The 105,521-nt window shown below is 57.1% G+C and carries 139 protein-coding genes, 4 tRNA genes, 1 pseudogene and 3 riboswitches (1 of these 147 running past the window's edge); of the genes and pseudogenes, 99 read left to right on the top strand and 45 right to left on the bottom strand.

Annotated features, from left to right (window positions below; all coding sequences use genetic code 11):
• Positions 1–146: 146 nt before the first annotated feature.
• Positions 147–467 (top strand): hypothetical protein, encoded by a 321-nt coding sequence (locus IFJ82_RS10055; RefSeq protein ID WP_338042210.1) that lies wholly within the window; start codon positions 147–149, stop codon positions 465–467.
• Positions 468–869: 402 nt separating this feature from the next.
• On the opposite strand, the gene IFJ82_RS10050 is transcribed toward IFJ82_RS10055, so the two are convergent.
• Both IFJ82_RS10050 and IFJ82_RS10045 read right to left on the bottom strand, forming a co-directional pair.
• Positions 870–946, bottom strand: a tRNA-Met gene (locus IFJ82_RS10050).
• A gap of 215 nt (positions 947–1,161) precedes the next feature.
• Positions 1,162–1,236: transfer RNA gene (locus tag IFJ82_RS10045), tRNA-Val, on the bottom strand.
• A 161-nt stretch (positions 1,237–1,397) separates the two neighbouring features.
• Between IFJ82_RS10045 and IFJ82_RS10040 the strand changes: the two genes are divergently transcribed.
• Positions 1,398–2,249 carry an N-formylglutamate amidohydrolase gene (locus tag IFJ82_RS10040; RefSeq protein WP_192264384.1) on the top strand — a complete coding sequence of 284 codons (852 nt, stop codon included), beginning with the start codon at positions 1,398–1,400 and terminating at the stop codon, positions 2,247–2,249.
• 33 nt (positions 2,250–2,282) lie between these two features.
• On the opposite strand, the gene IFJ82_RS10035 is transcribed toward IFJ82_RS10040, so the two are convergent.
• The 4 genes from IFJ82_RS10035 to IFJ82_RS10020 all read right to left on the bottom strand — a co-directional run bounded on the left by IFJ82_RS10035 (position 2,283) and on the right by IFJ82_RS10020 (position 5,961).
• Positions 2,283–2,642: a YidB family protein gene (locus IFJ82_RS10035; protein ID WP_040511875.1), complete on the bottom strand. Its 360-nt coding sequence runs from the start codon at positions 2,640–2,642 to the stop codon at positions 2,283–2,285.
• A gap of 191 nt (positions 2,643–2,833) precedes the next feature.
• Positions 2,834–3,553 carry an NUDIX domain-containing protein gene (locus IFJ82_RS10030; protein ID WP_192264381.1) on the bottom strand — a complete coding sequence of 240 codons (720 nt, stop codon included), beginning with the start codon at positions 3,551–3,553 and terminating at the stop codon, positions 2,834–2,836.
• 280 nt (positions 3,554–3,833) lie between these two features.
• Positions 3,834–4,961: a YncE family protein gene (locus tag IFJ82_RS10025; protein ID WP_225578845.1), complete on the bottom strand. Its 1,128-nt coding sequence runs from the start codon at positions 4,959–4,961 to the stop codon at positions 3,834–3,836.
• A gap of 88 nt (positions 4,962–5,049) precedes the next feature.
• On the bottom strand, positions 5,050–5,961 hold the full coding sequence (locus tag IFJ82_RS10020; RefSeq protein ID WP_192264378.1) for a creatininase family protein: 912 nt from the start codon (positions 5,959–5,961) through the stop codon (positions 5,050–5,052).
• Positions 5,962–6,031: 70 nt separating this feature from the next.
• Here IFJ82_RS10020 and IFJ82_RS10015 point away from each other — a divergent pair, with 70 nt between their 5' ends.
• The 4 genes from IFJ82_RS10015 (at position 6,032) to IFJ82_RS10000 (ending at position 11,135) form a co-directional block, all read left to right on the top strand.
• The gene (locus IFJ82_RS10015) at positions 6,032–8,137 is read left to right on the top strand and encodes a catalase (protein WP_192264375.1); all 2,106 of its coding nucleotides are present in this window, start codon (positions 6,032–6,034) and stop codon (positions 8,135–8,137) included.
• 90 nt (positions 8,138–8,227) lie between these two features.
• On the top strand, positions 8,228–8,506 hold the full coding sequence (locus IFJ82_RS10010; RefSeq protein ID WP_003619484.1) for a SelT/SelW/SelH family protein: 279 nt from the start codon (positions 8,228–8,230) through the stop codon (positions 8,504–8,506).
• Between the two features lie 551 nt (positions 8,507–9,057).
• The gene (locus tag IFJ82_RS10005) at positions 9,058–10,680 is read left to right on the top strand and encodes an ABC-F family ATP-binding cassette domain-containing protein (protein WP_003619486.1); all 1,623 of its coding nucleotides are present in this window, start codon (positions 9,058–9,060) and stop codon (positions 10,678–10,680) included.
• Positions 10,681–10,913: 233 nt separating this feature from the next.
• The gene (locus tag IFJ82_RS10000; protein ID WP_040510701.1) at positions 10,914–11,135 is read left to right on the top strand and encodes a hypothetical protein; all 222 of its coding nucleotides are present in this window, start codon (positions 10,914–10,916) and stop codon (positions 11,133–11,135) included.
• A gap of 173 nt (positions 11,136–11,308) precedes the next feature.
• On the opposite strand, the gene IFJ82_RS09995 is transcribed toward IFJ82_RS10000, so the two are convergent.
• Positions 11,309–12,394 (bottom strand): acyltransferase family protein, encoded by a 1,086-nt coding sequence (locus tag IFJ82_RS09995; protein ID WP_192264372.1) that lies wholly within the window; start codon positions 12,392–12,394, stop codon positions 11,309–11,311.
• Positions 12,395–13,101: 707 nt separating this feature from the next.
• Positions 13,102–13,330: riboswitch (cobalamin riboswitch) on the top strand.
• A gap of 221 nt (positions 13,331–13,551) precedes the next feature.
• On the opposite strand from IFJ82_RS09995, the gene IFJ82_RS09990 reads away from it, so the two are divergent.
• The 9 genes from IFJ82_RS09990 (at position 13,552) to IFJ82_RS09950 (ending at position 26,129) form a co-directional block, all read left to right on the top strand.
• Positions 13,552–15,108 carry a carbohydrate porin gene (locus tag IFJ82_RS09990; protein WP_225578844.1) on the top strand — a complete coding sequence of 519 codons (1,557 nt, stop codon included), beginning with the start codon at positions 13,552–13,554 and terminating at the stop codon, positions 15,106–15,108.
• Between the two features lie 239 nt (positions 15,109–15,347).
• A riboswitch (cobalamin riboswitch) is annotated at positions 15,348–15,566 on the top strand.
• A 121-nt stretch (positions 15,567–15,687) separates the two neighbouring features.
• Positions 15,688–17,778: a TonB-dependent receptor plug domain-containing protein gene (locus IFJ82_RS09985; RefSeq protein WP_192264366.1), complete on the top strand. Its 2,091-nt coding sequence runs from the start codon at positions 15,688–15,690 to the stop codon at positions 17,776–17,778.
• A 1-nt stretch (position 17,779) separates the two neighbouring features.
• Complete coding sequence (locus tag IFJ82_RS09980; RefSeq protein WP_192264364.1) at positions 17,780–18,619, top strand: ABC transporter substrate-binding protein; 840 nt, start codon at positions 17,780–17,782, stop codon at positions 18,617–18,619.
• A gap of 77 nt (positions 18,620–18,696) precedes the next feature.
• The gene (locus IFJ82_RS09975) at positions 18,697–19,626 is read left to right on the top strand and encodes a FecCD family ABC transporter permease (RefSeq protein WP_239026130.1); all 930 of its coding nucleotides are present in this window, start codon (positions 18,697–18,699) and stop codon (positions 19,624–19,626) included.
• Positions 19,623–20,381 carry an ABC transporter ATP-binding protein gene (locus IFJ82_RS09970; protein WP_075595393.1) on the top strand — a complete coding sequence of 253 codons (759 nt, stop codon included), beginning with the start codon at positions 19,623–19,625 and terminating at the stop codon, positions 20,379–20,381. Before IFJ82_RS09975 ends, IFJ82_RS09970 begins: the two co-directional genes overlap by 4 nt.
• A gap of 167 nt (positions 20,382–20,548) precedes the next feature.
• A riboswitch (cobalamin riboswitch) is annotated at positions 20,549–20,789 on the top strand.
• Positions 20,790–20,981: 192 nt separating this feature from the next.
• Entirely contained in the window at positions 20,982–22,064 is a 1,083-nt protein-coding gene (locus tag IFJ82_RS09965; RefSeq protein WP_075595423.1) for an aromatic ring-hydroxylating oxygenase subunit alpha, read from the top strand.
• Between the two features lie 187 nt (positions 22,065–22,251).
• Positions 22,252–22,860 carry an acetate uptake transporter gene (locus IFJ82_RS09960; RefSeq protein ID WP_003619504.1) on the top strand — a complete coding sequence of 203 codons (609 nt, stop codon included), beginning with the start codon at positions 22,252–22,254 and terminating at the stop codon, positions 22,858–22,860.
• A 340-nt stretch (positions 22,861–23,200) separates the two neighbouring features.
• The gene (locus IFJ82_RS09955; RefSeq protein ID WP_192264361.1) at positions 23,201–24,322 is read left to right on the top strand and encodes a metallophosphoesterase; all 1,122 of its coding nucleotides are present in this window, start codon (positions 23,201–23,203) and stop codon (positions 24,320–24,322) included.
• A 547-nt stretch (positions 24,323–24,869) separates the two neighbouring features.
• On the top strand, positions 24,870–26,129 hold the full coding sequence (locus IFJ82_RS09950) for a tyrosine-type recombinase/integrase (protein ID WP_192264359.1): 1,260 nt from the start codon (positions 24,870–24,872) through the stop codon (positions 26,127–26,129).
• On the opposite strand, the gene IFJ82_RS16015 is transcribed toward IFJ82_RS09950, so the two are convergent.
• From IFJ82_RS16015 to IFJ82_RS09850, 20 genes are all read right to left on the bottom strand, one after another.
• Positions 26,080–26,241, bottom strand: coding sequence for a helix-turn-helix domain-containing protein (locus tag IFJ82_RS16015; RefSeq protein ID WP_408901684.1), 162 nt, complete (start codon positions 26,239–26,241; stop codon positions 26,080–26,082). The genes IFJ82_RS09950 and IFJ82_RS16015 overlap by 50 nt on opposite strands.
• A 55-nt stretch (positions 26,242–26,296) precedes the next feature.
• Entirely contained in the window at positions 26,297–26,470 is a 174-nt protein-coding gene (locus IFJ82_RS09940) for a hypothetical protein (RefSeq protein WP_192264356.1), read from the bottom strand.
• Positions 26,467–27,069, bottom strand: a complete 603-nt coding sequence (locus IFJ82_RS09935; RefSeq protein WP_192264353.1) for a hypothetical protein — start codon at positions 27,067–27,069, stop codon at positions 26,467–26,469. The genes IFJ82_RS09940 and IFJ82_RS09935 overlap by 4 nt, the downstream gene beginning before the upstream one ends.
• Entirely contained in the window at positions 27,069–27,425 is a 357-nt protein-coding gene (locus IFJ82_RS09930) for a nucleoside triphosphate pyrophosphohydrolase family protein (protein ID WP_225578621.1), read from the bottom strand. The genes IFJ82_RS09935 and IFJ82_RS09930 overlap by 1 nt, the downstream gene beginning before the upstream one ends.
• The gene (locus IFJ82_RS09925) at positions 27,422–28,324 is read right to left on the bottom strand and encodes an FAD-dependent thymidylate synthase (RefSeq protein WP_192264351.1); all 903 of its coding nucleotides are present in this window, start codon (positions 28,322–28,324) and stop codon (positions 27,422–27,424) included. Before IFJ82_RS09925 ends, IFJ82_RS09930 begins: the two co-directional genes overlap by 4 nt.
• Positions 28,321–28,716, bottom strand: coding sequence for a hypothetical protein (locus tag IFJ82_RS09920; RefSeq protein ID WP_192264333.1), 396 nt, complete (start codon positions 28,714–28,716; stop codon positions 28,321–28,323). The genes IFJ82_RS09925 and IFJ82_RS09920 overlap by 4 nt, the downstream gene beginning before the upstream one ends.
• On the bottom strand, positions 28,713–28,898 hold the full coding sequence (locus IFJ82_RS09915; protein ID WP_192264330.1) for a hypothetical protein: 186 nt from the start codon (positions 28,896–28,898) through the stop codon (positions 28,713–28,715). Before IFJ82_RS09915 ends, IFJ82_RS09920 begins: the two co-directional genes overlap by 4 nt.
• Positions 28,895–29,281 carry a hypothetical protein gene (locus IFJ82_RS09910; protein ID WP_192264328.1) on the bottom strand — a complete coding sequence of 129 codons (387 nt, stop codon included), beginning with the start codon at positions 29,279–29,281 and terminating at the stop codon, positions 28,895–28,897. The genes IFJ82_RS09915 and IFJ82_RS09910 overlap by 4 nt, the downstream gene beginning before the upstream one ends.
• Positions 29,278–29,610: a hypothetical protein gene (locus IFJ82_RS09905; protein ID WP_192264325.1), complete on the bottom strand. Its 333-nt coding sequence runs from the start codon at positions 29,608–29,610 to the stop codon at positions 29,278–29,280. Before IFJ82_RS09905 ends, IFJ82_RS09910 begins: the two co-directional genes overlap by 4 nt.
• Positions 29,607–30,158 carry a hypothetical protein gene (locus tag IFJ82_RS09900; RefSeq protein WP_192264322.1) on the bottom strand — a complete coding sequence of 184 codons (552 nt, stop codon included), beginning with the start codon at positions 30,156–30,158 and terminating at the stop codon, positions 29,607–29,609. Before IFJ82_RS09900 ends, IFJ82_RS09905 begins: the two co-directional genes overlap by 4 nt.
• On the bottom strand, positions 30,145–30,360 hold the full coding sequence (locus tag IFJ82_RS09895; protein ID WP_192264319.1) for a hypothetical protein: 216 nt from the start codon (positions 30,358–30,360) through the stop codon (positions 30,145–30,147). The genes IFJ82_RS09900 and IFJ82_RS09895 overlap by 14 nt, the downstream gene beginning before the upstream one ends.
• Positions 30,357–30,941, bottom strand: coding sequence for a 3'-5' exonuclease (locus tag IFJ82_RS09890; protein ID WP_192264317.1), 585 nt, complete (start codon positions 30,939–30,941; stop codon positions 30,357–30,359). The genes IFJ82_RS09895 and IFJ82_RS09890 overlap by 4 nt, the downstream gene beginning before the upstream one ends.
• Complete coding sequence (locus IFJ82_RS09885) at positions 30,938–31,240, bottom strand: hypothetical protein (protein WP_192264314.1); 303 nt, start codon at positions 31,238–31,240, stop codon at positions 30,938–30,940. The genes IFJ82_RS09890 and IFJ82_RS09885 overlap by 4 nt, the downstream gene beginning before the upstream one ends.
• Positions 31,237–32,070: a recombinase RecT gene (locus IFJ82_RS09880; protein ID WP_192264311.1), complete on the bottom strand. Its 834-nt coding sequence runs from the start codon at positions 32,068–32,070 to the stop codon at positions 31,237–31,239. The genes IFJ82_RS09885 and IFJ82_RS09880 overlap by 4 nt, the downstream gene beginning before the upstream one ends.
• The gene (locus tag IFJ82_RS09875) at positions 32,067–32,531 is read right to left on the bottom strand and encodes a siphovirus Gp157 family protein (protein WP_192264308.1); all 465 of its coding nucleotides are present in this window, start codon (positions 32,529–32,531) and stop codon (positions 32,067–32,069) included. The genes IFJ82_RS09880 and IFJ82_RS09875 overlap by 4 nt, the downstream gene beginning before the upstream one ends.
• Positions 32,531–32,719, bottom strand: a complete 189-nt coding sequence (locus IFJ82_RS09870; RefSeq protein ID WP_192264306.1) for a hypothetical protein — start codon at positions 32,717–32,719, stop codon at positions 32,531–32,533. Before IFJ82_RS09870 ends, IFJ82_RS09875 begins: the two co-directional genes overlap by 1 nt.
• Positions 32,716–32,892, bottom strand: coding sequence for a hypothetical protein (locus IFJ82_RS09865; RefSeq protein ID WP_192264303.1), 177 nt, complete (start codon positions 32,890–32,892; stop codon positions 32,716–32,718). Before IFJ82_RS09865 ends, IFJ82_RS09870 begins: the two co-directional genes overlap by 4 nt.
• Positions 32,893–32,968: 76 nt before the next feature.
• Positions 32,969–33,268, bottom strand: a complete 300-nt coding sequence (locus tag IFJ82_RS09860) for a hypothetical protein (protein ID WP_192264300.1) — start codon at positions 33,266–33,268, stop codon at positions 32,969–32,971.
• A 79-nt stretch (positions 33,269–33,347) separates the two neighbouring features.
• The gene (locus tag IFJ82_RS09855; RefSeq protein WP_192264297.1) at positions 33,348–34,409 is read right to left on the bottom strand and encodes a coiled-coil domain-containing protein; all 1,062 of its coding nucleotides are present in this window, start codon (positions 34,407–34,409) and stop codon (positions 33,348–33,350) included.
• Positions 34,410–34,586: 177 nt separating this feature from the next.
• Positions 34,587–35,576 carry a hypothetical protein gene (locus IFJ82_RS09850; RefSeq protein WP_192264294.1) on the bottom strand — a complete coding sequence of 330 codons (990 nt, stop codon included), beginning with the start codon at positions 35,574–35,576 and terminating at the stop codon, positions 34,587–34,589.
• A gap of 157 nt (positions 35,577–35,733) precedes the next feature.
• Between IFJ82_RS09850 and IFJ82_RS09845 the strand changes: the two genes are divergently transcribed.
• The gene (locus IFJ82_RS09845; RefSeq protein WP_192264292.1) at positions 35,734–35,910 is read left to right on the top strand and encodes a hypothetical protein; all 177 of its coding nucleotides are present in this window, start codon (positions 35,734–35,736) and stop codon (positions 35,908–35,910) included.
• A gap of 102 nt (positions 35,911–36,012) precedes the next feature.
• Here the strand turns inward: IFJ82_RS09845 and IFJ82_RS09840 are convergent, their stop codons facing one another.
• Positions 36,013–36,474, bottom strand: coding sequence for a hypothetical protein (locus IFJ82_RS09840; protein ID WP_192264290.1), 462 nt, complete (start codon positions 36,472–36,474; stop codon positions 36,013–36,015).
• Positions 36,475–37,434: 960 nt separating this feature from the next.
• Complete coding sequence (locus IFJ82_RS09835) at positions 37,435–37,779, bottom strand: helix-turn-helix transcriptional regulator (protein WP_192264287.1); 345 nt, start codon at positions 37,777–37,779, stop codon at positions 37,435–37,437.
• 307 nt (positions 37,780–38,086) lie between these two features.
• On the opposite strand from IFJ82_RS09835, the gene IFJ82_RS09825 reads away from it, so the two are divergent.
• Complete coding sequence (locus IFJ82_RS09825) at positions 38,087–38,512, top strand: hypothetical protein (RefSeq protein WP_192264282.1); 426 nt, start codon at positions 38,087–38,089, stop codon at positions 38,510–38,512.
• Positions 38,512–38,985 carry a single-stranded DNA-binding protein gene (gene ssb / locus IFJ82_RS09820; RefSeq protein ID WP_192264279.1) on the top strand — a complete coding sequence of 158 codons (474 nt, stop codon included), beginning with the start codon at positions 38,512–38,514 and terminating at the stop codon, positions 38,983–38,985. Before IFJ82_RS09825 ends, ssb begins: the two co-directional genes overlap by 1 nt.
• A 6-nt stretch (positions 38,986–38,991) precedes the next feature.
• On the opposite strand, the gene IFJ82_RS09815 is transcribed toward ssb, so the two are convergent.
• Positions 38,992–39,168, bottom strand: coding sequence for a hypothetical protein (locus tag IFJ82_RS09815; protein ID WP_192264277.1), 177 nt, complete (start codon positions 39,166–39,168; stop codon positions 38,992–38,994).
• 98 nt (positions 39,169–39,266) lie between these two features.
• Between IFJ82_RS09815 and IFJ82_RS09810 the strand changes: the two genes are divergently transcribed.
• The 9 genes and pseudogenes from IFJ82_RS09810 (at position 39,267) to IFJ82_RS09775 (ending at position 44,700) form a co-directional block, all read left to right on the top strand.
• Entirely contained in the window at positions 39,267–39,659 is a 393-nt protein-coding gene (locus IFJ82_RS09810) for a hypothetical protein (protein WP_075595551.1), read from the top strand.
• Between the two features lie 58 nt (positions 39,660–39,717).
• Entirely contained in the window at positions 39,718–39,948 is a 231-nt protein-coding gene (locus tag IFJ82_RS09805) for a hypothetical protein (RefSeq protein WP_192264274.1), read from the top strand.
• Positions 39,938–40,405, top strand: a pseudogene (locus IFJ82_RS16010) (DNA cytosine methyltransferase); the annotation flags it as partial. The gene IFJ82_RS09805 and the pseudogene IFJ82_RS16010, both read left to right, overlap by 11 nt.
• 421 nt (positions 40,406–40,826) lie before the next feature.
• Complete coding sequence (locus IFJ82_RS15735; protein WP_225578870.1) at positions 40,827–41,108, top strand: hypothetical protein; 282 nt, start codon at positions 40,827–40,829, stop codon at positions 41,106–41,108.
• A 201-nt stretch (positions 41,109–41,309) separates the two neighbouring features.
• The gene (locus tag IFJ82_RS09795; protein WP_192264269.1) at positions 41,310–41,726 is read left to right on the top strand and encodes a hypothetical protein; all 417 of its coding nucleotides are present in this window, start codon (positions 41,310–41,312) and stop codon (positions 41,724–41,726) included.
• Complete coding sequence (locus IFJ82_RS09790; protein WP_192264266.1) at positions 41,723–42,487, top strand: hypothetical protein; 765 nt, start codon at positions 41,723–41,725, stop codon at positions 42,485–42,487. Before IFJ82_RS09795 ends, IFJ82_RS09790 begins: the two co-directional genes overlap by 4 nt.
• Positions 42,484–43,383, top strand: coding sequence for a YdaU family protein (locus IFJ82_RS09785; protein WP_192264264.1), 900 nt, complete (start codon positions 42,484–42,486; stop codon positions 43,381–43,383). The genes IFJ82_RS09790 and IFJ82_RS09785 overlap by 4 nt, the downstream gene beginning before the upstream one ends.
• On the top strand, positions 43,380–44,078 hold the full coding sequence (locus IFJ82_RS09780; RefSeq protein ID WP_192264262.1) for a hypothetical protein: 699 nt from the start codon (positions 43,380–43,382) through the stop codon (positions 44,076–44,078). The genes IFJ82_RS09785 and IFJ82_RS09780 overlap by 4 nt, the downstream gene beginning before the upstream one ends.
• A 385-nt stretch (positions 44,079–44,463) precedes the next feature.
• Positions 44,464–44,700 (top strand): hypothetical protein, encoded by a 237-nt coding sequence (locus tag IFJ82_RS09775; RefSeq protein ID WP_192264259.1) that lies wholly within the window; start codon positions 44,464–44,466, stop codon positions 44,698–44,700.
• Positions 44,701–44,768: 68 nt separating this feature from the next.
• Here IFJ82_RS09775 and IFJ82_RS09770 read toward each other — a convergent pair whose 3' ends face one another.
• A complete protein-coding gene (locus tag IFJ82_RS09770; protein WP_192264256.1) occupies positions 44,769–45,332 on the bottom strand; it encodes a hypothetical protein in 564 nt (187 codons plus the stop codon).
• A gap of 587 nt (positions 45,333–45,919) precedes the next feature.
• Between IFJ82_RS09770 and IFJ82_RS09765 the strand changes: the two genes are divergently transcribed.
• From IFJ82_RS09765 to IFJ82_RS09695, 15 genes are all read left to right on the top strand, one after another.
• A complete protein-coding gene (locus IFJ82_RS09765; protein WP_192264253.1) occupies positions 45,920–46,465 on the top strand; it encodes a hypothetical protein in 546 nt (181 codons plus the stop codon).
• Between the two features lie 297 nt (positions 46,466–46,762).
• A complete protein-coding gene (locus tag IFJ82_RS09760) occupies positions 46,763–47,272 on the top strand; it encodes a terminase small subunit (protein WP_192264250.1) in 510 nt (169 codons plus the stop codon).
• On the top strand, positions 47,272–48,582 hold the full coding sequence (locus tag IFJ82_RS09755) for a phage terminase large subunit (RefSeq protein WP_192264248.1): 1,311 nt from the start codon (positions 47,272–47,274) through the stop codon (positions 48,580–48,582). Before IFJ82_RS09760 ends, IFJ82_RS09755 begins: the two co-directional genes overlap by 1 nt.
• Before the next feature lie 15 nt (positions 48,583–48,597).
• Positions 48,598–50,115, top strand: coding sequence for a phage portal protein (locus IFJ82_RS09750; RefSeq protein ID WP_192264245.1), 1,518 nt, complete (start codon positions 48,598–48,600; stop codon positions 50,113–50,115).
• Between the two features lie 45 nt (positions 50,116–50,160).
• Entirely contained in the window at positions 50,161–50,778 is a 618-nt protein-coding gene (locus IFJ82_RS09745; RefSeq protein WP_192264242.1) for a phage scaffolding protein, read from the top strand.
• A 201-nt stretch (positions 50,779–50,979) separates the two neighbouring features.
• Positions 50,980–51,261 (top strand): helix-turn-helix domain-containing protein, encoded by a 282-nt coding sequence (locus IFJ82_RS09740; RefSeq protein WP_225578620.1) that lies wholly within the window; start codon positions 50,980–50,982, stop codon positions 51,259–51,261.
• Positions 51,258–51,524, top strand: a complete 267-nt coding sequence (locus tag IFJ82_RS09735) for a hypothetical protein (protein ID WP_192264239.1) — start codon at positions 51,258–51,260, stop codon at positions 51,522–51,524. Before IFJ82_RS09740 ends, IFJ82_RS09735 begins: the two co-directional genes overlap by 4 nt.
• On the top strand, positions 51,521–52,333 hold the full coding sequence (locus IFJ82_RS09730; protein ID WP_192264236.1) for a bifunctional DNA primase/polymerase: 813 nt from the start codon (positions 51,521–51,523) through the stop codon (positions 52,331–52,333). Before IFJ82_RS09735 ends, IFJ82_RS09730 begins: the two co-directional genes overlap by 4 nt.
• Positions 52,330–53,547, top strand: a complete 1,218-nt coding sequence (locus tag IFJ82_RS09725) for an AAA family ATPase (protein ID WP_192264234.1) — start codon at positions 52,330–52,332, stop codon at positions 53,545–53,547. The genes IFJ82_RS09730 and IFJ82_RS09725 overlap by 4 nt, the downstream gene beginning before the upstream one ends.
• A 307-nt stretch (positions 53,548–53,854) precedes the next feature.
• On the top strand, positions 53,855–54,286 hold the full coding sequence (locus IFJ82_RS09720) for a hypothetical protein (RefSeq protein ID WP_192264232.1): 432 nt from the start codon (positions 53,855–53,857) through the stop codon (positions 54,284–54,286).
• Between the two features lie 35 nt (positions 54,287–54,321).
• Positions 54,322–54,978 (top strand): recombinase family protein, encoded by a 657-nt coding sequence (locus tag IFJ82_RS09715; protein ID WP_192264229.1) that lies wholly within the window; start codon positions 54,322–54,324, stop codon positions 54,976–54,978.
• Positions 54,979–54,992: 14 nt separating this feature from the next.
• Positions 54,993–55,628, top strand: a complete 636-nt coding sequence (locus IFJ82_RS09710; protein WP_192264227.1) for a hypothetical protein — start codon at positions 54,993–54,995, stop codon at positions 55,626–55,628.
• A 40-nt stretch (positions 55,629–55,668) separates the two neighbouring features.
• Positions 55,669–55,947, top strand: a complete 279-nt coding sequence (locus tag IFJ82_RS09705) for a hypothetical protein (RefSeq protein ID WP_192264224.1) — start codon at positions 55,669–55,671, stop codon at positions 55,945–55,947.
• A complete protein-coding gene (locus IFJ82_RS09700) occupies positions 55,944–56,432 on the top strand; it encodes a hypothetical protein (protein WP_192264221.1) in 489 nt (162 codons plus the stop codon). Before IFJ82_RS09705 ends, IFJ82_RS09700 begins: the two co-directional genes overlap by 4 nt.
• Positions 56,420–57,772: a DNA-packaging protein gene (locus tag IFJ82_RS09695; RefSeq protein ID WP_192264218.1), complete on the top strand. Its 1,353-nt coding sequence runs from the start codon at positions 56,420–56,422 to the stop codon at positions 57,770–57,772. The genes IFJ82_RS09700 and IFJ82_RS09695 overlap by 13 nt, the downstream gene beginning before the upstream one ends.
• Before the next feature lie 12 nt (positions 57,773–57,784).
• Here the strand turns inward: IFJ82_RS09695 and IFJ82_RS09690 are convergent, their stop codons facing one another.
• Positions 57,785–58,537 (bottom strand): hypothetical protein, encoded by a 753-nt coding sequence (locus IFJ82_RS09690; protein WP_192264216.1) that lies wholly within the window; start codon positions 58,535–58,537, stop codon positions 57,785–57,787.
• A gap of 73 nt (positions 58,538–58,610) precedes the next feature.
• Positions 58,611–58,907 (bottom strand): helix-turn-helix domain-containing protein, encoded by a 297-nt coding sequence (locus IFJ82_RS09685; RefSeq protein ID WP_192264213.1) that lies wholly within the window; start codon positions 58,905–58,907, stop codon positions 58,611–58,613.
• Positions 58,908–59,189: 282 nt separating this feature from the next.
• Between IFJ82_RS09685 and IFJ82_RS09680 the strand changes: the two genes are divergently transcribed.
• From IFJ82_RS09680 to IFJ82_RS09595, 19 genes are all read left to right on the top strand, one after another.
• Complete coding sequence (locus IFJ82_RS09680) at positions 59,190–59,450, top strand: hypothetical protein (protein WP_192264210.1); 261 nt, start codon at positions 59,190–59,192, stop codon at positions 59,448–59,450.
• Positions 59,447–59,671, top strand: coding sequence for a hypothetical protein (locus IFJ82_RS09675; protein WP_192264208.1), 225 nt, complete (start codon positions 59,447–59,449; stop codon positions 59,669–59,671). Before IFJ82_RS09680 ends, IFJ82_RS09675 begins: the two co-directional genes overlap by 4 nt.
• Before the next feature lies 1 nt (position 59,672).
• Complete coding sequence (locus IFJ82_RS15905) at positions 59,673–59,795, top strand: hypothetical protein (protein WP_275403441.1); 123 nt, start codon at positions 59,673–59,675, stop codon at positions 59,793–59,795.
• Entirely contained in the window at positions 59,792–60,088 is a 297-nt protein-coding gene (locus IFJ82_RS09670) for a hypothetical protein (RefSeq protein WP_192264205.1), read from the top strand. The genes IFJ82_RS15905 and IFJ82_RS09670 overlap by 4 nt, the downstream gene beginning before the upstream one ends.
• The gene (locus IFJ82_RS09665; RefSeq protein ID WP_192264202.1) at positions 60,085–60,417 is read left to right on the top strand and encodes a hypothetical protein; all 333 of its coding nucleotides are present in this window, start codon (positions 60,085–60,087) and stop codon (positions 60,415–60,417) included. Before IFJ82_RS09670 ends, IFJ82_RS09665 begins: the two co-directional genes overlap by 4 nt.
• A gap of 43 nt (positions 60,418–60,460) precedes the next feature.
• Complete coding sequence (locus tag IFJ82_RS09660; RefSeq protein ID WP_192264199.1) at positions 60,461–61,663, top strand: tyrosine-type recombinase/integrase; 1,203 nt, start codon at positions 60,461–60,463, stop codon at positions 61,661–61,663.
• A gap of 109 nt (positions 61,664–61,772) precedes the next feature.
• Positions 61,773–63,044, top strand: a complete 1,272-nt coding sequence (locus IFJ82_RS09655; protein ID WP_408901683.1) for a DUF4043 domain-containing protein — start codon at positions 61,773–61,775, stop codon at positions 63,042–63,044.
• The gene (locus IFJ82_RS09650) at positions 63,044–63,256 is read left to right on the top strand and encodes a hypothetical protein (protein ID WP_192264196.1); all 213 of its coding nucleotides are present in this window, start codon (positions 63,044–63,046) and stop codon (positions 63,254–63,256) included. Before IFJ82_RS09655 ends, IFJ82_RS09650 begins: the two co-directional genes overlap by 1 nt.
• On the top strand, positions 63,238–63,636 hold the full coding sequence (locus IFJ82_RS09645; protein WP_192264193.1) for a hypothetical protein: 399 nt from the start codon (positions 63,238–63,240) through the stop codon (positions 63,634–63,636). Before IFJ82_RS09650 ends, IFJ82_RS09645 begins: the two co-directional genes overlap by 19 nt.
• Positions 63,637–63,644: 8 nt before the next feature.
• On the top strand, positions 63,645–64,055 hold the full coding sequence (locus IFJ82_RS09640; protein ID WP_192264190.1) for a hypothetical protein: 411 nt from the start codon (positions 63,645–63,647) through the stop codon (positions 64,053–64,055).
• Positions 64,027–64,236 (top strand): hypothetical protein, encoded by a 210-nt coding sequence (locus IFJ82_RS09635; RefSeq protein ID WP_192264187.1) that lies wholly within the window; start codon positions 64,027–64,029, stop codon positions 64,234–64,236. The genes IFJ82_RS09640 and IFJ82_RS09635 overlap by 29 nt, the downstream gene beginning before the upstream one ends.
• Positions 64,237–64,431, top strand: coding sequence for a hypothetical protein (locus IFJ82_RS09630; RefSeq protein ID WP_192264184.1), 195 nt, complete (start codon positions 64,237–64,239; stop codon positions 64,429–64,431).
• Complete coding sequence (locus tag IFJ82_RS09625) at positions 64,431–65,108, top strand: hypothetical protein (RefSeq protein ID WP_192264182.1); 678 nt, start codon at positions 64,431–64,433, stop codon at positions 65,106–65,108. Before IFJ82_RS09630 ends, IFJ82_RS09625 begins: the two co-directional genes overlap by 1 nt.
• A 1-nt stretch (position 65,109) precedes the next feature.
• A complete protein-coding gene (locus tag IFJ82_RS09620) occupies positions 65,110–65,991 on the top strand; it encodes a hypothetical protein (RefSeq protein WP_192264180.1) in 882 nt (293 codons plus the stop codon).
• Positions 65,992–66,011: 20 nt separating this feature from the next.
• Positions 66,012–66,233 carry a hypothetical protein gene (locus IFJ82_RS09615; protein WP_192264178.1) on the top strand — a complete coding sequence of 74 codons (222 nt, stop codon included), beginning with the start codon at positions 66,012–66,014 and terminating at the stop codon, positions 66,231–66,233.
• A gap of 3 nt (positions 66,234–66,236) precedes the next feature.
• Positions 66,237–67,730 (top strand): phage tail sheath protein, encoded by a 1,494-nt coding sequence (locus IFJ82_RS09610; protein WP_192264176.1) that lies wholly within the window; start codon positions 66,237–66,239, stop codon positions 67,728–67,730.
• Positions 67,731–67,779: 49 nt separating this feature from the next.
• Positions 67,780–68,211, top strand: a complete 432-nt coding sequence (locus IFJ82_RS09605; RefSeq protein WP_192264174.1) for a hypothetical protein — start codon at positions 67,780–67,782, stop codon at positions 68,209–68,211.
• On the top strand, positions 68,208–68,549 hold the full coding sequence (locus IFJ82_RS09600) for a hypothetical protein (RefSeq protein WP_192264173.1): 342 nt from the start codon (positions 68,208–68,210) through the stop codon (positions 68,547–68,549). Before IFJ82_RS09605 ends, IFJ82_RS09600 begins: the two co-directional genes overlap by 4 nt.
• A 129-nt stretch (positions 68,550–68,678) precedes the next feature.
• Positions 68,679–69,167 (top strand): hypothetical protein, encoded by a 489-nt coding sequence (locus tag IFJ82_RS09595; protein WP_192264171.1) that lies wholly within the window; start codon positions 68,679–68,681, stop codon positions 69,165–69,167.
• Positions 69,168–69,239: 72 nt separating this feature from the next.
• Here IFJ82_RS09595 and IFJ82_RS09590 read toward each other — a convergent pair whose 3' ends face one another.
• Complete coding sequence (locus tag IFJ82_RS09590) at positions 69,240–69,527, bottom strand: Arc family DNA-binding protein (RefSeq protein ID WP_192264169.1); 288 nt, start codon at positions 69,525–69,527, stop codon at positions 69,240–69,242.
• 95 nt (positions 69,528–69,622) lie between these two features.
• Here IFJ82_RS09590 and IFJ82_RS16005 point away from each other — a divergent pair, with 95 nt between their 5' ends.
• Genes IFJ82_RS16005 through IFJ82_RS09575 form a run of 3 tightly spaced genes read left to right on the top strand, consistent with a single transcriptional unit; the run spans position 69,623 to position 71,064 of the window.
• Positions 69,623–69,814, top strand: coding sequence for an Arc family DNA-binding protein (locus IFJ82_RS16005; protein ID WP_192264167.1), 192 nt, complete (start codon positions 69,623–69,625; stop codon positions 69,812–69,814).
• 12 nt (positions 69,815–69,826) lie between these two features.
• Positions 69,827–70,165, top strand: coding sequence for a hypothetical protein (locus IFJ82_RS09580; RefSeq protein ID WP_192264165.1), 339 nt, complete (start codon positions 69,827–69,829; stop codon positions 70,163–70,165).
• Positions 70,162–71,064, top strand: coding sequence for a phage antirepressor N-terminal domain-containing protein (locus IFJ82_RS09575; protein WP_192264162.1), 903 nt, complete (start codon positions 70,162–70,164; stop codon positions 71,062–71,064). Before IFJ82_RS09580 ends, IFJ82_RS09575 begins: the two co-directional genes overlap by 4 nt.
• A gap of 292 nt (positions 71,065–71,356) precedes the next feature.
• Here the strand turns inward: IFJ82_RS09575 and IFJ82_RS09570 are convergent, their stop codons facing one another.
• Positions 71,357–71,854, bottom strand: coding sequence for a hypothetical protein (locus IFJ82_RS09570; protein WP_192264160.1), 498 nt, complete (start codon positions 71,852–71,854; stop codon positions 71,357–71,359).
• Between the two features lie 185 nt (positions 71,855–72,039).
• Here IFJ82_RS09570 and IFJ82_RS09565 point away from each other — a divergent pair, with 185 nt between their 5' ends.
• Both IFJ82_RS09565 and IFJ82_RS09560 read left to right on the top strand, forming a co-directional pair.
• Positions 72,040–73,929 (top strand): hypothetical protein, encoded by a 1,890-nt coding sequence (locus tag IFJ82_RS09565; protein WP_192264158.1) that lies wholly within the window; start codon positions 72,040–72,042, stop codon positions 73,927–73,929.
• A gap of 41 nt (positions 73,930–73,970) precedes the next feature.
• Positions 73,971–74,591 (top strand): hypothetical protein, encoded by a 621-nt coding sequence (locus tag IFJ82_RS09560; protein ID WP_192264157.1) that lies wholly within the window; start codon positions 73,971–73,973, stop codon positions 74,589–74,591.
• Between the two features lie 33 nt (positions 74,592–74,624).
• Here the strand turns inward: IFJ82_RS09560 and IFJ82_RS09555 are convergent, their stop codons facing one another.
• Positions 74,625–75,098 (bottom strand): hypothetical protein, encoded by a 474-nt coding sequence (locus IFJ82_RS09555; protein WP_192264155.1) that lies wholly within the window; start codon positions 75,096–75,098, stop codon positions 74,625–74,627.
• Positions 75,099–75,230: 132 nt separating this feature from the next.
• On the opposite strand from IFJ82_RS09555, the gene IFJ82_RS09550 reads away from it, so the two are divergent.
• The 21 genes from IFJ82_RS09550 (at position 75,231) to IFJ82_RS09450 (ending at position 88,331) form a co-directional block, all read left to right on the top strand.
• Positions 75,231–75,461 (top strand): hypothetical protein, encoded by a 231-nt coding sequence (locus tag IFJ82_RS09550; RefSeq protein WP_192264153.1) that lies wholly within the window; start codon positions 75,231–75,233, stop codon positions 75,459–75,461.
• Complete coding sequence (locus IFJ82_RS09545; RefSeq protein WP_192264151.1) at positions 75,458–76,330, top strand: KilA-N domain-containing protein; 873 nt, start codon at positions 75,458–75,460, stop codon at positions 76,328–76,330. Before IFJ82_RS09550 ends, IFJ82_RS09545 begins: the two co-directional genes overlap by 4 nt.
• A 17-nt stretch (positions 76,331–76,347) precedes the next feature.
• Positions 76,348–76,551 carry a hypothetical protein gene (locus IFJ82_RS09540; RefSeq protein WP_075595565.1) on the top strand — a complete coding sequence of 68 codons (204 nt, stop codon included), beginning with the start codon at positions 76,348–76,350 and terminating at the stop codon, positions 76,549–76,551.
• A 77-nt stretch (positions 76,552–76,628) separates the two neighbouring features.
• A complete protein-coding gene (locus IFJ82_RS09535; RefSeq protein ID WP_192264149.1) occupies positions 76,629–76,973 on the top strand; it encodes a hypothetical protein in 345 nt (114 codons plus the stop codon).
• 102 nt (positions 76,974–77,075) lie between these two features.
• The gene (locus IFJ82_RS09530; RefSeq protein WP_192264147.1) at positions 77,076–77,996 is read left to right on the top strand and encodes a hypothetical protein; all 921 of its coding nucleotides are present in this window, start codon (positions 77,076–77,078) and stop codon (positions 77,994–77,996) included.
• A 7-nt stretch (positions 77,997–78,003) separates the two neighbouring features.
• Entirely contained in the window at positions 78,004–78,213 is a 210-nt protein-coding gene (locus tag IFJ82_RS09525) for a hypothetical protein (protein ID WP_075595567.1), read from the top strand.
• Entirely contained in the window at positions 78,210–79,367 is a 1,158-nt protein-coding gene (locus tag IFJ82_RS09520; RefSeq protein ID WP_192264145.1) for a hypothetical protein, read from the top strand. The genes IFJ82_RS09525 and IFJ82_RS09520 overlap by 4 nt, the downstream gene beginning before the upstream one ends.
• Complete coding sequence (locus IFJ82_RS09515) at positions 79,360–80,040, top strand: phage baseplate assembly protein V (RefSeq protein WP_192264142.1); 681 nt, start codon at positions 79,360–79,362, stop codon at positions 80,038–80,040. The genes IFJ82_RS09520 and IFJ82_RS09515 overlap by 8 nt, the downstream gene beginning before the upstream one ends.
• Complete coding sequence (locus tag IFJ82_RS09510; RefSeq protein ID WP_192264139.1) at positions 80,037–80,273, top strand: hypothetical protein; 237 nt, start codon at positions 80,037–80,039, stop codon at positions 80,271–80,273. Before IFJ82_RS09515 ends, IFJ82_RS09510 begins: the two co-directional genes overlap by 4 nt.
• Positions 80,270–80,632 carry a phage tail protein gene (locus IFJ82_RS09505; protein WP_192264136.1) on the top strand — a complete coding sequence of 121 codons (363 nt, stop codon included), beginning with the start codon at positions 80,270–80,272 and terminating at the stop codon, positions 80,630–80,632. Before IFJ82_RS09510 ends, IFJ82_RS09505 begins: the two co-directional genes overlap by 4 nt.
• A 37-nt stretch (positions 80,633–80,669) precedes the next feature.
• Positions 80,670–81,794: a baseplate J/gp47 family protein gene (locus IFJ82_RS09500; RefSeq protein ID WP_192264133.1), complete on the top strand. Its 1,125-nt coding sequence runs from the start codon at positions 80,670–80,672 to the stop codon at positions 81,792–81,794.
• Complete coding sequence (locus tag IFJ82_RS09495) at positions 81,787–82,413, top strand: hypothetical protein (protein WP_192264130.1); 627 nt, start codon at positions 81,787–81,789, stop codon at positions 82,411–82,413. The genes IFJ82_RS09500 and IFJ82_RS09495 overlap by 8 nt, the downstream gene beginning before the upstream one ends.
• The gene (locus tag IFJ82_RS09490) at positions 82,413–84,107 is read left to right on the top strand and encodes a hypothetical protein (RefSeq protein WP_192264126.1); all 1,695 of its coding nucleotides are present in this window, start codon (positions 82,413–82,415) and stop codon (positions 84,105–84,107) included. Before IFJ82_RS09495 ends, IFJ82_RS09490 begins: the two co-directional genes overlap by 1 nt.
• A 27-nt stretch (positions 84,108–84,134) precedes the next feature.
• A complete protein-coding gene (locus IFJ82_RS09485; protein WP_192264124.1) occupies positions 84,135–84,554 on the top strand; it encodes a hypothetical protein in 420 nt (139 codons plus the stop codon).
• A 12-nt stretch (positions 84,555–84,566) separates the two neighbouring features.
• Positions 84,567–84,854 (top strand): hypothetical protein, encoded by a 288-nt coding sequence (locus IFJ82_RS09480; RefSeq protein ID WP_192264121.1) that lies wholly within the window; start codon positions 84,567–84,569, stop codon positions 84,852–84,854.
• A gap of 69 nt (positions 84,855–84,923) precedes the next feature.
• Entirely contained in the window at positions 84,924–86,279 is a 1,356-nt protein-coding gene (locus IFJ82_RS09475; protein WP_192264118.1) for a hypothetical protein, read from the top strand.
• A gap of 20 nt (positions 86,280–86,299) precedes the next feature.
• A complete protein-coding gene (locus tag IFJ82_RS09470) occupies positions 86,300–86,758 on the top strand; it encodes a hypothetical protein (protein WP_192264116.1) in 459 nt (152 codons plus the stop codon).
• Complete coding sequence (locus tag IFJ82_RS09465; RefSeq protein ID WP_192264113.1) at positions 86,755–87,246, top strand: hypothetical protein; 492 nt, start codon at positions 86,755–86,757, stop codon at positions 87,244–87,246. Before IFJ82_RS09470 ends, IFJ82_RS09465 begins: the two co-directional genes overlap by 4 nt.
• Before the next feature lies 1 nt (position 87,247).
• Complete coding sequence (locus tag IFJ82_RS09460) at positions 87,248–87,592, top strand: hypothetical protein (protein ID WP_192264111.1); 345 nt, start codon at positions 87,248–87,250, stop codon at positions 87,590–87,592.
• A gap of 20 nt (positions 87,593–87,612) precedes the next feature.
• A complete protein-coding gene (locus IFJ82_RS09455) occupies positions 87,613–88,191 on the top strand; it encodes a hypothetical protein (RefSeq protein ID WP_192264109.1) in 579 nt (192 codons plus the stop codon).
• Positions 88,188–88,331 carry a hypothetical protein gene (locus tag IFJ82_RS09450; protein WP_192264107.1) on the top strand — a complete coding sequence of 48 codons (144 nt, stop codon included), beginning with the start codon at positions 88,188–88,190 and terminating at the stop codon, positions 88,329–88,331. The genes IFJ82_RS09455 and IFJ82_RS09450 overlap by 4 nt, the downstream gene beginning before the upstream one ends.
• Before the next feature lie 463 nt (positions 88,332–88,794).
• Here IFJ82_RS09450 and IFJ82_RS09445 read toward each other — a convergent pair whose 3' ends face one another.
• Positions 88,795–88,932: a ribbon-helix-helix protein, CopG family gene (locus IFJ82_RS09445; RefSeq protein WP_225578619.1), complete on the bottom strand. Its 138-nt coding sequence runs from the start codon at positions 88,930–88,932 to the stop codon at positions 88,795–88,797.
• Between the two features lie 155 nt (positions 88,933–89,087).
• Between IFJ82_RS09445 and IFJ82_RS09440 the strand changes: the two genes are divergently transcribed.
• The 4 genes from IFJ82_RS09440 to IFJ82_RS09425 are packed head-to-tail and all read left to right on the top strand — an operon-like array spanning position 89,088 to position 91,648.
• Positions 89,088–89,942, top strand: coding sequence for a Rha family transcriptional regulator (locus tag IFJ82_RS09440; protein WP_225578618.1), 855 nt, complete (start codon positions 89,088–89,090; stop codon positions 89,940–89,942).
• A gap of 59 nt (positions 89,943–90,001) precedes the next feature.
• Positions 90,002–90,202 (top strand): hypothetical protein, encoded by a 201-nt coding sequence (locus IFJ82_RS09435; RefSeq protein WP_192264104.1) that lies wholly within the window; start codon positions 90,002–90,004, stop codon positions 90,200–90,202.
• Between the two features lie 43 nt (positions 90,203–90,245).
• On the top strand, positions 90,246–91,046 hold the full coding sequence (locus IFJ82_RS09430) for a hypothetical protein (RefSeq protein ID WP_192264102.1): 801 nt from the start codon (positions 90,246–90,248) through the stop codon (positions 91,044–91,046).
• Positions 91,043–91,648: a hypothetical protein gene (locus IFJ82_RS09425; RefSeq protein ID WP_192264100.1), complete on the top strand. Its 606-nt coding sequence runs from the start codon at positions 91,043–91,045 to the stop codon at positions 91,646–91,648. Before IFJ82_RS09430 ends, IFJ82_RS09425 begins: the two co-directional genes overlap by 4 nt.
• Positions 91,649–92,051: 403 nt before the next feature.
• Here IFJ82_RS09425 and IFJ82_RS09420 read toward each other — a convergent pair.
• From IFJ82_RS09420 to gatC, 5 genes are all read right to left on the bottom strand, one after another.
• A tRNA-Met gene (locus tag IFJ82_RS09420) sits at positions 92,052–92,128 on the bottom strand.
• A 223-nt stretch (positions 92,129–92,351) separates the two neighbouring features.
• Positions 92,352–92,443 (bottom strand) — tRNA-Ser (locus IFJ82_RS09415).
• A gap of 100 nt (positions 92,444–92,543) precedes the next feature.
• A complete protein-coding gene (gatB, locus tag IFJ82_RS09410) occupies positions 92,544–93,992 on the bottom strand; it encodes an Asp-tRNA(Asn)/Glu-tRNA(Gln) amidotransferase subunit GatB (protein WP_192264099.1) in 1,449 nt (482 codons plus the stop codon).
• Positions 93,992–95,473, bottom strand: a complete 1,482-nt coding sequence (gene gatA / locus IFJ82_RS09405; RefSeq protein ID WP_062809190.1) for an Asp-tRNA(Asn)/Glu-tRNA(Gln) amidotransferase subunit GatA — start codon at positions 95,471–95,473, stop codon at positions 93,992–93,994. The genes gatB and gatA overlap by 1 nt, the downstream gene beginning before the upstream one ends.
• Positions 95,473–95,760 (bottom strand): Asp-tRNA(Asn)/Glu-tRNA(Gln) amidotransferase subunit GatC, encoded by a 288-nt coding sequence (gatC, locus tag IFJ82_RS09400; RefSeq protein ID WP_040511880.1) that lies wholly within the window; start codon positions 95,758–95,760, stop codon positions 95,473–95,475. Before gatC ends, gatA begins: the two co-directional genes overlap by 1 nt.
• Positions 95,761–95,836: 76 nt before the next feature.
• Here gatC and ruvX point away from each other — a divergent pair, with 76 nt between their 5' ends.
• Complete coding sequence (ruvX, locus tag IFJ82_RS09395; protein WP_003619514.1) at positions 95,837–96,298, top strand: Holliday junction resolvase RuvX; 462 nt, start codon at positions 95,837–95,839, stop codon at positions 96,296–96,298.
• On the opposite strand, the gene IFJ82_RS09390 is transcribed toward ruvX, so the two are convergent.
• Positions 96,262–96,585, bottom strand: coding sequence for a hypothetical protein (locus tag IFJ82_RS09390; protein ID WP_062809189.1), 324 nt, complete (start codon positions 96,583–96,585; stop codon positions 96,262–96,264). The genes ruvX and IFJ82_RS09390 overlap by 37 nt on opposite strands.
• A 204-nt stretch (positions 96,586–96,789) precedes the next feature.
• Between IFJ82_RS09390 and IFJ82_RS09385 the strand changes: the two genes are divergently transcribed.
• The 6 genes from IFJ82_RS09385 to IFJ82_RS09360 all read left to right on the top strand — a co-directional run bounded on the left by IFJ82_RS09385 (position 96,790) and on the right by IFJ82_RS09360 (position 104,120).
• Entirely contained in the window at positions 96,790–98,106 is a 1,317-nt protein-coding gene (locus IFJ82_RS09385) for a UDP-glucose dehydrogenase family protein (RefSeq protein ID WP_192264097.1), read from the top strand.
• Between the two features lie 117 nt (positions 98,107–98,223).
• On the top strand, positions 98,224–99,282 hold the full coding sequence (locus tag IFJ82_RS09380) for an AI-2E family transporter (protein WP_192264094.1): 1,059 nt from the start codon (positions 98,224–98,226) through the stop codon (positions 99,280–99,282).
• A gap of 375 nt (positions 99,283–99,657) precedes the next feature.
• Positions 99,658–100,644, top strand: coding sequence for an SDR family oxidoreductase (locus tag IFJ82_RS09375; RefSeq protein WP_192264091.1), 987 nt, complete (start codon positions 99,658–99,660; stop codon positions 100,642–100,644).
• A 104-nt stretch (positions 100,645–100,748) separates the two neighbouring features.
• Complete coding sequence (locus IFJ82_RS09370; protein WP_192264089.1) at positions 100,749–100,964, top strand: hypothetical protein; 216 nt, start codon at positions 100,749–100,751, stop codon at positions 100,962–100,964.
• Between the two features lie 225 nt (positions 100,965–101,189).
• Positions 101,190–102,302, top strand: coding sequence for a retroviral-like aspartic protease family protein (locus IFJ82_RS09365; RefSeq protein WP_003619523.1), 1,113 nt, complete (start codon positions 101,190–101,192; stop codon positions 102,300–102,302).
• A gap of 9 nt (positions 102,303–102,311) precedes the next feature.
• The gene (locus tag IFJ82_RS09360) at positions 102,312–104,120 is read left to right on the top strand and encodes an ABC transporter ATP-binding protein (protein ID WP_192264087.1); all 1,809 of its coding nucleotides are present in this window, start codon (positions 102,312–102,314) and stop codon (positions 104,118–104,120) included.
• A 23-nt stretch (positions 104,121–104,143) separates the two neighbouring features.
• Here IFJ82_RS09360 and IFJ82_RS09355 read toward each other — a convergent pair whose 3' ends face one another.
• Together IFJ82_RS09355 and IFJ82_RS09350 are read right to left on the bottom strand one after the other, a co-directional pair.
• On the bottom strand, positions 104,144–104,539 hold the full coding sequence (locus IFJ82_RS09355) for a hypothetical protein (protein WP_003619525.1): 396 nt from the start codon (positions 104,537–104,539) through the stop codon (positions 104,144–104,146).
• Positions 104,540–104,628: 89 nt separating this feature from the next.
• On the bottom strand, positions 104,629–105,144 hold the full coding sequence (locus tag IFJ82_RS09350; protein ID WP_075595588.1) for a hypothetical protein: 516 nt from the start codon (positions 105,142–105,144) through the stop codon (positions 104,629–104,631).
• A gap of 242 nt (positions 105,145–105,386) precedes the next feature.
• Here IFJ82_RS09350 and IFJ82_RS09345 point away from each other — a divergent pair, with 242 nt between their 5' ends.
• Positions 105,387–105,521 carry the beginning of a hydroxyethylthiazole kinase gene (locus IFJ82_RS09345; protein WP_225578617.1) on the top strand. 657 nt of this gene lie beyond the right edge of the window, so the window shows 135 of its 792 coding nt (coding positions 1–135); it begins with the start codon at positions 105,387–105,389; the stop codon falls past the right edge of the window.

Raw genomic sequence — 105,521 nt, 5'->3', positions numbered from 1 at the left:
CCGGCAACCCCATCGAATGATGCTGTAATGGTGCCGTCCGGATTGGTCTCCAGATCGACCGGATAAGCGTAAAGCATCCTCATACCTCCAGATCGGTTTCGGTCAGTCCGAGATCCTTGAGGATCTTGCGGAACGTCCCGGTGGCCATGTCGCCACGGTGGTTCGACACCACGGCCCCGACTGTCGGCATCCAGGGATCTGCATCCCGGTCGCGTGCCCAGCAGGTCAGCCTGCAGGTCGCCTATGCCCCGCTATCCTCCCTGCCGGACGTGGAGATGTCGCGGCAGGTGGGTTACGAAACAGCGATATTCGCGCAGAACGACGACGCCCGGCGCCGGGAGGCCGCGCGCCTGATCTCCGATCGGGAGAAATTGCGGGCACGGGTGATGAAACTGGTCAAAGATTGGGATGCAGGACAGTGCGGCCAGCGCGCGCGGGTTGTGCCGTTTGTCGGGGGCAGGTGGTGATCTGGCGGTGGATGCATCGGCTGTTCTGTCTGCGGAGAGGGTGCCAGAAGTGATCGATAGGGAACTTTGCTGTTAACGGTTGATCGACAACGCTAACGCATTGGCATGTCGTGTTAACGAAAACGGCAGGAACCCGTTAAGGCCCTGCCGTTCTTCGCTCAATTGCTGCGGGCCGGGCTTGATACCGGCTCGTAATACGAACTCCCTGCCGTTCAATGGGGGCCGTGGCCTGATTTGGCGACCTGCGCCGAACTGTCCCGTATTGCACGTCCTTCCGTGCTGCCTCGGCAACTAAAACTGGTGCCGTCTCTCCGGCTGTCACGGCATACGCCTTCCGTCCTCGGCATGCTCTGTGGTTGATTGAGGAGGGACCATTGGTATCACTCAGCAAGCACGTCGCATTGGTTGCAGGGGCCGGATTTGAACCGGCGGCCTTCAGGTTATGGGCCTGACGAGCTACCAGACTGCTCTACCCCACGTCAGGTGCCGCGCCACATGCGGAGATCCCACGGAGATGGGAGTGGCGCAGCAAGGGGGATTATAAGGAGAATAGGGCGCGGGTACAAGCCAAAACGCTCCACGGATTTTCCACAGATTTATCTGGATTGCCGTAGATAGATATAGACGCTGATAGATATCACCGGGATGGTGATATCTCATACAACGTTAGTTTTTGGCGGAAAACCGAAGCAAATGGTGGGCGCAACAGGGATTGAACCTGTGACCCCTACCATGTCAAGGTAGTGCTCTACCGCTGAGCTATGCGCCCATTTGCTTCGGTGAGAAGGCTTCTAACTGCCACCGGGGTTTCGTGCAACCCCCTTTTTCAGAAAAAATCACATTGACCAGCTCTTGGTCGCCTGTCCCTATGTCCGACATGCCATTTCTTCGCGTCCTCCTGTGCAGACACCACGTTTTATGTGTGTTCCCATGCCGTTAACCACGTTGCCGCCGTATGAGGTCATTCCCCCAGGTGTATCGATTTCGCCACTGGTGGTGGCCTCTGCGCATTCGGGGCGGGATTATACGGATCGCTTTCTCAAACAATCCCGTCTGTCGCCTGCGGCCCTGCGACGGAGTGAGGATTGTTTCGTGGAGGAGTTGTTACACTCTGCGCCATTATATGGGGCACCCCTGCTGCATGCCCATTTCCCACGTGCCTATTGCGATGCCAACCGGGAGCCATGGGAACTGGACCCCAGCATGTTTCGCGATGCGTTGCCGGATTGGTGCAATACCTCCAGTAAAAAGGTGCAGGCAGGTTTTGGCACCATTGCCCGCCTGGTTGGGAATGGCGGGCCGATTTATTGCCATTCCCTGGATTTTGAAGAAGCGGAACGTCGTATCCGTGAGTGCTGGTATCCTTACCATGCAGCGCTTCTTCATTTGATTGAGGCCAGCGTAGCACGGCATGGCCTGTGCATTTTGCTGGATGGGCATTCGATGCCGCGGCAGGGGGGGCGTGACAGTGCCGATTTCATTCTGGGGAACGCATGGGGTACATCATGCGCGCCTGAAATCACCGCTATGGTTGAAAAAATCTTGACGGAGCATGGATATCGCGTGGCACGGAACATGCCCTTTGCCGGTGGATACGTGACACGGCATTATGGCAGGCCACGCAGGGGCGTTCATGCCCTGCAGATGGAGATCAGCCGCCATCTATATATGGATGAACGCACGTTGGAACGCCATGACGGTTTTCCTGTCGTGCAGCAGGTCTTGTCACGTGTCATGGCGGAACTGTCAGGTCTGGCCCACCATATGGCACGCCAGACCTGACAGGTTATGTTGACAGACAGTCGCGGTGGGGTTTCAGGCTTTTGCCGGCACTTCACCCTGCGGGGTCTGTGCGTTGACGGCGACAGGAAGCAGATGGGCCAGAACCGGCAGGATCGTGCTGGCGGGCAGGCCGGTATGATCCACCATTGCCTGCACCTGCTGGCTGCTGAGCAGCGAACGCAGTTCGTCGGTGGAAATCGGCAGGTTTTCACCAGTACCGATCCAGGAGCGTACCTTGTCGGTCAGGCCGGCCTTCTGCGCCTGATCCATCAGGGAAGAAATTGTATCGGGGGTCAGCAACTGTGCCAGATAGGTATGCACCTGCTCTGCCAATCCCGAACTGGCTGCCAGGTTGGTCAGCTTTCCCATTACGTCGTCGAAAATGCCACTCATGATCATGTTCCTGAAATTTGCCTGATGTCACCAACATAAGCGATCTTGGACAATTATAAAAAAAATATATAAGCCCAGGCAAAAAAAAAGCGGTGCATATGCACCGCTTGAGTTTAGGGAGGAAACGTCCAAGAAGCAGTTGCCAAGGCAAATCTGCTTCCCGGATTTATGATGTCCCTCACGCTTATGTGTCAAGGAGAAAGATCGGCACCAGCGTCATTCTGTCTGACGCGGCGTGCCATATACAGGTGATAGGACAATATCGTCTTGGCATCTGTCCGGCCAATGTGGGGTAGGTCCGCCAAAGGCAGGACATGCAGGTGTATGTTTTCATGCTCGCCCGGCAGTCCGGTATGCCGTCCGTCCAGCGTGTGCACGACATCAGTGGGGAGCGTTATGTCCGCGCAATAAAGTGCTATGGCTTCATCCGTCCCGCCGGGGGAAAGCCATACGGTATCAAGCAGCACAAGGTCTTCCTGCCTGACCTTCAGATCCGTCCCGACTTCTTCGGACAGTTCACGCAGGGCCGTGCTGATGAACTCTCCGCCATCCAGCATGCCCGCAGGTAATGCCAGAAGGTCGGGCCGGGCGATGGGAATGCGCGCTTCACGCGTCAGGACCGTAAGCGGCGCGGTCCCCGGACAGTGCAGGACCAGCAGGACCGAAACCGAATCTCCGCGTAACAGGGCTGCGCCCGGTACGGGTTTTCCGTCGTGGCGGGCATCCGCAACGGCCATGATGAACCCGACGCGCGGGCCAAACATGATGACATCATGTACATCAATGCGGCGGACATCGAAACGCGCCACCAGCCCGTCGCGCCAGCGTACGAAATGGGGCGCCGATCGCACGGCGTCGTGTACCCCCAAGGGAACCGCAGGGGAAAAATGGACCAGATCCGTATCTGACATGTCGCGCACTCCCGTCCCTGATGACACAGGAATATACCTTGGGGGACAAAAGCCCATCATCACAGATGCAGGGCACCCATGATGGTAACGGTGCGATCATATCCATCCCGTGCGGTATCGGGAAACAGCCGCGCCGGTCAGTTGAAACGATAAAAGCCCCCGAAGATGGCGCCGGTGTAAAAAGGCGCACCTTCGGGAGCTTTTATGTTTCCATACCAACGGGGTGTTTTAATAAACAGTCCGTTGCCGTTTTATCGCGCGGGGGCTTCTGGTATGCCCGTTAACGCAGGATGCCGGTATGGCCGATGGAATAGCGTCCTGGCTGCGGCCAGACCGTCAGGCCATGCGGTTCCTGGCCAACCGCAACCTTGCGCACTGCGCCGGTCGTGGTGTCAAAGGCATAGACAACATCGTCAAACCGTCCGGACAGCCACAGCGTCTTTCCATCAGCACTGACATTGCCCATGTCCGGGCTGCCGCCACCGGGAATGGGCCACTGGCTGACCACTTTTTCGGTGGCGAAGCTGATGACCGATACGCCACCGGCCTTGCCATGCGGGGGGCCATGGATCTTGTGCGATCCACGGTTGGCCACATACATCATCGTCCCGTCCCTGCTGGGATACAGGCCATGCGTGCCGATTCCTGTCGGGATGAAGCCTGTTTCACGGAACGTGTCGCCATCAATGATGAACACCCCGTCCGCATGCATGTCCGCAACATAGAATGTATGCCCGTTCGGGCCGGTCAGTACATCTTGCGGCATGCCACCGCTTGACAGCTTGAGATATCCCATCACCGTGTGATTGACGGTATCCACTTTCGCCAGATAGCCACCGAACTCACACGTAAAGATGGCATAGCGTCCGTCAATCGAGAAATCGGCATGGTTGACGCCCTTGCATTGTGGCACCTCCACCGATGTCTGTAACTGCATGGTGTGGGGATCGCGGAAATCGAGGCGTTCGCGTGCCTCGGCCACCGTTATGGCCGACTTGCCATCGGGCGTGAAATACATGTTGTACGGGTCATCGACCGCGACCTCCGGCCCCGGCAGGGTGGTGCGCGGGTTGATGGGGGTCAGGCTGCCGTTGGTCGTGCCTTCGGCATTGTTTGTCACCCACAGGGTGCGCAGATCCCACGACGGCACGACATGCTGCGGGCTTTTGCCCACGGGGAAGCGGTTGACGACCTTGTAGGTCTGCGGATCAATGACATAGACATTGTTCGACCGAAGGTTGGGAACATATATCCGTGCCGGGTCCTGCGCCACTTCTGGTGCGATATGGGCGGGTGTCGTTTCGGTATAGATATTTCGCGGGTCCACGACCGGCGGCATGCCGGGAATGGTCTGTACCACCTGTTGCGCCCGTGCCCCGGACGATCCCGCACATCCCAGGGCCGCCATGCACAGCCCCGACATCAGAAACAGTTTTTTTACGCTCATGCGATCCAATCTCCTGGCGCCCCTATAGCACGCGGCAAAAATCTGGCAATCACGGAGAAATCGGACCATTTTGGTCGGTCTGGAGCGCCCTGACGGCTGCTGTGACCTGCATGTCCGTTCCCACCTGTCCCAGCGCTGCGCTTGCGGGGCGGGGGTCGCCGCCATAGACACCCTGCGACGGACCGGGAAGGGCGGCATGATGCAGGGCGTCCTGGCGCACCATATCCGGCTGTACCGCCAGCATCAGCGACGTATCGCTGAGATCGGCATGCGTGCCCACATCCGCCCCCAACCCCCGCCTGCGCAGGTAATCGGCATAGCTTCCCGCCACGACATCATAATATGCGCCCAGATAAACCACATGCGCGCCCGTGCCTGCCCACCTGCGGTTCAGCACCTGTGCCACGGTCCTGAGATCCTTTTGGTATCCCCCATGATCGCCCAGCAGGACGATGCGCCGGAACCCCTGCACACGCAGGCTTTCGGCCGCTCCCGTGACCAGTTCGCGAAAGACGGCGGGCGGGATGCTCAGCGTTCCGGCAAAGCGCATGTGCGACGTGCGGGGTGACGTGCCGCCTTCGGGCACATATGCGATGGTGGGCGCCACCAGCATGTGGCCCACCTCGTGCGCGATGCGCTGTGACAGCACGGTGGCGCGGACATTATGCTTGCCCACCGCGATGAAGGGGCCACTCTGCTCCGTCCCGCCCACGGGAATGATGACGCTGGTCCATCCCTGGGCAAGGGCATCGCGGATTTCCGTCCATGTCAGGTGTTCAAACACCACGTCACGCGGCGCGGTGGCATGCGCCCTGTCAGGGAGCAGGGTCATCCCCACCATGGCCCCCATGAGTGTACACGCACAGGCCATCGTGCGGCCCCATTTCAACATCCGTCGCATCGCGCCTTCATCCCGCCCCAGAGCCGCGGAATGCCCGCGCCGGAACCATCTGGCGGACATCCCGTTATGTTACCGGATATTTTACCCGGACCTGCCATGACTGGCGCGTCGGTATAAAGGAGAAGCGGCCATGAATGCCAGTGCCAGCCCACACCCATCACATGCCACGACAGGACAGGGGGGAGAGACCCACCAGACGGCGGATGATGCTGGCACGCCCACCATGACCACCCAGCAGGGCGTTCCCGTATCCGACGATCAGAATACCCTGCGCAACGGTCCCGATGGCCCGGCTTTGATGGAAGATTTCCATTTCCGGGAAAAAATCTTCCATTTCGACCATGAACGCATTCCCGAACGTGTGGTCCATGCCCGTGGGTATGGCGCGCATGGCTATTTCGAACTGACCGATTCCCTTGCCGATGTCTGCCATGCCGATATTTTTCAGCACGTGGGCGAAAAGACCCCGGCCTTCGTGCGTTTTTCCACCGTGGCAGGCGCCAAGGGATCGTCCGACACGGTGCGCGATGTACGCGGCTTTGCGGTGAAGCTTTATACCCGGCAGGGGAACTGGGATATCGTTGGCAACAACATGCCGGTTTTTTTCATACAGGACGCGATGAAATTCCCCGATTTCGTCCATGCGGCCAAGGAGGCGCCTGACCGTGCCTTTCCACAGGCACAGACCGCGCATGACAATTTCTGGGATTTCGTCTCCCTCTCGCCCGAGGCCACGCATATGGTCTGCTGGGCAATGTCCGACCGTGCGATCCCGCGCTCCTTTCGCTTTATGGAGGGGTTTGGCGTTCATACGTTTCGCCTGATCGACGCGCAGGGACGCTCGACCTATGTCAAGTTCCACTGGAAACCCCGTCAGGGCCTGCAATCCATTGTCTGGAACGAGGCGCTGAAGCTGAACGGTGCTGATCCCGATTTTCATCGACGTGACCTGTGGAACGCCATCAATGCCGGGGATTATCCCGAATGGGAACTTGGCGTGCAGTTGTTCGATGATGAATTCGCGGATAAATTTGCGTTCGATATTCTCGACGCGACGAAGCTGATCCCCGAGGAACTGGTGCCCGTGCGTCGTGTCGGGCGGCTGGTACTCAATCGTGTGGTGGACAATTTCTTTGCAGAGACGGAGCAGGTTGCCTTTTGCACCCAGAATATCGTGCCGGGGATTGATTTTACCAATGATCCCCTGTTGCAGGGGCGTAACTTTTCCTATCTCGACACGCAAACCAAGCGTCTGGGTGGTCCCAATTTCACGCATATCCCCATAAATGCGCCCAAATGCCCGTTCCATAATTTCCAGCAGGACGGGCACATGGCGATGCACAACCCAAAGGGGCGCGTGAACTATGAACCCAATTCATGGTCACAGCCACATGGCGGCGCACGTGAAAACCCCATCACCGGGTTCCGCTCCTTTGCACAGGAACAGTCGGGGGCGAAAGTGCGCCAGCGCTCTGCCGCGTTTGGTGACCATTACAGTCAGGCGCGCCAGTTTTATATCAGCCAGACCCCGGTCGAGCAGACCCATATGAAGGACGCGTTCGTCTTTGAACTGAGCAAGGTTGAAACGCCTGCCATCCGCGTGCGCATGTTGGCGCACCTGCGCAATGTGGATGAAACACTTGCCCATGGCGTGGCGGACGGGCTTGGTATTTCTCCCTTGCCCGCTGCGGCCAAGCCTTTCCTGCCCGTGCGTACGGACCTGCCGGCTTCCGATGCGCTGAGTATCCTGAAAAATGGCCCCGGCAGCTTTCACGGGCGCAAGCTCGGGATCGTGGTGAGCGAAGGTACGGATGCGGACCTGCTGTCTGCCGTGCTTGAAGCTGCCCATAATGTGGGCGCGGAAACCGAACTTGTCGGTCCGCGCATCGGCAATATCTGTAACGACCGTGGCAAGGTGCTGCCGGTCATGCAGAAGATCAATGGCGGGCCGTCGGTGCTGTATGATGCTGTGGTCCTCCTTCCTTCCGCACAGGGAAGCAAGCTTCTGCTGGGCGAGGCGACGATGCGTGATTTCATTTCCGATGCCTATGCCCATGCCAAATTCATTGGATATGGGGCAGATGCCGAACCGCTACTGGATGCTGCCGGTGTCACGGCCCCTGCGCGTGATGATGGTGTCATCCGCCTGAGCAGTGGGGGTGATGCCGCATCGTTTGTAAAAGCCTGCGGTGCGCTGCGTTTCTGGCCGCGTGAACAATACATCCACGCCGTATGATATTCGTGCCCCCATCCTTCTTTTTTGCCTCTCGACCCTTGATACATGTGCGGGAGGGAGACAATGAAAAAGAAGGACGGAGGAAACGGCATGGACGAAAAACCAACCATCACCATACATTACTGCACGCGCTGCAACTGGCTGTTGCGTGCGGGATGGATGGCGCAGGAACTGCTTTCCACCTTTGGCGAGGATCTGGGCGCGGTCAGTCTGGTGCCCGGCAGTGGTGGCCGGTTTGAGATCCATGTCGGCCCGCATATGATATGGGAACGCAAACGCGATGGTGGCTTTCCCGGCCCCAAGGAACTGAAGCAGCGGGTACGTGATATCATAGCGCCCGAACGCGACCTTGGTCATACCGACCGTTAAGAGAGTGTTTAAAAACAAATCATTGATAGAAAAGAAAAGTTTTTGGGTGCCGCCTTTCGATCAAAAAAGGCGGCGTCTTCTGAAGCTTTTTAAAAAAAAGCTTCACCAAAAACCTTTATCATTTCAGTATGTTATATCTCCTGACTATTTCAAATGGCCTCTAAGATACACCGCGCATAGGTGCAAAGATCAAAACGAGGCAGCCCAACGCAGCCGCAGGCTTTTGCGGACGGGGGCGCTGTAGATTCCTGTTATTATTGTCATGTAAGTTATTGATACTTTTGATATATAATCGGTTCCCGCTGAAGCGCATGCTGTCCTCATGCCTCGTCATGGGAGGAGAAGGTCCAGTCAGGATCAAGGGCTGAATCCGGTCGGATATTTTGGGGATCACCAGCATGGCCCCCACAGGGGCATAATGTTTCCCGCAGTTGGAAGCATTGATGCATGAGCGTGGCGGCAACATCTGGTGCGTCGCTATTTACGGGGTCCGGGGGGTGCGCGATAAGGGCGCTCCGGCTTTTCGCTCTCTTTACGTTATCTGGGGCCCCATGATCCGTCTCGACACCATCAGCAAGCATAATGGCCATCGCGTGATTTTCATCGACGCTTCGGCCGCCCTCCAGAAAGGGGAGAAAGTCGGGCTTGTCGGGCCTAATGGGGCAGGTAAGACAACATTGTTTCGCCTGATTACAGGGCAGGAAGAACCTGACGAAGGGCAGGTCCTGATCGAACGTGGCCTCACTGTGGGTTTTTTCAATCAGGATGTGGGGGAGATGGCAGGCCGCAGCGCGGTCGCAGAGGTGATGGACGGTGCCGGCCCTGTGGCAGCCATCGGAGCCGAACTGTCCCAACTTGAATCCGCCATGGCGGACCCGGACCGCTTTGATGAACTGGACATCATTCTTGAACGGTTTGGCGAAGTACAGAGCCGTTTTGAGGAATTGGGCGGCTATGCCCTGGAAGGGCGTGCGCGCGAAGTCCTGCACGGGCTGGGATTCAGTCAGGAAATGATGGATGGCGATGTCGGCCGCCTGTCGGGGGGATGGAAGATGCGCGTGGCGCTGGCGCGCATCTTGCTGATGAAACCGGATGTTATGCTGCTTGATGAACCGAGCAACCATCTCGACCTCGAAAGTCTGATCTGGCTGGAGCAGTTTCTGGCCGGTTATGACGGTGCCCTGCTGATGACTTCGCACGACCGTGCCTTCATGAACAGGATCATCAACAAGGTGATCGAGATTGATGGCGGTGTATTGTCAAGTTTTTCCGGCGATTATGAGTTCTATGAACAACAGCGCGCCCTGAACGAAAAGCAGCAGCAGGCACAGTTCGAACGCCAGCAGGCCATGCTTGCCAAGGAAGTCGCCTTTATCGAGCGTTTCAAGGCGCGGGCCTCCCACGCTGCGCAGGTGCAGAGCCGGGTCAAGAAACTGGACAAAATTGATCGGATAGAGCCCCCGAAACGCCGTCAGACACTTGCCTTTACCTTCCCGCCAGCCCCCCGTTCCGGCGATGCGGTCGTCAACCTGCGCGGTGTGGACAAGGCCTATGGCAGCAGGGTGATCTACCATGATCTTGACCTGTTGATCCGCCGCCAGGAACGCTGCTGTGTGCTGGGTATCAACGGGGCGGGTAAATCGACCCTGTTGAAACTGGTCACTGGTACTATTGAACCGGACGCAGGAACCGTCACCCTTGGCGGTAGTGTCAAGATGGGATATTTCGCGCAGCATGCCATGGATCTGCTGGATGGCAATCTGACGATTTTTGAAACCCTGAACAATGCCTTCCCACTTGCTTCCCAAGGGGTACTCAGGTCACTGGCGGGCAGTTTTGGCTTCTCTGGCGACGATATCGACAAGCTGTGTCGTGTTCTGTCCGGTGGGGAAAAAGCACGTCTTGTTCTGGCCATGATGTTGTTTGACCCACCGAATTTCCTGGTGCTGGACGAACCGACCAATCACCTTGATCTCGCCACCAAGGAAATGTTGATCACGGCCCTGGCCGATTATGACGGCACGATGCTTTTCGTCTCCCATGACCGTCATTTTCTGGCAGCACTTTCCAACCGTGTCCTGGAACTTACACCAGAAGGCCTTCATCGTTATGACGGTGGTTACACGGAATATGTTGCCCGAACCGGTCGTGAAGCACCGGGCCTGCATGAATGATGGCGGCGTCATGATCAGCGGGCTGTCAGGTTTGTCAGCCGGCCGGTTGCGACAGGTGATGGTGTGCGGCAGCCATGGGTAAGCAGGACGGGTATGCACAGATAAAATCGGGTTTTCCCTTACGATGGGAAAAGGGCGATGATAGTCCTGCATGACCGATAGGGTATGGATTACCAGTGCCTGACCCACTGAAAACCGTGGGATCAGGATATATAAAGAGATGGAGTGGGGCATTGCTACAGAAACTTCGGGAGATCAATCATGATCGTACGCTTCTGGTGAATGCGGGGGTGTGTTTCTGCGTGATTGCCATGCTTGGCCTGGGCAACCTGTTTTGCAGTTTCGTGCTGCATACCGATATGTCGTACCTGATGCCATGGCTGCTGGTGGGGGTGATATCCTATTTCTTTTTGCCGAGCCTGATTCTTTGGATCGCAACTGGACATCCATCCTGACAATTAAACTAAGGTGTCGGGAATTACGTGACAGATCGCAATGGCGATATCATGCTGCCCTCACTGGGTATGCAGCATGTGTCAGATGTTTTGGGGCGCAGAGGATAAATCGTAATCAACGGCTTTGGCGGGGACAGGTAACGCGGTGAGTATGGTGAAACACGGCATAGTTGTCATGATTTTTCCATATGCCGTAATCGACGTCGCAAGGGTTCATCAACAAATCGCATTACACCATATGCAAATATTGTCAGAGATGTCACGCTCAGCCCGATAATGAGTGCGGTCATGCCGTAACCAATGGTATGATGCTGGTAAAAATTCATGAAAATCCATAAGGCGACATAATGCGTCATGTAAAGTGGATAAGATAAGCGGCCAAGAAAAGAGCACAACTTCTCCGTAACGCCGAATACATGTATTCCCGCACCCATCATGATGAGTAATGGATAAAATACAAAAACGACCAATTCTTCCGCAAGCCATTCATGCGAGAAGAAAGGCATTACAAACGTCAGCACAAGCAATGCACCGAGGGCATAGAAATGTAGGTTATTTTTCCATATGAGGTGGTAACGATAAATGAAAAGACCTGCCAGAAATGAAAAGCTGACACGTGCGGCACCAGTCCAGAAGCCATTTGCATCCCATCCGTTATAAATCCATCCATCACGATAGCCACAAATGCCGAGCCACAGAGCTGCGATGCAGAGAAGAACGCCAAGTGCAGGCCGGGCGACACGCCACAAAACAAGCGCATATACGATACTGGCGATATATTCCCAGAACAAAGACCATTCCGGTGCATTGAGGCCAAAGAGATTGTGCGTGCGTTCGACCATCGTTGGATAGGGCACAACCAGAAGTGTTGTTAAAAAAAGCATGGCGATGCGGTCGACACCATAAGAAGCAGGCACCGGCATGAAGGGATCAAACAGAAAAGCCAGAAGGCCAAGAACCGCACCGAACACAACCATGGGATGAAGCCGGATCAGGCGATGGCGAACAAAACGTATGAAACCAAGGGTTCGTATCCTGTCATCATAAGCATAGCCCATGACAAATCCTGACAGGCAGAAGAAAAAATCAACAGCCAGGAAGCCATGTCCAATAAAATTCTTTGTATAGTCCAGGATAGCCATTTCCATAAAGTGGAAGATGACAACGGAAATGGCTGCCAAACCGCGAAGGCCGTCGAGAGCAACAAAATGCTTGCGGTGTTCGACTTCTGTTATCGCCTCGGCATCGGATTGAGACATGAGAGTCCTTTGACATTTTATCGTCAGGTCATAAGGCGGCAATATATTTCGATATTTTAACGAAATTCAAGCTTATTACAGCTCACCCCCGCGTGATCGCATCCGCCATGCTGATCGTAGGGCCAGAGCCCGCCAGGCGTCGATATAACCTGCGCGGGATCGAATAGCCATGGCAATGATGAGTGGGAAAAGAACAGGGGAGTGCCTGGCAGTGTCCGTCTGCTAACGAAGTGCAATAAGGATAATTTTATAAATATTTTCAGTGAATTAATTTGGATTTTGAGTATTTTTTTAAGTGATGTCATCCAAAATGATGCATTTATCAGCGATCTGTTTGTTGGGTGCTTGAGTGCATTTCCTGTGCCCATCCGGATTATGTCAGAAGGTCTGGCGCGTATGGTGTTGACGCTATGTGCCGCCGGATATTCCACGGGCGCGAGTTTGAGCGGCAGGGGGGCAGAGCATCAGTGTTACTGAAGCCCATGGCATGAAAAGGTGTCTTGGGACAAAGGCTCCGTACCGCAGGCTGTGTCCGTGGGGATCATCATCACCATGGTCATCGAAGCGGTTTACCTGCATGCCTGTCACCACGTCTTTTACAAGGGCAACGTTTTGGTGGTTTGTCATATGTTCTGTGGGCTGTATGCAAGGGACATAAAAGAAATGCATATGCAGCCTTGCTTTTTGAAGGTAGAGAATTTTATAAAGCGGGTTATCAAGTCAACGGTCCCGTGCGAACGGGTGAAAAGGGAATGCTGTGCAACTCCGGCTGGGGAAGTCGCCCCGGGGGTTCAGTCAGCAACTGTCCCCGCAACTGTAGGCGGCGAATGTTACAACCATGCTACCATCTGGTGGCAGCCACTGACCTCGGTTGGGAAGGCGGATGTGACGTGATGACCCGTAAGTCAGGAGACCTGCCGTTGAGTTCAGATTGTCGCCGGGCGGGCTGAGCCGGAGGCGGGTCAAGGTCTCATGTATTTTCTTCTGTAATGCCGTGTCATGGCGATGTGCAGGTCGGTTTCCCGGTCGGGGGCTGGCGGCATCTGGAATTGTTGCTTTTTTTACCAACACTGCCACCTGACAGGCTCCTTTTCATGATCTATTTCCGCTCCCCCTGCGTTTCGCGGCGCAGGGTCCGTGCATTTTTTGTCAATTGCATGCTGGCAAGCAGCGTTGTCGCATATTCACATGCCTATGCTCAGGCCCCCCAGACCCAGATTGAGGAAGACCGCGCCCGGCTGGGCAATTCCACACCATTGGTGGAACAGATTGACCCCGCGACCGTGCGTGATTCACAACGCGCGCAGGCTGATGCGCAGGAAAAGGCTGCCGGGGATGACAGGCTCGACACCAGCGGCAATCTGCTGGGCGATATGTGGGGGGCACGATCATGGTTGTACAGGCATGGTGTCACTTTTGATATTCAGGAGGTTGATGAAGTCTGGGGCAATGGCACAGGCGGCACGCCGTCGTCCAATGATGGTGCGTCAGGTTCGGGCACTGGTCCGGCCTATGACGGTGTGACCATGCCGACGTTAAGCATTGATACTGAAAAGCTGTTTGGCCTGAAGGGCGGATTGTTCAATGTCAGTGCGTTGCAGACACGCGGGCGTTCAATCTCGCAGGATCATCTTGCCAATTTCAATCCCATCAGTGGCTTCGAGGCTGATCGCTCCACCCGCCTGTTTGAATTATGGTACCAGCAATCCTTTTTGAATGGGAAACTGGACATAAAGATCGGGCAGCAGGATCTTGATACTGAATTCCTGATCAGTGATTATGCATCTCTTTACCTGAATTCAAACTTTGGCTGGCCGATGGCGCCTTCGGTCAACCTGTATGGCGGTGGTCCGTCGTGGCCACTATCCTCGCCTGCCGTTCGCGTCCGTTACCGGCCAAGCGAGAAGTTCACCTTCATGTTCGCGGCTGCCGATGATAATCCGCCAGGTAACCGTACCAATTCCTTTGCCATACAGAATGGCGGTAACGGCGCGGATCCGACAAATCAGGTCACTAATGATGGCAGCGGGACACAGTTCAACATGGGCACAGGCGCCCTGCTGATTACTGAATTGCAATACGCACTGAACCCACAGCCGGCTGATATGTCGAATGTAACCAAGGATCCGGGCTTGCCGGGTGTGTACAAGTTGGGTGGGTATTACGATACCGCAAAATTCCCCGATTATCGCTATAACAACATGGGCAAGCCTCTTGGTGGCGCTGATGACAGCACCGGGATCCCGCGCTGGGACCGCGGGGACTGGATGGTCTACGGCATCATTGACCAGATGATCTGGCGTCCGTCACTGACCTCGGCCCGGTCGGTCGGGGTGTTTGTGCGCGCCACGGGCAATGGTGGCGATCGTAATCTGATCAGCTTTGCAATGGATGCAGGCTTCAACCTGAAGGCCCCATTCCGTGGCCGTGCCAATGACACACTCGGGCTGGGCTGGGGGATTGGCCGCGCCAGTTCGGGGGAGCGTCAGTTCGACCGCAATGTGGCACAGACTGGTACTTACAGCCCGGTGCAAGGGAATGAAAATCATCTCGAACTGACCTATCAGGCGCAGGTAACTCCCTGGCTGGTTATGCAGCCGGATTTTCAATATGTATGGCATCCTTCGGGCGGGGTGCGTGATTATGGTGTCTCCTATAACCGTCATGTTGGTAACGAGGCCATTTTCGGCCTGCATGGCAGCATTACATTCTGATTTATGATGATAGATGCTTATATATGAAGATTATAGGAAATTAAGAATCAGGTGCGTGGCATGCCTCAAGCGGCATGGTCTTTTTTAAGTCCATGTCACGACAGGATGTTTCTTGCCATGTCGTGCGACTGCGTCGTGTTCAGGGGATATCCTGAATGCCGGGAAATATAATCCAAAATGATAATGATCGTGACAGGGTATCACAAAATTGAATCCTGCTTGACAAGCATTGTTCATCAGATCAGAACAGGTGCGACGGTTCCTTCTGCCGGAGGGATTAAAAGGGAACGAAGTGCGGAATTACCATCCAATGCTTCGGCTGTCCCCGCAACTGTAAGCGGTATGTCTTTGCATTACCGGATGTAACGGTCCGGGCCACTGAAAACCACGGTTTTCGGGAAGGTTATGCATGATGCCAAGCCGCAAGCCAGGAGACCTGCCGTCCTTAGTGGTTGCGACCGGGAACTGTTGGGCGGGGCGTCCTGGCGGTGTGGTGTTACGGGGTTTCGCGCGGATCGAAACCTGGGGTGGCAGCACGCTCTCGTGGCAACGATGATGTGACCGCGAGACCTGGATTCTATGATATTTTTTCGTAATCTTCTGATTGCCTCGACCATGTTCGTTACAATACGGGGCGGCATCGCGTATGCTGATGATCTGGGCGGGCAGGTAAAACCGCCAGCAACCGGTTATGTCGTGCAGGATAAGAAATCCCGGGTTGTCATTTCACCCGGAGGGGACGGGATTCCAGAACTTATCAGTGTCAGTGCCGCGCGGCGGCCGACTGCCGTTGATGATATCGGCACCAGCATGACCATCATCACCGAAAAACAGATCCAGACACAGCAGCGACGCAGCCTGACGGATATCCTGACGCGCCAGCCGGGCCTGAATGTGGTACAGACGGGTGGCCCTGGGGGGGCGTCCTCTATTTTCATGCGGGGCAATAATGCGAATGAGGTCAAGGTCCGTCTTGATGGCATGGATATCAATGATGGCAGTTCGGCATCAGGCGCGTTTGATGCGGGGCAGTTCGTGACTGATGGTATGGGGCGCATCGAAATCCTGCGTGGTCCGCAAAGCGGCCTTTACGGTGCGGATGCCATGGCGGGCGTGATCGACATCACCACGGCGCAGGGGGAAGGACGATTCAGACCATTCGTCCGTGTCGAAGGGGGCGGATACGGTACTTTCAACCAGACTTTTGGCGCGCGCGGCAGCAAGGGGCGTTTTCATTACAATGTTGAACTTTCCCATTACCGTATGGATGGGTTCAACAATATCCCTGCCTATATTGAACGGTATTACGGCGCCGACCGACAACAGCGACACGAGGGCAACCGCAATGACAACCGGGGGGCCAATATCCGGCTGGGATATGACATTACCCATAATTTTGACCTTGGCCTGACTGCACGCCTTATACAGAATAATAACCATTCCTATTCATTATATGACCTGCAAAGCGAGAACGCTTATGGGGACAGGGGTGTGCGGGAACAGAACAGCCAGAATGAGGCCATCGTGCGAGGAACGGCGCATCTGGTTTCCTTTCATGGCATGTTCGATCAGGTACTTGGCCTTGGATACATGACCAATCGCAACCGCTGGACAGAGGCAGGCACCAGTGATGGTAGCCCCATAAATCCCGATCCTGATTATTACCGTTCCAGCCGGTTGAAAGTGGATTGGCACGGAACATTCAATTTAAAAAAATATGGACAGTTCTTGATCGGGGCGGAACATTTCCACGATACGTTCAATACCAGCCATACCGCCGCCAGCATGTGGGACAGCGGATATAATACATCCGCCAGCATGGATACGACCGCGGGTTATGGACAGTATCAGGGGAATTGGAACCATATCCTGTATGGTGCGGCCAATATTCGTTATGATGCCAACTCACGTTATGGCAACCATGTGACGTGGCGTGTTGCCCCTGCGATCCATGTGCCGGGAACCGGAACCATTATCAAGGCCAGCGCCGGGTCGGGTTTTCATGGCCCATCGCTATATCAGCTATTTGCCAATCAGGTGGGCGCCGGATATTCGGAAAAAGGCAATCCGAACCTGAAAGCCGAGCAGTTGATCGGTTATGATGCGGGGGTGGAGCAGAAATTGCTGCACGATCATCTGAATTTTGGGGCAACATGGTACGACAACAGGGTCAGGAACCTGATCCAGTCTTCCGTATCAGTGGATTCATCGTATAATTATACCTATTCCTATGCCAATGTTGCCAAGGCCCGGATGTATGGTGTGGAAGCTTTCCTGAACTGGAAGGCATTGAATACCCTGGAGTTCAATCTGAGCTATACTTGGACACATGCCCGCGATGCAACGGACGGCGCCGAGCTTCAGCGCCGTCCCCAGCACAAGTTCAATTTCAATACGACATGGACACCAATCCGCGACCTGACATTTTCGGGCAATATCCTGTATACCAGTGCCTGGCGCGATGTGCCGGTCATCGGCGGGGCGACATGCAGCGTTTGCGCCAGGGGGCATGGATATTTCACCATTGATGTGGCTGCCAATTATAAGGTCAATCGCTATGTTTCCGTTTATGCCCGTGCGGATAACCTGTTGAACCGCCAGTTCGAGGACCCGATTGGCTATCTGCAGCCCGGTCGTGCTGGTTATGGTGGTTTCATGCTGAATTATTGACATGAAAAGGATGCTTGCGGGATTTGTCGCCGGGATGCTTGCCTGTGTCCCGATGGCGGCACGGGCGCAGCCTGTGGCGCGTGTGGTGTCGCTCAACCTTTGCACGGACCAGTTGCTGCTGTTATTGGCCGCACCGGGGCAGGTCGTGGGGATTACACCACTGGCGCGCGACTGCTGGAACGCGGTATTGTGCGCGCAGGCCGCGCGCGTGCCAGTGATGCGGCCCACGTCGGAAAATGTCGTGGCCGCCCATCCCGATGTCGTGCTGGGTGGTGTCTATACAGCGACGTTGGCCATGCAGGCTGCACGGGAAAGCGGGGCGAAGGTCATTACCCTGCCACCAGCAAAATCACTGACGGATATCGCCTCACAGATCATGATCGTGGCGAGTGCGATTGGTGTGCCCGAACGTGGGCGTGAACTGGCTGGCGCCTTTGCGCTGCGCCTTGCCTCCTTTCCATCAGGACGGTCTGCCACCGATCCCACGGCTGCGGTCTATGCCGCCAACGGGTTCGTGACCCATGCGGGTTCGTTGCCTGATGATGTCCTTGCCCATGCGGGCCTGCGTAATTATGCAACCGTCATGGGGCATGAAGGGTCTTCACGCTTTCCTATGGAGGTGCTGATCGCGCATCCGCCCGACCTGCTGGTCCTCGACCGTTCGGGACGGGGGCGTTCCCTTGCACAATCAATGCTTGACCATCCTGCACTGCGGCAGGCCTTTGCCGGTGCGCATCACCTCGACCTGCCAGCGCGCCTGTGGTTATGTGGCCTGCCACAGACACTGGATGCAGTGGCGATGCTGCGTGCTGCCCGCGGTCATCTTGGAATCCCACAGTGAAACAGTTCGGGCATGGAACCCTGTTGCTCAATACGCTGCTGCTGCTTGGGGTGGTGGGCCTGTTCGGGGCGTCGTTGATGTGGGGGGAAACCAGCATCATGTTTTCGCATGCACTGGCGGACCTGATGGCGGGGCGACATACGGCCGGTGCGATCATCGTGGCGCAACTGCGTCTGCCGCGCACCCTGTTGGCCATTATGGTGGGTGGCACACTGGGCCTGTCGGGTGCGGTCCTGCAGGGATATCTGCGAAACCCGCTGGCGGACCCCGGTATTCTGGGCGTATCGGGTGGGGCGGCACTTGGTGCGGTATGCGTGTTTTATACCGGCCTCATGCAGCTTTCCATCGCGGCCCTGCCGCTTGGTGGCCTGACGGGGGCCCTGTGCGCGGCTGCCGTGCTGATGGGGGTGGTGGGGCGTGGCGGGACACTGGTGCTTTTACTGGCGGGGGCGGCACTTAGCAGTTTTACCGCCGCGCTGACGGCGCTGGTGCTGAACCTTGTCCCCAGTCCGTATGCATCCTTTGAAATCATGCATTGGCTTATGGGGTCACTGACTGACCGGACCTTTACCCATGTCTGGATCTGCCTGCCCGGTGTGGTGTGTGGCACGCTGTTTATGCTGTCCTGCGCACGTGCGCTCGATGCGCTGGCGCTGGGTACGGATGTGGCGGAAAGCCTTGGGTTCCGGCTTCATGCGCCATGGGGGATACAGACGCGCGTCGTGCTTGGCCCGGCTCTTGCCGTTGGGGCGTGTGTGGCGGTTTCCGGTGCGATTGGCTTTGTGGGGTTGGTGGTGCCGCATCTGTTGCGCCCGTTGACGGGGCACCAGCCTTCACGCCTGCTTGTGCCGTCCTTTCTGGGTGGCGGACTGTTGCTCCTGGTGGCGGATATGGTTGTGCGCCTGGCGGCAAGCGGGCCTGAACTACAGCTTGGCGTATTGACGGCATTGGTTGGTGCGCCGGTTTTTTTCGCCCGTGTCATCATCCTTAAAAGGAGCAGCCCATGAGCTTGCTTCATGCGTGCGGCGTCTCGCTCAGACGGGGGGAACGTGCTGTCGTTTCCGCCGCTGCCCTTACCCTGGAACGGGGGCGGGTTGTGGGCCTGATCGGACCGAACGGGGCGGGGAAAAGCACGTTCATGCGTATGCTTGCGGGGTTACAGGCCCCCGATTGTGGGAAGATCCAGCTTCTTGGGCGTGACATGGGGCAGATCCCCCCCGCAATGAGGGCAAGGCAACTGGCCTTTATCCCGCAAGATGGGGGAATGCCGCCGCCGATGCCCGTCCGTAATCTGGTGGCACTTGGGCGCCTGCCACATGGACAGGCCAACATGCATGCGATAGGGCATCCTGCGGTGCAACGTGCGCTGGAGGCAACAGGCCTGCTGGACCTGTCTGCCCGTCCGGCCAGTCATCTTTCGGGTGGAGAGCGGGCGCGTATGAACCTCGCGCGTGCGCTGGCGACCGATACGCCTGTTGTTGTGGCGGATGAACCGATTGCTGCCCTTGACCCTGCCCATGCCCTGTCCATGATGCAGCTTTTCCGTGAACAGGCCGCACAAGGTAAGGGGATTGTCGTTGTGTTGCATGATCTGGTGCTGGCAACGCGGTTTTGCGATGAACTTGTGCTGATGGATGATGGCTCCATCATTCGACATGGCCCTGCAACACAGGTGCTGGATGATGATATCATGCATGCAGTGTACGGGGTAACGGTCAGGCGGATCGGGGATGCTGTCATTCCGTGGGAACTCTGTCGATAAGGCATCTTGATGTAATCCGGGCTGTTTTTTTACGAATCCGTTATTTCCCCGGATTATTGTTTGCAAAAACCTTTCCGGACATTTGCGGGGCTGGGACTGATCTGCGAATGCATTTCGAAAAAATCTTCAGGATATCTTGCATCTGGCGGAAAAATGCAGGCACTATCAACTTCTATCAAGTCGATGGTCCCGTGCGAGCGGGCTAACAGGGAACGCCGTCATGCTCCGGCCGGGTCATAAGCCCGGGAGCCAAGTCGGAGGCTGCTCCCGCAACTGTAGGCGGTATGTCGCCGGTTCATTTACCCCCATGGGGTAGGTCACTGTTTCCACGATCAAGGGAATGGGAAGGCAGGAACCGGCAGGCCATGATCCGTGAGCCAGGAGACCTGCCATCGTCATTTGCCAAGCCGTCGGACGGGATGTGCCGAAGGCGGGAGAAGCCTATGCCCATCAGGCAGGAAGCCACGTGCCATGGCGATATGGCAGGTAACGCATCCACGCGTTGCAGTTTTATGAAAATCACACGAAAAATAACGTCTTTTCTGACTGCGCCGCCCCAGGTCCCGTGTGGCCGATATTGTGGGAGGCATTGAAGCGAGTATGGCACGGATTATATCGGACATAACCGCGCCGGTGCGGATGCCGCGTCTGCCCCATGATATCCGGCGTGTGCGGAGTAACCCTGATTTCTGGTATCCCGTTGCCTGGTCGCGTGAACTGCGTCGGGGCAGGGCGATCGGGGTACGTTATGCAGGGCAGCCGATTGTCGTGGTCAGGCCAGAGGCCGGTGCGATCTTTGCGCTTGATGATGTCTGTCCCCATCGTCAGGTTCCTCTGAGCAAAGGAGATGTATGTGGGGATTTTGTGCGCTGTGCATATCATGGGCTGAAATATAGCCGACGTGGACAGTGTTTTTCACCGGATATGAAAATCGAAGATGATCTGCCCCGACTGCGCACATGGGCCTGTCAGGAAAAGGACGGGCTGATTTTTGTTTTCATGGGGCCGATGGAAAAGTCCGACAGTGTGCCTCTGCCGGATATTCCACGTGTGCGCGATCCACATTATCGTACGCGTCATTTTGGAAAAATTGTGAAATGCCATTACAGTTTCATGCATGAAAACCTGATGGACATGAACCATCAGGTCCTGCACAGTCGTCTGGTCGGAAGTATGAAACCCCGGTTCCTGGGCATGGAACGTGGTCATGATTTTGTGGAGGCGCGCTATACCTTTGCGCGTATGGCCGGCAAGCAACCCCTGAGTGAAGCCCTGATTTATGGGCAGCGTCGGAAAGAAGGGCGCAATTTCGCCTATCGCGATGTCATGACCATCCGTACACAATATCCATATCAGGCATTGCGGATCGAGACGCAGGGCGTTGAGGAACCGGTCATGGACCTGTGGATTGCGTATGTGCCGCAGGATCGCGAGGAACAAACCAACCGTGTCTTTGGACTATTGTCCATACGCCGGTTGAAGGTTCCGTTCATACTGGATCTGGCATGGCCGTTGCTGGTTGCCTTTACGGAACGTGTCTTTGCTGAGGATCGCGAAATTGTCGAACTTGAACAGCGGGCATGGCAGGAGCAGGGCGGTGATCGGAATCAGGAAGTTTTTCCGGTTATCATGGCCTTGCGCCAACTGCTTGTCCAAAATGGGATAAGTGCGCAAACAGCCTGAAATCAGGAACCAGGGTCTGGTGCAGCTTTTCCCCCAGGACTTCAGGGGGGCTGCCATTTGAAAGGCGCGCGTCCGCCAGACCCTTTGCAGGGTTTTATGAATGGGTTATTTCCTGACGTTCTCTAAGATAGATTTTAATATGCCGGGTCGGGCTGATCGTGACATGTTTTGTCATGATTTATCCGCCATGGAATGGAATTGCGGCATGACCCATAATTCGGCAAAAGCAGATCCTGCCCCGTTGGGGTTGATGGGGTTTGGCATGACCACTGTCCTGCTCAACCTGCATAATTCAGGCATCGTTCCCATGGGGGGAGCTATTCTCGCAATGGGATTGGTGTTCGGCGGGGCGACGCAATTTGTCGCCGGCCTGCTGGAATACGGAAACAGAAATACATTTGGCATGACGGCCTTCATGTCTTATGGCGCTTTCTGGCTATCCCTCGTTGTGTTGCTGTTCTTGCCGCACTGGGGATTGGTGGCACCCTCATCACCTGCCTTGATGGGCAGCTACCTGCTGATGTGGGGCCTGTTTACTGCCATTATGACGATTGGTACGCTGCGTGCCTCGCGCATGCATCAGGTGGTGTTTTCCAGCCTGACAGTATTGTTTCTGCTGCTCGGCCTTGCCGAAATCCTTGAGCAGCCCATGTTGACGGTTATTGCCGGATATGAAGGATTATTTTGCGGGTTCAGCGCCATTTATCTGGCGGCAGTGGAATTGCTCGCAGCACAACCGGGGCACGTCGCAGCTCCTGTTGCAGTTATGGTGCCGCCTGCCGAGGTTGCAGCCTGATATTGCGGTTCCGCAAACCTGTTATGGGGGAAGGCAGCACATGCCCGATGATGCCCCATGACTGAATATAACCGCCCTTCGGGGCGGTTTTTTTTTTTTGGATATGCCGCTATATCAAGGGGCTGACGGTTACGCGTATATATGTGCTTGATCGCGCGTATCCTGCGGCGCCATAGGCATAAAAACGCGCAAATGCCCGGGGATAAGTTCTCCTGAAACGGCCAAGCCTATGGCATAATGTATAATTCTGGCACCCCGCAGGTATTTTGCGCATATGCGTGGCCCGTATGCAGGGGGCGAAACACGTTCCCTATGTCCCAATGCAAGGATATGGATTGTAATGCGCCTTGTTGTTTTTGGTTTGCCCCTGCTGATCGTGATCCTGAACTGGCTGTGGCCGTTGCCTCTATCTTTTGGGGTGAAAATGCTTGCGGCTGCATTGGTGGTCGTGGCGGCACTTTATCACTACTGGTCCCGGCTTTCCTCGGGCTCAGTCTTTGCACCGGAATTTCCCCGTCCTTTTGTTATTCTGTTCAATTGGGCCTTCGGGGCGCTTCTCTTCCTTACGCTATTGCAGGTCGTGCTTGATTTTGGTGCGCTGGCTGTTGCGTTGGTAACATGGCAGCCGGTTTATATTCCTGTCGGTGCGCGGGCGGCGGTGGGGGGAATTGCCGGCGGGCTTGCTGCGATTGGTGTGGCCAATGCGATAAGGGTGCCACCGGTCAGGGACGTGACTGTCACCATTCCCGGCCTCTCGCCCTTGTTTGACGGATATCGGCTGCTTCAGTTGACCGACATGCATATCAGTCGGCTGTTTCCTGCAAGTTGGGCTGCATCGGTTGTGGAGCGCGCCAATGCGACCGGTGCGGACATGATTGTCGTGACCGGAGATTTCATTGATGGATCGGTCGCCATGCGCTGTGCTGATGTGGCGCCGCTTGCACGACTTCATGCGCCGGATGGCGTTCTGGCAATACCGGGCAACCATGAATATTTCTTCGATTATGATGACTGGATGCACCACCTGTCGGAATTGGGGTTTCATATGCTGCTTAACCGGCATGTGGTTATCACAAGGGAAGGGGCCGAACTGGTATGCGCTGGTGTGACTGACCGCTCGGCACCAGGGCATGGGCAGGCTGGCCCGGATCTGGTTGCTGCCCTTGCAGGTTCTCCCGCTGGTGCGCCGGTTGTGCTGCTTGATCACCAACCTGGTGATGCACATACCGCTTCCAAGCTGGGCGTTGCCCTTCAACTGTCGGGGCATACGCATGGCGGGATGATTTTCGGCCTTGATCGCCTTGTTGCACGTGGGAATAGCGGTTTTGTGTCCGGGCGTTATGATCTGGGTGGTATGACGCTGTATGTCAGTAATGGTACCGGATTGTGGCCGGGATTTGCGCTGCGGCTTGGCAGGCCATCTGAAATCACCCTTTTCCATCTGCGGGCGGATAATGCGTAAATCTCTTTGATATGATGGGGATGGTGTTCTGCTCGTTGTAAAGGCGCATCGGGAGGGCGAAGGGATCATGCTGTGCCGGATGTATTTGGACGGCCCTGACAGTCGGATCACCAGCGCCGCAAGCGCATTCCCCGCAGATCATCCAGAGTGATGATGGCAGGCCGCTGCCCTTTTTCGAGAGGCTGAAAAGCCCCTCAGCATTGGAGAGCTTGTAAAATCCGTCTTTTGGCTTTGCACGCGCGGATTGCAGTATCCGTCAGCATGGATATCCCCATCGTATCTGTCCTTCGGCGTCTTTCCATGCCATCGCATGTCAGATCAGAAGGCGATAAAACGGCAGACATCCCGAGGGATCGTTAACTGCTGTCACTGTATGTCAGGGGAAATTGGCGGAGGGGATGTCCGCCGTACTATCGTTCATAATTATCCGCCATCATTCAAAATCCGCCGTTTCTCGTCACATATCAGTGCTCCTATTATTCGCCATGGTCCCTATTTGTTCGCTGGCAACCAGATGCTAATTTGGGGCTGATTTGGGGGCCAGACCATGAGCAAATTGACAGCAATAGCCGTAAAATCCATGACCAGACCGGGGCGATACGCTGACGGGAACGGTCTGTATCTTCACGTGCGATCAGCCGACAGGAAAAATTGGGTACTGAGGTTCATGCTGATGGGTCGAAGTCGGGATATGGGTCTGGGGTCATATCCGGATATCTCTCTGGCTGCTGCACGGGTAAAAGCCCTTGAGGCCAAGGGGCTAATTCGTGAGGGAATAGACCCAATTGAGGCGCGGCGCGTCAACCAATCGCCTGAGCCTCAATCGGCGAAAACATTCCGGTATGCCGCCAAGGCGCTAATCGAGGACAAACGACCCGGATGGAGAAATGAAAAACATATCGCCCAATGGGTCAGCACCCTAGAACGATTCGCATATCCGACCATAGGAGATATACCCGTTCAGGATGTGACGATTGATCACGTTTTGCGCATTTTGCGTCCGATCTGGCACCAGATTCCAGAAACGGCATCGCGGCTACGGGGGCGCATTGAGAACGTAATGGATTCTGCATATGCACGTGGATGGTGCACACAAGAAAACCCGGCCCGGTGGAAGGGGCGTATTTCCACGATCCTGCCGTCTCAGTCCAGCATACGGAACGTAGAACATTATCCGTCTCTACCGTGGAAAAGAATACCTGATTTTCTGACCGAACTTTCCAAGCGGGAGGGAATGGGGAGATGGGCCCTCCTGTTCGCCATCCTTACAGCAGCCAGGTCAGGCGAGGTGAGAGGGGCGACATGGGCAGAAATGAACCTACATTCGCGCGTCTGGACCATTCCCGGCGCCCGGATGAAGGCGAAGCGCCCACATCGTGTCCCGCTTTCGTCGCACGCTATGGCAGTTTTAGGAATGATGGTCCCGTGCCAAAATGGGCCAGATTCATGCGTATTTCCGGGACGTAGAGGGAAGCCTATTTCATTAATGGCTATGACCATGATGTTACGAAGAATGAACGGCATGGGCACAGATGATGTGATCCACTGGAAGGATGACATTACTGGTGAACCCATCGTTCCGCACGGTTTCCGATCGACATTTAGGGATTGGGCCGCCGAGCAGACCAACTATCCGAGGGAGATGGCGGAAGCGGCCTTGGCTCACGAGAAGGACAATAAAGTAGAGGCCGCCTATGCCCGCAGCGATTTGCTGGAGCGTAGGCGGCCCATGATGCAGGAGTGGGGAAACTGGTGCTTTAGTCGGATGCTCGGTGACTGTCCGGCTGATGATAAGGAAGGGAGTTGATGTAGCTTTCCAAACTGTCAACCATGATCAGCGTCCGGCGCCCGCATTTCCGTGCTTTGATCTTCCCTTGGCTCAGAAGCCCATAAAGCGTTGTGCGTCCGATGCCGCTCATTCTTACGGCATCTTGGATTGATGCGGAAATAGGAGACGTAGTCCGGTTCATTATTTCACCCATGCCCGACCTCACGCACACTCCCGCTCTGGACCAGCCTGCGCCACGTATCGGCCTGAGCGACGACGATTTCTCCGTTACGACGGATAAACACACGCCCTAGGCCTTCCGAAATCAGTTCGAGGGGTTCTGTCAGTCCACCGGGATAATGGAGGATGTGAGTTGTCATGCCGCCTCCCGCCGCGTGATCTCGGTAGTGATGGCGGGAATGACTGACGTCATTACGAGGGATTTCCCATTGAACTGGTCCCCGGATGCGCTCTGGCCCACATATGTGTCTGCCATGAAGATCCGGTTCAATATCGGAACCTTCCAGCCTTCTACTGCCCTGTGATCGCACAACAGGTAAGCCACACGATTCCTCACATATGATTCAACCTCCCTTGCGGGAACATCATTCACGCACCAATCCTCTAGAAAATCCACGGCCTTGCGCAGATCGGTAATTGCATCCTGTCCAGATCCCTTTCGGTCGCACCGATAGACATATTGCCAGGCTTGCGCCATATCGCCAGACAGATAGCGCGTCACATCCCATGCTTGGAATTGCCCGGCCCTATAGTGTTCTCCGCGTGCGTCAGTGGCGTTTTCTGTGCGTTGAGTTCCGTAGATACTGTCGAAACCCTTTAGCCATTCGGTTCCTGGAAACTGAGGAGGGTCACTCAAGAGCACAACGCGCTTCAGATCCTCCGGAACCGCCCTCAGCGCCCCACGCTCAGCCGCCCGGCGTCCGCGCTGGTAGGGGGTATGGGTGGGGTGTTCGGTCATCAGTATTTCTTCCCCCCAACCTTCGCGCGGTTTTCGCGCAAGTGGTCCGCACGGGTGCGGTTGTAAGACAATTTCTCGGCCATCGCTCCTGCTACGTCGAGGTTCAGGCCGGCCGCCATATCGAGAGTGCGAATTACGGCGTCAGCCAATTCAACCTCAATCATAGGACGATGCGGCAAGTGGTCATCCATCAGCCCTTTGCGGTCGCCCTCCATCGCCTCAGATATTTCCGATACGATCAGCATGAGAAGCTCCCCATGATTGCGCGGCTTGTCCCACCATCCTGCTTCACAGTTTTGCTGATGAATAGCCTTCTGGATAGCAGCGATTGCGGATGTGTCGATTGTTGGGCTCACTGGTATTTCTCCATCAGGGCGCGGTTCTGGACCCAGCCCCGGAAATTGCGTTGGTCGGTTTCGTCGTGGAAACCGGGGACATAGGGTGACGCAGAATGCTCGAAAGGGCTGGCGTGGAACGGACGGGAGCGCGTCAGACGTTCGCCAAGGGCAACATCCTCATCCAGTGACGACTTTCGGCCATCGTGGGTCAGATAGGACGTGCGCGCACACCGGGCGGCCGACACGATACGCAGGTTTCCAGTTGGGTCCATGTGGCCCTGATGCGCGCGGATTTCGTCAGGGGAGACGAACGGCAAATGCCACTGGCCCAAATCAAGATGCTGCACTGGCGCGGCCAGCATCGCCATCTTCATCGCCTGCGCCAATGCACGGATTTCCGGCTGGGCGTCCGCATGATCGCGCAGGGCGAAGAAATTATCCCATTCCGTTGCCGTCACCACCACGTTGATGTGGGCGAACGGTTCAAGGATGCGATTGACGATCTGCTTGTGTGCGCCGATATTTGCCAGCGCCTTGGCGTGTTCGATCATGTCGCGAAAGGCAATGCCCCAGCGGTCTTTCGCCGCCTGAAGCGCAGTGCCGGCCAGTTCCTGCTTGGCCTGCATTCCCGCCTGGTTGGCGCCCCAGAATGAGGGCGCAACGGGATCGCGCTCAATATCCGCGATCATTCGCAGGACAGGCACAGCCCGGCTGCTGGAGGCACTGCGCGAAAGATCGTCGCAATACATCAGCCCATCGGCAATGGCCTCATAAAACAGGCATTCCGGCTGGGTCTCGATTATGCGGTGCGTCAATTCCTCCGCATGGATAAATCGCGGATACCGTAGAAGCAGCGTGTCGATGCGCTTCCCCGTATCGTCAACGCTGGCGAGGATGGATGTGGCTGTGATGGTCATCCCTGCGCCTCCCGTGCCGCGTCGATGGCGGCACGGGCTGCTTGCTCAGCCTCATTCCGATTAGGAAATTCGTAAATTTCCCCATCCTCATCTTGGTATGCGAAGAAAATACGAATGTCTGCGGCCTCAGAGGCTTCCACAATTTCAAAAGGCTTTGTCTCACAAAGCATATCAGCCAGATCAGCATGGCCGCTTTCAGGATCATCGACCATATAGAACCATGTATGCCGCTTAGCGATCTCCGCCCGAACGCGCTGTTCTGCCCGGCGTTCAGCTTCGAGGATGTGGCGTTCTAGCCATTTCTCAAGAATGGAAACGGAATAATCTGGCCTACACACAGGCTTTTCGAGCCCATCGACCAGTTCTGAAATCTGCTCCTCTCTCGTCCTCATGATGCTTTCCTCATATCAGCCAGTGAGCGGGTTAGATCCATTGAGGCACGTTTACATGCACCGGTAGCGGGCGTTCCATTCCATGCGTATTGGTTTGTTTTAAAGTCCGTCAGGGCTTTTTCTGCCCGGTCAATGAAGCGCTTGGCCTCTGAAATGGCATCCTTGATTTTATCGGGTGTCATGACGCGTCCCCCAGGTTGCGGATTGCAGAGGCGCAGTCCATCGCCCCATTAGACGCACCCTGCGCCATCATATCCGCGTGTTTCTTCCACTTTTTCCATTCTTCATCTTCAATGCCGTCACATACGATCGCACACCGCTCTCGTTCTGCCGCGAGCAATGCGGACACCTGCGCAGGCGTATAAACCGCGCCAACGTATCTATACCGTTCAGGCGAAGTATTCAGGCTTCGGACCTGTTCGCCACCGCCCCATTCCCTGCCGTTCCAATGCGTCAATGCTGTTTGACCGCCGCATATCCCCTCCATGACATGCCATCCCTCCCGGTCAGGGAACATCGGCGCGCCGGGTCGGTTGGGGTTGGGCCAGTTTGTGGTAGTGGTCATTCCCCATCCCCCGGCAGGACTTCGCGGACGTGGATTGTGTGCCCTATCGTGCGCGCCAAGCTTTCCCGTGCATCATCTTCTGATTTATATACGTAATAACTGTCGTCGTGAGGATATCTATTAATCCAAAACTCCCGCGCCACAGGGACTTCGCGGGCGTTCATAAGGTCGAACGTATTAACAATAAACCCCCTGTCGCTTTCGGGTCGGCTGATAAATGCCTGCGTCCCTAGAGTTCCATGCACAAGGCACTCTTCTCCGCTGAACAAATACGGCCCCTCATGCTCCGGTGTATACGGGCCGATGATTTCGAGTTTGGTTTTGGTCATGCGGCTGATCCTTCCTTGTGAGCTTCCCATTCATCTAGCGCGCTTTCGCGTACAGCCTCTTCATTAGACAGGAGAGAAAGACAGATATGAGCCAACTGGTGGATAGACTTGGCATCCTCTGTCTGTTCCAATTTGTGGGCCACGTGATCCAACTTGTGGAGGATGGGCCACAGGATCATTTTTAAGTAGGCAACCTGCGCTTCCATGTCGGTGCGGCGGACGAGGGGGATTCCGCCTTCCCATTCCTTGTGGATTGAAACTGCGTGGCATCCGGGAGCCTTGATATCGACAAAGGAGGTTTCCCGGCCCCATCCTACGGTCTTCACATCCTCGCGCGGCGGAATGGGGGTGCCGATGGCAAGAATGGCTTTTTCAAAAGCGTCTGCTACAGGGGTTCCCGCAAACATCATTTCGGCAACAACCGTTTCCCGCTGCGCCGCACTCAGCGGCAACCGCACCATCACAAACTGTTCTTCGTTCTGCATAATCACTTCGTCCAAATCAACCTGTCGCGCATCGTGGATAAGTTCGTTTTCAGAACTGGACATAATCAGCCCCTATCACGCGTGTAACGGCATCCTGGGGGCTTTCGCCCTGATCCCATGCCAGTCGCAACGCCTCAGTTTGCGGGTCATTCAGTCCATGCGCGCCCTCACGCTCCGCAAGGGCCGTTGCCTGAAGCAGCCAGATGGGCTGGCGCGCGTCGGGTATTTCAACGGGTTCAGCGGCATCGCTGGTGAAGATCATCATGAGGCTGCGCCATTACGGATATGGAAAAAGATGCGGGCGCAGGCGCGAACATCAACCAGGGCATCATGTGCGCCGATCAATTCTTCACCGAAGAAATGACGATAACATTCCGACAGTGAAGGCGCCTTGGGTTTGTCGATACCAGCCGCACGCATCCGTTCGGTGGGAGGAAGATTGACCAGAGGGGCCGCTTTTTCCATCGTGCATACGCGACCGGACGGCAGATGCCATTTCCGTTCTGCGCGGGCATACATGGTGCTGACGATCTGCAAATCGAATTTGATATTATGGGCCACCAGAAGGTTCGCCCGCTGTGTCAAATCATAGAAGGCAGCCGCCGCCACAACCTCACGAATGCCGCACATTTCGGCAAGCGTGGTGGTGATGCCATGCACATCGGCTGCACCCTGCGGTATCGTCCATCCTTCTGGACGGATCATTACATTCATGCTGGCGCGTTCGACGCCACTGCTTTCCATCAGTATCGCGGCAAGCTGCACGCAGCGGGGCTGCGCTTCATGGGACGATGTCAGACGGTAATTCGGAATGCCCGTCGTTTCCGTATCAAAGAAAAGGATCATTTCGAATCACCAAACAATATTTCTGACTTGATTTTGTGATCCAGCTTTGCAAACCGATCACGTTCCCAAGCAATCCAATCAGGATTGATATGTGCGCTTTTGATGCTGCCACGCAGGATCATGCCATTCAGGGTAGCGAGTGACATATTTCTTAGGGCTTTTGCATGAATTAAGCGTCTATAATAAAAAAACCATAAATCATCATCCAGAAACGCCATAAGAGCGGCGAATACATCGGTCAAAACATTCCCTTGAATGAACTTGCGAGGTGGCCGTGACCGCTCCTTTTTCCAACTCATGCCGGAACCTCAACCGCATCAACCCGTGATTGCTCTTCTGCGATCTGGTTTTCGCGTTCCTGCATGTGCGACATCCGCTCACTAATCATGGCCTGAATGCACTCAACCATATCTGGACTGATGGGGCGTCCGGCCTCTTTGGCTTTTTCGACGGTGCTTTTCCATTTCTTCCACTGGAAATCGACGCTTTCGATATCCGTGCATTGCGCCAGGCGTGCATCGAACATCGCCACGTAATCGGTAGGGCGCCGCTCCTGCGTGGTGGGGCGCTGGGGCTCGGGGGTGATGTCAATCGCAGATGTGTCACGCGCAGGCACATCATTAAATTCATCAGGTGAATAAACCCCCAGCATCACTTCAGGTGTATGCCGTCGCGCCCATACGCGGGCCGCGTGATAGGTCAGCATCTGATCGGGGGTTTTCTTCCACCACACGTTATCGGTAGCGGCACTTGCCAGCGTGACTTCAACGGTTCTGGGCTGGCTCTCGCCACGGATCTTTCCCGAGCATTCTACCTTGCGGGACTGCCCTTCTCCAGAGAACGTGTAGTGAAAGCGCCCCTCTAAAACGCCACTGGTCTGGATGGCGGCGGCGACCAGCTTCCCTTCGAAGCACATCTTCCCGCGCACCACGGCAGAAGCCTGAGCCACAGCAAACGGCGACATCTGCCAACGCATGGCCTGTTCAATGACCATCAGACAGTCGCCAGGGCTGCCCTGAAGATGCTGCGGAACCATTTTGGCAGAGGACATGGCCTTTGCCAGGCTCATCGCCCCCTGCATGCCATCAATGGCAAATCCAGTGCTCTGGGTTATCGTGATCGCATTCATGCCACTTTGCCTTTCTTGCCACGGATCACCAGAGACATTCCGCCCCCGTTGCTCAACGTGGCTCCGTTAATATGCGCACCTGTTTTCAGGGCTTTTATCAGTGCCGACCGGTTCAGTTTGTCGGGCTGCGGTTCGAACAGTTCGGGATGCCCGGCGCGCAGGGCGGCGTCGTCAGTTATAATCGGCTGGCGTGCCTTTCGAGACAGTCCGGCTTCATAGTTCTCGCTCTCAAACCAGAGCGTGCCATTCTCCTGCATCTCGTCCTCTTCGGCATCCCTCAGTATTCCGCGTGAAGTTTTCAGTGATTTTTCCAATGCCTCCATGGCCTCGATCAGTTCGATGGCTTCGGCATCTACATCTGCACCCGGTGCCCGCGCAGCCAGCAGCCGAGAAGTAAAGCGCGTCAGATCGTCTTTGATGCGTTCAGCATAGACCTTATTGATAATGGACAGGATATCCATCACATCCTCCCTGCGGGGATCTGCGACCCATCCGGGCAGAACCAAACCCCATACGGCGGCACAGCGGTCGCATACTGCGTGCGAGGCGCGTCAGCGCGGGCAATCAATGCCCGATCATCGCCATTCGCCCATGCGAGGCGGCGCAGGATAAGGTCGTGGGCAATGGGGTTATATTCGGGACGGGTCATGCTGCGTCCACCTTCTTTTTCTTACTCTTGCGGCTACGCTTCTTGCGTTTTGACGCAGTCGCATGAGATTCATCTTCCTCGAAGGTGCGGGGATATCCGCAAGGATCGCCAATATATTCCCCAGTCATGCAGTCAAGCGTGCCATCAAGCATCATGTCAGCGATTTCGCCCATCACAGCCCCTTCCGACCGGCATGGTTTTGCATCACGCGCCGGTTGATCCGCACGCGCTGGTGGGTTGTGAGCAGGATCATGCCGCGCACTCCAAACGCTCGGACCGGCGCATGTCCGCGCGGTCGAATGCTGATGCGGACTGCCGATCGCGAATGCGCTGCTCCACGATTCCATCAAAATCGCGGATCATTTTCTTGACGGTATCAAGATCATCTTCAATCGCGTTCAGGCTGTCCAATATAGTGCCGTCGCTCAACTTGAACTCAGTGACCTGTGCCATGGTGACCTCAAGCAGCGTCTTCATCGCATGCAGCTTGTCGGCATAGTCCCAATCATCTTGGGTCATATTCTGGTCAATCCAGTTTTTGTCAGGCATTTTTCAATCCCCTATCGCAAATATTCGGCCAACTCGGCCATTTCACCGGCCCTCTCAAGGGCCGATGCGTATGGTCGTGTCAGTAGGACAGCGTGACGTTTGGGACTTTCCCTTGCACGATTGCGGTGATTACGGCCTTCCCCTGATCATCGGATAGTCCCAGAGCGGTCAGGGCGCGCAGCGCATCACCATTGACTTTAGCCTTGTGGGCACGATCGCTTGCCCGGCGCTCTGCTTCCTGTTGTTCGCGTCGCTTTTCGTCTTCAGCGCGCTTCCTCTCGGCAGCGATAGCGGCCTGCTTGTCCTCTTCTGCTTTCTTTTCCGCAGCCTTGCGCTGCTCTTCGGCCAGCTTATCCGCCTCAATTTTCTGCCGTTCGGCGCGCTGGTACCGCTCAATCGCTGCCTGCCGTTCACGCTCAACCCGGTCCTGCTCAATCTTCGCCCGGCGCTCTACCTCTATACGGGCCGCTTCCGCAGCTTGCCGCGCTATCTCTTCCTCACGGACCTTGCGTTCTTCTTCTTGCCTGACGCGCTCTTTCTCGACTTCTATCGCTGCAATGCGATCAGCATTTTCCTGAGCTTCACGACGCGCCTTGGCGGCAACGGCATGTGCGTTCAGATTTCTTTCCGCATCTCCATAAGCTTGTGCGCCGCGCGCCGCGAATTCCTGCCAGTCCCGGCCACTGAACGCCGCCAAAGCATCCAGACGCTGAAGCACAAGTTCCTCATTTGGTTCAGCATCAAAGCGTGCCAGGTATTCAATCTCACGAATGGCAGACTGATGCGCTTCGACGCGTTCCTTTTCCCGTGCATCATATTCATCGACAGGAGCACGCACTTCATCGCGCAATGCATTCAAACGATCACGGATAACCCGGCGATCCTCGTTTACGCGATCAACAATGGCCTTTGCCTCGGCCTGAACCTCTTTACCCATATCATCCAGAGCCGTCTTTGACCGGGCAACCTTATGGGCAATGGACTTGATTTCTTTCCGGCCCTTTTCAGTGGTTGGGTCAACCACCATTGCACGCACATCGCGCTCTAATTTGCTAATAATGTCCTCAACGCTGCCCTTTTGGAAAACAACTTGAGGGGTTAAGGTCTGTATTACTTCAAGAGCATTTACAGTTTCGCTCATAATAATCTCCACGTCATGCCGAAAGCATCCATACTTCCGGGACCGCAATCCCGGTGGCCCGGATACGTCAGGGCATTGCAACAATGGTGAATGCGTAAAACGACGTGCCCAAAAACATCGCGATCAGAAGCGCCATGCCCACGAAGCGGGTCAGGTGATTGTCGGGTAGGGGAGGAATCATACCTTCACCACCTTCCCATCTTTGATGGTGTAGAGAGTTCCCGCCTCAATACCGTCCTCACCTTCGTAAAGATGGACGAAACGATTTCTGGTTCCATCATGCCAGGTGAGGGTTGCCGCACCGCCTTTCCCGAGACTGACGGAACAATTGAGGCCAGAAAATACAATGGTAGCGTTCTCGCCAGTGCATTCGGCCCGCGCGCCGTAGCCCGAGAACGCAGCCCGCGCGCCGTAGCCCGAGAACCCGGCCCGTGCGTCGTCGCCCGAGAACCCGGCCCGTGCGTCGTCGCCCGAGAACCCGGCCTGTGCGCCGTAGCCCGAGAACCCGGCCTGTGCGTCGTCGCCCGAGAACCCGGCCTGTGCGCCGTTGCCCGAGAACGCAGCCCGTGCGCCGTTGCCCGAGAACGCAGCCCGTGCGCCGTTGCCCGAGAACGCAGCCCGCGCGCCGTAGCCCGAGAACCCGGCCCGTGCGTCGTCGCCCGAGAACCCGGCCTGTGCGCCGTAGCCCGAGAACCCGGCCTGTGCGTCGTCGCCCGAGAACCCGGCCTGTGCGCCGTTGCCCGAGAACCCGGCCTGTGCGCCGTTGCCCGAGAACGCAGCCCGTGCGCCGTTGCCCGAGAACCCGGCCTGTGCGCCGTAGCCCGAGAACCCGACCCGTGCGTAGTTGCCCGAGAACCCGGCCTGTGCGCCGTCGTCAACCTCAATGCCCTCAACGGCGGAAATGATCGAACGAACATCGCTTTCGATAAAATCGGAATTGATGTTCTTTACATCAAATGCCCTATTTGCCAGCCAACGAGCATCGCTGTAGCGCTTATCAGCATACAGGCCGGTCATTACTTCGCCATAAGTGCCGCCCTGCGGAAACTTATCGCGGAACCAGTCGCGACCATCTGCGCACGCACCCCATTCGCGGATCTTGAGCAGGGTAATCTGTGCGGGGTTATTTTCGGGAGCAGTCTCCTGCTCGACCTGTGTGTGGGTCACTTCCCATCTCCGTGTTGGTGATGGGGTCAATGTCTCCCAAAGAGACGTATCGCGTCAAGAGAAAATGTCTCGCAAAGAGACAAAATATCACCCATGCAAAAAACGCCTTCGCGAATCGGCACGAACATAATAGGAACACAAAGGAAGGAGATTCGCTATGGCCGCTGAAACTGTCCTGATCCAGACATATAGTCGCCAGCCGATGCCGTGGGGCGAATGCGTATGGCCCGACCGGCCCCGTGTGTGCGGGGGCGAGACAGAAGGCTATGATGCGATTTTTCAGGTGAAGGCCGGGCTATCCGCCGCAGTAGGCGCGCACGTGTTTTGCGCCTGAGGGGCAGTGACGGCTAAAGCTATGCGCAAACGCTGGAAGAAGTGGGCGAGCGGACTGTGGTGAATGCTGGATAAAGAAAACCCCGCCGTAGCGGGGAAAAGCTTATGCTGCCAATGAAACTAGTTTTCGAGGCAATCCATTATTTATATCAATAATATCAGTCGCGGAGCTTCTTAAAAGAGAAAGATCGTCTGATCTCCATGCTTCATGGTTCTCAATGACTATTCCTAAGAAATTTGGCGGGGTTTCGCTATTTTTTATGTCGGACATTTTGGTGAATGCAGGACATATTGATGCAGAAAACGGTGTAACGACATCGAATATAGCACTTCTATCATCCTTGAGAAAGACCATCGCCGATAAGGTATGGGACTTGCTTCTACCAGGAATGATAGGAGAGAAACATACTTTTTTAGGATCAAACACTGATCTAAGATTTTCTCGTAGCTTTTCTTCAATAATTTCTGATCGGCCATGATGCTCGGTACTGGACATTTTCATAACCCATGCCTGAACCGCATTAGCAACCAGAAGGATACTTCCTATAAGCTGTTCGTTCGACACGTTATGGATATGCCACTCACCATTTTCATAACTAACCCCCATAGACTTTACTATCAGGTCTGCTCGTCTAGCTGCGCTTCGTGGGGTTGGGTTTAAAAAATGATCTCGCAGGATACTCCACCCATCGCCGCAATCACTTACGGTCCACGACGACGATCCGGCTCGGCGAACGTGAACTTTCACTCCCTGACCGTCAGGATATAGGCAGTGAGTGTATATCCAAGCTCCACTCTCGGCATAATCAGCCTCAGCGAACACTGGCGAAAGCAGCTCTCGAAGGGATATAGTTCTCTGTGTCATAACCCCAAAGTCGCCTGATATTCTGGAACGGGAATGTTCCCGGATATATTCGTAACGCGCAAAAAGTACGAAATTGCAGCGTCTACATCCATTAAATTTTCCGGAATTCTTCGGGCTATCTCTTGGTTTGGGTCATGAGGATAGACACGATTGTCCTCCCACGCATAACGTCTACTCACGGCACGAGGGAGATGAATGCGATGTGTTTCAACAGGTGCCCAGGCGGGTGCTTTATTTGTATGAGTGCCGTGCGGCAGAAACCACATACGTTCCAATGGTATCTTTTCGGCCGTCATCACTAGAGCCATCCATCTCATTGGTCCCGAGCATGCGATACGGCCGCGTAGGATTAACCCATCAGACGTATCGTTTTCAATGGAGAGTGGGGCAGTAAACATCTTCGTTCCTGGTGGATGTCCTTCTGAAGTCCACATAACCCTACCGAAAATACTTTTTGGGCAGCGCACTAAATGATCTAGGTGCAGTAAGCAGGATTCAGTCACGAGATTCTTTACCTGCATTCATTTGGCGATTGCCGCATAACCCATATCCAAATTCCGTATACCCTCCCAAGTCTCTGGTCTGATATCGTTCCATGAGAACGAAAGGGAAACAATGAACGGGAACGCGGCAAAAGACCTACGGGCGATGGGGGATGGGCTAGGCTGCATTGGTGTCGATTCTGGCCTTGAGAAGCGCCATCAGACCGAGACGCTCTTCATCGCTCATAGCGCGCCAGATCTTGAGCAAAACGCGCTCAAAATCATCATGCGGGATGTCCTCGGAGCTTTGGACCGAAGGAACCGAAAGGCCCGCAAGATAGTCCAGGGAAACATCATAGTACTGGGCTAACGCACTAATCGTTTTGATGCTCCCGTCCTTCTTTCCTGCTTCGATATCGGAAAGGTAGGAACGACTGATTCCAACGGCCTCACCAACGTCAACTTGGTTGAGACCTTTCCCTTCGCGGGCGCGTCGCAGTCGTGTGCCGATGGTGTCACTCATTGGGACATCATTTCATCATTCCAAAAATTATGTGCCTCCTTAAGAGACATTTTCGCTTGACGCGGAACGTCTCTTTAAGAGACATATTGGATATGGAACCAGCAGAACTCATATCCCTAGCCGGTGGCGCATCTAAGCTGTCCCGCGATCTTGGGATGAAAACGCATTCCGCCGTGTTGAAGTGGAAGGCGATCCCCGTCTGTCACCTGATTAGGCTTGAACAGATATATGAAATCCCCCGCGAACAACTGCGCCCGGACCTTTTCCGAGGCGTGACGGTCGTGCGCCCGGAAGGGGAGGGGGTGCGATGACACAGCGGATTGAAATGGCAGGACAGGTCTTTGGCTTCTTGCAGGTCATCGAGCATGTCGGGTGGAAACCTGGGGATTCATCCTCGTGGAAGTGCCTATGTTTGCGCTGCGGTGGGCTTCATGTCGCAAAATCCTATTATCTGCGTACAGGTCGCTCCACGCAGTGCCGCAAATGCAGGCTGAAGGAATTGTCGCAAGAAAGGAGCGGCATGACTAACGGCGCCCCGCGTTCCGTTCGGGGTCGGCCGCCGAAGCCATGCGAGATGACGTATATTGAAAAGTCGTACCGCAAGATGCTCGCCGCCAAGGAGTGGCTTGAGGTGAACAATAATATTCGCCTGAACAATTTCACTGAGGTCCGGCTTTACGACCAATTGATACGGCGTGACGTGGATAAAATTTCGCACAGGATGGCACTCTGATGGCTGGATCAGTGAATAAGGTAATTATTGTCGGCAATCTTGGGAAAGATCCTGAAATCCGTACATCTCAGAGCGGAAAGAAGATCGTAAACTTAACGGTTGCGACCAGTGAAACATGGAGCGACCGCGCATCCGGTGAGCGTAAGGAGCGCACCGAATGGCATAGGGTTGTTGTATTCAATGAGCGTCTGGCCGATATGGCCGAACGTTTCTTGCGCAAGGGCCGCAAGATCTATCTTGAAGGGGCCATTCAAACCCGGAAATGGACAGATCAGAGCGGGCAGGAGCGTTATGCTACCGAGATCGTCATAGCGGCGTTTCGCGGCGAAATTGTGCTTCTGGACAGTCCAGGAAATGGTTCTGGCGCATCTCCCGTTCAACAGGGACAGCCCCGCCAGCAGGGGAGCCATCAGCGTTCAGGCGGATGGGATGCGCCATCCGGCAACGACCTGGACGACGAGATCCCATTTTAGGATGCCCTACCGCCCCGCCAGTTCCGTAGCCACCAGTGCTGCGAGGAATTGCCGTTCCTCAATGGTGGCATACGGATGCATCGCGGCCCAGGCGCATGCCAGGGTTCGGAGCATCCACGGGATCGTCGGGGCGAATGGTTGTTCGCATAGGCCATCAGCGGATTCGATTGGTGGTTTCTCCATACTGGTTTTCTCCGGTTCCGTTCGTCGCTGTTCGGAAGATGGAGAAAACTTTGTCCGCACAGAAAGAAAAATTTTCCGTGAGAGCAGAAAGGGTGAAAATGAACACGCCTGAAGCGATCGCGACCAATGTTCAGGCGAATCTTCACGCGATCGCCGGGACTTTCGGCGCGCGTGCCGCTTTGAAAGAAGTTTTCAGCCGCCTGTCGCTGCATACCGGTCTGACCGCCGGGCAGGTCAAGCGGCTCTGGTACGGGGAATGGCACGTCATACCGGCGCATGTGTTCCTGACCGTCCAGAAGTCATACCGCAAACACATGGCGCGTGCAGAACGGCAGGCCGAACATCAGGCCGCCATCTACCGCGCCCTAAGCAATGAATGGGACGACACATGGGGAGATACATCCTCCTTAGACGTGCCGCCATCACTCGATGGCGAGCGGTCCGCTCACTCCGGCGCGCAACCTCCTTGCGTCGATGGGCTGAATATTTGAGCGAACGGGCCGACCGCCTGGAGCGTCGGGCCAATGAACTGAAGCGGGAGGCCGGGGAATGAGCCGAAACACCCTCACCGACATTGATGTGCATCGGATAGTTTCCCAAGCGATCAACAAAGCGGGGACAGCGCAGGCTTTCGCAGACCGGGTTGGCATTTCAAGATCGGCCCTTAGCAAACAGCGAAATGCCCATACAGCACAGGGATACACTCCCGCAGTATTGCGCGCGGCTGGCGTCAAGGTTTTTCAGCCGCCGCGTGAATATTACCTGATGGATGATGTTTAATGCCATGCGCGTCTACTACAACGAGTGGGACAAACCCACAGCAGCGTGGCTGCACGAACTCGGCGCCAGACATCATCTGCCAGCCGGGCACGTCGATACCAGGTCAATTCGAGATGTTCACGCCGGAGATGTGCGCGAATTCGACCAATGTCATTTCTTTGCAGGTATTGGCGGATGGCCGCTCGCCCTGCGCCTCGCAGGATACGAGCGCCTGCCATGCTGGACAGGATCGCCGCCGTGTCAGCCATTCTCTGTCGCTGGACAGCAGCGCGGAAACGACGACGAACGGCACCTTGCGCCAGTCTGGCTTGATCTCGTCCGCGAGTGCAAACCTCCAATTTTGCTTGGGGAACAGGTTGAAGCGGCGATTAGGCACGGATGGCTCGATGATCTATTCGATGCGCTGGAGCGAGAAGGTTACACCTGCGGGGCGGCAGTATTGCCAGCTTGTAGCGTCGGCGCGCCGCATATCCGCAAAAGACTGTTCTTCGGGGCGGTCCGGTTGGACGACGCCTCAAGCGCACGATACGACAGGACGATCTCAAGGTCAGAAAGCCAAGCACGGGACGAAGCACGGATGTGCATGTCTGGTGAGGGATGCGCAGCTTTCAGGCTGGCCGACGCCCACAAAGGGCAATGCGGACGGATCTCAGATGGCGAAGGATGCCAGTCCGACCGGACGCAGACCGGATGGGTCGAAGGCGACTGTGTCGCTCAATCACATCGCCAGCCTGACGGGTTGGCCTACCCCATGCTCTCAGGACGGCCCGAAGGGAGGGCCGGGGCAGGGATCAGACCGGCTTCCCGGCGCAGCGTCTCTGACAGGCTGGCCGACACCGACAACGCGGGACCACAAAGACGGCAGGGAGTGTCCGAATGTGCCGACGAACAGCCTGCTAGGTCGCGAGGTGTGGAAGGCGGACCAGCCGATCCGCATCACAGCTTCTGGTCAGGTGCTGACTGGATCGGATGCCGGGACGGTAAGTTCCGGCCAGTTGAACCCGGAATTTTCCCTTTGGTTGATGGGTTTCCCAGCCGCGTGGGCCTCCTGCGGGGTGCAGGCAATGCAATCGTCCCGCAAGCCGCAGCGGCCTTCATCCAAGAATTCATCGGCGCGTTCGTCGAAATCCAAGAAAATACGGGAGGCTGAAAATGTCTGACCGCACATGGACCCGCGTATCTGGCGTGGACCGGGACGGCACATATTTCGTGGGGATCTACAACGTTCGGTCTGAGCGTGAGGCGCGCGAGTGGCTGAGAACTGAAAATAACGATTGGATCAGAGGTCGCCTGACCGGCCTGCGCTATGAGGCGTTGGGGCCGGGCGATCGGGTGTGTCCGTTTCCGGGGATGATGGCAGCATGATACGATTTACCCTCCCCAAGCCATTCCCGTTGCTGAATCACAGCATCGGACAGAGCCGTTTTGCGCTCACAGGCATGCGTCGGAAGATGGCGCGGGCGGTTGCAGATGCAGCGCTTCACCTGCGGCCGTCAGAGCCTTTCCAGCGCGCGCATGTGCTGATCGAGCGCCATTCGGCTGGCACGCCCGATAAAGACGGCCTGTATGGGGGCGCGAAGTTCCTGGTGGATGCCCTGACGACGCCGCGTCTTCTGAACGTCCGCACGCCGGGCGCACGACAGCGCGTGAAGAACAAGCGCGGACTTGGTTTTGTTGTTGATGATGCCCCCAAGCATATGACCCTTGAGGTCAGATCCGTGAAATGCCGCCTGTGTGAGCAGCGGACCGTTGTTACGATTACTGAGGTGGCGGCATGAGCAAGAAATTACCAATCCTGTTCGGTTCTGAAATGGTGCGCGCTCTTCTGGACGGCCGAAAGACGCAGACGCGGCGGGTTATCAGTCCTAACAAGAGATTTCCACATCACAACATATGCCGACCCGATAAGGCTTTCTTCGATCATCAGGTATGGTTTCATGGAGAATATGAATCTGTTGGTGTGATGGTTGATGCACCATACAGCGTTGGCGATCTTCTGTGGGTGCGTGAGACATTTTGGATTGCGGAACACTATAGCTACGGGTCAACCCCAGGAGGGTGTGAAATACCTGCGCCGCCTTTGGCGTATCGTCGGGGTGATCCTGTTTTCTATGCGGCAGACGGAAACCCACCCAATGTTGGAAACCGTACATATGGGCCAGAAGGGTTGCGGAATGGTGCATTTGCGGCCCCAGATCCGTATGCAATATGGATTCAGAATCCCTCTATCCATATGCCCCGCTGGGCTAGCCGCGTGACCCTGCGCGTCACCAACATCTGTGCGCAACGGTTGCAGGATATTTCCGAGGATGATGCACGGGCGGAAGGGGTTAAGGGTGAATCATTCGGTCGCCACATGCTGTGGTCCGGACGAGGTTCTGAACGACCTACGTTATCATCGGCGCGGCAGGCTTTCTTGGACCATATCTGGACTGACCTGTACGGAGAGCATGAGACAAAATCCGTATGCGCAAACCCATGGGTCTGGGTCTATAAATTCGATGTCATTCGCGCGAATGTGGATGAGGTGGCGGCATGAGTAAGCGCTCAAAAACCGACCTTTGGATGCCTGTTTATATTGGGGATTATCTTGCCGATACGATGCGACTTTCTACCATTCAGCACGGCGCATATTTCTTGCTGATGATGGAGTATTGGAGGCAAGGCCCATTACCTGATGACGCTGATGAATTATCTTCTATTGCCAGGGCCGATCGTAAGGTGTGGGACAAATCCATATGGCCCGTCCTAAAGCGTTATTTTCATAAGGAAAATGATGGTCTTTTGCACCAAAAGAGAGCGGATGCAGAGCGTGCTTTTGCTGATGAAAAGAGATCCAAACGCATCGATGCTGCAAATGCAAGATGGCGCAAAGAAACATCCAATAGAGATGCAAATGCATATGCAAATGCATCACGTTTGGATGAGCAAAGCAGTATGCAAACTTCATGCAAAGACGATCCTACGTGCGCGTCACGCCCGCGCGCGTCACCATCACCATCACCTTCTTCACTACGTTCAGAAAATACACTCACTTCGTTCGTGACACCGGCTGCGCCGTCGTCGCATGCAGTCGCTGAGGTTGCACCTGATCTGCTCGGGCCCGGGAATGTGGTTCCCTTGGCACCAGATGCCCGGACGGTTCTGTTCCGGCAGGGCCTGGATGCTCTGGTGAGCATGACCGGCAAAACGCAACCCGCTGCCCGGCGGTTGATGGGTAAGTGGCTCAAGGCCACGAAGGACAATGCCCAATTGCTCAGCGCCATCCTGTTCGAATGTTCGCAGGCCCGTCCTATCGAGGCCATCCCATGGATCGAAGGCGCAATTCGAAATCGCACGGGGTCGAAGCTCGACGCCATGGCCCGCGACTGGCGGCTTGATGAAATCGACCTTGACGCAGCGGCGGAAGAGGATTGCCGGAGGCAGGGAATTTGAACCAAATATCTGATCTGCGGAGCGCCGAGGCTCCCGAGCATGCCCAGCATATCGCCGCGTGGCTGCGGAAGCTGGCCGCACTGGTCAGTCGCCGGTCCGAGGATTGCGGTCGGGACCAGATGGCCCTTTACGCCGAAATGCTGATCCGGGATTACCCTCGGGCGGCGTTCACCACTGCGTCACTGCAATTCGTCGCAGAATCCTGCGAATGGTGGCCGCCATACGCCGTCCTGCGGAAGCTGTTGGGCGAACACTGGAGCGCGTTCCAGCGCAACCGACGCGACGGGAAGCTGGCGCAAATCTCTGGACGTGGGGCTGCAAAACCCCTGGAGGGAGATGACCTCCAGTGGCGCCGATATTTCGACCGTGGGGAAATGGCCCGTTGGGCGCAGGCGGACGAAACGACAATCGAGGCCGCCGAAACCGCGTTCCGTCGCGACCGTGCGTTGAGCCTGATCCGCCAGCAGTCCCCTGCGGCCTACGAGGACATCACCGGGCAGCCGGGGCGTGAGCCGGCCAGCAACGCGCTCTGGGGCGACCCGGAATGCCTGCGGCGATCGCTCCGGGATGCGTCGCACAGCCCGATGCAGGCGGATTTTGCGCGGATGGCACGCAGCGCGGTGGAAAAATACGCCCCCCAAAACCTCCCGATCGTTGACGAATTTTTCCCGCGTCATGGCGTGGATGGGGGTTAAAAACAGGTGCCAATGCTGATTTTTCTGTGTTAAAATCAGCGAAGATGAAAAACAGCGCATCACGCGGGCATGACGGGAATGGGCGTCGCTTCTGTTCGTTCCCCGCAATCTGAACCGTGGTGGCGATACGAATATGCCCTTGAGGCCGTCGAGGTTTGCCGCTGAGTGCGATGAAATGACCATCAGCACCGATGGTAGGGGTAAATCACCAGCGGGACGGAAAACGGCTCCTGCGTGCAAGTTGGAGATTTTGGGTTGTGGGCAATGCGGGGTAGGGTAGGGCGATGAGCAAATGGGAGGCCATTGCTTCGATTGTCGATACGATCGGGGCGGCCATCATAGCCGTAGGTTTGGCGGTCAGTATTGCGTGGATGATCGTGGGGACATGGCCATGATCGTTGAAGGTAAGGGGATTGATCCTGAAATCGTGGAATGGTTCACGGGGTATATCTTGCGCCAGAAAGAGCCGTTTACGGCATGCGAAATGGAAGAAAAGGCGCGCCGGAATGGGGTGATGGGCGTAGTTGCACACCGCTTCGTTGACCGTATTTTCCAGAAGATGCGCAAGGCCGGAAAAATCAAGTTTGTTGGTGGTTACTGGTCGGTGGCGGAGGGCGCATGATCGGCGATCGCTAGCGGGACCGTCACATCTGACGTTCCCGCCTTATGGCGTCAGGGGAGGAATTGAGCCTACTTGCCGGTCGGTGGTTCAACCATAAACCGTATGTCGTCATACTGCTTGGAGATGGTAGCTATTAGCGGAATTTGGGATGCATTAAGGATATTTTTCTCCATAATTTCGGTAGAGACAGATGAATCTATCATCGAATAAAACATGTTTTTGTACAAATCCAAATCATTGGGATGCAGATGTTTTATTATCTCTTTTGCCTTTACGATTGCTGTGGAAATATTTGATAAACATTTCTCAATGTTCGGGTATTTTTCTGCTTCGTCGGGTTCGATTGTTTTTTTGTGTGCCAGTTTGATTGCTTCATTGCATTGGTCGGATAAGGATCGGAGTATTTCAGACATATATGATATTTGAGAAGATTTATTCTGTTCTTTCGAAATTTTATAGGCGTAGAATCCAATAACAACAGTAGTTATCGCTGTGAAAAATGAGAGTATGGACGCGCTCCATGTGGCGTGGTCGCCTATATCTGAGGTTATGGTGGATGGAAGTATAAATGAAACAAGGAAAATGATTATTATCAACAGAATCGCGATGACGATAATTAGTTTATTTTTCATGTATCTGTCCTACATCATGTTATGACGAATTGAATCATCCATTTCACGGTATCAGTATTTATCCGTGGGAGCAGCCGTTTTCTTGTGCGCGCACCCGCATGAAGGATGGCGGTGCCGCAAAATACCACCACGCGGCAGCGGGTGGTTATGTACGTTTTTACTGTACATGTATCGGGTTTTGTGGTTATATTGCGGTATGTCTGAAATAAGGAATTTCTGGCGCTCTTTAGCCTTATTCCTACTTACGATCCCGCCGATTTCTGCGGTGTGCTGGGTGGCCATGCGAAATGACTGACACGCTGAAAATCGCCCTGATATGGGGGCTTTTCCTTCTGGTCGCCGTCCCCGTATCCGCCATTTCGTGGGTGCTGGTCTGGTGGTATGGGGTATCGGAATGGGCATGATCCCACGCGCACAACGACGTTTCCAGCAGGAAATGCAGGCAAGGGGCTGGGTCGTATCCGTCTCACGCGGTGGCCACCTCCGGTGGGTCCATAATAACGGGGCCATATATTTCTCTGCCGCAACGCCCGGAGACCGCAGAGCCATGAAAAACGCACGGGCAGCTATGAGGAGGTTGGGGAATAATGGCAACTGCCGAACTTGATCGTGTGGCCCGAATACTGAAATCGGATCGGCGCTACAATCGTCTGTGCCGGGAAATCGCAGCCGGGACAGCACCAGACCCGGGCGCGGATGGGCCAGCATCCCTGCGTCGGAAAATCGTGCAACACGCGATTGCGATTGCGGGATCGGGTGGACAACTGCAATCAGTGCGCCGGGTTTCGGATGAATGTGCGCTGGACAGGTTCTATAACCGCCCCAATGGGACGCTGACGCCGAAGCAGTACGCTGCTGGCCTGCGGTTCCGTCGTGCGTGGCTGCGATCTGCGCGCCGGGCGCGTGTCACGCAAACCTATGATACGCAGGAAATTGAATGCGGTGGCGATCTGAATGGGCAGGAAAATTCCTGCTATGCGCGTGAATTGGTATCTGAGGCGCTGAAGGTGCTGTCGGCAGCGCAGCGACGTGCAATCGTGGCCGTCTGCGGGGAGGATGAGCGCGTGGGAATGCGCGGCAAAACGATCTGTCACGGTCTGGATAAACTGGTCGATCTGTGGTGCATAAAATAACACTTGTACTTTTTCCAGTAACATGCATTATTCGATATACCATGGAATAAATGCGCCACATCGGAACGCAATCTTCCGCCATCACAGATGGTGGTTTTTCGTGTGCGCGCATCATTATCCCATGTTGGTTTCGGGCGGCTGATAACCTTACGGTTCTGGCACGGAGCCGATATCCCAGCCTCCCTAACCGGTCGGAGCCCGTTAATTTCATTGCCGACCGGCATGGGCAAATCCTGTCAGCCCGCAAGTAACGGGGGATAAGGCGGGGAGTGCAACCTTAAACAAGGGAAATTGCCAATGGCGAACCTGACGCCAAAACAGGCGCGGTTCGTCGAGGAATATCTTGTCGATCTGAACGCCACGCAGGCGGCAATCCGTGCCGGATACAGCAAAAAGACCGCGGTTCAAATCGGTCATGAAAACCTGACAAAACCAGATATCCAGGCTGCGATTGCGGAAGCGCAGTTAGAACGGTCCAAGCGGACCGAGATCACGCAGGATCGGGTTCTTCAGGAGTTGGCAAAGCTTGGTTTCAGCGATATCCGAAACATCTTTGGAGATGATGGTGAACTAAAAAGCCCTGCTGATATGGACCCGGCGGTCTCTGCATCGGTGGCGTCGATTGAAGTCATATTGCGCGCAGTTCCGGGTTCTCCGGGTGAAGTCGAGAAGGTCGCCAAGGTGAAGTCGTGGGATAAGTTGGGGGCACTGACGCAGATCGGTCGGCACCTCGGTATGTTCAAAGACAAGTTGGAAACAACCGGCAACATCACCATGAACATCACGAAAGATGACGACGCGCTGTAATGGTCGCCAAACTCAATCCAGCCCAGCAGGAGGCAAACCGGCTGCTGGGTTCCCCGGCGGCACATGTCCTGCTGCGCGGCGGGTCGCGATCGGGTAAAACATTTCTTCTGATCCGGGCGTTGGTCATTCGGGCCGCCAAGGCACCAGGAACGCGTCACGGAATTTTCCGTCACCGGTTCAATGCCCTGAAACACTCCATCATCGGTGATACCTTCCCCAAGGTGATGCGGCTGTGCTTCCCCGGTGTGCCGTATAACCTGAACCGCACGGACTGGTTTGTAACCCTGCCGAACGGATCTGAAATCCTGTTCCATGGTCTGGACAGTTCCGAGCGCACAGAGAAAATTCTTGGTCTTGAGTTTGCTACGGTCTATCTAAACGAAGCCAGCCAGATCAGTTATGGCGCGCGGAATATGCTCCTGACGCGTCTGGCGCAGAAATCGTCACTAAACGTCAAAGAGTATATCGACGCCAACCCGCCGACGACTTCGCACTGGCTCTACAGTCTGTTTGAACGCCATGTCGAACCGAAATCCGGTGAGCCGATTCCTGATCCTGCTGACTACGCGACAATGCAGATCAATCCAGACAGTAATCGTGAAAATCTGTCGCCGGAATACCTGAAGCAGTTGGAAAGCCTGCCGGAGAAAGAGCGCCAGCGGTTCCTGTTTGGCAATTACCAGACCGCGATCGAAGGCGCGTTGTGGACGCTGGATCGCATCCGGCGTGAGGCGGCGATAACGGACGCCAACCGTGCTGATGTGATGTCGCGCATGCGGCGGATTGTGGTGGCGGTTGATCCATCGGGATGTTCGGGGCCGGAAGATTATCGTTCGGATGAGATAGGTATTTCGGTGTGCGGGGTTGATGTTGACGGTATCGGGCATGTGCTGGCGGACCTGTCATGCCGCACCGGTCCCGCTGGCTGGGCCAAGGTCGCGCTGGATGCGCTGGACCTGTGGCGCGGTGATCGTATTGTGGCTGAAAAGAATTTTGGCGGTGCGATGGTTGAAAGCACGATTAGGTCGGCACGCGCCACGGCTCCCGTCACCTTGGTCACGGCCTCACGCGGAAAGTTCGCACGGGCTGAACCCGTGGCCGCCCTTTATGAGCAGGGGAAAGTCATTCACCATGGCAGATTCCCTGATCTTGAAGATCAGTTATGCCAGTTTTCCATGTCTGGGTTTGAGGGCGCGCGATCACCAGACAGGGCCGATGCGCTGGTCTGGGCACTGACCGATCTTATGTTGGGGCCTCCGCCTGCCGCGCCTGCGCGTTTCGCGCCAACACGTTTCAATCTGGGCCGATAGCGGCCACGGGGTCGCATGGACTGGAAGCAGCTAAAAAAAACCTATCCGCAGGACAATGACCTTCCGGCGCGTGCAAATAACCTGACTGCGCTGATGAAAGTTCGGGATTGCACACAATACGACGCAATCCCGAATCCGTTCAGCAGCGAATATAACGGAGCAGGGGAATATATCCCGCTAAGCCAGCGCAGGCCGTCTGTTCGCACGAACATGTGCGCGACGGTGGTGGATGAGAGTGCGTCTCTGGTGTTTGGTGAATGCCACTGGCCGTCCCTGACCGCAGATGCCCCGGACGTTGCGGTTGTTATGGCCGACATTGACCGGGAATGCGCGTTGCCTGCGGTTATGATCGAGGCGGTTATCGCTGGCTCTGTCGGGTCGTCGGCGTTGCTGGTCGAGGTTGTGGACCGCGCACCCTGCGTGTCAATGCACGATACCCGGTTTCTCACGCCCGCGTGGGATGCTGCAAACAACCTGATCAGCGTAGTTGAGTGTTACAAGGTCAAAGGGGCCGATCTGGCCGCGAATGGCTGGCCCATCCCCGATGATGACAGAGCCACCATATTCTGGTGGCGCCGTGAGTGGGATAAAACCGCCTGCCAGGTTTACGTTCCAACCCGCGTAGGTGACGGGATGCCCGCCCGGATTGACACCGCACGCACCACCCAGCACGGGCTTGGATTTGTCCCGTGGATATGGATGGCTAATCTGGCGCAGCCGGGCATTGTGGACGGACCATGCACCTTCGAACGCGCGATTGATACGGTCATCGAGTGCGATTACCTGCTGTCGCAATCTGGGCGTGGTCTGAAATACAGTTCTGACCCCAAGCTGGTGATTAAGGCTGGGGCTGGCGATCCAGCAGGAGCGGACGGCGATAGCGGCACAACCGGTGGCGCATCATCGGCCCTGATCCTGCCAATGGATGGCGACGCCAAGATGTTGGAAATCAACGGTGACGCATCCGGCGCGATGCTGGCGCAATACAAGGAATTGCGCGCCATCGTGATGGAACAGATCCACGGCAACCGGGCCAGCGCAGACAAAATCAGCGCCGCGCAGTCCGGCCGCGCCATGGAGATGATGTGCCAATCGTTGGTATGGCTGGCCGACCGCCTGCGCCTGTCCTACGGCGAATACGGCCTATTGTCGCTGTATCGTATGGTCTGCCGGTTTTCCAGCGTAGTGGCTGGCGGCATTCGGATTGGTGGCAAGGATTACGTCAATCTGTCTGATGCCGGTCTGGCACTCCAATGGCCGCCCTACTTCCCCAGCACGGACCCTGAACTTCTCCAGTTGGCGCAGGGGCTGGCGACGGCTGTAGCTGGTGGATTCATGTCCAATGAGACCGCCTGCAACATCTATGCCGCCAAAGTCGGGGCAGCCAGCCCGCAGGAGGAATGGGGCAGGGTTTTGGCTGAACTGTCCAACCCTGCTCTGGTCGCCAAGCGACAGGATGCCGCGAATGCAGCCAAGGCCGACCGCCAGGCGGGCGCGGCCGGGCGCACAGAAACGCGTCAGGTCACGGCCTGACGTTCCCCCGGCTGATGCCGGATCATTCACACAACAGAGGGTCAGATGACCGAAAATACGTCGCCCGCAATCGATCCCAACACGGTGCGGGAACTCGAAAAGGCACGCGCCGATCTTGTGACGGTACGCAGTGAACTGAAATCCGCACGCGCTGAACGCGACACCATTCGCGGTGAGCGCGATGAGGCAATCAAGTCTCGTGACGGCCTCAAGGCACAGTTCGACAAGCAGAAGGTTGACGGCGAAAAGGCCCTGGCTGATGCGAATGCTGCCGTCGAGCAGGCCAAGGCCGACGCCGAAGCTGCGACCAAGGGGGCGACGGAAAAGGCGAACGCCGCCGTCATTCGCGCCGAGGCCAAGGCCGCCGCCGTCCGCCTGGGTGCCGTCAACCCCGAGGATGTGGTCAAGCTGATCGACCTGGGCACCGTCAAGATGGGCGAGAACGGTCAGGTCGAAGGCCTCGATGCGGTGATGGAAGCCGCCAAGGAAAGTCGTGGATATCTGTTTTCCGAACCGTCCAGGCCGGGGACCGAGACGGGCACGACCAAGACGACGCCCGCGCCCAAGGCCGGAGACCCTGCACCGTTCAACGCGGTAACGGCGGATGCGAAAGACGTGGCGGCAAATGCCGCTGCCCTCGGTCTGCGCTGGCCGCCCCGCTAACCTCAAATAATACTGCCGCCGATGCGTGCAACGCTGCCTGCTGATGCCGGGGCGAATTTCTGACATCAAGGATATAAACATGGCAATCGCCAATTTTCCCGCAGTTCTCCAGCCCGTCATTCAGCAGGGCTATCTTGCTGGCGAAGTGATAAACATCGCCTAAAAACAACAAGTTACGTTGTTTTTTTCGGCATTATTATATTGCCGAAGATTCCGCAGTTTTTCGCCAAAAACCAAGGCTTTACGTGGCTTTCGCGCGGTTCCGTGCGACACGCCCGCAACATAAGGCGCGACATGGAACACGACATGAAACCACCTGAAATCCTGACGGGTGCAGGGGCTATTGCTCAGTTTCTCGGGGTCACGCGGCGGCAAGTCTATCATTGGAATGAGCATGCCGGGCTTCCTTGTATCAAAATCGGAAAGACGATATGCGCCCGCCCGGAAACGCTGCGCCGCTGGCTTGAGGAACAAGAGCAATGAGCGCAAGCCACGACAAGACCGGCGATCTGTCCGAAATGGGATGTGCCATCTACCGCGATGCGCTCGATCGACTGGAACGGGCAATGGCTGGCCTGTCGCCGGGCGGTCCCGATCCGAAGGGTGGTTCATCTGAAGCCGTCATGCTGACCTACATGATGACCGTGGCCCATGAGCGGCATGGCATGGGTGGTGTGGTAGCTCTCATGCAGCAGGCAGTAGGTTGCGCTGCGGCCTTACAAACCGTGACGGAGGCCCATCCATGACCGGAGCCGCTCCACCCATCAAGGCGCTTGAGCATGCCTACCAGCTTGCTCAAGCGGGCCTGCCCGTATTCCCCTGCAAAGAGGATAAGGCTCCCGCCTGTCCGCACGGCTTCAAGGACGCCACACGCGACCCGCTACAGGTAGAATTCCTGTGGGCGCAGCATCCCGGGTCACTGATCGGCGTTGCCACCGGGCTTGCGGGATATGATGGCCATGGCCGTTGCATTGACGTGCTGGACATTGATCTGCACAAGGCCGCCGCCGAGGAATGGCACGAAGCGCATTGCACCAACATCCCCAGAACGCGCACACACCGGACCCGATCAGGAGGCTTGCATTGTCTGTTCTGGCACCGGGAAGGAATGCGGAACAGTGCGGGCAGGATCGCGCCTGGCATCGATGTGCGCGCGGAGGGGGGATACATCATCTGGTGGCCCGCAACCGGGCTGGAAGTCGTGGATAAAGCGCCCCTGACGTTATGGCCTGCATGGCTGGTAGAGCAGGCGACCCCTGCACCACCGCCAAAGGCTGATCTGGCCAAGCTTGAGCGCGGCATCGAGAAGGCAGACCGCTATGTGCAGGCCGCCATGCGCTCTGCCGCCCGGCAGGTGGCTACGGCAGGCGAAGGGACACGCAACCAGACCTTGAACGCGGAAACCTTCGCGCTCGCCCGGTTCGTCCCTGATGGCCACCTTACGCCGGGGGAAATCGCTTCTGTGATGGCCTCCGCTGGACTGGCTGCCGGGCTGGCCGCTGGTGAAGTCGAAAAGACCATAGCTTCCGCGCTACGGGCAAGGGTGGGTGGATGAATGAAATCGGAGAAATTGTCCGGCACCACGTAGCAGAAGCCCAGACCGCCCGGCAGCAGGCCCAGTATCAAGAGCCTGTCATCCCGCTTGTGATTGACGATCAGGACTGGGAGGAAACCGACATACCGCCCCGTCCGTGGGTGGCATCCGGCTTCCTCCTGCGTGGCGCTGTCACGGTAGTTGTGGGCGCCCCGGCGTCGGGCAAATCAAGCCTGATGGTGGGGTGGGCGGCTTCCCTGGCTCTGGGGGAAGAATATGGCCGCCTGGTCCCCGACCGGCGCATGAAGGTCATGACCTACAATGTCGAGGATGACCGGGACGAACAGCGCCGCCGGTTCTCGGCTGCCTTGCGGTTCATGGGCAAGCGTCCGGCAGACCTTAATGGCTACGTCACCCGCATCGGCACGGAGACCATCGGCACCCTGCTGGAGCAGAACAAGGACAGCAAGGAGATGTATGACACTCCCGCCATGATGCAGATGGAGCGGGAGATAAAGCAGCGCAGGCCGGACGTGCTGATGCTCGACCCGCTGGTCGAATTGCATGAGGCCGAGGAAAACGACAACACCGCCGTCCGGAAAGTCATGGCCCATTTCCGGTCACTGGCGATCCGGTATGATATGGCCGTTGTCCTGCTGCATCACACACGCAAGGGCGTGGCAGCCGCGCCGGGCGATCCCGACGTAGCGCGTGGAGCCTCCGCCGTGGTGGGTGCTGCCCGTATCGTGCTGACGGTCAATGTCATGTCGGACGCGGAGGCATCGAATTTCGGCCTCAAGGCTGACCATAGGCGGTTCTTTTCCCGCGTGGACGGGGCGAAGATCAACGCCGCACCTATCGGCAAGGAGGAATGGTTTGAGCGTCAGTCTTATGAACTGGCGAATGGGGATCGTGTGGCCGTCATGAAGCCGTGGACACCGCCGCACGATAGCGTCTCTGTGGAGCAGATGGAGATCATACAGGCCGGATTGGCGCAGGGAAGCCCATCAGGCCCGTGGAGTCCGAAACTATCGAAGGATGCCCGTTCTGTGCGTCGGTTGCTGATGGATAATGGCATCACGACAGCCGAGGGGCAGCGCAAGGTGCTGGATGAACTGTTCTGTGCTGGTTTTGGCATCGGGACATTTCGCCGGGCAAATCGTGCAACGGCGCAGGGGATAAAAACGCCGGAAGGAAAGCCCTCAAATGTCGAATGGATTGAACAGGACGAATGAAGGGTGATCCGTGCATCTTCCGTGCAAATCCGTGCACGCATGGATCTCGGAACCCTTAAGGGGAGATGACCCGTGCGTGCGGGTCACTCACCCATGCGGGTTCCGTGCGGCATCCGTGCAGAAAGAGGGGTCTCAATCGTCTTGAGGCCCTTTCTTTTTGAGGGTCGAGAACAGGCCAGACTAACTTTTAATCAAATCAGGCGCGAGGCGATCAGCGGCAACGCGCACGGCACGCGAGAGCATTTTGGCATCTGCGGCCGTCGCGGGCGTGAAAACCGAGGATCAGGCACGCGCGTAGGAGCGATCTATGCCCGGAACATCGAGTGGCTCCGGTGGGAAGCGTCCAGGGGCAGGCCGAAAGGCTGGAAAAGACTGGCACAGCACGCGACCAAAGAAGGCGCAACAGATAGCGAAACAGAACATCGTGGAAATCATGGAAACCGGGCGCGATCCGCTATTGAGCCTGCTGGAAATTGCGGACAACCCGGAAACGCCGGTCGATCTGCGGGTAAAAGCCTATCAGGCGGCCTTGCCTTACTGCCGCCCAAGACTGTCGATGAAGGTCACGGCTGACGCGACACCGAAGGATGGTCAGCAGGAGGTTTCACACACCGATATGCTGGACCGTTTGCTTCGGATGCTCGATCCGTTGGCGAAGCGTCCAGCAGTGATCGAGGCAAAAGACGTGGAGGAAATCGGGGACAAAAAAGGACTTGCAAACCCGAATTCGGAACCGTAGCAATATCTGACAACCTTCGTCGTCAGGAATTGCACATGCACGGAAAATTCGTGGCTTACTACCGAGTAAGCACTGAAAAACAAGGAAAATCCGGGCTGGGGATTGAGGCCCAGCAGCATTCCGTGCGGCAATTCCTCAACGGTGGTGACTGGGAACTGCTGGCCGAGTTCACCGAGATCGAGACCGGCAAGAATGATGACCGGCCTCAGCTTGAGCGGGCCATGAATGAGTGCCGTCTGACTGGTGCCACGCTGGTGATTGCCAAGATCGACCGGCTTTCCCGTAACGCGGCGTTCCTGATCGGCCTGAAAGACGCCGGTATCAGCTTTGTGGCAGCGGACATGCCGGGAGCCAATCAGATGACCATCGGGATCATGGCCCTTGTGGCCCAGCAGGAGCGCGAAGCCATATCCCAGCGCACGAAAGAGGCCCTGGCAGCAGCCAAGGCCCGCGGCGTCAAGCTAGGCGGCTATCGGGGCGGCCCGATGGTAAACGGGAAGGCCGGGACCGAGGCCCTCCAGCAGAAAACGGCGGCGTTCCGTGCATCGGTGCGTCCGCTGGTAACAGAATTGCACGATCAGGGGATGAGCCAGCGACAAATCGCGGCTGAACTGGATCGGCGATCAGTCCGAACCCCACGTGGGGGCAAATGGACTGCAAAAGCGGTGGCGGCCGTGCTGGCCGCTGCCTGAACCACGAGGAAAACATGGCAATCAGCCGAATATTCCTGTCCGGGGTAATGGACCCCGCGACCAATCCCGACGCGCCAGGCGGCGTCGCCGGTGCCATCAGCGTGCCGCGTGGGCTTACGGCCCTTGGCCTGCTGACCAGCACGCTCAACTTCGCCAGCAAGGAAGCCCAGCGCCATCCGAACGTGGCCCAGCCTCTTTCTACGGCGGCCACAGACCTTACGTTCGCGGCGGCCGCCTCGGCTCTTCTGAAATGGACAGGAAGAACCCTGCTCAAATACGCGCCGGAAGGGGCCGGTGCCGTAGCCGGGCGGGTAGCGCAGGGGGCAGGGAGCCGGTTTATGCCGGTTGCCCTGGGCATTGGTGCATGGGACCTGCTTTCCCCGATGGTGGACAAGATGCAGGCCCACCTTGAGCAGAACAATGAGACCCTGCGAAAGCTGGATGCCTGGCTGGGCGCCCATAGCGGCGGGATGTTCGGGACCAATACGCCAATCCAGATCACGATGGACGGCAAGAAGGTGGGCGAGGCGGTCATGCCGCATATTGATGCGGCCAACGAAAAAAAACAGCGCCAGGAATTTAAAGCAACAGGGACCGCCGCTGATGGCGTTCGGCACGTGCAGGTGCCGGGACGTGCAATCGGGCGCTGACCCAACACAGCGCCCTGATTTTTCCAAAAAAGGACAAACAATGACCAACACACTCGAACAGGCCGCAAACAGCGCGGGCCTGACCGATATGGATTTACTCAAGGTGGCGGACACCAGCCTGCCGCCGCAAGCAGCAGTAGCACAGTTGCGGACCCGTTATCCCGGCGCGTTCCCGGCTTTCGATGCCCGCACGGCCTCCAAGAAGGAAGTGGACCGCCGCTGGAGCGAGTTGAAGCAGGAACAGGCTGCCGAACGAGCACGTGCGATCAACGAACGTGCCATCGCCCGCATGGCCCAGAAATATGGAGACAAGAAGTGACCGAGACGAATGCCGGACTGCCCATTGAGGATCGCGTGCGCATCGCCTATCAGGAAGCCCGGCGCAGGCCAAACTCCCCATGGCAGGCGATAGACGGTGCGTGGGGAAAGCTGACTGGCGCACTCCACTCCTACAAAGTCATGATCAATTCTGACCTTTCCGATCGCCGCCAGGCCGAACAGATCAGGCAGAAGGCTTACGAGGAAGCCGAAGCGTTTTTTACGCGGGTTCAGAACATGGACCCCCGCCAATTTCACACCCTGACCCCGATGAATACCGCTCCAGCTCTGTCTGCCGAACAGATGGCGGCAAGATGGGTGGATAACCTGACCCGGCAGGGTATCGTGCTTGAGGTCGTACGCCCGTCAAAGCTGGTCATATCGCCAGCTTCCCGTCTCAAGCAGCAGGACCGGGACGCCATTGTCCCACTCAAGAAGGAAATCATGTCTGAGGTCGAGCGGAGGAAGGATGCATGGACGCTGTAACCGACAAGGAATCCCTCGCGGCCCGCCTGGCATCCCTCGGATCAGATGAGCGCCGGAAGATCCTTGGCAGCCTGTCCACTACCGAACTGGAGGCCATACGCTACGTGTGGCCTTTCTGGGCACGTCCCGATCAGTTGGCCCCGGAAGGTGGCTGGTTTGTCTGGCTGCTGCTGGGGGGGCGCGGTAGCGGCAAGACACGCTCTGCAGCGGAATGGGTGCGGGGAGAAATCGAGAGCGGCAGGCGCAAGTCAATGGCCATCATCGGTCCGACCGCCAATGCCCTGCGCCGCGTTCAGATCGAGGGGCCGGGCAGCGGCATGCTGGCCATATCCTCACCCGGCTGCATGCCGTCCTACGAGCCTTCCACACAGCGTCTCGTTTATCCGAACGGGGCCATCTGCTACCTGTTTTCGGCTGAGGAACCCGAGCGCCTGCGTGGCGCCAACCTGGACGGGGCATGGTGTGACGAAATCGTTGCATGGGACCGGACGGAATACACCTGGGACATGCTGCAATTCGCGCTACGTCTGAAAGGCCCGCTGGGTGATGATCCGCGTATCGTATGTTCCACCACGCCCAAGCCTTTGCCCCTGATACGGGAACTGGCCAAGGCCCCCACAACCGCCATCACCCGGTCACGCACGCTGGACAATGCCGCAAACCTCAGCCCCAAGGCCCTTTCCGCGCTGGTGACCCGATATGACGGCACCACCATGGGCAGGCAGGAACTAGACGGCGAATTGCTGGAGGACATGGAAGGATCGCTCTGGACCCGAGAAATGATAGACGCCCTGCGTGTCTGGCCTGATAATCGCCGGTTTCAGCGTATCGTGGTGTCCATCGATCCAGCCGGTTCATCCCACGACAAGTCCGATGAAACGGGTATCGTGGTCGTGGGGCTGGGCTATGATGGGCAGGGCTACGTGCTGGAGGACCTGTCAGGCCGCTACACCCCGGCGGGATGGGCACGCATGGCTGTGTTGGCCTACCGTAAGCACCAGGCCGACAGGATCTTGGCGGAGCGCAATTTTGGGGGAGAGATGGTAGAGGCCACCATCCGTGCAGAAGCCCGTAACGTGCCGGTCAAGACGGTAAACGCCAGCCGGGGCAAACTGGTGCGGGCAGAACCTGTCATGGCCCTGTATGAGCAGGGAAGGGTGCATCATGTGGGCACATACCCTGACCTTGAAGATCAGATGTGCGGATGGCGGCCAGGCATTGGGAAGTCGCCTGACCGCGTGGATGCGCTGGTGTGGGGGGGTACGGAACTGATGATTGTGCCGCAGGCTGGTAGAGCGCGATTTATTCAGAGGACAAAAGGGTGGGATATTGGCAGATAAGATTGGAAAAAATTAGGCTTTAAGTGGTTTTGATATTGGTAAATGATAGGGATGGAAAACCCAGGGTTTTGACAGATTAAAACCAAAGCACGCATTTAAGTTTCTTGAAAAGAAATATGTGGATCTTTGGCATAAAATATTTATGCAGTAGTTTAGTGCCAAGCAATCGGGCCATCTGAGTATTTTGCTTCCTTTCTGTGGTGTTAAAAATATATTTGGCGTTATGGGTATAAAGAAAAAATCTATCATTTCAGGAACAACTATTTCCCCGTAAGATAGGTAAGCAATATGCCATTTAAGATTTTCATAAAGCATTTGGAAATGGGCTATCTTTTTTTGTATCATTAATCCGTTAAACATTCTGGACGGCAAGCCGGTGTCCCTATAAAAATAGATATATTGGCTCTCTAATCTCTCCTGTAGATCCTTATTTAAATACTCTCCTATTTTTTGTTTTGATCCTGATTTTACATCGTTGTGTGGCTTATATTTGCAATCCTGTCGCGCCATAACAAGAGAATAAAATGAGTTTATTGTCTTATTTTCTTCTTCATTTATGGTATAAAATGGGTTTTTGATAATGTTATCAACTAAATCATTAAATCTGTTTTCTATAGACTTGCCAATAAGTGTTTCTGCTCTTTGATCCCATTTCCGCATAGCACAAAATATTTCGGCCTGAGGAGCAAGAGATAATCTACATGGTTCTTTTTTTCTGATCACATCCACCAGTTTGGAAGTTGGATTACAGAACCGTTCGATCATTCGTTTCGGGAATACGTGCTGCTTGATTGTTAGTTGATATGGATTGCCTTTCGATGGTTTTTCGTGTCGGGAATTAATCATTCGATATGGCTTTCTTTATTCGGACGCCAGGGCCACCGCCGTTTTCAGGGATGAAGTCAACGCCCGCCGCTTCTAGGGCTGAGCGAATTGCCGTAAGGTTGTTCGGGTATGGGGTCCGCACGCCGCGCTCAAAATCTTTTACAGTGTGGCGAGAGACTTGGGCAGCAATGGAAAGCTGCTCCTGGCTCCATTCAATCAAGGCCCGCGCAGCCCGGCATTGGGCGGGCAATAGCTTGGAATTTGTCAAACCTAAGCCTTTTTGGTTGATCTTATAAATCAGTATCACCATAATGGCTTAGGTTGCTTCTGAAAGCAATCGGCTGGGCACGGAGCTTGCACCCTCCTTACCCAGCCTAACCACTAACCGAAGGACGAATTCGGCAATGGCTAAACACGCCCATAGCGTACCACCGGGAGTCCGTACAAGGGCTTTCATTCCCGCAATCCATTGGCAGGACGTATTTCCGGCCCTGATCTTCCCCGCGCTGCTCCTACTCGCCCTGGCCGGGTTCGCCCAGCCGGAGGTTCTGCGCCACGGCGGCGCGCAAGGGCAGGCGATGGAGGCGGCCCGATGACCAGCCCCATCCGCAAGGCCACGATGGCCGCCCTTGCCGCTGATCGCCGGTGCTGGAAAGAACCCGCCACCTCCGACGCGGAAACACAGATGCAACGCTTTGGCGTGGCCTACCGCAAGGCCATCCGCACACGCGCCCGAACCCTTGTCGACCTGCAGGACAAGGCCCGGCTTGTGCTGCTGTGCAATCCGAAGCCCGACACCATAGAGGGCAGCCTTGCCCGTGACATTCTGGCAATGAAAGGCGGTGCGGAATGAGCGACCTCCTACAGATCGACATCAAGCAGGTCAGGGCCGCCCAGGATGCCAGCCGGTCGCTTGCACGTCTCGCCATTCTCATGCGCTGGGCAGGTGAAGGGGTGGCCACTGCCAGCCGGTCGGACCTGACCCCGGCGCAGGCCCAATCCTTTGGGCTGGCTGTCACATGGGCTGGTGAAGAAATCGAGCGGCAATGCACCGCCATTGATGAGGCGATTTGAGATGAAGCGCCTCTTTATCAACGCCGCCCTGTTCGTTCTGATCCCCCTTACCGGCATCGCCGTCCGTATCAGTGGCGCGATGGTCCGGCTCTCAAGTCGCATGTGGCAGGAGGTGAAGCCATGACGCCGGATGAAGCATATGCCACGCTGTTCGGGGTGCCTGACCCGATCCAGAGCGGGAAACAATGGGCCGATGCTGTGTGGGGCGTGGATGGCCTGCCGTTACGGGAAGCGAAAAGGCTGGTGCAGGCGGAAGCCGAGGCCATGCGGGACAGGTTGAAAGACGCCCCCTGTTCCCGGTTTGAGCATGAGGGTATCCCGTTGGTGGACCGGCATGTGGATTATTTCACCGTTGCGGCCAAAGCGCGTCTGTATGACCTCTATATGGCCCGCCAGCATCACAGGGGGCACGCATGAGCCGCCCCGCACGCACATGGTCTGCCCGTGACCTCCGCCGGATTGAGCACCTCCGCAAGGAGGGCCTGTCATGGCGCGAGGTAGGCCAGGCGATGGGCACCAGTTCAACATCCTGCCACCGGGCATGGCGGGCACATACTGCGCCGCTCAGCTTCGCAACGCTTGACCGGCTGGCGGCCATACACGCTGCCACCACGGAAATCAGCGTCATGGCCGGAATACTGGCCCGCATGGCGGAGGGGGACAAACAGACCGGCACGGAACTGGCATGGCTGGCCGAGGGGATCGGTCGGCATGCCAACGCTATCGAGGATTATATTTCCATCTGAACAAAAGGCGGGGCTTCGGTTCCGCCAAATTGGAGAATAGGTAATGGCATCTGTTCGCAAACGCATGTGGGAAAATGCGAAAGGCGAGACAAAAGAGGCATGGGTTGTGTCTTATACCGATGGCGGCGGAAAAAGGCGCATCAAGACATTCGCAAAAAAGAAAGAGGCTGATGCCTATCGCGCCCGTGTCGTAACCGATGTTGAGCGTGGCCTGCATATTCCTGACAGCCAGACCAAGACCCTCAATGAAATATACGATGAATACGTGGGCGTTCTGGAGCGTCGGCAGCGTGATGGCGCAAGGATGGGTGAGCAGACCCTGTATAATTACCGTAATGCCATGACGCGCCGCGTGCTGCCCGCTTTGGGCAGTATCAAGATCAACAAGCTATCGTTTCAGGATGTGAGCCAGTGGGTGGAAGCATGCCGCAAGACCGGACTTTCTGCCCGCACATCCAAGGCGCGGCTCTATGATCTGCGGGGAATGATAGATTATGCCATCCGGCGCGGATACGTCAGCACGAACATTGCTGTCCAGGTCATTCGTGAAATGGGACCTGTCGCGGCAGCTCAGGTAGAAACTTTCACTCAAGATGAAATCAAACGGATTTTGGCAGAGGCTAAAAACCGCCCGTATCATAAAAATCGGCGGTCTTATGCCCAGTTGAATATTTTCGTAAATATCGCGGTATTCTGCGGCCTGCGGATTGGTGAAATATTCGCCTTAGCCACAGACGCAATTGATATGGACAACTGCACCCTGTCGGTCCGGCGTTCACTAACAAAATTCGGAGAGGTGAAAGGCCCAAAAACACGCGCCGGGATACGGGATGTGCCCCTTCCGCCGCATATTGCCGATCTGCTTGAAGCGTGGATGAAGGATCATTATCGGCACAATGAGGGCGGTTTCCTGTTCTATGGGGCCTCACGGGCAAACGGACTGCGCCGTTCAGCGATTACGACCTGCTGGTATAACCTGCTGGAACGTGCCCAGGTTCATAGCGAGAAGGGCAAACATCGCCATTTCCATGCGCTTCGGCATTTTGCTGCAAGCTATTGGATCGACATGGGCCTGCCCGTGACGGAAGTCGCCCATCTGCTTGGCCATGCCTCTTTTGATGAGACGTTACAGACTTATGCCCACCCTCTGGTCAAACAAGACCGGCAAAAATTGGCTCTGGCACGCATGTCCCAGGCGCTGATTACAGTGCCCGATAAAACTCTGTGCGACACAGACGCGACATAATGCCAGGAAACCCTTGAAATGACAGCATTAGAGACAGCAGGGCTACCTTGCGCGCGCCTTCCAGGATTCCCTTGAATCGCGTCTTGGATTTCGTTCCGTTGCGGACCGGATGGATTTCCCCGCCCGTATTGGTCAGACCATTACGGATACCCGGCGCGGGCTGCTGGCCCCCGCGACAACCCCGCTGAACCCCAGCAGCAACACCAACTTCGATAACGGCATGTCGCCCACGAACTGGTCAGTCGAACAGTACACGCTGTCGATCGATCAGTATGGCAATACCATGGACCTCAACCAGGTGACGGAAGGCGTGGGTATTGCCAACCAGTTCGTGGAAAACGCGCAGGTTCTCGGCATCAATGCCCGACAGACGCTGGATCGTCTGGCGCGAAATGCGCTGTTCGGCGGCGTCCAGAGTGGTGTCGGCGGATATCTTGGTGGAAATACCCGTGTCACGACCACGCTGACCGCAGCGGGAACCGCCGTTGCGGTGGATGACATCCGGGGATTCCAGAATATCCTGTCCGATGAGGGGCAGGTGGTTGCGGTCAGCAGCAGCAACGGCATGACCGTCACCGTTGGCGATGACGCGTACACATTGGTGGGTGTCGCGGCCGACGCGACCAACACCAGCACGGCGCCCAACGGGATCTCCGGAACGCTGACGTTCTCTGGCAACGTGACGGTGGCAGACGGCACCATCGGGCAGCCGGTTGTTGCCGCCACGGCACCTCTTGTCCTGCGCCCCAATGGCCGTTCGACATCTCTGGGCCTTCTGGCCGGTGGGCAGAAGGATGCGAATGGCAATGTGGTGACTGGCGATCTCCTGACCATTCAGGCGATGCTGGCGGCACTTTCCGCACTGCGTGACAACAACGTTCCCACGCTGGAAGGTGGTGTTTATCACTGCTACCTGGATAACGCGCAGTTGCTTGGCCTGTTCCGCGATGACGATTTCAAGTTGCTGTATCGTGGGCAGTATGGGTCCGATACCTACCAGACCGGACAGATTTTTGACCTGCTCGGCATCCGCTTCATCCCCACGACAGAGGCACCCCAGCAGGCGTCTTTGGGGGCGGGGGCGATCCACCGCGCCATCATCTGCGGTCAGGGCGCCCTGATCGAGGGTGACTATGCGAATATGGGGAACCACTACGCCGGTATGCTGGATGGTGGCGAACTGACGCATGTGGACGATGTGTGCATGATTACCCGTCCGGCTCTGGATCGTCTGGCGCAGATCATCGCACAGTCGTGGTCGTGGATTGGCGGCTTTGCGCTGCCCACCGACCTTACGGCTGACACCACGATCATCCCGACCGCGACCAACAGTTACCTGAAGCGCGGCGTGGTGATCGAAAGCCTGGGCGCCAGCGCGTAATGGCGCGCCCCCGCAAGACGCAGGGGGAGGGGGTTGGCGAAAGTGCCGCCCCCATGCGCCTCATGCGCGACCACGGATATATCGAGACCCGCTTTAACCGGGGTCGCTACCACTGGTCCGCAGGTGAGGTCATTACCAGCCCCGCAGAAATCGCCCACTTACGCGAACGCGGAGCGGAGATGGAGCCGGTCGAATGTCTGGAACAACCGTAGTTGATACGCCCCTGACCGACGATGAACTGGTCCAATGTCGTCGATATATGGGCTATCCCGCCATGGGCGGCATCAACAGCGGTCAGCAGTCGTGGCGGTTTTTTCAGGTCTACGGCTTCAACGAATGGCGCATGCGCAATCTTGCGCCTGACGAATGCGTGCAGGCCCGCACCTTCCTGACCCAGTGTCAGACATTGGAAACCGCCATTATGGGCGCGTCAGACAATCTGGACACGGATCAGGCCGCCGTGTGGCATCACAACCGATCCGAGGTTCAGGACCGGTTTGGCCTTTATAACCGGTGGCGCAGGCAGTTGTGCGCGTTTCTGGGAGTGCCGCCCGGCCCCGGACTGCGCCCCGCCAATCGCATTACAATATAGGAGGCAGCATGTTCGCTGTTGACAGCAACAGGCCGCGACCATCGCGGATTTGGGCGCAGGTTAAAGATGGCGTCATCGTCGCGATCAGGTCCGTCCTTGCGCGTGAAACCCAGCCGTTTGGTCCTGAACCCGGTCGCGTGGTCGAAGTCACGGGCACGGATGCGCAGGTGGGATACATGGTTGATCGCATGGGAAACGTCACCCCGCGCGAGCGCCGCACCAGACCGATACCGGATGGTCAGCCCGCATATTTGGAAGGCCCTCCGGTTCCGGCGCCCATGTCCGGGCCACTTTCCGTCGCCCTGACATCGGCGGGGATCGTTCCCACCAAAGATCCGGACCATATCGCAAACTGGCCGCAGAACAAGGCAAAGAAACAGGAGGACGCCAATGGCAGCCCTGACCAGCCGCAGGCGTAACGCCCTGCCGAAGTCTGCTTTCGGCCTTCCCGGGTCGCGGCGGTTCCCGATGCCCGATCGCGCCCATGCGATTAACGCAAAGGCGCGCGCCGCACAGCAGGTGAAAGCGGGGAACCTGTCCAAATCCTCGCAGGCGAAGATTAACGCCAAGGCCAACAGCATCATCCGGCGGAAAAAATAGATGGCACGTCCCGCAAGGCGCATGACCATGGCGCAGTACCTCAAGTCGAACACCGACCGGAAAGAGGATGGCCAGAACGCGGCTCTGGTTGGTATGACCACGGCGGCGTTCAAAAAGACCCGGCAGGCCAAAGCCATTGACCGGCAGATGGTCTCGCTGATGAACCGCACATCCACCAAAGGGCGGCGTCACTGATGTATCAGGCCCTTGTTCAGCAGAAGGTTGCGAAAGGCTATGCCAAGGCGGCTCTCCGGCTGGGGGCCACCACCACGCAATACCGTCCGGCGTCGTTGACCGCGCCGATGGGGACCGTCCATGCGACGTTTCTGGCCGCGTTCAACAATGACCGGAAATTCGGTTTTGATGGTCCGGCCCTGTGGAGCAAGCCTGCGGTGTTCGGCCTGTTCGATACCACGGATGTGCAGTCGGGAGATCTGCTGACCTGCGCAGGTGAAAATTATTTTGTGGCACGCCTTGAGCCATTCCGGACACCGCTGTGCATGCTGTGTAATCGGGTCGTGTCTATCGCGGGGCAGGCAGGACAGGGCAGCACCAATGGAGATGGCGCGGTCTGCACGGATGTTGGTGCGTCGGACAGTTACGGCACGGCAGGCAACACAACCAACCAGACTACGCTGATAACGGGATGGCCAGCCTTTATCCAGATCAAGGGGAAAGGCATTCCGACCGGAGACGGTATTCCCGGTTCGATCAAGGCGGCGGATTACGAGATGCTGTTGCCGGTCATGCCCGGATTTGTGCCCACCATAGAGATGGCGGTCACGACCGATCTGGGCACGACCTACACCCTGACCGCAGTGGAGCCGAGCCAATACGGAAACCGCTGCCTGATGAGCGTGAGGCAGGTGTGATATGGCCGATATTGTCTCTATTTCCCACGCCATCGTGGCGCAGATGGCGGCCATCGCCTACCCGAACGGGAAAGGAAATCCGTCCGTAACGGGCAGGCCAACCAAAATATTCCGTGGCTGGATCACGCAGGCCGATTACACGGGCGCGGACTGCGCGCTGGGGAACGGTGTCGATTTCATCACTGTCATGGACCTGCAAGCCGGTTGGCGGCGCATTGATGAACCCCTTGGCCGACCATGGCGACAGGAGGACACCATACCATCCACGGTGTCGGTTACGACCATGGGGACCACGGCCACGATCACGTTACAGGATGACGCAACGCCGTCTGGCATCGTCGGGCTGCATATCCAATCTGATGGCACGACCATTCCGGGGCGTGCCGTTGCCGCCTATGCTGTGCAGGCGACCGACACTGTGGATACCATCGCGTCCGCACTGGCCGCACAGATCCCCGGTTCTACGTCCAGCGGCGCCACCGTCAGTGTGCCGGATGCATCCAGCCTGACCGGTGCGACGGGTGGTTATTCCTCGGCGGTTCGCACCGCACGCAGGCAGCAGCAGCTATTCCAGGTTACGGTTTGGTCGGCCACGCCGAATGCCCGCGATGCGCTGGGAACCGCCATAGAAAATGGCATGGCCTTCATCGACTGGCTGACTGACGCCAACGGTTCGACATTCCAGATTGAGGCCCGTGGCGACTGGAACAACGATGCCGCCCAGAATAGTGGCATTTTCATGCGGCCATTCCGGTTTATCGCCACTTACGACACGGATGTGCGCGAGAATATGGCCCAGATGCTTTTTGGCATTGAGGTGTTCAGCCTTCCGGGCGGCCAGACCATCACCGCAGGGGACGGGGCGCTTCTGGCCGCGTCCTGACCCTTCCAAAAGGACATTCAATGACGATCACACCACAGACCACGACGGCACCCGCGCCCGTGGCAACGACGGCGGCTGCGCAGATCTCCGCGACACCGACCGTCGCCTATGTCGTGACCCTTCCGGGATACGGATACCCGATAGGCACGCAGATCACGGATTCCGCCATCATCGCGAGGCTGAAGAGCGCCGGAACGCTGGGCCGCTTCACGGTTCGTGTGCCTCTCACGCAGGAGAAATAATCCATGCCGCAGATTTATCAGGCAGGCGCCCTGAACACGAACAGTCTGACTGTTCCGAACCTGTATGTGCAGATCCAGAAACCCGCCACATTGGCCCTGAATGGCGTATCCAGCGGTCGCATCGGCCTGGTCGGAACGGCAGGGTGGGGGGCGCTCAACACGCCTGTCATTGTGGGATCAATGGGGGATTGCCTGTCGGCGTTCGGCACCAAGCAGCCTTTGGCAACTGATATTGGCACAGGCGTAAACATCGCCATCCTTAATGGGGCATCGGATTTCCGTTGCGTGCGCGTGAGTGACGGGACCGATGCGGCTGCAACCGGAACCCTGGGTACCGTCAGCCTGACGGCCCGCTATACCGGCAGCGCAGGAAACGCCATTACGGCAAGCCTTACCCAGGGCAGCATCATCACCACCCGATACACGCTGACCACCAGTCATGCTGTTCTGGGAAGCCGCGCCTATAGCGGGACAACATGGACCGAGATCGCCGCCGCGATGGTTGCGGATACGTCCGCGCTGGTTGTGCCAACGGTTCCCACCACGGTGCCCGCGCTGGCCGCCGGGTCTGTCACCCTGACCGGCGGTGCGGACGGTGGCACCCCCACAACGGCGCAATTTATCGGGGCAGATGCGGCAACCCGCACCGGCATGTATGCGCTTCGGGGGCAGGGGTGCGCTCTGGGCGTCCTGCATGGCCTGACGGATGACACGTCATGGACAGACCAGGTGGCGTTCGGGTTGGGTGAGGGCGTTTACATGATCGCCTGCGGACCGTCTGGCGACACCATCACCAATGCGGTCAGCACCAAGGCGGCCGCCGGACTCGACAGTTACGCCATGAAGTTGATGTTTGGCGACTGGCTGTGGTGGGACGATGACACGAACGGGGATATGCTGGTCACGCCACAGGCGTTCGTGGCCGGGCTGTTCGGTGGTCTGTCCCCCGAACAATCCAGCTTGAACAAGCAGCTTTCGGGCGTGATCGGCAGCCAGAAGGCCGGGCTGGTGTCCAGCGGCACGACACAGACCTATTCCGATGCGGAATTGGGTGCGCTGTTTGATGCGGGCATTGACGTGATCTGCAACCCCGCTCCCGGCGGAAGCTACTGGGCTGTGCGCGGTGGCATCAATACATCCTCTGACGATGCCATCGATGATGACAGCTATACCCGTCTGACCAACTACATTGCCGAAACCATCAATTCCGGCATGGGCACGTTCGTGGGTGATGTCATCAACGATACGCTGTTTGGTGATATCCGCGCCGTACTTCTCGGTACGCTGTCCAATATGGTCAGTTCCGGGATTCTGGCGTCTACCTCATCCTATACTGTGGTATGCGACAGCACGAACAACCCGCAGACCAAAACGGCGCTCGGTTACGTTCGCGCCGATGTGAAGGTCACATATCAGGGCATCAACCGCTTCTTTGTGGTTAATCTTCAGGGAGGTTCCAGCGTGGTGGTCAGTACGACCACGACAACGGGCGCCTGATCCATCTTACCAGCCGCCTTCACGGGCGGCTTTTTTCTTGGAGGATTGAATGGCAAGTAAGTTGTTCAATGTGGGCCGCGATTGTCGGGTGGTCCTCGTTTACAATGGTAGTCGCATTGATCTGCCAACCGTCACGGGATTCCAGTCCCAGCAGCAGACAACGCAGCTTACGTCTAAGCCGCTGAACGATGAACCGGTATTCTATGATGTGCCAAACGGCTGGCGTGGGACATTCACCGTGCAGAGGGATGGGAGTTCCCTTGATGACCTGATGATCGCCATAGAGGCGGGGTTTTGGAACGCAGGGACCATGCTTCTTGGCACGATCTATCAGTATGTAACCGAAGTGGACGGTACGCAGAGTACATACGAATACGTGGGCGCGTCCCTGCGGCAGCCCGAAGCTGGCAATTTCCAGTCGGAAAATATTGTCAGCCAACGCCTTGAGTTCACCGCACGCCGAAAGAACAAGATTTCATGAGCAACGAGACCATTACCGATACCAAGGGGCGCAAGATCGAGGTCAAGGAGGTGGCGGGGAGTCGCCTTGCGCGCCTGACCCGGATCGCGGGTGACGCATTTGGCGAAAACGCATGGACCACCGGCACGTTGGCCCGTGCTACCGTGCTGTCCATTGAGGGCGTGCCATGCCCGCCCGCTCCCCAGAACCTGAATGAACTGGACGGGTTATGGGATAGCGTTGACGCAGATGCCGCATCCGCCGCGCTTGAATGGCTGATCGCCAAGCAAAAGGCGATGGCCACTGACGCAAAAAACTCTTCAGCACCCCAGGCTTCCAGCAACGCTGCTGGCTCGTAAAGAATGGGGTGCCTTATGCGCTGGCGATGAGCGAAATGAGTGAAGCCGAGGTACTGGCTCACTCCATCGTTTTTTCCGAAATGGAAGGCGGCCGGTTCAACTGGGACACCATGACTATGGAGCGGCCCAATGCCTGATATGTCACTACCTGAGTTTGCCGGCCTGTTGGCCAGCATGGCTGGCGAAATTGAACATGCCGCACATGAAGGGCTGGATCAGGCTGCAAAAATTGTAGAGCATGAGGCCAAGACGGAATTGGGCCATTACCAGCAGGGGGCCGGCCCCTTTGCGCCATGGGCTGAACTGGCTGATAGCACGAAGGATGATCGTGTCCGGCAAGGATATCCTGAGAATGAGCCGGGGTTGCGGTCTGGCGCTATGCGTGGTGGCATACAGCACGTTGTGCAAGGCAGAACGGCCTATGTCGGGTCCGATGATGACAAGCTGGTTTATTTCGAACTGGGCACCGTCAAGCAGCCGCCTCGCGCCGTGCTGGCCGGGTCGCTGATCCGAAAGACCGACGCGGTCGTGCATGCGGTTGGGCATCATTTTGTGGGGCGTCTGTTCGGCGAGGAAGTGGTCGGTGGCAGCATGCCCATCGCAGGCGCAGAAGATTAAACGCGCCCTTCATACGCCTCGATCATGCGGTGTATGGCTTCGGCCATCTTCTGGCGGCTTTTTAAGCCTGACTTATAAACTCTTCCTGGACTGTATTTCGCTTCTGAGCGCGTTAATTTCGCTCTTCATGTCCTCTATGTCCTTTTCTATCTCTGCGCGCAGAGGATAAAGAACATCGTGTGCGATGGCCCGATATCGCACACGTGCATCATCTTCCAAAACCAAAACGCCATCCTTCGCCAACTCAATGCAAGATAGAATCTCGGCATTGATTGAGCGGTTATTGGCCTCTGCTCTTTCCTCTACCCACTCCTTTAAGTGGCGAGGAATACGCAGCCGGAAATGTGCATCATCAGACATGACGCAAGAATGACGCATTTTGTGCTTGACCTCAATGACGCTGTTTGGCACATAAAAGGGGCATGACGCATTTTGCGTCATTTTGAGAGGGAGAGATGGAGCAGGATCACATGAGACTGCGGCTGCCGAAGCATCTTAAAAACTGGGTAAGGGCATCCGCAGAATTGAATCATAGAAGCCAGAATGCAGAGGTTCTCTTCTGGCTGTCGCGCGCAGTAGAAACAGAAAAGGCATCAGGGTCCGGTTTGGCGACTTCCCCCGATGCCTTTATCACCAACAACGAATAGGAAACATTCGTCTTGACTTTTGATAGCACATCAGCCCGGCAGGGTGCAAAGAATCATCTCATTCGTTCCGGTATGGAGGGCGCGGAATCTGTTTTTCGCCCCGATCAGATTGATTGGGCCTATGTCCGCGATCTGTTCGTTCAGCACATGGCTGATGGCAATGGAAAGATTGCCTTCTGGGCCTGCACGGTAACCTTCTACGATGACACCTGGCATTATCTTCAGCGTCCCGGACGTGATGAACAGGCCGCTCGTCAGATGGCTTTTCGTCTGTCGTCTGAATATGACAAGCCGGTTGGCATGTATGACGCTGAGCGTCCCGCAGGATTCCGCAAGGAGGATGTGGCATGACCCAGCACCTCACGACAATCGACTTCCACGGTTCAAACCTCATTGCGATCCCTGGTGATCGTCCCGAAACAACGCTGGTGGCGATGAAGCCAGTGGTTGAGGGGATGGGGCTGTCATGGCAGCCGCAGCACAGGAAAATTATGTCTCATCCGGTGCTTAAAAAGGGTATCACCATGACGGTGATACCTTCTGACGGCGGCGAACAGGACGGAACCTGCCTATCCCTCGACCTCCTGAACTTCTGGCTTGCCACGATCCACCCCGACCGGATCAAGAACGAAGCGACCCGCGCCAAGGTCATTGAATACCAGACCGAATGCGCTCGTGTGCTGTTCAACCATTTCTTTGGCCGGGCGCTGGCGCGCGGCGAACAGACCGCATCGAAAAGCCTGTCAGCGAAGGAAGTTGGCGGCATCGTGAAGTCGGTTGTCACCAAAATGAAAAGCGACCTGCTTGCGGAACTGGAAGAAAAGTTTGGCGGCAAGATGACCCCGCAGCAGCAGGCGTTCGCGGAAAAGGCGATGGATAGCGTGACGCAGGTAGCTGCTGAAAAGCAGGTGGTATCTGCATCGCCCGTCATGATTCCGCTCGATATGATCCCGCGCCGCCGCCCAAAGGCGGGATCGTGCCGCCTGCCGGTGGCACAGGTCGCCCGTCTTGTCGGAATTTCTGTGGTGCAGGCCAATCTGCTTCTGGCGGAACTTGGATTGCAGGAACACACCAACGATAATAATCGCTGGTTACTGACGGACCCTGGAGCGTCCTATTACGCCGCGCAGATCACCAAGCGCACGATCCTGTGGTCATCGCGCACAGTCACCCTCCTGCGCTGGCACATTGAGCAGAAGGGGCCTGTCCGCGCCCCTTTCGCGAAAAGGCAGGAGCCTGCCCCGGCATAGCCCTGACAGGCGGGTATCTTCCGCCCGATAGGGAACTTCTGGTCTGGATGGCGGAGTGTGACGCGTGGGAACGGATCGAGCGGTCTGAGCCAGATAACCTGCTTGCCAAGATGAAGGTGATTGAGAGCCTTGTGGAAATCAGGCGTCGCCGGGGCATTCACCCTCACGTCGAACAGGCCCGGAAGAACTGGCGGCAAAGAGGTCAGGTGGTGCAGTTGCAAGAACAGAAGGTGAGGGAGCGTGAGTTGATCGGATAGGAAACAGGGCCGCTCCGGGTGGGGCGGCCTGTTTTTTATCGGATAATGCTTAGAATATAGTTTGTTCCCATTGCATCGCTATTCACGTGCTTAATCTGAACATAAACAACGGGACCAGTCAGGGGATTGCTGGTCATAAACTTGACTTTGTCATCATGGACTAATTTGCTGATATCAACCATCGCATAAGCCATACTGTTATCGGGATCATAGAACCCACATAAAGATCCGCCCATACATCCCATACGGCCCGGGCCAACTATCTTTTTTGTCCCGGTCTTCATATCGTTTTGATCGGCTAGGAAGTCAGGTATTGAAATTGCCCCAGTCGGTGATGTCTGTAGTGAAGGGGTAGGTGAAGCATCCTCGATACCTGAACCGGACGCCGATGGCTCTTGATACGATGCTTGGGGTGCTGAATTAACCCCAGATGCAACAACGCTATTATGCTCATCATTGTGGTTCTCATAAGCAATCAGGCCAATCAAGCCAGCTAAAAATATGAAACCAGTTACCTGTTTACCCTTGGCCATAATATTCACTTTCAACAATCCATGAGGACATAATGGCAGACGTGTATCGCGTTGGTGTAGCAATCGGAATGACCGATAATGCCACGCAAGTCCTTCAGGTGCTATCCCGGAATGTCCTTGGGTTGAACGCATCTGCGCTTGAGGTTGAGCGCAGCTTTGGCCGCTTACGGGGCGCCGCACTCGGATTGGCCGGTATTCTTGGCGCTGATGTCTTAGGCAAGGGGTTAGATTCGCTCGCAGCCGCTGGCAGCAAACTTTTGGATCAGCAGATCCAGATGAAAAATGCTGGTATGACGCATCTTCAGATCGTGCAGGAAACTGCCGAAGCGTATCGGTCTATGGCCGCTGTGCGAGGGCCAGATGTGGCTGAACGTCTGGCCGGGATTAGGGAACTTCGGGGCGTTGTAGGGGCTGGGGCATCGGGAAACGATTACCGTGAAATCAACGCAACGCTACCCGATTATCTGCGCTTGAAGTCCATGATAGGGGACCGTGGCGCAAATGATCTATTCCGCGCGATTGAGATGCAGGGCGCGGCCCGCTATCAAGCGGATGGTAGTTTTGATCTGGGTCGGTTTCATCGGTATGAAGACTCAGCCCTCCGTACTTTACAAGCAGGAGGAGGTAATATCAGACCAGAAGATCTGCGTAATGTGATGCAGACATCGGCAGTGACCGCTCGTGGGTATGACCCAGAAGCCTTCTGGAACTTAATGATGACGCCTATCTTAGAAATGCATGGAGATAGGGCAGGTACGGCGCTGACCGCGATGTCTCGTGCCTTCTATGGTGGCGTTATGCCTGAGAGGAATGCTCGAGAACTCGAGCGACTCGGTGTATTTTCTGGCGGTAGTGTAAAATCTCTTCCACACATGTCCCGTCATCAGATGGCCGATCTAAAGCGCCAAGGATACACCTTTGGGGTCGGGGAAGGGGGGGCAATCATTGGGCGAGGAGCGACCTTAGGTGCAGATGAATTAAATAATCCTAATCAAGGATTTTTCCCATGGATAAAGGATGTTTTTGGACCATTACTGCAAAAAGATTACCAAAATCGTATCGCTTCCCATCCCGGAAATACAGAGTCGTTTGACGCGTATGTTCGCGACGAAATGTATAAGGCGCTTCCGGCAGAAACGGCACGCCGTTTCGGGGCAATGATTGTCACGCAGTTGACAAGCGTTCAACGCGATCAGACTTTGCGCGAATTATCCCCAGGGTTTGATGCGTATAACAACAATCAATATAATTACAGAACAGAGCTTGATAATCTAAAAAACTCATGGGCCTCCCTCATGCAGACCTTGGGACTGCCCGCTGCTCGCGATGGTGCCCATCTCCTTCATGAATTAGGAATGGGGATTGATTACTTTACACGCGCGGCCGCCGCACACCCTAATGCAGCCCGCGACTTAATTCGGCTCGCTGGTGGCCTAGCCGCAGTCACGGCTCTTTCTGGAACTATGGCAATCGCTGGCGTCGCTCTCGGGCCTTTAGCATCCGGACTTCGCCTCATGACGGGTGTGCTTGCTGGCGGGGAGGTGGCGTCTGCCGCCAGTACGGCGGCGATGCTTGGCGGCGGAGCTGCGGTGGGCGGATCGCTACTTGGTGTAGCCGCGGGAATCACAGCCCTTGGCGTTGCTGTAGTCGCTCTTCCTCCCATTATGCAGTGGCTTGCAACCCGTTTTGGCGTAGAAAATGCCCATCCTGGGGTTAATGCGCGGGGAATGGCTTTCGATCATGCCGCCGCCCAAGCGCCGCATCCAGCTAGCGCAAACTTAGAATGGTGGGATACCATTCGTAATTCTTGGAATACCCCGCATGCATCGCATGGCAATGCGCGCGGGTATCAGGCACACCCTGTTCAGCATCCGGCTCACGGAAATCTGGAACCAGACGCCGTGCGTCATGTGGGAACCGCACAGATCGTGGTCATGATGCCTAATGGTCGTGAATTAGCATCAGCGGTGCAGGAAGTGCAGTTTCAGCAGGCCCAACAGCAAATGCGCGCATCTGGCACATCCCCAGACGTGATCCAGCACCCGCAGTTGCCGGGCAGGGCTATTGGGAGGTGATATAACAATTCTGGTCAATTAGCCAAAAATAAGGCAAGAAATTGGATACCATTCGCAAGGAGATTATGGTGCGTAAATTTCTTGTCATATTAGGACTGTTTTGTGCATCCACCACAGCGCATGCTCAGCAACGCAATTCTCAAGGGGTGTCTTACCCGGCCCCTATTTTCCCAGACGGGAGCAATTTTGGTGCTTGGGGAGTTTCATCAACGGTTTCCGTCCAAAATGGTATTTGCACAATTAATACCAGAATTGATCAACCAACATTTTCTGCGCATGTGCAAGACATGGTTGATAAAGGAATTTTTAGCAAAAGAGTAAGCCCAACGATGGGGAACACTGCCCCGCATTACCTCATGAATATTTTTGAGGCAGAAGTAGCCCCTAGTATGGTGAAGGCCCTATTTGATGAGGAGGGATCACCAGGAAAATGTCATTTTGTATGGGGATACGTGAACCCAGATGATTATGGGAATGATAAATACTTCAAAATGGAAGATTTCTATTTCCTGAAAAGCACGTATCAGAAAGTTAACTGGGATCGATTTAATATTAACAATTTGCTAAAAATAGCAAACAATTTTAATTCAGACCCATCGTTCTCAAGCTTGGTTAATCAAGAAACGTTTGGTGCAGTCATGTCCCTGAAAGACAACGAGTAAATAAAAAAATAGCCGCCTTCGGGCGGCTTTTTTCTAAAAAGGAATTTCTTCATCCAAAACCGACGCTCCTGCGCGGTTTTTTGCATCGCGCGTTGATTCCTTTGGCGTGCGTGGCCAATCTTCTTTCAGCCAGATGCCCCCATCGTCCTGAACTGTGCCTATTTTCATAGATCCATCATTTCTGATCGAACCAGCATCGCCATTCCGTAATCCGAACTCAACATCTGCATCATTGATGACAATCCGATTGACAAGGATATGTCCACTCAAGACCTCCTTTGCCATCGCGCGCAAGTCTCTGTCTTGCCGGAAATAAGCTCTAACCTGCTTCATGATGTCATCAATGGTGTCTCTGGCTTGTAGGGCTTCGCTCAGGAGGCGGCGGACTGCCTCGACTTCAGACGGAATGTTGTTGTCTGTCTGATATGTCCTTACGCGCTCAAGCAGCTCCACAGGCAGCACATGGACTCTACGTTCAGTAGTAGGTTTTTCCTGATCTTCCGCCATTTTCTTCTCCGCATCCCAGATATGTGTATTTTCAGCACAAATTGGAATGACATATCAATTGACACCATGATTGACATTACGATATCAAGAGTATGGCGCATGTGATCGCGCTGAGAATAAGAGGAATGGAAATTGGCGTACAAAACAGGATATGACCCCGGCCTTCACAGGGAAGATATTTCCCGGCTTCAATTAAGGGTTCCGAAAAGGATCGTGGATGCGATCGATGTTTTTGGTATTCCCGAAGGATTCCGAAGCCGAAACGCAGCAATCGTTCATTTGATTGAGCAGGGATTGGCAGAAACAGAAAAGGCATCGGGGAACAGCTTGGCGGCGACACCCCCCGATGCCTCTCAGAAATGACCATAGGAAGTCACGACATGATGACGCATAACACAGAACTGACCATCCTTTCCACCGCAATCCGTCAGGACGTAGAGGGACGGTATTGCCTGAACGATTGCCATCGGGCGGCGGGCGGCATTGCGAAGGATGCTCCAGCTCAGTGGCTTCGCACGGATAGCGCACGAAAGCTGGTCGCAGAATTGGAAACTATGCAGAATTGCACAGTTTCTGAAACTGCCGGAAAACCGGTAGAAATGACGACTGGCCGCAATGGGGGCACCTATGCCGTGAAAGAACTGGTCTACGCCTACGCGATGTGGATCAGCCCTGCATTCCACCTGAAAGTCATCCGCGCGTTTGATGCGCTGGTGACGGGACGCATTCCCGAACAGAAGCCCAAGCGCATCCGCAAGCCAGCCTTCGATGTAGCTTTTGAACGCTGCCTGCGTGTCGCATCGCACCTGTCTCATCTGGACGAAAACCAGCGCCTTCTGATGGCCGCTCGCGGCACGAAGGAACTGTCCGGCGTCAACCCGCTGGAATTGATGGGTGTCACGTCCATTGCCGCGCCGACGCAGGACAATTACCTGACGCCCACGCAGATCGGCAAGGAAATCGGCCTGAGCCCGATTGCCACGAACAGGCTGATTACCACCATCGGCTATCAGGTGAAGTCGTCCGGTTCCAGCGTGTCGAGCGATTATTCAATGACCGAGGCAGGCGCGAAGCATGGCCGGATGTTCGACACAACGCGACGCCACGGCAAGGGATCGCAGCAGCAGTTGAAGTGGTCGCCCAATCTGGTGGGCATCCTGCGCGCCGCCATGTTGGCGGATAAGGATGCGCCGCGCCCTTTCGCGAAGGCCAAGGATTCTGTCCCGGCGTAGGTGGGGAGGAAGGCCAGATGATGGCACGGCATTCCATGGGCGCATTGGCGCGCCTGATGGAATGGAGGGATGGCGATATCGGATCGGAACATGTGGTGGAGGATCTTCGCACGCTTGGACGCATCGGATCGCAACTGTGGGACGAATTCCGGGCACGCACAGCGCAGGGAGGCGCGGTCCCCGGCCTGAACGTTGAACGTGATCCGGTGTTGATCGGATAGGAAACATGCTGGCCGCTCCGGGTGGGGCGGCCTTTCTTGTTTACCTTTCGTTTCACATCTGCCGATATGAAACCACCATGCGCCACCTAATCCTCGCCGCCGCCCTGCTCGGCACCCTCTCAACCGCCCAAGCCGCCCCATCATGCCCTGGCGACACGGTAGTGTGGCTCAACCAGACCACCGGCATCTATCACCTGCCGGGCGACCACTGGTTTGGACATACGAAGCGCGGCGCTTATGTGTGCGAGAAGCAGGCTGTTGAGAATGGTGCCCATATATCTGGTGCCCGTGACGCGGGCCAGTCGGTAGGACGCCACACACACCGTTCAGGTCGCCACAGCAGCGTCCATGAAGATGGACCGGAAGGCGATGAGCAGCCAGAGGACGCGCGGCCAGCAAAAGAGGTAGGAAACCCCTTCTGATTTGCCTTGTACTTTTTCCAGTAATATGCATTATTCAGGGTATCATGCCCTGAGTATGCCTGTGCAGCCGCCCATTGAGGCGGCTTTTTTGTTGGATTACCCATGCCCCTAAGCCTGCTAAACGCTGAAACCGCCATCGGTTCGCTTGGGCGGTTGTGGGCGTCTGCGCCGGTCACGATCGGCGACTTGACCCTGACGGGAATGGAGGTTCCTGACCTGATCCGCGACGGCGGATCGCAGCAGGTGGCCGTGCATAAGCTTCCGGGCGGCAACAAGATCATAGATGCCGTAGGGAATGACCCGGATCGCCTGGAACTGAGCGGGCGATTTGTCGGACCTACCGCTTATGAACGCGCCCTGTCGCTCAAGTCTATGCGCATTGCGGGGCAGCCGGTTCAGTTTACGGGCGCGGGCCTGTCGCTTTTGGTCAAGATCGTTCAATATTCGTTCGATTATCAGAACAAAGGCATCGTTATTCCCTATCGTCTGGTTCTGGAACAACCAGCCCAGATGGCGACCACGACGGGAAATTCTTCCGCCCTGTCCGCCCTGATTGGAGACGACGCGACATCGGCCATTTCCAGCATTACGGACGCAGTAAGCGACGTATCAACCATTGCGGGTAATATATCTGGACAGCTATCAACGGTTGTGGGGCAGGTCACGCCCATTGCCGACATGGTGGGTGCGGGCGGTCTGTTCGCGGGTGTGCAGGACAATTTGACCGTGGTGGGCGGTCTATCGGGTGCGGGCGTAAACCTGGCATCCACACCAGAAAGTGCTGCCAGCCTGCTGACGGGCCTTGAGGCATCTGGCACCGGCCTGACTACCGCCATCAGTGAAACCGGCGTCAACCTGGAGGGCATCGGCCTGACCAATGCGGCCGGCCTGTCCACCCTGACCCAGAATGCAGAACTTCACAGCGCCTCTGTCGCGTCCGGTGCGCTGGTCAACCGGGCGTATGCCAATACCCTGACGGCCACGGACGGCACCCAGAACGGGCCTATCGTAACTGTGAAATAGGATAACCATGGCAACCACGATCAAGGTCACGGCGGCGGATGTGTCGTTGTATCACGTCGCGGCGGCGCAGCTTGGGGATGCCACCCAATGGTGGCGTATTGCGCAGTTGAACGGAATGACCGACCCTGATCTGTCCGATTTCACGACACCTGTGCAGATCGTCGTGCCGACAGTGGATTCCTCCCTTGGAAGTGGCGTTCCCGGGGTATCGGCATGAGTGAAAGCATTACCGTCACGGGTAAAGGGCATCACATCTGGCGCGCGCCCCGTGCCCGTCTTTTGGTCAATGGCACGGAACGTGCTGAAACGGGACTGGAAGAATTCACGCTGACGCGCACGCGCTATAGCCGGTCTGATACGCTGGATATGACGCTGGCGCTTGACCGGACCAGGGTTCCGACAAATGGGTTGTGGTTTGATCTGCCCGCGCCCGATAATGGAAAGACGCTGGCCGATATAGATATTACCTTGCAGATGCGAGATGAGGCCCGGACAGGCGCGCAATGGACCACCATGTTCCGGGGTATCGTGGATCATGTAGAATTCAGCCCGGCTGAAACATTCGTCCACATCCAGTGCCGTGATTATCTGGCAAAACTTCTGGACATGCGCGTTCTTGACGGCTGGATGAACATGACCGGGGAGGATGTGGTCCGGGCCATGATAACGGATGCCGGGCTGACGCCGGATGTCACCATGACGGATGGCATGGTGGGGCAATTCTGGCAGATCGAACACAAGCGCAAGTCCGCCAGCAGTCATAGCCGGTTCCAGACCGCATTTGATCTTGCCAGCTATCTGGCGAACATGACCGGGTGTGATCTGTATGCGGAAGGGCAGACGATCGTTTGCGCGCCGTATCCGTCCGCCACGAAGGCCAATACACAGACATTGGACTATAATGATCCCGGCCCCGTTGGTCCGATCCAGATGGGGGCATCCGGCCTGCACTTTACGCGGGATTATCAGATCGCCAAGGGCGTGGTGGTTCACGTCACATCATGGGACAGCAGGCAGCGCAACCGGGTGGAATATTACTGGTCTGCGGAAGGGGGATCGACCAAAAAAGCAGAAAAAACCGGTAATCTTCACAGCTTTACGCTGCCCGGTTCGCGTCTGGATCTGGTCCAGCAATATGCCCAGCAGAAATACAACCAGATCGTGGCCCATGAACGCACCATAACCGGACAGATACCCGGACGCATCACGCTGGCCCCCCGCCAGTTCATGCAGATCACCGGAACCGGCACGACATGGGACGGCACGCTGGATGTCGATGCCGTGACCAGCCGGTTTTCATGGTCTGGAGGCTTTACGCAGCAAGTCACCCTCCGCATCCGAGATGTAACAAAGGACGAAGACAATGGCTGATATGCGCATGGTGGGTTCGAATATCGCGAACGCGCAGGCGCAGCCGGGATTCAGCATCGTCAGCGCGGTGGACCCGGTGAACCACGCCGTCAAGGTCATGACACAGCCATCTGACATCGAAAGCGGATGGATACCTTACGGCGCCGTGCAGGTCGGCAGCCTGCGCATTTCCTGTCCGCCTGACATCGGAACGCAGGTGATGGTCGTGCATGTGGAGGCGGATGCAGAGCATGGCGTGGCTGCCGTGCCGGTTTTTGATGCGGTGGTGATGCCCCCAAAGTCTCCCGCCACGGGAAATCCTGCGCAGCCGGGAGAACTGCTGATCGTGGCCGGATGCGGGACGCCGCCAGCAAATGGCGAAACGACATCGGGGGACGCGATCGAAAATGCTCCGTGGTGGCACATCACCCAGGACACGATATACAGCGGGGCAGGGAACGCGACCGAAACCCTGACCAATGACGGCAAGTCGTGGAAGGTGGGGGCGGTCAGCATGACGCTCGATGCCAACGGGCTGGGCATCACCGGGGGTTCCATAACCACAGATAAGGATGTGACCGCGCAGGGCACCGTGATCGGCAAAACGGATGTGCTGGCAGCAGGAATTTCCGGCAAGGGACACACGCATAGCGGCGTGCAGCCGGGCAGCGGATCGACGGGGGCGCCTCAATGAGTGGAACGGTCATTCCCATACATAGAGCAGAAGCGCCATACAAACAGCATATGCTCGAAATGCTGGATGGTATCCGTTCTGGTGTGGAGTCTGGCGACATCATCAGTCTGATGGCACTGGCCGTTCATCCTGACCGGGAGTTCAGCAATTACAGTGCAGGAGAATTGAATACGCTGGAAACGATTGGGATGCTGGAACGGCATAAGATGTCTCTTCTGCTGAAACTATCATGAGCGCCCTATCCCACACCATGGGCGGCGACCTTGACCTGTCCGGCACTGGCGGCGTGGCCGTAGTTACGGGGGCGGAGCAGACCCGGCAGGCGCTTTTGCGTCGTCTATGCACCAACGCAGGTGCGTATATCTGGCAACTGGATTACGGCGCAGGATTGCCCACCCGCGTCGGCGCGGTCATGGACGAAGCTGGCATCCGCAGTCTGGTGCTTGAGCAAATGCACGATGAGGCGGGCGTGGATCAGACGCAGCCCGTTACAGTGGCCATCACAAATCCGAAAATCGGGGCCTACCTTCTGTCCATCTCCTACACGGACGCGACCACGGGTGCGGTGCAGGAACTGACGCTTACCACCTGATGCGCGGCCATGGGTCGCCTTTTGATCGGAGATCCCCTTGGCTATCACATTCCAATCCTTCAAGACCACGCTGGGCAACATGGTCGCCAGTGCGCAGGGGGCCTGTTCGTCCCTGCTGGACCTGAATGTCGGGTCCGCCGGGCGCGCCATGCTGGAGGCCGTGGCAGGGCTTGGTCTGTGGTTCCAGTTCATTGCCTTGCAGATCCTCTCGCGCACGCGTCTTTCGACTTCCATCGGGTCGGATGTTGACAGCTTCGTGGAAGATTTCGGTCTGTCGCGTGAAGCGGGCACGGCGGCCACCGGCACCATCACCCTGACTTCGTTCACACCATCCAGTCAATCGGCCACCATTGCGGTGGGGGCCACCGTCAAAACGGCATCGAACCTGATTTATCAGGTGGTGGAGGACAGCACGAACGCCGCCTGGTCAGCAGCCGACAGCGCCTATATCCGGCCTGCGGGCACGGCCTCCATTACCGTGCCGATCCAGTGCGAGACGACAGGAGCCACCGGTAACGTCGCGGCAGGCGCAATCTGTCTGTTGGGCACCGCAGTTTCTGGCATTGATACAGTCACCAATTCCGCAGCCCTTACCAACGGCAGCGATGGGGAAACGGATGCAGCCCTGCGCACGCGGTTTGTGGCCTATATCAACAGCCGATCCAAGGCGACGGTGGCGGCGATAGAAAACGCAGTGACGGACGTTTCTGCCGACCTGATTTATCAGGTGGTGGAGAACGAGGACACGTCAGGCGCCACACTGCCCGGTAACGTGGTGGTCTATGTCGATGACGGATCGGGCGATGTGTCAGACAGTGTGATCGATGCCGTATATACTGCTGTTGACGACGTGCGTCCGGCGACCGTGTCCATTCAGGTGGTCCGCCCCGATGTTGTGCGACCGCCCGTGGCCATGACCATCAGCGTGAACAGCACTGGCGATCTTGCCACGATCGAATCCACGATCAGTACCAACATCGCAACTTACCTCAATGGCCTCGCCATTGGCGATGGGGCCAGCTTTTCGCGCCTGATCCAGATTGCCTATGCGTCCAGCACGTCTGTCACCAACGTGACGGGCGTGACGCTGGCGGGTGGCACAGTTGACCTACCGGCAATAACTGGCACGGCCTACCGTGCAGGAACGGTGTCCTTTGGTTGATGTAACGCAGAACGGCTTTGCCCTGCGCATTCGTAAGCTGTTGCCGGGCGGCTGGTTTCCGATGCCCCCGGCTACGGGCGAGACGGAGCAGGCCCCGGTTCTGAATGCCCTGCTGCAAGGCTTTGGCAGCGTGTTTGCATGGATATGGGCCATGCTGGCGGGAACGGCGGACCAGACCCGGCTGGCGACCATGACCGGCGCCTTCCTTGATATGTTCGCCTCGGACTTCTTTGGCACGCTCCTGACCAGGAATACCGGCGAAAGCGACGATGCCTTTCGCATCAGGATCGAAGAGGCGCTATTCCCATCGCTGGGCACGCGCCCTGACGTGGTGAACGTGATTGCCGATGAAGTCGGCACCGCAGGCCGCGTGATCGAGCCGCGCAATGCGTCCGACTGCAAGGGGCTGGGCAGTATGAGCGCCCCCGCCATTGGCGGCGGATACGGATATGGCGTTGCGGCCCTGCGCTACGGATCGCGCGGGACGCCCTTTCAGCTTTTCGCACAATTACCGACAGGCGACACCAATCAGCCTGCAATACAGACACTGGACCGCATAGAAAATGTGATGCCCGCAGGCACCATCGCATGGGTTCAGGATGTGGAGAATCTTGGATAATGGACAGGCAGATCGTCTATCCCGCGCAGATACCGCTGGATAGTGACCAGTTGAACGCGCAACGGAACGCCTATGTCGGGCTGGGGCAGCTTGCGGCCATGACATTTGGATGGACCACAGTGGCCGCCGGTGGTTTTGCCTGCACGCCGGGCACCGGCCTTACGGTGTCGATCGCCCCAGGGTCATTGCTGGCGCCCGGTGTGGTCGATGCATCGACCTACGGCACGCTGGCGGCTGTTTCCAGTGCGCTGACACATCAGTATGTCAGCCGCGATCCTGTCACGCTCGATGTGCCGGGGGTGGGTGCGACCTATACTGTGTATGTTACGCCTGCGACGGTGGACGCGGATGATACCGTGCTTCCGTTTTACAATGCGTCCGACCCTTCCGTGACCTATGCCGGGGCGAACAATACCGGAAAGACCGCACCAACCGTCCGGCAGGACGTGGCGCAGATGGGTATTGGCACATCGGTGCCGACGGATGCATATCCGCTCTGGTCCATTGTTGTGCCCTCCGGGGCGACGGCCATTACGTCTGACATGATTGCCGTAGCATCTGGCGCGCCATTTTATCCTTCGCTGGCGGAAATTGGGCCGCGCATCATCGCGCCGTTCAATGCCCAGCTTGCCACCGCGATCGGCGGATACCCGCTGAATGCCATTGTGTCGGGATCGGTTGCGGGGACGTATTACATTTCCACAGCCGACAATAACACGACGACGCCCGGCGCATCGGGGGCATCGTGGCAATCGCTGTTCAATGGGCTTGCGCTTTCATCCGACCTGACGGCGGAAACCACACGCGCCAAGGCGGCGGAATCCGCGCTATCAACCAGCAAGCAGGATGCGCTTGGATTTAACCCGGTCCAGCAGGGGGGAGGCACCAACCAAACCACGGATAAAGTCACGATCGGGAACATCAGTGGCGGAACCGCTGTTCTCAGCTACACAATCAATGGCACTGACTGCGGCCCCATCGTTTCCGGCGCATATGGGGCGGTAACGTCATCAGGGGATGAATATGCGTATGGGCTGCACTGGTCCAGTGGTCGGCCCCTGATCGGATACGGGACCAGCATTTCAGGCGTAACCTGGTCGGCCATAGCCCTATATTCTGATGTTGAGTCAGTTCAGAACAACCTGTCTGATGCGGTTTCATCTCAGGCAAATACGAACTCGTCGCTGGAAGGAAATTTTGACAATTACCTTCCCCTGTCGTGCAGCGGAAAAACGCTGACATACGGCAGCGGCGCGAACATCTACCAGAGGTTCCAAAGCGATGGGAACTGGGTTGTTGCCAACGGCGACAGCACCATGTTCAGTGTTGGTGGTCCTTCCGGGGATATTAACTGCGCAATCGAAGTAAATTTTGGTGGCGAAGTGCAGGGAAATGTTTCATCCGGCACCATTTCAAACGGGTGGTATTCCCGAATAAATTCCGTGCTGAGGCAGGATTTCAGCATTGTAACGTCGGCGGCCACGACAACAATTACGTTCCCCATCGCCTATTCATCCCCCCCTGTCGTCACGGCCATAATGCAGAATAGCAGCGGCCAGGGCGGCGTGAGCGCGTGGCTGAATACGATCAGCATTACAGAGGAAGCGGTGACCTTCTGGACGCGTTCCGCATCCGGCGGCACTGACTACGACGCATGGGGGCCAATTCAGATCATGGTTTGCGGCGAGCAGTGAGCGCCCCACCCAAATCACGAGGTAAACATGCCCGACGTTAAATCATTATATCCTGCGCGGTTTTACGCACGATACGACACAAGTGCCGCGCAACCCACGCCGGTCACTGGTTGGTACGATGTGTGGGGGATGAAGAGCATCAGCAAGGTGCCGGCCGCCTCGGACATGGTGCCCCTGACCGCTGACGAATGGTCCAACAGGCTCCCTGTCGGCCACGGGGTCCACAACGGCAGGATTGTTGAATGCACCCCCGTTCCCCCCGCCGTCCCGCTGGACATGCAGGCCCAGCGCGCTCATGCGCTGGCGGTCCAATGGGTCTATGCCGAGTATGGGGCGATCAACGAGCCAACGCCCGCCGATTGGGTGGCGTATATCCGGTCCCTGAAAGCCATAATCAACGGGACCGATACCAGCAGTTCAACACTTCCCGCCGCACCCAATTCATAAGGATATCAGAACATGTCTACCACATATCAGAACTATATTCTGTATAGAACGGTTGATTACATCAAGCAGCCTGAATATTTCTATCTCAAGGGGGCTACACCGACCGTTCCTGATGCTGTGGTTGTGGGCGCGTCCGGTACGGTTGTGGCGACACAATCACTCAGCAGTCTGGACGGCCTAACCACGCCGACTGGCTTTGCATACGCACTGGACGCCGACAAAAAATACCCGGTCGGCAGCATCTATACCCCCACGACCACAACGACGACGACGACCACCACGACCACCACCACAACCTGACGGCCGCGTTCGTTGATCGCGCCTTTTGCAACCGCCCATTGAGGCGGTTTTTTATTGCGGAGCGGCATTGTGAAAGCTGTAAATATCCTCGTTGCCCTTGCGCTGGCGCTCTGCCCCACGTGGGCGCGCGCGTCCGATGCGCGATTGTCCTACAAAACGTCCAGCGGCCAATATGCGTCCGTCCTGGCCACCGCCCCGACATGCGGCGTCCAGAGTGACGGAACTCCGTTGCTCTGCACGGCTTCGGGAACGGCGGGGACAACGGATGCGCGCATGGCCTATCGGCTTCCCAATGGGCAATACCAATCGGTAATGCCCACAGTTCCGGTCTGTTCTGTGGACAGTTCGGGCGTGCCACAGATATGCAGCACTCCTGACCTGTCATCGTATCTGACGGCCACCGTCGCGGCGGAAACGTACTCGCAATTGAGTGGCGGCAACAGCTTCCTTGGGGAACAGCGTTTTGCGTCCGCTTATTTTGCAGACCCGGACCAGGGTGTTTCGCGGGATGCCAAGTTCGGGGATAAGGGGATCGCCGTCCGAGGCGGCACGAAAACCGACACCCTCAGCGTCACCACATCCGCTTACGTCCCCGATACCACGACGACAGACAGCACAACAGCGGCCCTCAATACGGAATCCGCTGCCGCACGGTTCGTGAGTCAGACCACGGCAGCATCGACCTACGCGACAGTTGCAGCGCTCAATACGCAGGTGAACAACGCCGCCGCGACGTATGAGACCATCACCGGAATGTCAAAATATGCGCTGGTGACAGACGGCACCCTGACCACGCCGACGATCACCAAGCCATCCATCGACGACGGCACACTGACGACTGATGGGAAGGGGAATTGGGTTTTATCAGGCAATAACGGAATCCAGTTCGGTGGCAAGGAATGGCTGAACTACAATGCGGCGGATGGCTATATCGCAGTAAATGGCGATTTTGAGATCACGGGCAGGGTCAACCTTTCAACACGCACAACCGGCGACAACGGAAATTACGCGGCGTCAACAGCGTTTGTGCAGAACACGATTAACGCCGTGCAGGGGTCAGTGACGGGCGACCTGTCCGCATCAGGAAGCAGTCTGTCTCTGGCTCTGGGTTCCAGCGGCCTGACGTTGACCATGGCCTATTCCGCCAGTGCCACCGGATCACTGTCGATTGTTTCCACATCCGGCAGCATCACGCCGGTCGATATCTACGAGACAGCCGCGTGGGGCACGACATCGTTCAAGGGATACACCCTCGACGGCGGCACAGTGACCACCACCGCCACGGTGATCGACAGCACATTCTATCTCTCGTCGAACGCGTGGGGGACATACCACATTGGCGTCGGCGGGAACCTCTACGTCGTGGATATTTTCGGGTCCGGGGCCGGGAAGCGCACCATCATTTCGTGGCGCAAGGTTCTCTGAACCCTCACAGGATAACAACAATGCCTACCAATGCAATTTATCCTGCCGAGGATCAGTCCCGGCAGGCTGCTTCCGTGCGCTGCGCCACGGTCGAGGATCTGGCGCGCGTGCGTGAGGAGATTGCTCGCGTGCGTGAGCGTCAGGCCAAGGTCGAAGGCGGCCACGACAACCTGCGCGACGGACTGAGCACCCTGTCAGTCCAGTTTTCGGAACTCAGGCGCGACCTCACGCGATCGGTCACTGACACGGCGGCCCAGACCCGTAGCGAGATCATGCAGCGCGTGGATGACATGACCGACACCGCCACGGAACGAAATGCCGAGATTTCTGGCAGGCTGGCCCGCATCGAGGGCGGCCTTAAACTGACCTCGTGGGTGACGATGACATTCATCGTGCTGGCGACCGGCCTGCTTGGCTGGGGACAGATCGGTGATGCCGCATGGTCATTCTGCCGCCGTGCGTTTGGATACGGGCCATGACCGGCCTGTGCATCGCGCAGTTCAAGCGCCAGATAATCGTGCCTGCGCTGGAGCATATCGGGCTGGGCGGGGATGCGGCGGTCAATCTGATGACCGGAACCGCGCTGGCGGAAAGCGGCCTGACTTATGTGGTTCAGGTCGTATCAGGGGGCACCGGCCCGGCCCGTGGTCTGTGGCAGATGGAACCCTTCACCCATGACGATATCTGGGCCACGTTCCTGTCGGATGCGCGTCTGTCCTCCTTGCGCGGGTCGGTGCTGGATCTGGCCTCCCAATGGCCCGCGCGGGTGTCCCAGCTTCCGGGCAACCTGCCCTATGCCTGCGTCATGGCGCGGCTGAAATACTACCGCGCGCCGGGCCCGCTTCCCGCGGCCGATGATGCGGCGGCGCAGTGCCGGTACTGGAAAGTCAATTACAACACATCGCTGGGTGCGGGGGCGGCGGATGGTCCGCATATCGCCCTGTTCCAGCAGGCCATTGAGGCATGACATGAACACCACCGCAAAGTTGGGCGGCCTGGGGGCCGTCATCGCGCTTCTTTTGACCGAAGTGCCTGAGCAATACGCACTGTATGCCGCGATCTTCGTATTCGCATGCAGTGCAGCTACGGCCATCATCCCGCCGCCGCATACAGGCAGCCGGTGGGCTGTGGCCTATCAGATCCTGACCACCATCGGCCTGAACATCGGATGGGCGGAGAATCACTTCAAGCCCGGGCAGTCCGGCGTGCGTGTGTCGGTTGCCGACAAACCCGCCGCCAAGCGCGCCGTGGCGTCCGCCGGTATCCCGGTCCTGAACAGGGACGGAAAGCCGGAACCCACAAAAGTTTCCTGACCGATCAACAAGGACATATTATGAACCCGAACATTTCCCGCCGGACCCTGCTGCGTGCCGGGGCCGGAACGCTGGCGGCTGGCCTGCTGGCAGCCTGCACCGCGACCAAGAGCGGCACGACCACCACATTTACCCTGAACGTGGCTGAAGTCGTCGATTACGGAAACGCCGTCCTGTCGTTTGCCAACACCGCGATTGGCATTTCGTTCGTGTCTGCCGCAATGGGCCCCACGAATGTCGCGCTGGCGGATACGGTGATTTCCGGCCTCAAGTCTGGCCTGACCGCGTTTGCGACCGCCGCCGGGTCCAGCACGTCTGTCAGCTATAACAGCGCCAGCGTGAAAACAGCATTCGACAGCATTCTTGCTGATGTGAAGAAGGTGGACAGCCTCATCATTTCCACGATCACCGGCACGGCGGCGAACCTGTCCAGCACCGTTATCACGCAGGCCAAGACGGCGGCAGGGGCAGCGGAAACGCTGATCGACCTGCTGAAGGCCATGATCGACATGTCTGGTCCGCGCCTGCGTGGTGTATCGCCCCTGAGCGGTGATGCAGCCATTGCGCAGATTGCCATTTTCTCGGCCTCGCAGGGGTGACGGTCCACGCACTCGCCGGTCTGGGCCTGTTCCTGACCGGCGCGGCGTTCTCGCAGGTGTTGGCTTTCGGCATCGCCGCGTGGCGTGAGGCCCGGCGGCAGAGGCAGATTGACGACACGCTTGGGCCGCCTGCGTCTTAGTCGTCAGAAATTGATGCGCATATGAAAAACCCCGCCCCAATTAAGGGACGGGGCTGAATCTGAGTTCTTGCATGTTTCTCAATTTCTGATGGGCATTTTGGCGAGGATGGTTCCGCCGACTGCCAGAACGATAGGCATGACGACGAAAGCGATAAGCTCCATGAACGTCATTTTACCAAGCCTCCTAACACGTCCTGTGCCAACCTATGCAGCCATGTGGCTGCGAGGAGGTACAGGATCATACCGAGTATGACCACGGACCGAATCGGTTCGTGACCACTCACGTTATATAGTGTTGTTGCGATAGGTGCCAATACACCAACCGTTACAGCCGATGTCGCTCCCGTGTTCAGCGCATTCGCTCTAAGCTTAACGCGCTCATTGTGTATTTGTCTCTCTGCCGCGTTCATTTCAAGATTTCGGATTAATGATGCGACTGTCTGCCTGACGGATTCGATTCCCGTCAAACTTCCAGCTTATCCACCTCAAGCCCCTTAGCGATCAGGCGGCGGATGGCTTCGGGTTTGCTGATGCCATGACGCTTTGCCCACGCATCAATCAAGTCAGACTGAGCGCGCGGCATCTTTATATGCTGCGCCACCGTATCTTTCCGGGGCCTTCCACGACCTCGTGGTTTTTCTGTGTCTATTAATGTTGACGTAGGCATGATTAATCTGTATCTAAAAATGCAGAGCGGCGCAAGGTCTGAATCACCAAGCGCCGCTCCTAACCACATACCGAAAGGATACTTCGGACATGGCTGATAACGCCAATAGCACAATTGCGATCAATCCACAGCCCATGGATGGCGAACTGCGCATCAAGGATGAAGATCTCGGGGTGCGTCTCGGGTTTAATCGCCCGCGCGATATTCGCAAGATCATCGTGCGCTATCTGCCGGAATTGGGGCGCATGGGGGTTTGCGCCACCGCGTCGCAAACCTCTGGGAGTAAGGGCGGAAGGCCCACAGAAGCATATTACCTCAACCGCAAGCAGGCCATCTTCATCACGGCCAAGTCGGAAACGGCGATTGCCGCCGATATCACGATTGAAATCGTCGAGCGGTTCGACGCTTACGAGCGCGGAGAAGTCGGTGCCATCAAGTCACCCGACCAGAAACCCAAGCGCATCCGCAAGCCAGCCTTCGATGTAGCTTTTGAACGCTGCCTGCGTGTCGCATCGCACCTGTCTCATCTGGACGAAAACCAGCGCCTTTTGATGGCCGCTCGCGGCACGAAGGAACTGTCCGGCGTCAACCCGCTGGAATTGATGGGTGTCACGTCCATTGCCGCGCCGACGCAGGACAATTACCTGACGCCCACGCAGATCGGCAAGGAAATCGGCCTGAGCCCGATTGCCACGAACAGGCTGATTACCACCATCGGCTATCAGGTGAAGTCGCCCGGTTCCAGCGTGTCGAGCGATTATTCAATGACCGAGGCAGGCGCGAAGCATGGCCGGATGTTCGACACAACGCGCCGCCACGGCAAGGGATCGCAGCAGCAGTTGAAGTGGTCGCCCAATCTGGTGGGCATCCTGCGCGCCGCCATGCTGGCGGATAAGGATGCGCCGCGCCCTTTCGCGAAGGCCAAGGAGCCTGCACCGGCGTAGCCCTGACAGAAAGCCCGATCAGCGGGTACTATCCATCCGACGCGCAACTGATGGATTGGATGGCGGAGTGCGAGGGGTGGGACCGTATTTATAGCCGCGATCCCAAAGACATGGCGGCCAATGCCAACATTGCCTTGCTGATTTTACAAATCAAGAAGCGCCGGGGCATTCACCCTCATGTCGAACATCTCCGGCGGGACTGGTTGCAGCGGCGGCAGGTAGTGACGCTCCACCCGGAACGACAAAAACAGATTGCTTAACCATAGGCGGTTCTTCGGAGCCGCCTTTTTTATTGGGAAAATCATGACAAATCGCAAACTCGGCTGTCGCCCGGCGGAAACCCGCGCGGGCCAGCCATCCCTATCCGTCATGCGCGGATTCTGTGCCCGGCAGGCCCCGCCACGCCTGATCCGCGATCATATCAACCCGGCCCCGCTGATGCTGGGCAACGACGTGCTGGGCGATTGCACGTCCGCCGGGATCGGAAACCACGTCCGCGCCACGGCGGCCTTGGGCGGGTTTCAGGTGGATGTGACCACCGCGCAGGCCGTGACGTTTTATGAACGCTCCACCGGATACGTGCCCGGAAACCCCAGCACGGACAATGGCGGGGTAGAGGTCGATGTGCTGACCGATGCCATGCGCTATGGCTATGCTGTGACCAATCAGTCGCTTTATCCGCTGTGGGGCAGTGCTGATCCGTCCGACCTGAATGGCATCCGCAATATCGCTGCCGGACTGTCTGCCGCCTATCTGGGTGTGCAGTTGGCCGCGTCGGACATGTGGGAAGATGAGAGCGGTGCTCTGGCCCCCGTGTGGGATACGGATGCACCCGCCGGGCATGGAGACCAGACGCCGGGCAGCGCGGGCGGCCACTGCCTCCTGCTGTGGGACTACGCAGGCACCGAAGATACCGATCTTGTGACGCTGCTGACGTGGGGAACCACGCAGCGGGCCACGTGGCGCTGGGTCCGGTCCCGCATCATGGAGGCGCACGCGCTGGCGTGGATGCAACTCCTGCCCGCGACGGGATTAACTCCCACCGGGCAGGATCGGGATGCGCTGATCGCGGCCAACGCGGCGTATCTGCACGGTGCGGCATGAGGGCACCGCTTTGGATCGTCCTGATGGGATTATGCGCCTGTTCCCATTCTCCCCCTGTGCCAACCACAATCCCCGATGCCATGGCGACGATTGAATCAGCCATGGCGCAGGCCGGTGCGGTGTCGCTATCGCACGCAGGCGATTGGACACCGGCTCAGGACGCGCTATTCGTCCGCGCCGTCCGGGCCGCCCAATGCAGTCAGGTACGGCCCGACCCGGTGGTGGGCACGATCGCAGGCGATGTCACGTTGGGGTTGTCCGGGGCGTTCACCCAATCCGGCCAGTTCACGGTTGGCGCGATCACCGCAGCCCCGACTGTCGGCATCCAGGGGGCGGCCAGCCGGACGCGGACGCAGCAGGTCAGCCTGCCGGTCGCCTATGCCCCGCTATCCTCCCTGCCGGACGTGGAGATGTCGCGGCAGGTGGGTTACGAAACAGCGATATTCGCGCAGAACGACGACGCCCGGCACCGGGAGGCCGCGCGCCTGATCTCCGATCGGGAGAAATTGCGGGCGCGGGTGATGGAACTGGTCAAGGATTGGGATGCAGGACAGTGCGGCCCGCGCGCGCGGGTTGTGCCGTTTGTCGGGGGCAGGTGGTGATCTGGCGGTGGATGCATCGGCTGTTCTGTCTGCGGAGAGGGTGCCAGAAGTGATCGATAGGGAACTTTGCTGTTAACGGTTGATCGACAACGCTAACGCATTGGCATGTCGTGTTAACGAAAACGGCAGGAACCCGTTAAGGCCCTGCCGTTCTTCGCTCAATTGCCGCGGGCCGGGCTTGATACCAGCTTCCATTCCAGAGGTGGGGTTGCTGCGCTATGTGCGCCCATCCCAAGCTGCATCCTCAAGTGGTCTGTCGCAACAGGCATGTCCATCCACACCGCCGCAGCAACTAAAACTGGCGCCGTCTCTCCGGCTGTCACGGCATACGCCTTCCGTCCTCGGCATGCTCTGTGGTTGATTGAGGAGGGACCATTGGTATCACTCAGCAAGCACGTCGCACTGGTTGCAGGGGCCGGATTTGAACCGGCGACCTTCAGGTTATGGGCCTGACGAGCTACCAGACTGCTCTACCCCACGTCAGGTGCCGCGCCACATGCGGAGATCCCACGGAGATGGGAGTGGCGCAGCGACGGGGATTATAAGGGGATTTGATGCGCGAGTACACCATAAATCTCTCATCCGAGATGATGAACGGCCACGGACGCACGCGGACATAAAAAGTGATTTGGGGCTGTGTTTGGGGCCAAAAATACCTAGGCCCAATAAGTTATAGTTAAAACAATAACTTATTTGGTTTGATTGGCGGAGGGGATGGGATTCGAACCCACGGAACGAGTTACCCCGTTCAGCGATTTAGCAAACCGCCGCCTTCAGCCTCTCGGCCACCCCTCCGCCGGGGAAAAGCGTATATTTCTACACGGCGTTTGCAGCGCTGCTTGTAGCTGGTTCCGGCAGCGCCGTCAAACGTTCAAATGAAAAAAATATCCAGTTTTTACAAAACCTTTTTCAGCGCCTCGTTCACGAGGGCCGGATTGGCCTTTCCGGCCATGGCTTTCATCACCTGTCCGACGAAGAATCCGAACAAACGATCCTTGCCACTGCGGTATTCTGCCACCTTGTCAGCGTGCTTGGTCATGATGTCGGCAACCACCGTATCAATGGCCCCCGTATCCGTGACCTGCTTCAGGCCCTTGCGTTCGACAATATCAGCGGCGCTGTCACCGGTCTCCAGCATGTCTTCGAAGACTTCCTTGGCGATCTTGCCGTTGATCGTGCCGTCTGCGACAAGGTCCAGCATACTGCCAAGTGCCTGCGCTGAAATCGGGCTGTCGCTGATATGGCGACTGCTTTTGTTCAATGCCGCGAACAGGTCCCCTGTAACCCAGTTGGCCACCAATCGCCCATCACGACCACGGGCCACGGTTTCATAATAATCCGCGATCGCCTGCTCCGCTACCAGGACATTGGCATCGTAATGTGGGATTTTATATTCTTTTTCAAAGCGGTCGCGCTTGTCATCGGGCAGCTCCGGCAGGCCCTTTTCCAAATTACGCACCCATTCTTCCTCGATCACGAGCGGAAGCAGGTCCGGATCGGGGAAGTAGCGGTAATCGTGGGCGTCTTCCTTGCTGCGCAGGGATCGGGTCTCGTTACGTGACGGGTCGAACAGGCGCGTTTCCTGATCGACGCTGCCGCCTGCTTCCCATATCTCCACCTGCCGTGCGGCTTCGACCTCGATGGCATGCATGACATACCGGATCGAATTGACGTTCTTGATTTCGCATCGTGTGCGGAAGGGTTCATCCTTCTTGCGTACGGAAACGTTGACGTCCGCACGCATGGAGCCTTCCTCCATGTTGCCATCACAGGTGCCAAGATAGCGCAGGATCATGCGCAACTTACGCAGGTAGGCACCAGCTTCCTCGGGGGAGCGGATGTCAGGTTCGCTGACGATTTCCATCAGCGCCACCCCCGCGCGGTTCAGGTCGATGAAGGATCGGGTCGGGTCCTGGTCATGCATCGACTTGCCGGCATCTTGTTCCAGATGCAGGCGTGTGATCCCGATATGGCGCACTGTCCCATCGGACAGTTCGATTTCCACCGTGCCTTCCCCCACGATGGGGTGGGTGAACTGGCTGATCTGGTAGCCGGTGGGCAGATCGGCGTAGAAATAGTTTTTCCGGTCAAAACGGCTTTGCAGGTTGATGCGCGCCTTCAGGCCCAGGCCCGTGCGCACGGCCTGCGCCACGCATTCGCGGTTGATGACGGGTAACATGCCGGGAAAACCCGCATCAACCAGGCTGACATGGGTGTTCGCATCACCACCATAGGTGGCCGACGCCCCGGAAAACAGCTTCGACTTGCTGATGACCTGCGCGTGGACCTCCAGGCCCACGACGATTTCCCACGTCCCGGTCTTGCCTTCGATCAGGTAGGACATCACACGCCCTCCGCACGGATGGTGGGACGATGCGTGAACGCCGCGGCCCGTTCCAGCGCATGGCCCGCCGCCAGAACGCTTTTTTCATCAAAGGGGCGGCCGATCAGTTGCAGCCCCAGCGGCAGCTTGCGCTCACTCAGCCCGACCGGCAGCGACATGGCGGGCATGCCGGCCATGCTGGCGGGAACGGTGAACACATCATTCAGGTACATCTGGACCGGATCGTCCGTCTTTTCGCCTTGCGCAAAGGCCGGGGAAGGGGCAGTCGGTGTCAACAAGACGTCAACCTTCTCAAAGGCTTCGGTGAAATCACGACGGATCAGGGAACGGACCTTCTGCGCCTTGAGGTAATAGGCGTCATAATAGCCCGCAGACAGGACATAGGTCCCGACCATGATGCGGCGGCGGACTTCGGCGCCGAAGCCTTCGCGCCGGGTCTTTTCGTACATTTCATCGAGTGTCGGCGCCGCAACCCGGCGTCCGAAGCGCACACCGTCATACCGGGCCAGGTTGGACGAACATTCCGCAGGGGCGACGATATAATAGGTCGCAAGCCCGTATTTGGTGTGTGGCAGGGACACATCGACAATTTCACAGCCCGCATCACGCAGCCATTCAATCCCCTGACGCCATGATGCCTCGATTTCTGCGGGCATTCCCTCCACCCGGTATTCGCGCGGAATGCCCACGCGCATGCCCTTGAGGCTGGTGGAGCAGGCAGCGCGATAGTCATCAAGCGGATGATCGACGCTGGTGCTGTCCTTGGGGTCGAACCCGGCCATGGATTGCAACATGATTGCGCAATCTTCCACCGTGCGGGCCATCGGCCCGGCCTGGTCAAGGGAACTTGCGAACGCAATGGTGCCCCAGCGGCTGCACCGGCCATAGGTCGGCTTCAGCCCGACAATCCCGCAATAGGCGGCAGGCTGACGGATGGAGCCACCGGTATCCGTGCCCGTTGCGCCCATGGCAAGGCCCGCCGCGACAGCCGCAGCCGACCCGCCAGACGATCCGCCGGGCACAAGGGCGGTCTGTGCATCGCCTTCACGCTTCCATGGGTTTTCGACGGCGCCAAAAGCCGAGGTGATGTTGGCTGAACCCATGGCGAATTCGTCAAGGTTTGTCTTGCCCACGAACACTGCGCCATCACGCAGAAGGTTTGCCGTCACCGTGCTTTCATATGGCGGGACAAATTCTTCCAGCATCCGGCTTGCGGCGGTGGTGCGCACGCCATTGGTGCAGAACAGGTCCTTGATCCCCAGCGGGATACCCGTCAGGGCCGGGGCATCCTTGCTCGCCAGAAGGTCATCGGCACGCTTTGCCGCAACCAGTGCCTGTTCCGAGGTCACGGTAATGAAGGCGTTGAGCCGTCCATTAAGCCGCCCGATCGCATCGACATGCGCGCCAACCAGTTCGGATGCGGAAAATTCGCGTCGGCGTAACCCGTCATGAGCTGCGGCGATCGTCAGTTCTGTCAGCATTATTCAACCACCTTGGGCACGGTATAATAGGGGCCAGCCGTATCGGTGGCGTTCGACAGGACGGCATCGCGTATGTTCCCATCCGTCACGACGTCCTCGCGCATGCGCAGGACCGCGGTTTCGGTCCCGACCATGGGGGCGATACCATCGACATTGACCTCGTTGAGCTGTTCGATCCAGCCGAGGATGCCGTTCAGTTCCCCTGGCAGGGACTGCAGGTCGGATTCGTCAATACCAATCCGTGCCAGCCGGGCAATTCGGCGGACGGTCGCGGGATCAAGCGACATGAAGCAATAACTTTCCATCGTGACGGGGTAAGAATATCCTGCGCGCAGGAACGTCCAAGGATAATAGCCCCAGACCATGCCCCTGTTCAACATACCCGAATTGCGATTGGCCCTGCGGCCCGGACAACGCCTGATGGGGATCGATCCCGGTCAGAAAACGATCGGGATCGCGCTGTCCGATGTTTCGCTCATGCTGGCGTCGCCATGCACCACGGTGCGCAGGCGCAAGCTGTCCCTTGTCGCGGCGGAGATCGGGGAACTGGCACGGCGCCACGATGTCGGTGCGCTGGTGGGGGGGCTGCCGCTGTCACTTGATGGCAGCTTTGGCCCGGCGGCGCAGGCCGCGCGTGACTGGATGATGAACCTGTCGCAACAGGTCGGGTTGCCTGCGGCGATGTGGGACGAACGCCTGTCGTCCTCGGCGGTGAACCGCATGCTGATCCAGGATGTGGACATGACCCGACAGCGCCGTGAACAGGTGGTGGACAAGGTGGCGGCGGCCTATATCCTCCAGGCGGCACTCGACGCTTCGGCATGATGGTCGTGCGTGCGACCGCCATCCGCCGGATCGCCAAACAACGCCTGTAGCAGCACAAGCATCAGGAAAAGCGCCGCCAGCAGTCCGAACATCCGGCCAAAGACACGGAACGCGGCGATGATGAGCGCGATCAGCACGATGGTCAGCACGGCCCGCTGCGCCTGTCCATGCACGCCGATGGTGTCCATCATTGCGGCTAGGACGCCTTCGATCATCACAATTCCAGCGAGGATGAGGCCGACAAGGCCAAACAGCATGTTGCCCAGAAGGCTGAGGATATGACTCATCGTTGGGCGACTTTCCGCTGTGGAGGAATGGTGGCAGGCGGCGCGGGGGCATAACGCGGGCGGGGGCATATGCGTTCGGGGGCTGCGAACACACGATGTTACGGAAAATTGCGCAGTCGCGGGTCGCCGCGCGACCTCTTGTCAGGACGAGGCCTCCGTGCTGATTAAGCCTGACAAAAGAGATTGTGAAGGGACTGACAGCGGATGAAGATTGCCGTCATCGGGGCAGGCTACGTGGGTCTGGTATCAGGCGCGTGCCTTGCTGATTTTGGCCATGAGGTCCGTTGCATCGACAGGGATCTGCGTCGTGTCGAGGGGCTGCGTGCCGGACGCATGCCCATATACGAACCCGGCCTTGCGGAACTGACGGCCGACAACGTGGCGGCGGGGCGGCTGTCCTTCGAACATGACCTGGCGGTCGGCATGAAGGACGCCGAAGTGATCTTCATCGCCGTTGGTACGCCGTCACGCCCGGAGGATGGGCATGCGGACCTTACCTTCGTCTATCAGGTCACGCGGGAGATCGCGCAGAACCTTGAGGGGTACGCGGTTATCGTCACGAAATCGACGGTCCCTGTCGGTACAAGTGATGAGGTGGAGCGCCTTGTGCGTTCGCTGCGTCCCGATGTGGAATTTTCCGTGGCATCCAATCCGGAATTCCTGCGCGAGGGGGCCGCGATCGGGGATTTCAAGATTCCCGACCGTATCGTCGTGGGCGTGGAGGATGAGCGTGCGAGGGAGGTCATGGCTGCGGTTTATCGTCCGCTGTTCCTTAATCAGGCACCGCTGCTGTTCACGGATCGCCGTACGTCGGAATTGACGAAATACGCAGCCAATGCATTCCTTGCGACCAAGATTACCTTTATCAACGAAATCGCCGATATCTGTGAAAAGACCGGCGCCAACGTGCAGGACGTTGCGCGTGGCATGGGGCTGGACAAGCGGATCGGGCCGAAATTCCTGCATGCGGGTCCGGGCTTTGGCGGGTCATGCTTTCCCAAGGATGTCAGGGCGCTGATCAAGACGGGGCAGGATTATGATGTCCCCAGCCGCATTGTGGAGGCGGTGGCCGATGTCAATGAACGGCGCAAGCGCAGGATGGGGCGCAGGATTGTCGCTGCCTGTGGCGGGGAAATCCGTGACCGCATCATCGCTGTGCTGGGCCTGACGTTCAAGCCGCGTACCGACGACATGCGTGATGCCCCGTCCATTGCCATCATCCAGACCCTGCGTGATGCAGGGGGCGTGGTGCATGCGTTCGACCCCGCCGGGATGGAACATGCACGTGAGGTCATGGGGGATGTGACCTATTTCCAGGATCCTTATCAGGCGGTTGTCGGGGCGGATGCGGTGGCCATCGTGACGGAGTGGGAGTCCCTGCGCGCGCTGGACCTGAAAAAAATATACGGACTGATGCGTACACCTGTCCTTGTGGACCTGCGCAATATCTATGGACCCGAGGAGGCCAAGGCCGCCGGTTTTACCTATATCGCGGTCGGGCGTGGGGACCTGCGGGAATAAGCCCTGCCCACCGCCGAAGGGAACGGCGGTGGGTATTTTCGCGCCTGTCTTCGGGATATGGTAATCGTATCCGTAATACAGTGCCGTCCTTGCCGAAATATCAGGAAACCATGATCCATGGGAAACACGTCGCGGGTTCAGTATGTTGCCACGGGGGTCTTCGTCTGCCTCGTCATCATGGCATCGCTGTATATCGAGCAGTCCTTTCTGGGGGCGTTCGTATGGGGCATCATCCTGTCGATTACGGCATTTCCCCTCTATCAGGTCCTGCGTCGGCGCGGATGCGGCAATATGGTGGCATCACTGGTCATCAGCGTCGGGATCTTTGCATTGCTGGCGGTTCCGCTAGTGGCCATGGTCGCAAAGGCGGTGGCGGACCTGCCGTCACTCTATGACTGGGCCAAATCGGCATCACAGACGGGAATCCCGGTTCCAAAGCAGGTGGCCGACCTTCCGGGTGGCAGTTCAAAGATCGCTCCCCTGTGGCAAAAATATCTGTCGGACCCGAACGAACTGCGCACCTGGCTGGGGTCTGTTTCGCATACATTTGCCACGGCTGATGGGAAAAACCTGACCCATCGCCTGATGGAGGTTGCCGAAACCTTCATGATTGCGGTCCTGTCCGTCTATTTCTTCTTGGTATCCGCTGAAAGCCTGATTGGCGATATCCGTGCGGTCGGCAAGAAATTCCTTGGCCGTCGTGCCACCGATGCCATCGACAATATCGTTGGTTCTGTGCGTGGAACGGTTGCAGGTCTTGTCCTGGTCGGGATGGGGGAAGGGGGCATCATCGGGATCGGCTATTTCATGGCGGGCACCCCGCATCCGGCACTGTTCATGCTGGTGACGGCCATTGTCAGCATCGTGCCGTTCTGCGGGCCTGTGATCCTTGCGCTGGCGGCTGCCACGACCTTTGCCGCAAGCGGGGGCGGGGCCGCGCTGATTGTCGGGCTTATCGGGTGTGTGGCCTATTTTTTCGGCGATCATTTCGTGCGTCCCAAGCTGATCAGCGGGAATACCAAAATTCCGTTTCTTGCTGTCCTGACCGCCATTCTGGGGGGGCTGCATGCCTGCGGTCTGCTGGGGCTGTTTATCGGACCGGCCGTCATTGCGGTGGCATTTTCACTATGGCGTTCGGCCGTGACAGACAGTCGTGCCGATTGCGCCGCCTCCTGAACAGGGACATTTCGTATTTATTGCGTGGGGGTGAATATAGGGGGGTAACATCGCCTCCTTATGGTAGAATAGACCTGAAAAAGAGAGCCGGAATAATCCGCTGACCGGGATTGAAGGTTTTCGGGAGCGGGATATTTGGCAATATGATGCCTGGTGAGGTATTGTGAAAAATCTTCACCAGAAGAGCCCTGATGCCTCGCAGGGAGGGCTTGATTGCCTTTCCCGGTCGTGTCCTGGGCGCATGGCCATATTTTCCACTTTATTTTCCTGTGAATGGTGACACGGGGGCATGATGTGCATGCCTTGCATGTATGACTATGCCCGGTGGGGTCATCCTTTGGGGCTTTACCTGTAAAATTCGTCAAGGTTGGTAAATTGTACGATTCCAGAAAACAAGTTGTCATCATCACTGGCGGTTCATCTGGGATTGGTCGATGCACGGCCCGGCTGTTCGCCACCCATGGATGGAATGTCGGCATCATCGCCCGGGGGATGGCCGCGATGGAGGCAACGGCGCGGGATGTGCGTGCGCAGGGTGGGGATGTCGCCATTGCGGAAGCCGATGTGACGGATACTGTGGCGCTTGGCACGGCGGCGGATGGGATCATTGCGCAACTCGGTCCTGTGGATGTCTGGATCAATTGCGCGGGGACCGGCATTTATGGTCGTTTCGATGATGTGCGTGAAAATGAATTCCAGCGTGTGACCGACGTGACCTATCACGGCACGGTTAACGGGACGCGCATTGCATTGCGGCACATGCGCGCACGCGGACAGGGATCCATTGTCAATGTCTGTTCCGCCATTGCATTCCATGGTGTGCCGCTGCTGTCATCCTATGCCGGGGCAAAGGGGGCGGTGCGTGCCTTTACGCAGGCGATCCGTGGGGAGTTGCGCTTGGAAAAAAGCCATGTGCGCATATGCTCTGTTTTCCCTGCGGCGATGAATACGCCATTTTTCAGCCATGCGCTGAGCCATATGGGATGGCCCGCGCGCCCAGCCAAGCCGATCTATCAGCCGGAGGTGGCGGCCGAGGGGATCTGGCTGGCGTCGCGTGGCAACCATTCCGAACTTTTCATTACAGGCACGACCGAATTTTTTTCCCTGGCCACACGCTTCATGCCTGGTGTTATCGGCTGGTGTGTCAGTCAACTGGGTATGGAACGGCAATTGACGCGTGACCAGCGTGCTGTCGAATTGTGTGAACCCACCTTGTTCAATCCATCCGATCGGGTGCGGGGAGGCAGGGGGCCATTCAATCATCAGGCGCGGGGATGGAGTCTGCAGGTCTGGATGCTGGGGATGCGTCTGAAAATCTTCACACGGATAAAGCAGATATTGCGTATGAAGCCAGAAGGCTGATCCGTGTGGCTCCTTGCGGGTCGTATTTTTACTGTCGGGACTGAACGATTTTCCTTTCCGGGCGTTTGTGGGGGATAGCGTCATTTCAGGCAGGGAGGCACGACATGCGGGGCATGGTACTCAGTGCGCTGGGGTTCTTTTTTGCCGGGGGTATCGATACTGCCTATGCCGTGTCGGTATCGCGCCTTCCGGTCATGACGGCCCCGCCCGGGCAGGCGGTGCAAAATGTCTCACTACACATGCGCCCATGCGTGGGAACTGATGGGGTGCGCCCTGCGGTTGTGTCTGCGGGTTCGTACATGCGCCACGGGCCAGTCTGAAATATCCCGCCGGTAACAATGATAAAAGTTTCATGGCAGGGCAACCCGCTGGATAACCGCCGCAGGATGATTGTCGCAGGATGATTGTCGCAGGGTGACTGTCACTATGTCGCTTGCGCGATCGTGCGACGGTCTGCGGGGTGGGGGATTTCATGGCCTGCCACTGCGGGCATTTCGTGCTAGGCTGCTGTGATCTCCAAACGCAGCAAAGCCCCCTCGTGCAGCATGTCCTCCAGCCATCTCAACCGTCCGGGTCGCGATGACCCGTTGCCACCTTCCTTCATTTCCCACCGCAATCCCGCCGCTGACGGCAGTTATTGGCATGCATGGCGGGGCAGGGCGGGCGGTCTGCTTGCATTATGTTGCCTGATGGTCGGTGGACATGTGGCAGCCCACGCCGAAGATATGATCGATAATGTGCTGCCTGCGCATTGCGTCGCCCATGTCATGAATGTGCCGCTGATGTCACACAGCGGCAGCCCGGTCATTCCCGTGGTGATCAATGGCAAGTCCGGGGTGGCCTATGTCAGTTTCACGCAGGAAGATATCGGGGTGTTTGCCGTCCCCACGATGGATTATCCCATTGGCAAGACCTTCCAGATCCAGACCATTGCCGGGCAGAGCTATTCCTTTGCAACCACGATCAAATCCTTGCACATCGCACAGGGGGAAGCTGCGGATGTGCCGGCTATTGTGGTCGGGGACAAGCAGGAGATGATAGGCGACCAGCCTGTTCTGGGCATCATCGGCTATAGTGTCCTGAGCAATTATGATGTGCTGCTTGATTTCGTGACAAAGAGGATGGTTCTTTTCCGCATGTCGGAAACGGCGTCCTGCAACACGATGCCGCAATGGCTTGGGCCGGACGCCACGCCGGTTACGCTGCTGTCCAATGGCCGGGGGGTGCAGACCGGGGTGGAGTTGCAGGTCGGGGGCGTTCCCCTGCGGCTGGAGGTGGAGCCGGGGTCAAATGCGTCGGTCGTGCGGCAAAAGGATGCGCATGCCCTGGGACTGACCCATGCCACGCTGCATGCAGACCCGCATGTGCGTACCGTGGTTGGTCGCATTCTTGTCGGGCATCGGCATCATTTTGACAATGTGACGATCGGGGAGTGGAAGGACCGGTCCCTTGATGTGAATGTAGAGAAGGCGAAATACAACCTTCTGGGCATGGATTTCCTGCGTAACAGGAAAGTTCTCATGGCCTTTCCTCAGGGCATGCTGTATCTGACGCCGCCTTCCGTCAGCAAGGACAAGGATCCCCGCATTCCCAGTGCGCTTGCCACGCACCTTGCGACCGCAACCGTTCATGAGGCGAGCGGAACCACCACGCAGTAGGGACATATTATGGACAAGACGCCGCCTTCCGACGACGTGACCATTCCCGATGGTGCGATGCCAGGTCTGCGCCATCATCCGGCGCGGTTTATGGCGTATTACGTCCGTCGCCACCTGTGGGCACATCTGCTGGTCCTTGGGATGGTCACACTTGCGATGGCGTGCGGCGTCAGTACGTCCTACATCATCCGGCATCTGGTCAATGCCATGGCGGCGTCCCCCCGCCCGGACATGATGGTGGTATGGTCCATGGTCGTGGCGTTCTGCGGGGTCATTTTCGTGGATGGCTGTGCATGGCGGGTGGCGGGCTGGATGGCGTCGGGCCTGTTTGTCGAGGTCGGGGGCGATATCCGTCGTGACCTGTTCCGTTACCTGACGGGGCATTCGGTCGCCTATTTCGCCGAACGTATGTCCGGCGCCCTGTCCGCCCGGATTTCCACGGCGGCGAATGCGGTTTTCAGCCTTGAAAACCTTACGGCATGGACCCTGCTGCCGTCCGGGTTGAATATCATCATGTCCATCGCGATGCTGATGACCGTCAGCCCATGGATGGCACTGTCGATCGTGGGCATGACAGTGGGGGCGGCCATCCTGATTTTCCTGCTGGGGACACGGGGGCGCGGCCTGCATCGGGATTATGCCGCGCAGGCTGCGGAAAATGATGGCGAGATGCTGGACATTGTCAATAATATGCCGCTGGTGCGTGCATATGGCATGACCGTGCGGGAGTGCCAGCATATGGGCCAGCGTATCCGGCACGAGACGGGATTACATCGCCGTTCGCTACGCTATCTTGAAAAACTGCGGATGTTTCACGCCGGCCTGACGATGTTGATGACTGGTGGCCTGCTGGTCTGGGTTGTGACGTTGTGGCATCTGCATCGCGCCACCATCGGTGATGTGGTCATGGTGACGACGCTGGGGTTTGTCATCCTTAACTGCACCCGTGACCTTGCTTTCGCCATGGTGGAAGCGGTGCAGCATGCCTCCCGCCTGTCAGAAACACTGGAAAAGCTTCTGCTGGCGCATGAAACGTCAAGTCATCCCCCGCCGTCACGCAGCCTCCCGCAACGCGCGCATGGCCATGTCAGCATACGCGATGCATGTTTTTCCTATCCTGGTGGTAAACCGGTCCTGTCGCATTTCAACCTTGATATCCGTGCAGCCAGCCGGGTCGGGCTTGTGGGGCAGTCGGGGTCAGGGAAAAGTACCTTGCTGGCCCTGCTGCAACGGCAGCGTTTCCTGCAGGAGGGCCAGATCCTGATTGACGGGATCGATATTCTTGCACTTGATGAAGACAGTATGCGTGGCTGCATGGCGGTCGTCGCGCAGGAGGTCGCGCTTTTGCGTCGTAGCGTGCGCGACAACATCCGATACGGGTGTGACGGTGCCAGCAATGCAGAGGTCGCTGCTGCTGCTTCCGCTGCCGGATGCCTCGATTTTATCATGGCAATGCCGCAGAAGTTCGACACCATCGTGGGGGAACGGGGCGTCATGTTGTCGGGCGGTCAGCGTCAGCGCATTGCCATTGCACGCGCGTTTTTACGCAATGCCCCGATCCTTGTCCTTGACGAAGCGACAAGTGCCCTGGACAGCCAGAGTGAAAAGCATGTGCAGGATGCGCTTGATCGTCTGCAGGCGGGGCGCACGGTCATTGCCGTGGCCCATCGTCTGTCTACCTTGCAGGGGTTCGACAGGATCGTGGTGATGGACCACGGGCGGATTGTGCAGGACGGCAGTGTATCCGAACTTGAAAACATGCCTGGCCTGTATCGCGACGTCCTGATGCGGCAGGACAGCACGCTTTCGGTTCCATAATGGCAATACAGCCGTAAACGCCGTCAATGGGTGGCGGATGTGACCTGCGTCTGTGCCTTGAGCATTTGTCCCAACGTGTCATGAATATCTTTTGGGGCAGGGTGGGGAAGGTGGAATGTCAGCCGTCCACCCGGCGGTATGCTGAAGGACAGGAACACTTCGCGCCGTGTCCTGTCGGTCGCCAGTTCCCATTGCGTGATTTCATAAACCGGGTTTGGCGTCCCACCGCCAATGGCCTGACTGTCGGCAGCCAGCTTGGAAAACAGGGGCAGGCAGTTGACCAGTTGTGCGGGCGGCACAGACAGATGCAGTTTTGCACCGTTGGCGTCCTCAACTTCCAAAATGACCTTGCTGCCATCGGGGGAAGGACGTCCCCCCAGTATTTTGGTGATGTTCAGGTCGCGGGGGATATCACTCATAAAAAACCTGCTTCTTTTTGGGGTAAAGCCCAATCATATCCCATCCCCATCCGGCGATACAGGGGACGGGTCAGCAGGCAGGCCCGACCTTAGCGGAGGTGATATTGCGACAGCGCCACCTTGCAGGACAGACCTTCTCCACTCACATTGTCGCCCCGCGTCGGGTCCACTTTAAGGGTAAGACGCATCACCGCGGCGGAAAGATGGGCGCCGTTGGTATGGGCGGAAATTTTTATGTTGATGTTGTTGTTGTTTTCCATCACGGCCCAATGACCGCCGCGTGCCACGGTGGCTTCTGCCTTGACCGCCCAATAGGTGCCATTGAGGTCCGGCAGGCGTGTCAGGTTATAGACGGCCCCATCACCAAGGACATGTGAATAGCCGATGCCAACCGCGCCGCCGCCACGGATTCGCACGGGGTAGGAGTGCGTTCCATAAAACAGCCGCCCCTTGCCCCAGGTATACCCCCCGGCCACGGCAACAGATTGCACCGAGAAGCAAAGCCGGGCCATGGGTTGTCCCAATGCGTCATCGGCCCGGGCGGTCTGTGTGGTAACAAGGCCAGCCAGCAGGAGGGCCGGAATGCAGAAAGAGACTGGACGCACAATATGTTCCTGAAAAAACGGCGGCAGGGTGGCATTGGGCGGGATGGGGAGGATATCCTCCCGCGACCTCGAATACCGGGCAGTATCCTATTTGTCGTGCCATCCTTGGCAAAAGGCAAGCGCCGATCCGTCCACATGGCCAACTATAACGATATATGACAATGAATTCATGAAGTTTCCAGACCGGCATGTCCTGCGATGGATGGCAGGCGGGCGGCAATGATGTGGCAAGGAGTGCGGCAATGTCGATGATCACAGTGTCATGGGATGATCCAGTGGTGCGTGACAGATTGGGCAGGATCCGTCAGCAGGCGCCATTTATTTATGGCGTGACAAATTATGTGGCAGCAACACTCAGCGCCAATGTGCTGCTTGCG

Source organism: Novacetimonas hansenii (assembly GCF_014843995.1).
GTDB classification, from domain to species: Bacteria; Pseudomonadota; Alphaproteobacteria; order Acetobacterales; family Acetobacteraceae; genus Novacetimonas; species Novacetimonas hansenii.
This window is presented reverse-complemented; position numbering and strand designations above follow the sequence as displayed.

What these genes read in the sequence shown, in the direction of transcription:
- ruvX (WP_003619514.1), top strand. Translation starts at nt 95,837, where the DNA reads ATGCCCCTGTTCAACATACCCGAATTGCGATTGGCCCTGCGGCCCGGA.
- IFJ82_RS09695 (WP_192264218.1), top strand. Translation starts at nt 56,420, where the DNA reads ATGGACGCTGTAACCGACAAGGAATCCCTCGCGGCCCGCCTGGCATCC.
- gatA (WP_062809190.1), bottom strand. Translation starts at nt 95,473, where the DNA reads ATGCTGACAGAACTGACGATCGCCGCAGCTCATGACGGGTTACGCCGA.
- IFJ82_RS10035 (WP_040511875.1), bottom strand. Translation starts at nt 2,642, where the DNA reads ATGAGTGGCATTTTCGACGACGTAATGGGAAAGCTGACCAACCTGGCA.
- IFJ82_RS09785 (WP_192264264.1), top strand. Translation starts at nt 42,484, where the DNA reads ATGAGTAAGCGCTCAAAAACCGACCTTTGGATGCCTGTTTATATTGGG.
- IFJ82_RS09520 (WP_192264145.1), top strand. Translation starts at nt 78,210, where the DNA reads ATGAGTGAAAGCATTACCGTCACGGGTAAAGGGCATCACATCTGGCGC.
- IFJ82_RS09855 (WP_192264297.1), bottom strand. Translation starts at nt 34,409, where the DNA reads ATGAGCGAAACTGTAAATGCTCTTGAAGTAATACAGACCTTAACCCCT.
- IFJ82_RS09390 (WP_062809189.1), bottom strand. Translation starts at nt 96,585, where the DNA reads ATGAGTCATATCCTCAGCCTTCTGGGCAACATGCTGTTTGGCCTTGTC.
- IFJ82_RS09770 (WP_192264256.1), bottom strand. Translation starts at nt 45,332, where the DNA reads ATGAAAAATAAACTAATTATCGTCATCGCGATTCTGTTGATAATAATC.
- IFJ82_RS09680 (WP_192264210.1), top strand. Translation starts at nt 59,190, where the DNA reads ATGACCAGCCCCATCCGCAAGGCCACGATGGCCGCCCTTGCCGCTGAT.
- IFJ82_RS09970 (WP_075595393.1), top strand. Translation starts at nt 19,623, where the DNA reads ATGAGCTTGCTTCATGCGTGCGGCGTCTCGCTCAGACGGGGGGAACGT.
- IFJ82_RS09975 (WP_239026130.1), top strand. Translation starts at nt 18,697, where the DNA reads ATGTGGGGGGAAACCAGCATCATGTTTTCGCATGCACTGGCGGACCTG.
- IFJ82_RS09360 (WP_192264087.1), top strand. Translation starts at nt 102,312, where the DNA reads ATGGACAAGACGCCGCCTTCCGACGACGTGACCATTCCCGATGGTGCG.
- IFJ82_RS09960 (WP_003619504.1), top strand. Translation starts at nt 22,252, where the DNA reads ATGGAATGGAATTGCGGCATGACCCATAATTCGGCAAAAGCAGATCCT.
- IFJ82_RS09810 (WP_075595551.1), top strand. Translation starts at nt 39,267, where the DNA reads ATGAACACGCCTGAAGCGATCGCGACCAATGTTCAGGCGAATCTTCAC.
- IFJ82_RS09715 (WP_192264229.1), top strand. Translation starts at nt 54,322, where the DNA reads ATGCACGGAAAATTCGTGGCTTACTACCGAGTAAGCACTGAAAAACAA.
- IFJ82_RS09670 (WP_192264205.1), top strand. Translation starts at nt 59,792, where the DNA reads ATGACGCCGGATGAAGCATATGCCACGCTGTTCGGGGTGCCTGACCCG.
- IFJ82_RS16015 (WP_408901684.1), bottom strand. Translation starts at nt 26,241, where the DNA reads ATGAGCGGCATCGGACGCACAACGCTTTATGGGCTTCTGAGCCAAGGG.
- IFJ82_RS09455 (WP_192264109.1), top strand. Translation starts at nt 87,613, where the DNA reads ATGAACCCGAACATTTCCCGCCGGACCCTGCTGCGTGCCGGGGCCGGA.
- IFJ82_RS09910 (WP_192264328.1), bottom strand. Translation starts at nt 29,281, where the DNA reads ATGACCACTACCACAAACTGGCCCAACCCCAACCGACCCGGCGCGCCG.
- IFJ82_RS09895 (WP_192264319.1), bottom strand. Translation starts at nt 30,360, where the DNA reads ATGATGATCTTCACCAGCGATGCCGCTGAACCCGTTGAAATACCCGAC.
- IFJ82_RS09650 (WP_192264196.1), top strand. Translation starts at nt 63,044, where the DNA reads ATGGCGCGCCCCCGCAAGACGCAGGGGGAGGGGGTTGGCGAAAGTGCC.
- IFJ82_RS09505 (WP_192264136.1), top strand. Translation starts at nt 80,270, where the DNA reads ATGAGCGCCCTATCCCACACCATGGGCGGCGACCTTGACCTGTCCGGC.
- IFJ82_RS10010 (WP_003619484.1), top strand. Translation starts at nt 8,228, where the DNA reads ATGGACGAAAAACCAACCATCACCATACATTACTGCACGCGCTGCAAC.
- IFJ82_RS09470 (WP_192264116.1), top strand. Translation starts at nt 86,300, where the DNA reads ATGCCTACCAATGCAATTTATCCTGCCGAGGATCAGTCCCGGCAGGCT.
- IFJ82_RS09750 (WP_192264245.1), top strand. Translation starts at nt 48,598, where the DNA reads ATGGACTGGAAGCAGCTAAAAAAAACCTATCCGCAGGACAATGACCTT.
- IFJ82_RS09365 (WP_003619523.1), top strand. Translation starts at nt 101,190, where the DNA reads ATGTCCTCCAGCCATCTCAACCGTCCGGGTCGCGATGACCCGTTGCCA.
- IFJ82_RS09765 (WP_192264253.1), top strand. Translation starts at nt 45,920, where the DNA reads ATGGCAACTGCCGAACTTGATCGTGTGGCCCGAATACTGAAATCGGAT.
- IFJ82_RS10040 (WP_192264384.1), top strand. Translation starts at nt 1,398, where the DNA reads ATGCCGTTAACCACGTTGCCGCCGTATGAGGTCATTCCCCCAGGTGTA.
- IFJ82_RS09595 (WP_192264171.1), top strand. Translation starts at nt 68,679, where the DNA reads ATGCCTGATATGTCACTACCTGAGTTTGCCGGCCTGTTGGCCAGCATG.
- IFJ82_RS10020 (WP_192264378.1), bottom strand. Translation starts at nt 5,961, where the DNA reads ATGTCCGCCAGATGGTTCCGGCGCGGGCATTCCGCGGCTCTGGGGCGG.
- IFJ82_RS09915 (WP_192264330.1), bottom strand. Translation starts at nt 28,898, where the DNA reads ATGACACCCGATAAAATCAAGGATGCCATTTCAGAGGCCAAGCGCTTC.
- IFJ82_RS09620 (WP_192264180.1), top strand. Translation starts at nt 65,110, where the DNA reads ATGGCCGATATTGTCTCTATTTCCCACGCCATCGTGGCGCAGATGGCG.
- IFJ82_RS09990 (WP_225578844.1), top strand. Translation starts at nt 13,552, where the DNA reads ATGCTGGCAAGCAGCGTTGTCGCATATTCACATGCCTATGCTCAGGCC.
- IFJ82_RS09795 (WP_192264269.1), top strand. Translation starts at nt 41,310, where the DNA reads ATGATACGATTTACCCTCCCCAAGCCATTCCCGTTGCTGAATCACAGC.
- IFJ82_RS09665 (WP_192264202.1), top strand. Translation starts at nt 60,085, where the DNA reads ATGAGCCGCCCCGCACGCACATGGTCTGCCCGTGACCTCCGCCGGATT.
- ssb (WP_192264279.1), top strand. Translation starts at nt 38,512, where the DNA reads ATGGCTGGATCAGTGAATAAGGTAATTATTGTCGGCAATCTTGGGAAA.
- IFJ82_RS09870 (WP_192264306.1), bottom strand. Translation starts at nt 32,719, where the DNA reads ATGACCCGTCCCGAATATAACCCCATTGCCCACGACCTTATCCTGCGC.
- IFJ82_RS09705 (WP_192264224.1), top strand. Translation starts at nt 55,669, where the DNA reads ATGACCAACACACTCGAACAGGCCGCAAACAGCGCGGGCCTGACCGAT.
- IFJ82_RS09890 (WP_192264317.1), bottom strand. Translation starts at nt 30,941, where the DNA reads ATGATCCTTTTCTTTGATACGGAAACGACGGGCATTCCGAATTACCGT.
- IFJ82_RS09610 (WP_192264176.1), top strand. Translation starts at nt 66,237, where the DNA reads ATGCCGCAGATTTATCAGGCAGGCGCCCTGAACACGAACAGTCTGACT.
- IFJ82_RS09575 (WP_192264162.1), top strand. Translation starts at nt 70,162, where the DNA reads ATGACCCAGCACCTCACGACAATCGACTTCCACGGTTCAAACCTCATT.
- IFJ82_RS09460 (WP_192264111.1), top strand. Translation starts at nt 87,248, where the DNA reads ATGAACACCACCGCAAAGTTGGGCGGCCTGGGGGCCGTCATCGCGCTT.
- IFJ82_RS09590 (WP_192264169.1), bottom strand. Translation starts at nt 69,527, where the DNA reads ATGTCTGATGATGCACATTTCCGGCTGCGTATTCCTCGCCACTTAAAG.
- IFJ82_RS09615 (WP_192264178.1), top strand. Translation starts at nt 66,012, where the DNA reads ATGACGATCACACCACAGACCACGACGGCACCCGCGCCCGTGGCAACG.
- IFJ82_RS10025 (WP_225578845.1), bottom strand. Translation starts at nt 4,961, where the DNA reads ATGGCGGCCCTGGGATGTGCGGGATCGTCCGGGGCACGGGCGCAACAG.
- IFJ82_RS16005 (WP_192264167.1), top strand. Translation starts at nt 69,623, where the DNA reads ATGGAGCAGGATCACATGAGACTGCGGCTGCCGAAGCATCTTAAAAAC.
- IFJ82_RS09875 (WP_192264308.1), bottom strand. Translation starts at nt 32,531, where the DNA reads ATGGATATCCTGTCCATTATCAATAAGGTCTATGCTGAACGCATCAAA.
- IFJ82_RS15905 (WP_275403441.1), top strand. Translation starts at nt 59,673, where the DNA reads ATGAAGCGCCTCTTTATCAACGCCGCCCTGTTCGTTCTGATCCCCCTT.
- IFJ82_RS09935 (WP_192264353.1), bottom strand. Translation starts at nt 27,069, where the DNA reads ATGACCGAACACCCCACCCATACCCCCTACCAGCGCGGACGCCGGGCG.
- IFJ82_RS09675 (WP_192264208.1), top strand. Translation starts at nt 59,447, where the DNA reads ATGAGCGACCTCCTACAGATCGACATCAAGCAGGTCAGGGCCGCCCAG.
- IFJ82_RS09955 (WP_192264361.1), top strand. Translation starts at nt 23,201, where the DNA reads ATGCGCCTTGTTGTTTTTGGTTTGCCCCTGCTGATCGTGATCCTGAAC.
- IFJ82_RS09775 (WP_192264259.1), top strand. Translation starts at nt 44,464, where the DNA reads ATGGCCATGATCGTTGAAGGTAAGGGGATTGATCCTGAAATCGTGGAA.
- IFJ82_RS09685 (WP_192264213.1), bottom strand. Translation starts at nt 58,907, where the DNA reads ATGGTGATACTGATTTATAAGATCAACCAAAAAGGCTTAGGTTTGACA.
- IFJ82_RS09790 (WP_192264266.1), top strand. Translation starts at nt 41,723, where the DNA reads ATGAGCAAGAAATTACCAATCCTGTTCGGTTCTGAAATGGTGCGCGCT.
- IFJ82_RS09845 (WP_192264292.1), top strand. Translation starts at nt 35,734, where the DNA reads ATGGCCGCTGAAACTGTCCTGATCCAGACATATAGTCGCCAGCCGATG.
- IFJ82_RS09540 (WP_075595565.1), top strand. Translation starts at nt 76,348, where the DNA reads ATGATGGCACGGCATTCCATGGGCGCATTGGCGCGCCTGATGGAATGG.
- IFJ82_RS09535 (WP_192264149.1), top strand. Translation starts at nt 76,629, where the DNA reads ATGCGCCACCTAATCCTCGCCGCCGCCCTGCTCGGCACCCTCTCAACC.
- gatB (WP_192264099.1), bottom strand. Translation starts at nt 93,992, where the DNA reads ATGTCCTACCTGATCGAAGGCAAGACCGGGACGTGGGAAATCGTCGTG.
- IFJ82_RS09880 (WP_192264311.1), bottom strand. Translation starts at nt 32,070, where the DNA reads ATGAATGCGATCACGATAACCCAGAGCACTGGATTTGCCATTGATGGC.
- IFJ82_RS09760 (WP_192264250.1), top strand. Translation starts at nt 46,763, where the DNA reads ATGGCGAACCTGACGCCAAAACAGGCGCGGTTCGTCGAGGAATATCTT.
- IFJ82_RS09485 (WP_192264124.1), top strand. Translation starts at nt 84,135, where the DNA reads ATGCCCGACGTTAAATCATTATATCCTGCGCGGTTTTACGCACGATAC.
- IFJ82_RS09710 (WP_192264227.1), top strand. Translation starts at nt 54,993, where the DNA reads ATGGCAATCAGCCGAATATTCCTGTCCGGGGTAATGGACCCCGCGACC.
- IFJ82_RS10055 (WP_338042210.1), top strand. Translation starts at nt 147, where the DNA reads ATGTCGCCACGGTGGTTCGACACCACGGCCCCGACTGTCGGCATCCAG.
- IFJ82_RS09905 (WP_192264325.1), bottom strand. Translation starts at nt 29,610, where the DNA reads ATGACCAAAACCAAACTCGAAATCATCGGCCCGTATACACCGGAGCAT.
- IFJ82_RS09625 (WP_192264182.1), top strand. Translation starts at nt 64,431, where the DNA reads ATGTATCAGGCCCTTGTTCAGCAGAAGGTTGCGAAAGGCTATGCCAAG.
- IFJ82_RS09555 (WP_192264155.1), bottom strand. Translation starts at nt 75,098, where the DNA reads ATGGCGGAAGATCAGGAAAAACCTACTACTGAACGTAGAGTCCATGTG.
- IFJ82_RS09950 (WP_192264359.1), top strand. Translation starts at nt 24,870, where the DNA reads ATGAGCAAATTGACAGCAATAGCCGTAAAATCCATGACCAGACCGGGG.
- IFJ82_RS09720 (WP_192264232.1), top strand. Translation starts at nt 53,855, where the DNA reads ATGCCCGGAACATCGAGTGGCTCCGGTGGGAAGCGTCCAGGGGCAGGC.
- IFJ82_RS09660 (WP_192264199.1), top strand. Translation starts at nt 60,461, where the DNA reads ATGGCATCTGTTCGCAAACGCATGTGGGAAAATGCGAAAGGCGAGACA.
- IFJ82_RS09745 (WP_192264242.1), top strand. Translation starts at nt 50,161, where the DNA reads ATGACCGAAAATACGTCGCCCGCAATCGATCCCAACACGGTGCGGGAA.
- IFJ82_RS09940 (WP_192264356.1), bottom strand. Translation starts at nt 26,470, where the DNA reads ATGACAACTCACATCCTCCATTATCCCGGTGGACTGACAGAACCCCTC.
- IFJ82_RS09835 (WP_192264287.1), bottom strand. Translation starts at nt 37,779, where the DNA reads ATGAGTGACACCATCGGCACACGACTGCGACGCGCCCGCGAAGGGAAA.
- IFJ82_RS09860 (WP_192264300.1), bottom strand. Translation starts at nt 33,268, where the DNA reads ATGCCTGACAAAAACTGGATTGACCAGAATATGACCCAAGATGATTGG.
- IFJ82_RS09885 (WP_192264314.1), bottom strand. Translation starts at nt 31,240, where the DNA reads ATGAGTTGGAAAAAGGAGCGGTCACGGCCACCTCGCAAGTTCATTCAA.
- IFJ82_RS09545 (WP_192264151.1), top strand. Translation starts at nt 75,458, where the DNA reads ATGACCATAGGAAGTCACGACATGATGACGCATAACACAGAACTGACC.
- gatC (WP_040511880.1), bottom strand. Translation starts at nt 95,760, where the DNA reads ATGTCGCTTGATCCCGCGACCGTCCGCCGAATTGCCCGGCTGGCACGG.
- IFJ82_RS09730 (WP_192264236.1), top strand. Translation starts at nt 51,521, where the DNA reads ATGACCGGAGCCGCTCCACCCATCAAGGCGCTTGAGCATGCCTACCAG.
- IFJ82_RS09985 (WP_192264366.1), top strand. Translation starts at nt 15,688, where the DNA reads ATGATATTTTTTCGTAATCTTCTGATTGCCTCGACCATGTTCGTTACA.
- IFJ82_RS10005 (WP_003619486.1), top strand. Translation starts at nt 9,058, where the DNA reads ATGATCCGTCTCGACACCATCAGCAAGCATAATGGCCATCGCGTGATT.
- IFJ82_RS09515 (WP_192264142.1), top strand. Translation starts at nt 79,360, where the DNA reads ATGGCTGATATGCGCATGGTGGGTTCGAATATCGCGAACGCGCAGGCG.
- IFJ82_RS09755 (WP_192264248.1), top strand. Translation starts at nt 47,272, where the DNA reads ATGGTCGCCAAACTCAATCCAGCCCAGCAGGAGGCAAACCGGCTGCTG.
- IFJ82_RS10030 (WP_192264381.1), bottom strand. Translation starts at nt 3,553, where the DNA reads ATGTCAGATACGGATCTGGTCCATTTTTCCCCTGCGGTTCCCTTGGGG.
- IFJ82_RS09900 (WP_192264322.1), bottom strand. Translation starts at nt 30,158, where the DNA reads ATGTCCAGTTCTGAAAACGAACTTATCCACGATGCGCGACAGGTTGAT.
- IFJ82_RS09630 (WP_192264184.1), top strand. Translation starts at nt 64,237, where the DNA reads ATGGCACGTCCCGCAAGGCGCATGACCATGGCGCAGTACCTCAAGTCG.
- IFJ82_RS09920 (WP_192264333.1), bottom strand. Translation starts at nt 28,716, where the DNA reads ATGAGGACGAGAGAGGAGCAGATTTCAGAACTGGTCGATGGGCTCGAA.
- IFJ82_RS09380 (WP_192264094.1), top strand. Translation starts at nt 98,224, where the DNA reads ATGGGAAACACGTCGCGGGTTCAGTATGTTGCCACGGGGGTCTTCGTC.
- IFJ82_RS09570 (WP_192264160.1), bottom strand. Translation starts at nt 71,854, where the DNA reads ATGGCCAAGGGTAAACAGGTAACTGGTTTCATATTTTTAGCTGGCTTG.
- IFJ82_RS09980 (WP_192264364.1), top strand. Translation starts at nt 17,780, where the DNA reads ATGAAAAGGATGCTTGCGGGATTTGTCGCCGGGATGCTTGCCTGTGTC.
- IFJ82_RS09530 (WP_192264147.1), top strand. Translation starts at nt 77,076, where the DNA reads ATGCCCCTAAGCCTGCTAAACGCTGAAACCGCCATCGGTTCGCTTGGG.
- IFJ82_RS09465 (WP_192264113.1), top strand. Translation starts at nt 86,755, where the DNA reads ATGACCGGCCTGTGCATCGCGCAGTTCAAGCGCCAGATAATCGTGCCT.
- IFJ82_RS09440 (WP_225578618.1), top strand. Translation starts at nt 89,088, where the DNA reads ATGGCTGATAACGCCAATAGCACAATTGCGATCAATCCACAGCCCATG.
- IFJ82_RS09825 (WP_192264282.1), top strand. Translation starts at nt 38,087, where the DNA reads ATGACACAGCGGATTGAAATGGCAGGACAGGTCTTTGGCTTCTTGCAG.
- IFJ82_RS09655 (WP_408901683.1), top strand. Translation starts at nt 61,773, where the DNA reads ATGGATTTCCCCGCCCGTATTGGTCAGACCATTACGGATACCCGGCGC.
- IFJ82_RS09925 (WP_192264351.1), bottom strand. Translation starts at nt 28,324, where the DNA reads ATGACCATCACAGCCACATCCATCCTCGCCAGCGTTGACGATACGGGG.
- IFJ82_RS09690 (WP_192264216.1), bottom strand. Translation starts at nt 58,537, where the DNA reads ATGATCGAACGGTTCTGTAATCCAACTTCCAAACTGGTGGATGTGATC.
- IFJ82_RS09995 (WP_192264372.1), bottom strand. Translation starts at nt 12,394, where the DNA reads ATGTCTCAATCCGATGCCGAGGCGATAACAGAAGTCGAACACCGCAAG.
- IFJ82_RS09480 (WP_192264121.1), top strand. Translation starts at nt 84,567, where the DNA reads ATGTCTACCACATATCAGAACTATATTCTGTATAGAACGGTTGATTAC.
- IFJ82_RS09640 (WP_192264190.1), top strand. Translation starts at nt 63,645, where the DNA reads ATGTTCGCTGTTGACAGCAACAGGCCGCGACCATCGCGGATTTGGGCG.
- IFJ82_RS09645 (WP_192264193.1), top strand. Translation starts at nt 63,238, where the DNA reads ATGTCTGGAACAACCGTAGTTGATACGCCCCTGACCGACGATGAACTG.
- IFJ82_RS09725 (WP_192264234.1), top strand. Translation starts at nt 52,330, where the DNA reads ATGAATGAAATCGGAGAAATTGTCCGGCACCACGTAGCAGAAGCCCAG.
- IFJ82_RS09385 (WP_192264097.1), top strand. Translation starts at nt 96,790, where the DNA reads ATGAAGATTGCCGTCATCGGGGCAGGCTACGTGGGTCTGGTATCAGGC.
- IFJ82_RS09605 (WP_192264174.1), top strand. Translation starts at nt 67,780, where the DNA reads ATGGCAAGTAAGTTGTTCAATGTGGGCCGCGATTGTCGGGTGGTCCTC.
- IFJ82_RS09430 (WP_192264102.1), top strand. Translation starts at nt 90,246, where the DNA reads ATGACAAATCGCAAACTCGGCTGTCGCCCGGCGGAAACCCGCGCGGGC.
- IFJ82_RS09510 (WP_192264139.1), top strand. Translation starts at nt 80,037, where the DNA reads ATGAGTGGAACGGTCATTCCCATACATAGAGCAGAAGCGCCATACAAA.
- IFJ82_RS09435 (WP_192264104.1), top strand. Translation starts at nt 90,002, where the DNA reads ATGGCGGAGTGCGAGGGGTGGGACCGTATTTATAGCCGCGATCCCAAA.
- IFJ82_RS09370 (WP_192264089.1), top strand. Translation starts at nt 100,749, where the DNA reads ATGCGGGGCATGGTACTCAGTGCGCTGGGGTTCTTTTTTGCCGGGGGT.
- IFJ82_RS10015 (WP_192264375.1), top strand. Translation starts at nt 6,032, where the DNA reads ATGAATGCCAGTGCCAGCCCACACCCATCACATGCCACGACAGGACAG.
- IFJ82_RS09490 (WP_192264126.1), top strand. Translation starts at nt 82,413, where the DNA reads ATGGACAGGCAGATCGTCTATCCCGCGCAGATACCGCTGGATAGTGAC.
- IFJ82_RS09355 (WP_003619525.1), bottom strand. Translation starts at nt 104,539, where the DNA reads ATGAGTGATATCCCCCGCGACCTGAACATCACCAAAATACTGGGGGGA.
- IFJ82_RS09805 (WP_192264274.1), top strand. Translation starts at nt 39,718, where the DNA reads ATGAGCCGAAACACCCTCACCGACATTGATGTGCATCGGATAGTTTCC.
- IFJ82_RS09865 (WP_192264303.1), bottom strand. Translation starts at nt 32,892, where the DNA reads ATGGGCGAAATCGCTGACATGATGCTTGATGGCACGCTTGACTGCATG.
- IFJ82_RS09965 (WP_075595423.1), top strand. Translation starts at nt 20,982, where the DNA reads ATGGCACGGATTATATCGGACATAACCGCGCCGGTGCGGATGCCGCGT.
- IFJ82_RS09425 (WP_192264100.1), top strand. Translation starts at nt 91,043, where the DNA reads ATGAGGGCACCGCTTTGGATCGTCCTGATGGGATTATGCGCCTGTTCC.
- IFJ82_RS09635 (WP_192264187.1), top strand. Translation starts at nt 64,027, where the DNA reads ATGGCAGCCCTGACCAGCCGCAGGCGTAACGCCCTGCCGAAGTCTGCT.
- IFJ82_RS09525 (WP_075595567.1), top strand. Translation starts at nt 78,004, where the DNA reads ATGGCAACCACGATCAAGGTCACGGCGGCGGATGTGTCGTTGTATCAC.
- IFJ82_RS09815 (WP_192264277.1), bottom strand. Translation starts at nt 39,168, where the DNA reads ATGGAGAAACCACCAATCGAATCCGCTGATGGCCTATGCGAACAACCA.
- IFJ82_RS09600 (WP_192264173.1), top strand. Translation starts at nt 68,208, where the DNA reads ATGAGCAACGAGACCATTACCGATACCAAGGGGCGCAAGATCGAGGTC.
- IFJ82_RS09735 (WP_192264239.1), top strand. Translation starts at nt 51,258, where the DNA reads ATGAGCGCAAGCCACGACAAGACCGGCGATCTGTCCGAAATGGGATGT.